Source organism: Pseudomonas sp. GW821-FHT07F01, from assembly GCF_059418825.1.
In genome coordinates this window covers 226,084-337,904 of record NZ_JBWKQO010000008.1, presented here as the reverse complement: position 1 = coordinate 337,904, position 111,821 = coordinate 226,084, and the positions used below count along the sequence as shown (strand labels likewise).

Annotated in this window: 105 protein-coding genes and 4 tRNA genes (2 of these 109 only partly in view); 52 read left to right on the top strand and 57 right to left on the bottom strand. The window is 62.5% G+C overall.

Annotated elements, in window-relative coordinates:
- The 4 genes from AC07R1_RS28560 to AC07R1_RS28545 all read left to right on the top strand — a co-directional run.
- On the top strand, positions 1 to 1,098 hold the 3' portion of the coding sequence (locus AC07R1_RS28560; RefSeq protein ID WP_019092857.1) for a bifunctional aminoglycoside phosphotransferase/ATP-binding protein. 459 nt of this gene lie to the left of the window's left edge; 1,098 of the gene's 1,557 nt are visible here — the last part of the coding sequence; its start codon lies off the left edge, out of view; the stop codon is at positions 1,096 to 1,098.
- Between the two features lie 93 nt (positions 1,099 to 1,191).
- Positions 1,192 to 1,536 (top strand): pentapeptide repeat-containing protein, encoded by a 345-nt coding sequence (locus AC07R1_RS28555; RefSeq protein ID WP_011063494.1) that lies wholly within the window; start codon positions 1,192 to 1,194, stop codon positions 1,534 to 1,536.
- Positions 1,537 to 1,763: 227 nt separating this feature from the next.
- Positions 1,764 to 2,036, top strand: coding sequence for a TfoX/Sxy family protein (locus AC07R1_RS28550; protein ID WP_011063495.1), 273 nt, complete (start codon positions 1,764 to 1,766; stop codon positions 2,034 to 2,036).
- Between the two features lie 13 nt (positions 2,037 to 2,049).
- On the top strand, positions 2,050 to 2,850 hold the full coding sequence (locus tag AC07R1_RS28545) for a Crp/Fnr family transcriptional regulator (RefSeq protein ID WP_019092858.1): 801 nt from the start codon (positions 2,050 to 2,052) through the stop codon (positions 2,848 to 2,850).
- 233 nt (positions 2,851 to 3,083) lie between these two features.
- On the opposite strand, the gene AC07R1_RS28540 is transcribed toward AC07R1_RS28545, so the two are convergent.
- From AC07R1_RS28540 to AC07R1_RS28525, 4 genes are read right to left on the bottom strand one after another with little or no spacing between them, the layout of a single operon-like run.
- Positions 3,084 to 3,947, bottom strand: a complete 864-nt coding sequence (locus AC07R1_RS28540) for a ChaN family lipoprotein (protein ID WP_019092859.1) — start codon at positions 3,945 to 3,947, stop codon at positions 3,084 to 3,086.
- Between the two features lie 21 nt (positions 3,948 to 3,968).
- Positions 3,969 to 4,736, bottom strand: a complete 768-nt coding sequence (locus tag AC07R1_RS28535) for a heme ABC transporter ATP-binding protein (RefSeq protein WP_011063498.1) — start codon at positions 4,734 to 4,736, stop codon at positions 3,969 to 3,971.
- On the bottom strand, positions 4,736 to 5,773 hold the full coding sequence (locus tag AC07R1_RS28530; RefSeq protein ID WP_011063499.1) for a FecCD family ABC transporter permease: 1,038 nt from the start codon (positions 5,771 to 5,773) through the stop codon (positions 4,736 to 4,738). Before AC07R1_RS28530 ends, AC07R1_RS28535 begins: the two co-directional genes overlap by 1 nt.
- The gene (locus AC07R1_RS28525; RefSeq protein ID WP_495111171.1) at positions 5,770 to 6,645 is read right to left on the bottom strand and encodes a heme/hemin ABC transporter substrate-binding protein; all 876 of its coding nucleotides are present in this window, start codon (positions 6,643 to 6,645) and stop codon (positions 5,770 to 5,772) included. Before AC07R1_RS28525 ends, AC07R1_RS28530 begins: the two co-directional genes overlap by 4 nt.
- Before the next feature lie 219 nt (positions 6,646 to 6,864).
- On the opposite strand from AC07R1_RS28525, the gene AC07R1_RS28520 reads away from it, so the two are divergent.
- On the top strand, positions 6,865 to 7,182 hold the full coding sequence (locus tag AC07R1_RS28520) for a Rieske (2Fe-2S) protein (protein ID WP_495111170.1): 318 nt from the start codon (positions 6,865 to 6,867) through the stop codon (positions 7,180 to 7,182).
- On the opposite strand, the gene sfsA is transcribed toward AC07R1_RS28520, so the two are convergent.
- A complete protein-coding gene (gene sfsA, locus AC07R1_RS28515) occupies positions 7,179 to 7,892 on the bottom strand; it encodes a DNA/RNA nuclease SfsA (protein ID WP_015637057.1) in 714 nt (237 codons plus the stop codon). The genes AC07R1_RS28520 and sfsA overlap by 4 nt on opposite strands.
- Positions 7,892 to 9,064 carry a pyridoxal phosphate-dependent aminotransferase gene (locus tag AC07R1_RS28510; RefSeq protein WP_011063503.1) on the bottom strand — a complete coding sequence of 391 codons (1,173 nt, stop codon included), beginning with the start codon at positions 9,062 to 9,064 and terminating at the stop codon, positions 7,892 to 7,894. The genes sfsA and AC07R1_RS28510 overlap by 1 nt, the downstream gene beginning before the upstream one ends.
- 342 nt (positions 9,065 to 9,406) lie before the next feature.
- Here AC07R1_RS28510 and dksA point away from each other — a divergent pair, with 342 nt between their 5' ends.
- The 16 genes from dksA (at position 9,407) to AC07R1_RS28430 (ending at position 30,937) form a co-directional block, all read left to right on the top strand.
- Positions 9,407 to 9,847, top strand: coding sequence for an RNA polymerase-binding protein DksA (gene dksA, locus AC07R1_RS28505; RefSeq protein ID WP_011063504.1), 441 nt, complete (start codon positions 9,407 to 9,409; stop codon positions 9,845 to 9,847).
- Between the two features lie 138 nt (positions 9,848 to 9,985).
- Positions 9,986 to 10,882, top strand: a complete 897-nt coding sequence (gluQRS, locus tag AC07R1_RS28500; RefSeq protein WP_011063505.1) for a tRNA glutamyl-Q(34) synthetase GluQRS — start codon at positions 9,986 to 9,988, stop codon at positions 10,880 to 10,882.
- A 77-nt stretch (positions 10,883 to 10,959) separates the two neighbouring features.
- A complete protein-coding gene (locus AC07R1_RS28495) occupies positions 10,960 to 11,136 on the top strand; it encodes a hypothetical protein (protein WP_003176118.1) in 177 nt (58 codons plus the stop codon).
- Positions 11,120 to 14,074, top strand: coding sequence for a sensor histidine kinase (locus AC07R1_RS28490; protein WP_011063507.1), 2,955 nt, complete (start codon positions 11,120 to 11,122; stop codon positions 14,072 to 14,074). The genes AC07R1_RS28495 and AC07R1_RS28490 overlap by 17 nt, the downstream gene beginning before the upstream one ends.
- 22 nt (positions 14,075 to 14,096) lie before the next feature.
- Positions 14,097 to 15,524: a sigma-54-dependent transcriptional regulator gene (locus tag AC07R1_RS28485; RefSeq protein WP_041119922.1), complete on the top strand. Its 1,428-nt coding sequence runs from the start codon at positions 14,097 to 14,099 to the stop codon at positions 15,522 to 15,524.
- A gap of 744 nt (positions 15,525 to 16,268) precedes the next feature.
- Positions 16,269 to 17,660 (top strand): polynucleotide adenylyltransferase PcnB, encoded by a 1,392-nt coding sequence (locus AC07R1_RS28480; RefSeq protein WP_011063509.1) that lies wholly within the window; start codon positions 16,269 to 16,271, stop codon positions 17,658 to 17,660.
- A gap of 3 nt (positions 17,661 to 17,663) precedes the next feature.
- Positions 17,664 to 18,143: a 2-amino-4-hydroxy-6-hydroxymethyldihydropteridine diphosphokinase gene (folK, locus tag AC07R1_RS28475; RefSeq protein WP_495111169.1), complete on the top strand. Its 480-nt coding sequence runs from the start codon at positions 17,664 to 17,666 to the stop codon at positions 18,141 to 18,143.
- Between the two features lie 394 nt (positions 18,144 to 18,537).
- Positions 18,538 to 19,338 (top strand): 3-methyl-2-oxobutanoate hydroxymethyltransferase, encoded by an 801-nt coding sequence (gene panB / locus AC07R1_RS28470; RefSeq protein WP_011063511.1) that lies wholly within the window; start codon positions 18,538 to 18,540, stop codon positions 19,336 to 19,338.
- Positions 19,335 to 20,195, top strand: coding sequence for a pantoate--beta-alanine ligase (panC, locus tag AC07R1_RS28465; protein WP_011063512.1), 861 nt, complete (start codon positions 19,335 to 19,337; stop codon positions 20,193 to 20,195). The genes panB and panC overlap by 4 nt, the downstream gene beginning before the upstream one ends.
- A 105-nt stretch (positions 20,196 to 20,300) precedes the next feature.
- A complete protein-coding gene (locus AC07R1_RS28460; RefSeq protein WP_495111168.1) occupies positions 20,301 to 20,468 on the top strand; it encodes an aspartate 1-decarboxylase in 168 nt (55 codons plus the stop codon).
- 246 nt (positions 20,469 to 20,714) lie between these two features.
- Positions 20,715 to 22,379: a glucose-6-phosphate isomerase gene (gene pgi / locus AC07R1_RS28455; protein ID WP_011063513.1), complete on the top strand. Its 1,665-nt coding sequence runs from the start codon at positions 20,715 to 20,717 to the stop codon at positions 22,377 to 22,379.
- Between the two features lie 128 nt (positions 22,380 to 22,507).
- Entirely contained in the window at positions 22,508 to 24,445 is a 1,938-nt protein-coding gene (gene acs / locus AC07R1_RS28450) for an acetate--CoA ligase (protein WP_065363673.1), read from the top strand.
- A gap of 53 nt (positions 24,446 to 24,498) precedes the next feature.
- Positions 24,499 to 25,365 (top strand): oxygenase MpaB family protein, encoded by an 867-nt coding sequence (locus tag AC07R1_RS28445; protein WP_011063515.1) that lies wholly within the window; start codon positions 24,499 to 24,501, stop codon positions 25,363 to 25,365.
- Between the two features lie 159 nt (positions 25,366 to 25,524).
- A complete protein-coding gene (locus AC07R1_RS28440) occupies positions 25,525 to 26,703 on the top strand; it encodes an acetyl-CoA C-acetyltransferase (protein WP_492618105.1) in 1,179 nt (392 codons plus the stop codon).
- A gap of 193 nt (positions 26,704 to 26,896) precedes the next feature.
- Positions 26,897 to 27,913 (top strand): class I SAM-dependent rRNA methyltransferase, encoded by a 1,017-nt coding sequence (locus tag AC07R1_RS28435; protein ID WP_011063517.1) that lies wholly within the window; start codon positions 26,897 to 26,899, stop codon positions 27,911 to 27,913.
- A gap of 105 nt (positions 27,914 to 28,018) precedes the next feature.
- On the top strand, positions 28,019 to 30,937 hold the full coding sequence (locus AC07R1_RS28430) for a DUF748 domain-containing protein (RefSeq protein WP_258611187.1): 2,919 nt from the start codon (positions 28,019 to 28,021) through the stop codon (positions 30,935 to 30,937).
- A gap of 210 nt (positions 30,938 to 31,147) precedes the next feature.
- Here the strand turns inward: AC07R1_RS28430 and AC07R1_RS28425 are convergent, their stop codons facing one another.
- Both AC07R1_RS28425 and AC07R1_RS28420 read right to left on the bottom strand, forming a co-directional pair.
- On the bottom strand, positions 31,148 to 31,504 hold the full coding sequence (locus tag AC07R1_RS28425; protein WP_011063519.1) for a BON domain-containing protein: 357 nt from the start codon (positions 31,502 to 31,504) through the stop codon (positions 31,148 to 31,150).
- 228 nt (positions 31,505 to 31,732) lie between these two features.
- Positions 31,733 to 32,149 (bottom strand): pilin, encoded by a 417-nt coding sequence (locus tag AC07R1_RS28420; protein ID WP_011063520.1) that lies wholly within the window; start codon positions 32,147 to 32,149, stop codon positions 31,733 to 31,735.
- Positions 32,150 to 32,478: 329 nt separating this feature from the next.
- Between AC07R1_RS28420 and AC07R1_RS28415 the strand changes: the two genes are divergently transcribed.
- From AC07R1_RS28415 to yacG, 4 genes are read left to right on the top strand one after another with little or no spacing between them, the layout of a single operon-like run.
- A complete protein-coding gene (locus AC07R1_RS28415; protein WP_015637067.1) occupies positions 32,479 to 33,696 on the top strand; it encodes a type II secretion system F family protein in 1,218 nt (405 codons plus the stop codon).
- A gap of 2 nt (positions 33,697 to 33,698) precedes the next feature.
- Complete coding sequence (locus AC07R1_RS28410) at positions 33,699 to 34,571, top strand: prepilin peptidase (protein WP_072445006.1); 873 nt, start codon at positions 33,699 to 33,701, stop codon at positions 34,569 to 34,571.
- Positions 34,568 to 35,191 carry a dephospho-CoA kinase gene (coaE, locus tag AC07R1_RS28405; protein ID WP_495111167.1) on the top strand — a complete coding sequence of 208 codons (624 nt, stop codon included), beginning with the start codon at positions 34,568 to 34,570 and terminating at the stop codon, positions 35,189 to 35,191. Before AC07R1_RS28410 ends, coaE begins: the two co-directional genes overlap by 4 nt.
- A complete protein-coding gene (gene yacG, locus AC07R1_RS28400) occupies positions 35,188 to 35,391 on the top strand; it encodes a DNA gyrase inhibitor YacG (RefSeq protein ID WP_011063524.1) in 204 nt (67 codons plus the stop codon). The genes coaE and yacG overlap by 4 nt, the downstream gene beginning before the upstream one ends.
- Before the next feature lie 19 nt (positions 35,392 to 35,410).
- Here yacG and AC07R1_RS28395 read toward each other — a convergent pair whose 3' ends face one another.
- The 3 genes from AC07R1_RS28395 to AC07R1_RS28385 all read right to left on the bottom strand — a co-directional run bounded on the left by AC07R1_RS28395 (position 35,411) and on the right by AC07R1_RS28385 (position 36,843).
- Entirely contained in the window at positions 35,411 to 35,626 is a 216-nt protein-coding gene (locus AC07R1_RS28395) for a hypothetical protein (RefSeq protein ID WP_011063525.1), read from the bottom strand.
- A 63-nt stretch (positions 35,627 to 35,689) separates the two neighbouring features.
- Positions 35,690 to 36,379, bottom strand: coding sequence for an energy-coupling factor ABC transporter permease (locus AC07R1_RS28390; RefSeq protein WP_495111166.1), 690 nt, complete (start codon positions 36,377 to 36,379; stop codon positions 35,690 to 35,692).
- Complete coding sequence (locus tag AC07R1_RS28385) at positions 36,376 to 36,843, bottom strand: hypothetical protein (protein WP_026019989.1); 468 nt, start codon at positions 36,841 to 36,843, stop codon at positions 36,376 to 36,378. The genes AC07R1_RS28390 and AC07R1_RS28385 overlap by 4 nt, the downstream gene beginning before the upstream one ends.
- Positions 36,844 to 36,986: 143 nt before the next feature.
- Here AC07R1_RS28385 and AC07R1_RS28380 point away from each other — a divergent pair, with 143 nt between their 5' ends.
- From AC07R1_RS28380 to AC07R1_RS28370, 3 genes are all read left to right on the top strand, one after another.
- Positions 36,987 to 37,616, top strand: a complete 630-nt coding sequence (locus AC07R1_RS28380) for a DUF1780 domain-containing protein (RefSeq protein ID WP_011063528.1) — start codon at positions 36,987 to 36,989, stop codon at positions 37,614 to 37,616.
- Positions 37,617 to 37,805: 189 nt separating this feature from the next.
- Positions 37,806 to 37,979, top strand: coding sequence for a DUF3094 family protein (locus AC07R1_RS28375; RefSeq protein ID WP_015637073.1), 174 nt, complete (start codon positions 37,806 to 37,808; stop codon positions 37,977 to 37,979).
- 60 nt (positions 37,980 to 38,039) lie between these two features.
- Positions 38,040 to 39,338 (top strand): NAD(P)/FAD-dependent oxidoreductase, encoded by a 1,299-nt coding sequence (locus tag AC07R1_RS28370; protein WP_495111165.1) that lies wholly within the window; start codon positions 38,040 to 38,042, stop codon positions 39,336 to 39,338.
- Positions 39,339 to 39,395: 57 nt separating this feature from the next.
- On the opposite strand, the gene AC07R1_RS28365 is transcribed toward AC07R1_RS28370, so the two are convergent.
- Both AC07R1_RS28365 and AC07R1_RS28360 read right to left on the bottom strand, forming a co-directional pair.
- Positions 39,396 to 40,286 carry a proline iminopeptidase-family hydrolase gene (locus AC07R1_RS28365; protein ID WP_495111164.1) on the bottom strand — a complete coding sequence of 297 codons (891 nt, stop codon included), beginning with the start codon at positions 40,284 to 40,286 and terminating at the stop codon, positions 39,396 to 39,398.
- Between the two features lie 95 nt (positions 40,287 to 40,381).
- Entirely contained in the window at positions 40,382 to 41,140 is a 759-nt protein-coding gene (locus tag AC07R1_RS28360; RefSeq protein ID WP_011063531.1) for a LuxR family transcriptional regulator, read from the bottom strand.
- Between the two features lie 284 nt (positions 41,141 to 41,424).
- Between AC07R1_RS28360 and AC07R1_RS28355 the strand changes: the two genes are divergently transcribed.
- Positions 41,425 to 42,636, top strand: coding sequence for an aminopeptidase P family protein (locus AC07R1_RS28355; protein WP_495111163.1), 1,212 nt, complete (start codon positions 41,425 to 41,427; stop codon positions 42,634 to 42,636).
- Between the two features lie 223 nt (positions 42,637 to 42,859).
- Here the strand turns inward: AC07R1_RS28355 and AC07R1_RS28350 are convergent.
- The 7 genes from AC07R1_RS28350 to rluD all read right to left on the bottom strand — a co-directional run bounded on the left by AC07R1_RS28350 (position 42,860) and on the right by rluD (position 47,949).
- Positions 42,860 to 42,936, bottom strand: a tRNA-Pro gene (locus tag AC07R1_RS28350).
- 95 nt (positions 42,937 to 43,031) lie between these two features.
- A tRNA-Lys gene (locus tag AC07R1_RS28345) sits at positions 43,032 to 43,107 on the bottom strand.
- Positions 43,108 to 43,112: 5 nt separating this feature from the next.
- A tRNA-Pro gene (locus tag AC07R1_RS28340) sits at positions 43,113 to 43,189 on the bottom strand.
- Positions 43,190 to 43,198: 9 nt separating this feature from the next.
- A tRNA-Asn gene (locus tag AC07R1_RS28335) sits at positions 43,199 to 43,274 on the bottom strand.
- Between the two features lie 295 nt (positions 43,275 to 43,569).
- Positions 43,570 to 46,134, bottom strand: a complete 2,565-nt coding sequence (gene clpB / locus AC07R1_RS28330) for an ATP-dependent chaperone ClpB (RefSeq protein ID WP_011063533.1) — start codon at positions 46,132 to 46,134, stop codon at positions 43,570 to 43,572.
- 130 nt (positions 46,135 to 46,264) lie between these two features.
- Complete coding sequence (gene pgeF / locus AC07R1_RS28325; protein WP_495111162.1) at positions 46,265 to 46,990, bottom strand: peptidoglycan editing factor PgeF; 726 nt, start codon at positions 46,988 to 46,990, stop codon at positions 46,265 to 46,267.
- Positions 46,987 to 47,949 carry a 23S rRNA pseudouridine(1911/1915/1917) synthase RluD gene (rluD, locus tag AC07R1_RS28320; RefSeq protein WP_011063535.1) on the bottom strand — a complete coding sequence of 321 codons (963 nt, stop codon included), beginning with the start codon at positions 47,947 to 47,949 and terminating at the stop codon, positions 46,987 to 46,989. The genes pgeF and rluD overlap by 4 nt, the downstream gene beginning before the upstream one ends.
- A 150-nt stretch (positions 47,950 to 48,099) precedes the next feature.
- On the opposite strand from rluD, the gene AC07R1_RS28315 reads away from it, so the two are divergent.
- The 3 genes from AC07R1_RS28315 to AC07R1_RS28305 all read left to right on the top strand — a co-directional run bounded on the left by AC07R1_RS28315 (position 48,100) and on the right by AC07R1_RS28305 (position 51,243).
- Positions 48,100 to 49,125 (top strand): outer membrane protein assembly factor BamD, encoded by a 1,026-nt coding sequence (locus AC07R1_RS28315; protein ID WP_401403535.1) that lies wholly within the window; start codon positions 48,100 to 48,102, stop codon positions 49,123 to 49,125.
- 124 nt (positions 49,126 to 49,249) lie between these two features.
- Positions 49,250 to 49,483, top strand: coding sequence for a PP0621 family protein (locus AC07R1_RS28310; protein ID WP_015637081.1), 234 nt, complete (start codon positions 49,250 to 49,252; stop codon positions 49,481 to 49,483).
- Positions 49,484 to 49,908: 425 nt separating this feature from the next.
- The gene (locus AC07R1_RS28305) at positions 49,909 to 51,243 is read left to right on the top strand and encodes a sigma-54-dependent transcriptional regulator (protein WP_125063599.1); all 1,335 of its coding nucleotides are present in this window, start codon (positions 49,909 to 49,911) and stop codon (positions 51,241 to 51,243) included.
- Here the strand turns inward: AC07R1_RS28305 and thiO are convergent.
- From thiO to AC07R1_RS28270, 7 genes are read right to left on the bottom strand one after another with little or no spacing between them, the layout of a single operon-like run.
- Positions 51,240 to 52,340: a glycine oxidase ThiO gene (gene thiO / locus AC07R1_RS28300; RefSeq protein WP_410036958.1), complete on the bottom strand. Its 1,101-nt coding sequence runs from the start codon at positions 52,338 to 52,340 to the stop codon at positions 51,240 to 51,242. The two genes, AC07R1_RS28305 and thiO, sit on opposite strands and share 4 nt — an antisense overlap.
- A 53-nt stretch (positions 52,341 to 52,393) precedes the next feature.
- Positions 52,394 to 52,795: a type IV pilin protein gene (locus AC07R1_RS28295; RefSeq protein WP_065363661.1), complete on the bottom strand. Its 402-nt coding sequence runs from the start codon at positions 52,793 to 52,795 to the stop codon at positions 52,394 to 52,396.
- Between the two features lie 15 nt (positions 52,796 to 52,810).
- Complete coding sequence (locus tag AC07R1_RS28290) at positions 52,811 to 55,873, bottom strand: pilus assembly protein (protein WP_495111161.1); 3,063 nt, start codon at positions 55,871 to 55,873, stop codon at positions 52,811 to 52,813.
- A complete protein-coding gene (locus tag AC07R1_RS28285) occupies positions 55,860 to 56,342 on the bottom strand; it encodes a pilus assembly PilX family protein (RefSeq protein ID WP_368994209.1) in 483 nt (160 codons plus the stop codon). Before AC07R1_RS28285 ends, AC07R1_RS28290 begins: the two co-directional genes overlap by 14 nt.
- Positions 56,342 to 57,052, bottom strand: coding sequence for a PilW family protein (locus AC07R1_RS28280; RefSeq protein ID WP_183001037.1), 711 nt, complete (start codon positions 57,050 to 57,052; stop codon positions 56,342 to 56,344). The genes AC07R1_RS28285 and AC07R1_RS28280 overlap by 1 nt, the downstream gene beginning before the upstream one ends.
- On the bottom strand, positions 57,049 to 57,492 hold the full coding sequence (gene pilV, locus AC07R1_RS28275; protein WP_072444995.1) for a type IV pilus modification protein PilV: 444 nt from the start codon (positions 57,490 to 57,492) through the stop codon (positions 57,049 to 57,051). Before pilV ends, AC07R1_RS28280 begins: the two co-directional genes overlap by 4 nt.
- A complete protein-coding gene (locus tag AC07R1_RS28270; protein WP_495111160.1) occupies positions 57,489 to 57,959 on the bottom strand; it encodes a GspH/FimT family pseudopilin in 471 nt (156 codons plus the stop codon). Before AC07R1_RS28270 ends, pilV begins: the two co-directional genes overlap by 4 nt.
- Positions 57,960 to 58,090: 131 nt before the next feature.
- Here AC07R1_RS28270 and AC07R1_RS28265 point away from each other — a divergent pair, with 131 nt between their 5' ends.
- Positions 58,091 to 58,615, top strand: a complete 525-nt coding sequence (locus tag AC07R1_RS28265) for a GspH/FimT family protein (protein ID WP_236203390.1) — start codon at positions 58,091 to 58,093, stop codon at positions 58,613 to 58,615.
- Here AC07R1_RS28265 and ispH read toward each other — a convergent pair whose 3' ends face one another.
- The 6 genes from ispH to murJ form a co-directional block, all read right to left on the bottom strand.
- On the bottom strand, positions 58,616 to 59,563 hold the full coding sequence (ispH, locus tag AC07R1_RS28260) for a 4-hydroxy-3-methylbut-2-enyl diphosphate reductase (RefSeq protein ID WP_011063546.1): 948 nt from the start codon (positions 59,561 to 59,563) through the stop codon (positions 58,616 to 58,618).
- A gap of 102 nt (positions 59,564 to 59,665) precedes the next feature.
- Positions 59,666 to 60,118, bottom strand: a complete 453-nt coding sequence (fkpB, locus tag AC07R1_RS28255) for an FKBP-type peptidyl-prolyl cis-trans isomerase (protein ID WP_011063547.1) — start codon at positions 60,116 to 60,118, stop codon at positions 59,666 to 59,668.
- Positions 60,111 to 60,623 carry a signal peptidase II gene (lspA, locus tag AC07R1_RS28250; RefSeq protein ID WP_011063548.1) on the bottom strand — a complete coding sequence of 171 codons (513 nt, stop codon included), beginning with the start codon at positions 60,621 to 60,623 and terminating at the stop codon, positions 60,111 to 60,113. The genes fkpB and lspA overlap by 8 nt, the downstream gene beginning before the upstream one ends.
- Complete coding sequence (gene ileS, locus AC07R1_RS28245; RefSeq protein ID WP_342403757.1) at positions 60,616 to 63,447, bottom strand: isoleucine--tRNA ligase; 2,832 nt, start codon at positions 63,445 to 63,447, stop codon at positions 60,616 to 60,618. Before ileS ends, lspA begins: the two co-directional genes overlap by 8 nt.
- Before the next feature lie 13 nt (positions 63,448 to 63,460).
- Positions 63,461 to 64,405 carry a bifunctional riboflavin kinase/FAD synthetase gene (gene ribF / locus AC07R1_RS28240; RefSeq protein WP_011063550.1) on the bottom strand — a complete coding sequence of 315 codons (945 nt, stop codon included), beginning with the start codon at positions 64,403 to 64,405 and terminating at the stop codon, positions 63,461 to 63,463.
- Between the two features lie 128 nt (positions 64,406 to 64,533).
- On the bottom strand, positions 64,534 to 66,072 hold the full coding sequence (gene murJ / locus AC07R1_RS28235; protein ID WP_011063551.1) for a murein biosynthesis integral membrane protein MurJ: 1,539 nt from the start codon (positions 66,070 to 66,072) through the stop codon (positions 64,534 to 64,536).
- A 252-nt stretch (positions 66,073 to 66,324) separates the two neighbouring features.
- Here murJ and rpsT point away from each other — a divergent pair, with 252 nt between their 5' ends.
- The gene (rpsT, locus tag AC07R1_RS28230; RefSeq protein WP_007924739.1) at positions 66,325 to 66,603 is read left to right on the top strand and encodes a 30S ribosomal protein S20; all 279 of its coding nucleotides are present in this window, start codon (positions 66,325 to 66,327) and stop codon (positions 66,601 to 66,603) included.
- A gap of 116 nt (positions 66,604 to 66,719) precedes the next feature.
- Here rpsT and AC07R1_RS28225 read toward each other — a convergent pair whose 3' ends face one another.
- From AC07R1_RS28225 to rplU, 5 genes are all read right to left on the bottom strand, one after another.
- Positions 66,720 to 67,181: a CreA family protein gene (locus tag AC07R1_RS28225; RefSeq protein ID WP_011063552.1), complete on the bottom strand. Its 462-nt coding sequence runs from the start codon at positions 67,179 to 67,181 to the stop codon at positions 66,720 to 66,722.
- A 19-nt stretch (positions 67,182 to 67,200) separates the two neighbouring features.
- Entirely contained in the window at positions 67,201 to 68,319 is a 1,119-nt protein-coding gene (proB, locus tag AC07R1_RS28220) for a glutamate 5-kinase (RefSeq protein WP_011063553.1), read from the bottom strand.
- 186 nt (positions 68,320 to 68,505) lie between these two features.
- Positions 68,506 to 69,729, bottom strand: a complete 1,224-nt coding sequence (gene cgtA, locus AC07R1_RS28215) for an Obg family GTPase CgtA (RefSeq protein WP_011063554.1) — start codon at positions 69,727 to 69,729, stop codon at positions 68,506 to 68,508.
- Positions 69,730 to 69,924: 195 nt separating this feature from the next.
- Complete coding sequence (rpmA, locus tag AC07R1_RS28210; RefSeq protein WP_003228360.1) at positions 69,925 to 70,182, bottom strand: 50S ribosomal protein L27; 258 nt, start codon at positions 70,180 to 70,182, stop codon at positions 69,925 to 69,927.
- A gap of 35 nt (positions 70,183 to 70,217) precedes the next feature.
- Positions 70,218 to 70,529 carry a 50S ribosomal protein L21 gene (gene rplU / locus AC07R1_RS28205; protein WP_003228361.1) on the bottom strand — a complete coding sequence of 104 codons (312 nt, stop codon included), beginning with the start codon at positions 70,527 to 70,529 and terminating at the stop codon, positions 70,218 to 70,220.
- A 378-nt stretch (positions 70,530 to 70,907) separates the two neighbouring features.
- On the opposite strand from rplU, the gene AC07R1_RS28200 reads away from it, so the two are divergent.
- The 3 genes from AC07R1_RS28200 (at position 70,908) to AC07R1_RS28190 (ending at position 72,815) form a co-directional block, all read left to right on the top strand.
- Positions 70,908 to 71,876 (top strand): polyprenyl synthetase family protein, encoded by a 969-nt coding sequence (locus AC07R1_RS28200; RefSeq protein WP_011063556.1) that lies wholly within the window; start codon positions 70,908 to 70,910, stop codon positions 71,874 to 71,876.
- Positions 71,877 to 71,998: 122 nt separating this feature from the next.
- The gene (locus AC07R1_RS28195; RefSeq protein WP_011063557.1) at positions 71,999 to 72,340 is read left to right on the top strand and encodes a zinc ribbon domain-containing protein YjdM; all 342 of its coding nucleotides are present in this window, start codon (positions 71,999 to 72,001) and stop codon (positions 72,338 to 72,340) included.
- Between the two features lie 205 nt (positions 72,341 to 72,545).
- On the top strand, positions 72,546 to 72,815 hold the full coding sequence (locus tag AC07R1_RS28190; protein WP_011063558.1) for a PA4570 family protein: 270 nt from the start codon (positions 72,546 to 72,548) through the stop codon (positions 72,813 to 72,815).
- A 90-nt stretch (positions 72,816 to 72,905) separates the two neighbouring features.
- On the opposite strand, the gene bamJ is transcribed toward AC07R1_RS28190, so the two are convergent.
- The 3 genes from bamJ to AC07R1_RS28175 form a co-directional block, all read right to left on the bottom strand.
- On the bottom strand, positions 72,906 to 73,523 hold the full coding sequence (bamJ, locus tag AC07R1_RS28185) for a BamJ family beta-barrel-assembly machinery protein (RefSeq protein WP_007924751.1): 618 nt from the start codon (positions 73,521 to 73,523) through the stop codon (positions 72,906 to 72,908).
- Between the two features lie 127 nt (positions 73,524 to 73,650).
- Positions 73,651 to 73,956: a DUF6482 family protein gene (locus AC07R1_RS28180; protein ID WP_011063559.1), complete on the bottom strand. Its 306-nt coding sequence runs from the start codon at positions 73,954 to 73,956 to the stop codon at positions 73,651 to 73,653.
- 135 nt (positions 73,957 to 74,091) lie between these two features.
- Positions 74,092 to 74,580 carry a TIGR00645 family protein gene (locus AC07R1_RS28175; RefSeq protein ID WP_015637095.1) on the bottom strand — a complete coding sequence of 163 codons (489 nt, stop codon included), beginning with the start codon at positions 74,578 to 74,580 and terminating at the stop codon, positions 74,092 to 74,094.
- Between the two features lie 162 nt (positions 74,581 to 74,742).
- Here AC07R1_RS28175 and AC07R1_RS28170 point away from each other — a divergent pair, with 162 nt between their 5' ends.
- Positions 74,743 to 76,569, top strand: a complete 1,827-nt coding sequence (locus AC07R1_RS28170; protein WP_065363652.1) for a hypothetical protein — start codon at positions 74,743 to 74,745, stop codon at positions 76,567 to 76,569.
- Between the two features lie 3 nt (positions 76,570 to 76,572).
- On the opposite strand, the gene AC07R1_RS28165 is transcribed toward AC07R1_RS28170, so the two are convergent.
- Positions 76,573 to 76,914, bottom strand: coding sequence for a PA4575 family protein (locus tag AC07R1_RS28165; protein ID WP_015637097.1), 342 nt, complete (start codon positions 76,912 to 76,914; stop codon positions 76,573 to 76,575).
- Positions 76,915 to 77,128: 214 nt separating this feature from the next.
- A complete protein-coding gene (locus AC07R1_RS28160) occupies positions 77,129 to 79,567 on the bottom strand; it encodes a Lon protease family protein (protein ID WP_015637098.1) in 2,439 nt (812 codons plus the stop codon).
- Positions 79,568 to 79,843: 276 nt separating this feature from the next.
- Here AC07R1_RS28160 and AC07R1_RS28155 point away from each other — a divergent pair, with 276 nt between their 5' ends.
- The 4 genes from AC07R1_RS28155 to AC07R1_RS28140 all read left to right on the top strand — a co-directional run bounded on the left by AC07R1_RS28155 (position 79,844) and on the right by AC07R1_RS28140 (position 83,359).
- Entirely contained in the window at positions 79,844 to 80,332 is a 489-nt protein-coding gene (locus tag AC07R1_RS28155) for a DUF3015 domain-containing protein (protein ID WP_011063564.1), read from the top strand.
- A 92-nt stretch (positions 80,333 to 80,424) separates the two neighbouring features.
- On the top strand, positions 80,425 to 82,278 hold the full coding sequence (locus AC07R1_RS28150; protein WP_026020072.1) for an Lnb N-terminal periplasmic domain-containing protein: 1,854 nt from the start codon (positions 80,425 to 80,427) through the stop codon (positions 82,276 to 82,278).
- A gap of 159 nt (positions 82,279 to 82,437) precedes the next feature.
- On the top strand, positions 82,438 to 82,794 hold the full coding sequence (locus AC07R1_RS28145) for a hypothetical protein (protein WP_011063566.1): 357 nt from the start codon (positions 82,438 to 82,440) through the stop codon (positions 82,792 to 82,794).
- A gap of 73 nt (positions 82,795 to 82,867) precedes the next feature.
- On the top strand, positions 82,868 to 83,359 hold the full coding sequence (locus AC07R1_RS28140) for a GreA/GreB family elongation factor (RefSeq protein WP_065363651.1): 492 nt from the start codon (positions 82,868 to 82,870) through the stop codon (positions 83,357 to 83,359).
- Positions 83,360 to 83,365: 6 nt separating this feature from the next.
- Here the strand turns inward: AC07R1_RS28140 and gdhA are convergent, their stop codons facing one another.
- Positions 83,366 to 84,703 carry an NADP-specific glutamate dehydrogenase gene (gene gdhA / locus AC07R1_RS28135; protein WP_041119950.1) on the bottom strand — a complete coding sequence of 446 codons (1,338 nt, stop codon included), beginning with the start codon at positions 84,701 to 84,703 and terminating at the stop codon, positions 83,366 to 83,368.
- Between the two features lie 287 nt (positions 84,704 to 84,990).
- A complete protein-coding gene (ettA, locus tag AC07R1_RS28130; RefSeq protein WP_011063569.1) occupies positions 84,991 to 86,655 on the bottom strand; it encodes an energy-dependent translational throttle protein EttA in 1,665 nt (554 codons plus the stop codon).
- Between the two features lie 282 nt (positions 86,656 to 86,937).
- Between ettA and AC07R1_RS28125 the strand changes: the two genes are divergently transcribed.
- The 5 genes from AC07R1_RS28125 (at position 86,938) to AC07R1_RS28105 (ending at position 95,426) form a co-directional block, all read left to right on the top strand.
- Positions 86,938 to 90,786, top strand: a complete 3,849-nt coding sequence (locus AC07R1_RS28125; RefSeq protein WP_053153981.1) for a bifunctional diguanylate cyclase/phosphodiesterase — start codon at positions 86,938 to 86,940, stop codon at positions 90,784 to 90,786.
- Between the two features lie 196 nt (positions 90,787 to 90,982).
- Positions 90,983 to 92,236, top strand: coding sequence for a serine hydroxymethyltransferase (gene glyA / locus AC07R1_RS28120; protein WP_019096025.1), 1,254 nt, complete (start codon positions 90,983 to 90,985; stop codon positions 92,234 to 92,236).
- Between the two features lie 352 nt (positions 92,237 to 92,588).
- Positions 92,589 to 93,902, top strand: coding sequence for a C4-dicarboxylate transporter DctA (locus tag AC07R1_RS28115; RefSeq protein WP_015637104.1), 1,314 nt, complete (start codon positions 92,589 to 92,591; stop codon positions 93,900 to 93,902).
- Positions 93,903 to 93,981: 79 nt separating this feature from the next.
- The gene (locus AC07R1_RS28110) at positions 93,982 to 94,695 is read left to right on the top strand and encodes a FadR/GntR family transcriptional regulator (RefSeq protein WP_041119954.1); all 714 of its coding nucleotides are present in this window, start codon (positions 93,982 to 93,984) and stop codon (positions 94,693 to 94,695) included.
- 35 nt (positions 94,696 to 94,730) lie between these two features.
- Positions 94,731 to 95,426, top strand: a complete 696-nt coding sequence (locus AC07R1_RS28105; RefSeq protein WP_011063574.1) for a GntR family transcriptional regulator — start codon at positions 94,731 to 94,733, stop codon at positions 95,424 to 95,426.
- Positions 95,427 to 95,432: 6 nt separating this feature from the next.
- Here AC07R1_RS28105 and yjiA read toward each other — a convergent pair whose 3' ends face one another.
- The 3 genes from yjiA to AC07R1_RS28090 all read right to left on the bottom strand — a co-directional run bounded on the left by yjiA (position 95,433) and on the right by AC07R1_RS28090 (position 98,799).
- Positions 95,433 to 96,404, bottom strand: coding sequence for a GTPase (gene yjiA, locus AC07R1_RS28100; protein WP_015637106.1), 972 nt, complete (start codon positions 96,402 to 96,404; stop codon positions 95,433 to 95,435).
- Positions 96,405 to 96,518: 114 nt separating this feature from the next.
- Positions 96,519 to 96,716, bottom strand: coding sequence for a YbdD/YjiX family protein (locus AC07R1_RS28095; RefSeq protein ID WP_007937254.1), 198 nt, complete (start codon positions 96,714 to 96,716; stop codon positions 96,519 to 96,521).
- Between the two features lie 16 nt (positions 96,717 to 96,732).
- Positions 96,733 to 98,799: a carbon starvation CstA family protein gene (locus tag AC07R1_RS28090; protein ID WP_011063576.1), complete on the bottom strand. Its 2,067-nt coding sequence runs from the start codon at positions 98,797 to 98,799 to the stop codon at positions 96,733 to 96,735.
- 216 nt (positions 98,800 to 99,015) lie between these two features.
- On the opposite strand from AC07R1_RS28090, the gene AC07R1_RS28085 reads away from it, so the two are divergent.
- Together AC07R1_RS28085 and AC07R1_RS28080 are read left to right on the top strand one after the other, a co-directional pair.
- A complete protein-coding gene (locus tag AC07R1_RS28085; protein ID WP_015637107.1) occupies positions 99,016 to 99,477 on the top strand; it encodes a methyltransferase family protein in 462 nt (153 codons plus the stop codon).
- Positions 99,478 to 99,531: 54 nt separating this feature from the next.
- Positions 99,532 to 99,900 carry a PilZ domain-containing protein gene (locus AC07R1_RS28080; protein ID WP_093409789.1) on the top strand — a complete coding sequence of 123 codons (369 nt, stop codon included), beginning with the start codon at positions 99,532 to 99,534 and terminating at the stop codon, positions 99,898 to 99,900.
- 7 nt (positions 99,901 to 99,907) lie between these two features.
- Here AC07R1_RS28080 and AC07R1_RS28075 read toward each other — a convergent pair whose 3' ends face one another.
- From AC07R1_RS28075 to katB, 4 genes are all read right to left on the bottom strand, one after another.
- On the bottom strand, positions 99,908 to 100,636 hold the full coding sequence (locus AC07R1_RS28075) for a hypothetical protein (RefSeq protein ID WP_019095099.1): 729 nt from the start codon (positions 100,634 to 100,636) through the stop codon (positions 99,908 to 99,910).
- A gap of 34 nt (positions 100,637 to 100,670) precedes the next feature.
- Positions 100,671 to 102,038, bottom strand: coding sequence for a DNA repair protein RadA (gene radA, locus AC07R1_RS28070; protein ID WP_011063580.1), 1,368 nt, complete (start codon positions 102,036 to 102,038; stop codon positions 100,671 to 100,673).
- Between the two features lie 45 nt (positions 102,039 to 102,083).
- Positions 102,084 to 102,644: an ankyrin repeat domain-containing protein gene (locus tag AC07R1_RS28065; protein ID WP_495111159.1), complete on the bottom strand. Its 561-nt coding sequence runs from the start codon at positions 102,642 to 102,644 to the stop codon at positions 102,084 to 102,086.
- Between the two features lie 66 nt (positions 102,645 to 102,710).
- The gene (gene katB / locus AC07R1_RS28060) at positions 102,711 to 104,252 is read right to left on the bottom strand and encodes a catalase KatB (protein ID WP_053160119.1); all 1,542 of its coding nucleotides are present in this window, start codon (positions 104,250 to 104,252) and stop codon (positions 102,711 to 102,713) included.
- Positions 104,253 to 104,539: 287 nt separating this feature from the next.
- Here katB and mscL point away from each other — a divergent pair, with 287 nt between their 5' ends.
- A complete protein-coding gene (gene mscL / locus AC07R1_RS28055) occupies positions 104,540 to 104,953 on the top strand; it encodes a large-conductance mechanosensitive channel protein MscL (protein ID WP_011063583.1) in 414 nt (137 codons plus the stop codon).
- A 47-nt stretch (positions 104,954 to 105,000) separates the two neighbouring features.
- Here the strand turns inward: mscL and AC07R1_RS28050 are convergent, their stop codons facing one another.
- Positions 105,001 to 105,777, bottom strand: a complete 777-nt coding sequence (locus AC07R1_RS28050) for a ferredoxin--NADP reductase (protein ID WP_019095097.1) — start codon at positions 105,775 to 105,777, stop codon at positions 105,001 to 105,003.
- Between the two features lie 214 nt (positions 105,778 to 105,991).
- Here AC07R1_RS28050 and AC07R1_RS28045 point away from each other — a divergent pair, with 214 nt between their 5' ends.
- Entirely contained in the window at positions 105,992 to 107,116 is a 1,125-nt protein-coding gene (locus AC07R1_RS28045) for a methyltransferase (protein ID WP_495111158.1), read from the top strand.
- Positions 107,117 to 107,212: 96 nt separating this feature from the next.
- Here AC07R1_RS28045 and AC07R1_RS28040 read toward each other — a convergent pair whose 3' ends face one another.
- From AC07R1_RS28040 to AC07R1_RS28030, 3 genes are all read right to left on the bottom strand, one after another.
- A complete protein-coding gene (locus tag AC07R1_RS28040; protein ID WP_011063586.1) occupies positions 107,213 to 107,380 on the bottom strand; it encodes a DUF2474 domain-containing protein in 168 nt (55 codons plus the stop codon).
- 112 nt (positions 107,381 to 107,492) lie between these two features.
- Positions 107,493 to 108,500: a cytochrome d ubiquinol oxidase subunit II gene (cydB, locus tag AC07R1_RS28035; RefSeq protein WP_011063587.1), complete on the bottom strand. Its 1,008-nt coding sequence runs from the start codon at positions 108,498 to 108,500 to the stop codon at positions 107,493 to 107,495.
- Between the two features lie 3 nt (positions 108,501 to 108,503).
- Positions 108,504 to 109,943: a cytochrome ubiquinol oxidase subunit I gene (locus AC07R1_RS28030; RefSeq protein WP_011063588.1), complete on the bottom strand. Its 1,440-nt coding sequence runs from the start codon at positions 109,941 to 109,943 to the stop codon at positions 108,504 to 108,506.
- A gap of 572 nt (positions 109,944 to 110,515) precedes the next feature.
- On the opposite strand from AC07R1_RS28030, the gene AC07R1_RS28025 reads away from it, so the two are divergent.
- Complete coding sequence (locus AC07R1_RS28025) at positions 110,516 to 111,754, top strand: MFS transporter (RefSeq protein WP_053154007.1); 1,239 nt, start codon at positions 110,516 to 110,518, stop codon at positions 111,752 to 111,754.
- 34 nt (positions 111,755 to 111,788) lie between these two features.
- Here AC07R1_RS28025 and AC07R1_RS28020 read toward each other — a convergent pair whose 3' ends face one another.
- Positions 111,789 to 111,821, bottom strand: the final stretch of a protein-coding gene (locus AC07R1_RS28020; RefSeq protein WP_019096028.1) for a hypothetical protein. The gene runs 264 nt beyond the window's last position; the window shows 33 of its 297 coding nt (coding positions 265-297); the start codon falls outside the window, past its right edge; its stop codon occupies positions 111,789 to 111,791.

The window sequence follows — 111,821 nt, the reverse complement described above, 5'->3', positions numbered from 1 at the left end:
ACCCCGGAGAGCGTGATGGCTCCGGTGCGTCAAAACTTCGAGCAAATCCGCCCGTTCCTCAGCGACAAGGCCGACCTGCAACAACTTGAAGCCCTGCAAGCCTGGGCCGAAACCAGCTTCGAACGCCTCAAGCCTCTGCTGGCCCAACGCAAGAGCGAAGGTTTCATTCGTGAATGCCATGGCGATATCCACCTGGGCAACGCCACCCTGATCGACGGCAAGGTGGTGATTTTCGACTGCATCGAATTCAACGAACCGTTTCGTTTCACCGACGTCTACGCCGATACCGGCTTCCTTGCCATGGACCTGGAAGACCGCGGCCTGAAGAGCCTGGCGCGACGCTTCATCAGCCAGTACCTGGAGCTGACCGGCGACTACCAGGGCCTGGAGCTGCTCAATTTCTACAAGGCCTACCGTGCACTGGTACGCGCCAAGGTCAGTCTGTTCAGCATGCCTGCCGATGCCACGCCGGTGCAGCGCGCCACCACCCTGCGCCAGTACCGCAACTACGCCAATCTGGCGGAGAGCTACAGCACCATTCCATCGCGTTTCCTGGCCATCACCTCAGGCATTTCGGCGGTCGGCAAGAGCCGCGTGGCCATGCGCCTGGTAGAGGCACTGGGCGCCGTTCGCCTGCGCTCCGACGTAGAGCGCAAGCGCCTGTTCGGCGAGCAACAGGTGCCCAACGACCCACACGCTGGCATCTATAGCAGCGAAGCCAGCAGCGCCACCTACGCGCGCCTGCATGAAATCGCCGAAACCATCCTGCGTGCCGGCTTCCCGGTAGTGATCGACGCGACCTACCTCAAACGTGCCCAGCGCGATGCCGCGGCCAAAGTGGCCGAGGCCACTGGTACGCCCTGCCTGATCATCGACTGCAACGCTCCTGAGGCAGTGGTTGCCAGCTGGCTGGCCCAGCGCCAGGCTGATCAGAACGATCCATCCGACGCCACTCTGGAAGTGATTGCCAACCAGCAAGCCACTCGCGAAGCGCTGACCGACGAAGAGCTGCTGCGCAGCAAGCGCATAGAAACCAACGAAAGCGGCAGCCTGGACGCCCTGGTTGCCAACATTCGCCAACGCCTCCCTGGCCTGTAAACGGTCATTTCAGCCGTGAAGTGGCAAAGACTTCACGGCTGAAAAATAGTGGCACTATACTGGCGTCATAAATCCAACACTGGTGACGTCGCCATGAGCCAACCGAAACTTCTCGACACTCCGCTTTACGCCCTGCTGCATAAAGACGACATCGTCGGCTTCAACCGCGAACGCCCGAAAGATCAACCCATCGACATGCGCGGCGGGGATTTCCGCGGCCTCGACCTGCGGGAACTGAACGCACAAGGCATCGATTTCACTGACGCCTACTTTCGCTCCGCGGATCTGCGGGGGCTGGACTTGAGAAACTCGTCCATGGAAGGCGCCAGCCTCGCCCATGCACAGATTTCCGGCGCCTACTTTCCGGTGGAACTGAGCGCCGACGAGATTCTCATGTCGGTCAATTTCGGCACCCGCCTGCGTTACCGCACTCGCTGACCCCCGCCGCCCGTCTTTGTCCGGCGTTCTGTTCAGCGCCGGACCTGGTCCGCTTTCTCGCCTGCACCCCGCCCTTCGCATGGCCTGCCCCCCCTCCCTTCGAGCTTCACCGCTGCGCCCTTAGAAGCATTTGCGCCAAACCCGACCAAAGAACAGCGCGTTTTCTACTGAGCGCTACACTCCTCTGAGGCTGCCCACTCACCATTCGGCCATCGCCAGGAGGCTTAATGAATGATGAACTGCAACACCTGAAGAACCTTGGCAAGACATCGGCACAATGGCTGCATGCAGTGGGCATCCATAGCGCTTCCGACTTGCGCCGCCTGGGTGCGGTGGACGCCTACCGGGCCGTGCGGACCCGTGGTTTTCGTGCGTCGAAAGTCTTGCTCTATGCCATCGAGGGCGCCCTGATGGACATGCACTGGAACGACCTTCCCGCCGAACGCAAAGAGGCGTTGAACAAGCAACTGGACGCCATTTCCTCTCGTCACAAAAACTGACTGGCAGAGCCAAATGTATCTAATGGGGGAGCAGCCGGCTTACGCCGACGCCTTGATCAACAGACTGCAGAGCATTCCGCCGCAATTGCTGGACGGGCTTGCGCCCAGCGGCCCGACGTTGGAACTTGGCCCCATCGCTGAGCTGTCCAGCGTATTGCCCGGCGACCAGTTGTTCCTGCTGGCAAGTGGCGTGATCCAGGCCAGTGTCGAAGAGCGGCCACTGTTCTACCTGCATGAAGGCGACCTGGTGGGGCTGCGGCGCGGCATCGAACTCCCGCAGTGGCAACTGCACTGCGATACGCCGCTGCAACTGATTCCCTATCTGAGGACTGAAGTGTTTCGGCACATCCAGGCCGACGTACAACGCTCGGAACTGCTCGTACAGTACCTGATCGGCCAGACCGCCCTGCTGTCCGATGCCATTGCTCGTCTCAAGCCGCCAGAGTTGCGCAGCAGCAACGGTTTCAAGCGCGTGGAGGCGGGCGAAAGGCTGATTACCCAGGGGGATGAGGCAGATCATGTGTTTGTAATACTCGAAGGCCATGCGCAGGCCTTCGTCGACGGGCACAAGGTCGGCGACGTCCCCAAGGACGAGATTTTCGGCGCCATGGCAGTGTTCACCGGAGAAAAACGCAGCGCCAGCGTGATCGCCAGCGAACCCAGCACCATCATGCTGATTCCCAAGGACCAGTTTCTCAGCCTGACCCAGAGCAATCCGCGCATTGCCCACAGCCTGATCGAAAGTATGGCGCGCCGCATCGACCTGTTGAACAAGGAAGTGACCCGGCTCATGACCTTGAACAACTCGAACTGACCCCGGATTCCAGGCAGATCCAAACGGACGTTTGGCAAAATATGCAGAAATCTGAAAAGCCTTGTTGACTTCGAAATGAGAATCGTTATGATTATCACAACTGGTCGCGAGATCAGTCGATAACCTGGAAGACCAGTGGTTCGGACTCTCAGATTATCTCCTCATCAGGCTAATCACGGTTATTTGACCCGGCTCTTGCCGGGTCTTTTTTTGCCCGCAGAAAAGCCCTCCGATCAGGGCCTCAGTTGCGCGCAATAGTCCTTGGCGGGCTGGGGCGGCGTATACCAGACGTAGTCGGCCGATGCCGCGGCAACCTGTTGCCCCTGCTCCGCCAGAATCAACACCACCACCTCCTGGCTTCGGTCCAGATCGGCAAGATGCAGAGGCACGCCAAGATCCTTGCGACCGTGAAACGCCCCGGCCAGCAACAGGGCCGGAGCCGGAGCCGCCAGCAGCTGTTCAGCCATGCGTCGGTCCCGTTGCTGCTGCACCGCCCGCATTGCCGGCACCTGGCTCTCCGGCAGCAAGCCACAGTGCGATTCGCGGATTTGCCCGGCCAATGCCTCGATCACCGACGGTGCGTTGCTCCGTGTGCCGGTCAGGACGGGCGCCCGTGCATAAATGGCACGCACCTCCTGGCGATCCAGATTGGCAGCGAGCAAGGGATAGGGCTGACGCAGGGCAAAACCCACCAGCGGGCCGTAGAGGCTCCAGTCCCAGCCTGATTGCCAGGCCAACCTGCCGGGTAGGTCATCAGGCAACCGCCCCCCATCAATGGAGCGTTTTACCCCATCGACTTCTGGCTGCTGATCCGGGTTGAGCATTTCCAGCAACAGACTGCCCTGTGGCCGCTCCCGGGCCATGGAGCGCAAGAGCCAGAGTTGCAGGACATGATGATCGGGATTGTCATGCTGCTCGCCAATGATCACTCGGGGGGCCCGTGCCAGGCGCCCTACCAGTTCGACAGGGGTCAGCGCCTTGGCACTGCGCAGCTCAATGATACTGCCGGGCGCCGAAGCCACCGGCGGCGGCAGGATCCCCGGCATGCTGTGACAGGCGGCCAGCAGCATGGCCAGCAACAATGGCAATACGCGCATCAGGTCTCTCCGGGCTTCGCCTCAGCGGGCGATGATCAACGGGTGCCCGCGTTCGGGATGCTCCTGCACCAGAACTTCCAGGCCGAACACCGCCTTCAGGGGCTCAGGCCGCAGTACCGCGGTCGGTGTTCCCAATGAATGCGGGCGGCCGCCTTCAAGCAACAAGACCCGGTCACAATAACGCGCAGCCAGATTCAGGTCATGCAGGATGACCAGCACCGCCGCGCCGCGGTCGGCGAAGGCTCGAATGGCCTGCAAGGTGACGTGCTGGTGCAAGGGGTCGAGTGCAGAAGTCGGCTCATCCAGCAGCAGGTTGTGCCCTGGCTGGCCCGGCCACAGTTGCGCCAGGACCCGCGCCAGATGCACCCGCTGGCGCTCGCCGCCGGACAGCGCGAGATAGCTGCGCCCCGACAGGTGCGCCACATCGGCAGCATTCAAAGCAGCGTTGACGATTTCCTCGTCACGCACGCGCCCGGTCTGATGGGGCAAACGCCCCAGCGCCACCACCTCCTCCACACGAAAGGCGAAATCCAGGCTCGAAGCCTGGGGCAGCACTGCCAGGCGCTGCGCACGCTCGGCGCCCGACCAATGAGCCAGTTCCTGATCATCCAGCAGCACCTGCCCCTGATGAGCCGCCAGTTCACCACTCAAGCCCCCCAAGAGGCTGCTTTTACCTGCACCATTAGGGCCGAGGACTCCCAGCACCTCGCCCGGCAGCAACTGCAGGTCGATGCCAGCCAGGACGTCTTTGCCGCCGCGCCGCACATGCAGGTTCTCGACTCGCAGCATCAGGCACGCCCTCGCAACAACAGGTACAGAAAGAATGGCGCACCGATAAAGGCCGTGACGATACCGATGGGCAACTCGGCAGGCGCCAGCGCCAGGCGCGCCACCAGGTCAGCCAACAGCAGCAGGCTGGCTCCGGCCAGGATCGAGGCCGGGAGCAAGGTTCGGTGATCCGGACCGGACAACAGGCGCACCAGATGCGGCACCACCAGGCCGACAAAACCGATCATTCCCGCCGCCGCCACGGCAGCGCCCACACCCAGCGCGGTGCAGAACACCAGCTCGCGCTTGAGACCTTCGACATCGATGCCAAGGTGCTTGGCCTCGGACTCGCCCAACAGCAGTGCATTCAACGCCTTGGCCCGGCGCGGCAGCCACAGCGCAACCGCGGCGGTCACCAGCAGCAAGGGCCACAAGCGCTGGTAACTGGCACCATTCAGGCTGCCCAGGTTCCAGAAAGTCAGAGTGCGCAACGTGGCGTCGTCCGCCAGATAGGTGAACAACCCCACCGCCGAACTGGCCAGCGCCGTCAGGGCAATCCCCGCCAGCAGCATGGTTGCCACATGGGTCTGCCCGTTGCGCCGCCCCAGGCGATACACCAGCGCCGTCACCCCCAGGCCGCCAAGGAAGGCACACAGGGAGAGCAAATAAGGGCCGACAGCCTCTGGCAGGCCGCCGAACATCGAGCCGCCAACAATGGCGATGGCCGCACCCAATGCTGCACCACTGGAAACCCCCACCAACCCCGGGTCTGCCAGGGGGTTGCGAAACAGCCCCTGCATGGCGACCCCGGACAGCGCCAGAACTCCGCCCACCGCAAGACCGAGCAGAGTCCGGGGCAAGCGAATCTGTCCCAGGATCAGTTCCGCCTGCTCCAGGCCCTGCCCGTCGATCGGCAATCCAAGCAGGCGCAAGGCGGCACGCAAGGTATCAAACAAGGGCAGGCTGACAGGGCCCAGGGCCAGGGACAGCCAGATCGCCACAAGGCACAGGACACCCAGCCCGATAAACAGTGTTCGAGGCTTGACCAGACGACTCATTGGGCCGGCTTGGCCTGGGGATAAAAGGCGCTGGAGAGGCGTTTCAGGCTATCAGGCAAGCGAGGGCCCAGGCCTCCCACCAGCAAGGTCGGGTCCAGTTCCACCACCCGCCCGGCCTTGGCCGCCGGTGTGGATGCCAGCACCGGGTTCTCCTTGAACAGTGCGGCACGAGCGGCATCGCCGGTCAGGCTGCGATCGGAGAACACCAGCACATCCGGATTCAACCCCGCCAGGGATTCGACCGAGAATGGCTTATAGCCGGTATGAGTCGCCAGGTTGCGCCCACCGGCCTGTTGCAATAGCCAATTCGCGGAGGTGTCCTTGCCGGCGATCAGGGGTTTGCCGCCGGCATGCCCGAGCAACAACAGCACCCCGGGCGGCGCGTGCTGCGCTTGAGCCTGGGCGACCCAGGCCTGCTGCTGCCCAAGTTGTTGCTGATAGCCCTGGAACAGTTGCCCGGCCTGCTCTTCTCGGCCCAGCAATAGCCCCAGGTGCTGCAGGGTAGCTTGCAAGGTCGGCAAGTCGGCCTTGGCGGAAAACAGTTCGACCTTGACCCCGGCACTGCGGATCTGCGAAAGCACTGGCGGCGGCCCCATCTCCTCGGTACCCACCAGAATCTGCGGCCGCAGGCTGAGAATGCCTTCGGCCGACAACTGACGCTGATAGCCGATGCTCGGCAGCGCCTTGAGCGACTCCGGGTGCTGGCTGGTGGTATCGACGCCCACCAGCTTGGACTCGGCCCCCAGAGCCGTTATCCACTCGGACAAGGCCCCACCGGCACTGACCCAACGCTGCGGCAACTCATCAGCGGTGGCCCACTGGCTCACCAGCAATCCGGCACAGAACGCAATGGCGCAGGCACTCAGGCGCATAAGAACATTTCCTTCATTAAAGTGGGGGCCCGCGCAGCTGCTGTCCATGTGACATGCCGGACAGGCCGGGCATCGAAAGGAACAAGCGCCCCGTAACGGGCGGGGCGGCCATTTGATAATTGTTTTCATTTAGCCGTCAAGCGCCGACATGTTTCATCCTGCAGCCGGAAAGAAACTGTGACAGCCTGGACGCAGAGCCTTCGGACCAAGAGGATAGCCATGAAATTTCTTTGCGCCGGCAACGATCTGCCCGAAGCCGGCAGCCGGGGCTTCCAGCTCTCCGGGCTGAAGCTGTTCGCCGTGCGGCGCGAGCAGCGGGCCTATGTCTATGCCAATCGCTGCCCGCACCGGGGAGTGGCGCTGGAGTGGCAGACTGACCAGTTCCTCGACCCCAGCGCCAGCCTGATCCAGTGCGCCACCCATGGCGCCCTGTTTCTGATCGAGAGCGGAGAGTGCGTGGCCGGACCTTGCGCCGGCCAGTTCCTGGAGAGCATCGGCTGCCATGAAGACAGCCAGGGGATCTGGGTGGACCTCTAATCCCCGAGCAACACTTCAAGACGCCGGTCGATGCACACTTGCTCGGCCGTCAGGCACACACCATAGGCCAGCACCTCAACCCCCGCCGCGCGGGCTTCGCGCAGGGCAGCGGCGTAACCCGGATCGATCTCCTGCGCCGGCCGCACCGCGTCGATGCCCGAAAGGTTGACGCAATACAGCTGAACCGCCCGCACGCCCTCCCGGGCCAGGCTCGCCAGTTCCCGCAGATGCTTGGCGCCGCGCTGGGTCACGGCATCGGGAAACGCTGCCACCGGCGTGCCATCGAAGCCCAGGGTGACGCTTTTGACCTCGACGTACGCCGGACCGTCCGGGTAATCCAGGCGAAAATCGATACGGCTGTTCTCTTGCCCGTACGGCACCTCGCGCTTGAGCCCGGTGAAGCCGTTCAACTCGCTGATAAGCCCCGCCCGCAAGGCTTCTTCCACCAGCCCGTTGGCCCGCCCGGTGTTGACGCAGGCCAGGCGGCCTTGAGGGGTTTCGCTGATTTCCCAGGTGCCCGGCAACTTGCGCTTGGGGTCATTGGAGCGGCTGAACCACACCTGCCCGCCCTCGACCATGCAATTGAGCATCGAGCCGGTATTGGGGCAATGGATGGTCAACAGCTCGCCGGTGGTGGTTTCGATGTCTGCCAGGAAGCGCTTGTAACGACGCAGCAGACGCCCCTCTTCCAGGGGAGGATCGAAGCGCATCAGGCGTGCCAGCTCTGCAGGCCACGGGCGATACGCTCAACCGCCTCCTGCAGGCGTTCCAGGCTCTGGGTATAGGCAAAGCGCACATGATGGCCAGCCTGATGCCGGCCGAAGTCCAGGCCAGGGGTAAAGGCCAGGTGCTCGGTTTCCAGGAAGTGCCGGCAAAAGGCGAAGGCATCACCGCCGAAGGCGCTGATGTCCGCGTACAAGTAGAACGCCCCTTCAGGCTCCACAGCGATGCCGAAGCCCAACTCACGCAAGGCTGGCAGCAGGAAATCCCGGCGGCGCCCGAACTCGGCGCGGCGCTCCTCGAGGATCTCCAGGGTCTGCGGCTCGAAGCACGCCAGCGCAGCATACTGGGCCATGCTCGGCGCACTGATATAGAGGTTCTGTGCCAGCTTTTCCAGTTCACCCACGGCTGCCGGCGGAGCTACCAGCCAGCCCAGGCGCCAGCCGGTCATGCCGAAATATTTGGAGAAACTATTCAGGACGAAAGCGCTGTCATCCACTTCCAGAACGCTGGCGGCATCGGTGCCATAGGTCAGGCCATGGTAGATCTCGTCCACCACCAGATGCCCGTTGCGAGCCTTAATCGCGGTGGACAACCCCGCCAACTCGTCCCGGCTCAGGACCGTGCCGGTGGGGTTCGCCGGCGAGGCCACCAGGGCGCCCACGCTGTCCTGATCCCAATAGCGCTCCACCAGGTCCGGCGTCAGTTGGTAACGCACATCCGGCCCCACCGGGACCAACTGCGCAGCCCCTTCCACCAGACGCAGAAAATGCCGGTTGCACGGATAACCCGGGTCCGCCAGCAGCCAGTGCTTGCCCGGGTCCACCAACAGGCTGCTGGTCAACAGCAAGGCACCGGAACCACCGGGGGTGATCATGATCCGCTCGGGATCGATGTCCAGGCCGTAACGCTGCTGATAAAAGCCGGAAATCGCCCCTCGCAGCTCGGGAATTCCGCGGGCTGCGGTGTAGCGCGTCTTGCCGGCGCTCAGCGCGGCCTGCCCGGCCTTGATGATCGGCTCGGCGGTGGTGAAGTCCGGTTCGCCGATTTCCAGGTGAATCACATCATGCCCGGCGGCTTGCAGCTCATTGGCGCGGGCCAGCAAGGCCATGACATGGAAAGGTTCGATAGCGCGACTACGCGCACTGTAGGGCTGAGCCATTAGCCTTCCTTCATTGATTCGAGGGGGGAGCAAAGGACCGATTCTACCCATCTGATCAAGCCCGGGAGAACCCAGGCGGATCCGAGCGGTCTGTTGCTTGCGCCAACTGGCGCCAACACAACCCGCAGACTTGACTAAAATCAATGATTGAACGAACCGATCAGCAAGCCATGTCAGGCTTTTCCCATATCCATGGACGAAGCAGGACATAGGCTCGACAACCGGGAGTAGCGCGCTCTGGTTTGATCTGGTAAGTTCGCCCGCTTGCAGCCGCAGGGCCGGCAAGTGTCGGAGATGGAGCAATCCTGCGCAATGGATTACAAGAGTAGAGGCGGTCCATTCATGCCCACCCAAGCAAAGCAACAGATTCAATCGATCAGCGGTTTTGAACCTTACGTTGAAACTGCGGGCGAAGAGTACATGGGCAAGCCCATGCGCGAGCACTTCACCAAGATCCTGAACAAGTGGAAACAGGACTTGATGCAGGAAGTCGACCGCACTGTTGATCACATGAAAGACGAAGCGGCCAACTTCCCCGACCCGGCTGACCGTGCCAGCCAGGAAGAAGAGTTCAGCCTCGAACTGCGGGCCCGCGATCGCGAGCGCAAGTTGATCAAGAAGATCGACAAGACCCTGCAACTGATCGAAGACGAAGAATACGGCTGGTGCGAATCCTGCGGCGTCGAGATCGGCATTCGCCGGCTGGAAGCCCGCCCAACCGCCGACATGTGCGTCGACTGCAAGACACTGGCGGAAATCAAGGAAAAACAGGTCGGCAAATAATCGCCGGCTGGAACCTGAAACGGAGCGTACCCACGCTCCGTTTTCGTTTCTACCTTCCCTGCAAGAGCAAGCCCGCTCGCCAAAGCGATCCCCCGGCACCATCGTCACCCCGGGGCCAGACGAAGTAACATCCGCTCCATGACTGCCTCCACCTCTTCCTCGTACATCGGGCGCTTCGCCCCCACTCCCAGCGGCTATCTGCATTTCGGCTCTCTGGTTGCCGCGCTTGCCTCCTATCTTGATGCCCGCGCCGTCGGCGGCCGCTGGCTGCTGCGCATGGAGGACCTTGACCCGCCCAGGGAAGAGCCCGGTGCCCAGGCGGCCATTCTCAAGGCTCTGGAAAGCTACGGCTTCGAATGGGACGGGCAGATGATCCGCCAGAGCGATCGCCACGACGCCTATGGCGAAGTCCTCAATCGCCTGTTCCAGCAGGGCCTGGCCTATGCCTGCACCTGTTCGCGCAAACAGCTGGAGCCCTACCATGGCATTTACCCGGGACTGTGCCGCAACCTCGGCCACGCCCAGGACGACGCCGCGATCCGCCTGCGGGTACCCGAACTGGAGTATCGCTTCGTCGACCGGGTCCAGGGCGAATACCGCCAGCACCTGGGTCGGGAAGTGGGGGACTTCGTGATCCGCCGCCGCGACGGTCTCTACGCTTACCAACTGGCCGTGGTGCTCGACGATGCCTGGCAAGGCATCACTGATATCGTGCGCGGCGCCGACCTGCTGGATTCCACACCGCGCCAGCTGTACCTGCAGGAACTGCTGGGCCTTTCCCAGCCCCGCTACTTGCATGTACCGCTGATCACCCAGCCGGACGGGCACAAACTGGGCAAGTCCTACCGCTCGCCCCCGCTGACCGAGGATCAGGCCCCGCCCCTGCTGCTGCGCGCCCTGCGGGCACTGGGCCAGAAGCCACCGGCCGACCTCGATGGCGCCAGCGTCGCGCAGATAATGGCCTGGGGCATGGCCCACTGGGATGCCGCCCTGATTCCACGCACACTGAGCGTGCCGGAAGCGCAATTAAGCTGACGCCACTTGCAGCTTGGCGCCCATCCGTTACCATCGCCGCACGTTTTCGGGCACGCACACAATAAAGAGAGGCCGAGATGTACATCTATCGCTTGGTCCTGCTCCTGGTAGTGGGGATCTATCTGTTCTCCCCCGCCATCATGGATTGGTGGATCGATGCTACTGGCGCCTGGTATCGCCCGTATCTGCTCTGGCTGATTCTGATCGTCGTGACCTTCATCCTGCAGAGCCAAAAAGATGCCGATGAGCTTTAGCCTGACCCAGATGATCCTGATCAGCGCCGCCTACCTGGCGGTGCTGTTCGGCGTTGCCTGGATCAGTGAGCGCGGGATGATCCCCCGCTCGATCATTCGCCACCCGCTGACCTACACCCTGTCACTCGGGGTCTATGCCAGTGCCTGGGCGTTCTACGGCACGGTCGGCCTGGCCTACCAGTACGGCTATGGCTTCCTGTCCAGCTACCTGGGGGTTTCCGGGGCCTTCCTGCTGGCACCGGTACTGCTCTACCCGATCCTGAAAATCACCCGCACCTACCAGCTGTCATCCCTGGCCGACCTTTTCGCCTTCCGTTTTCGCAGTACCTGGGCCGGTGCGCTGACCACGATCTTCATGCTGATCGGCGTGCTGCCATTACTGGCGCTGCAGATCCAGGCCGTGGCCGACTCCATTGGCATTCTCACCCACGAGCCAGTGCAGCATCGGGTGGCGCTGAGCTTTTGCGCGCTGATCACCTTGTTCACGATCTTCTTCGGCTCGCGGCATATCGCCACCCGAGAAAAACATGAAGGCCTGGTGTTCGCCATTGCCTTCGAATCGGTGATCAAGCTGATCGCCATTGGCGGTGTCGGCCTGTACGCGCTGTACGGGGTATTCGACGGCCCGCAACAACTGGAACTCTGGCTGCTGCAGAACCAGACTGCCCTTGCCGCACTGCATACACCCCTTCAGGAAGGCCCGTGGCGCACCCTGCTACTGGTGTTCTTCGCCTCGGCGATCGTCATGCCGCACATGTACCACATGACCTTTACCGAGAACCTCAACCCTCGCGCCCTGGTCAGCGCCAGTTGGGGGCTGCCGCTGTTCCTGCTGCTGATGAGCCTGGCAGTGCCGCTGATTCTCTGGGCCGGCCTCAAGCTCGGCGCTACCACCAACCCGGAATACTTCACCCTGGGCATCGGCATCGCCGCCAACAGCCCGGCCCTGGCTCTGCTGGCCTATGTCGGCGGGCTGTCGGCCGCCAGCGGCCTGATCATCGTCACCACCCTGGCGCTCTCGGGGATGGCCCTGAACCACCTGGTGCTGCCGCTCTACCAGCCGCCGGCGGAGGGCAACATCTACCGCTGGCTGAAGTGGACCCGCCGCGCCCTGATCGTCGCCATTATCATGGCCGGCTACGCCTTCTACCTGCTGCTGGGCGCCGAGCAGGACCTGGCCAACCTGGGGATCGTGGCCTTTGTCGCCACCCTGCAATTTCTTCCGGGCGTGCTGTCGGTACTGTACTGGCCGACCGCCAACCGCCGGGGCTTCATCGCCGGCCTGCTGGCGGGGATCCTGGTGTGGCTGGTGACCATGCTGCTGCCGTTGATCGGCAACCTGCAGGGTTTCTACATCCCGCTGCTGAACATGATCTACGTCCTGGACGACACCAGTTGGCATATGGCGGCCATCGCCTCGCTGGCGGCCAACGTCCTGATGTTCACCCTGATCTCGCTGTTCACCAATGCCAGCACCGAGGAGGCCAGCGCCGCCGAAGCCTGTGCCGTGGACAACGTGCGCCGTCCGCAGCGCCGGGAACTGCACGCCGCCTCGCCCCAGGAGTTCGCCACCCAACTGGCCAAGCCGCTGGGGGCCAAGGCAGCCCAGAAGGAAGTGGAGCAGGCCCTGCGTGATCTGTATCTGCCCTTTGACGAACGCCGACCTTACGCCCTGCGGCGCCTGCGCGACCGCATCGAAGCCAACCTGTCCGGATTGATGGGCCCCAGCGTCGCCCAGGACATGGTGGAAACCTTCCTGCCCTACAAGGCCGGTGGAGAAAACTACGTCACCGAGGACATCCACTTCATCGAAAGCCGGCTGGAGGACTACCACTCACGCCTCACCGGCCTGGCCGCCGAGCTCGATGCCCTGCGCCGCTATCACCGGCAAACCCTGCAAGAGCTGCCGATGGGGGTCTGCTCCCTGGCCAAGGACCAGGAGATCCTCATGTGGAACAAGGCCATGGAGGAGCTCACAGGCATACCAGCCCAGCACGTGGTGGGCTCGCGCCTGAGCACCATTACCAACCCGTGGAAGGACCTGCTGCAGGGCTTTATCAACCTGCCGGACGAACACTTGCACAAACAGCACCTGGCCCTCGATGGCCAGACCCGCTGGCTGAACCTGCACAAGGCCGCCATCGATGAGCCTCTGGCCCCGGGCAACAGCGGCCTGGTACTGCTGGTGGAAGACCTGACCGAAACCCAGACCCTGGAAGACAAGCTGGTGCACTCCGAACGCCTGGCCAGCATCGGGCGCCTGGCGGCCGGGGTGGCCCATGAGATCGGCAACCCGATTACCGGCATCGCCTGCCTGGCGCAGAACCTGCGCGAAGAACGGGAAGAGGACGGCGAACTGACGGAAATCAGCGAGCAGATCCTCGAACAGACCAAACGCATCTCGCGCATCGTCCAGTCACTGATGAGCTTCGCCCACGCCGGCAGCCATCAGCACAACGACGAGGCGGTGTGCCTGGCCGAAGTGGCCCAGGACGCCATTGGCCTGCTGGCGTTGAACCGGCGCAATTTCGAGGTGCAGTTCTTCAACCTGTGCGATCCCGACCACTGGGTCGACGGTGATCCCCAGCGCCTTGCCCAGGTACTGATCAACCTCCTTTCCAACGCCCGCGACGCCTCCCCTCCTGGCAGCGCGGTACGCGTCAAGAGCGAGGCTTTCGAGCACACGGTCGACCTGATCGTGGAGGACGAAGGCAGCGGCATTCCGAAGAACATCATGGACCGATTGTTCGAACCGTTTTTCACCACCAAGGACCCTGGGGAAGGCACCGGTCTGGGCCTTGCACTGGTCTATTCCATCGTTGAAGAGCATTATGGACAAATCACCATCGACAGCCCGGCCGATCCTCAAAGCCAACGCGGCACCCGTATCCGGGTGACTTTACCGCGTCATGTCGAAGCGACGTCCGCTGTGAACTGAGACCGTCGAGAGAATTGAATCAATGCCGCATATTCTGATCGTCGAAGACGAAACCATTATCCGCTCCGCCCTGCGCCGCCTGCTGGAACGCAACCAGTACCAGGTCAGCGAAGCCGGCTCAGTGCAGGAGGCACAGGAACGCTTCAGCATTCCCACTTTCGATCTGATCGTCAGTGACTTGCGCCTGCCAGGCGCCCCGGGCACCGAATTGATCAAGCTCGGCCAGGGCACTCCGGTGCTGATCATGACCAGCTACGCCAGCCTGCGCTCAGCCGTGGACTCGATGAAAATGGGTGCGGTGGACTACATCGCCAAGCCGTTCGATCACGATGAAATGCTCCAGGCCGTGGCGCGGATCCTGCGGGATCGGCAAAGCGCCGAAAATTCCCCGCCAGACCGTCCGGCCGCCAAGGCTGGCGCCACTGCGGAGCGGGCCGGTGCGGGCAACAACAATGGCGAAATCGGCATCATCGGTTCCTGCGCTCCCATGCAGGATCTGTACAGCAAGATCCGCAAAGTGGCGCCCACTGACTCCAATGTACTGATTCAGGGTGAATCCGGTACCGGCAAGGAACTGGTAGCCCGGGCCCTGCACAACCTGTCCAAGCGTGCCAAGGCACCGATGATTTCGGTGAACTGCGCAGCCATTCCGGAAACCCTGATCGAGTCCGAACTGTTCGGCCACGAGAAAGGCGCGTTCACCGGTGCCAGCGCCGGCCGTGCCGGCCTGGTAGAAGCTGCGGACGGCGGCACCCTGTTCCTCGACGAGATTGGCGAGCTACCGCTGGAGGCGCAGGCGCGATTGCTGCGAGTACTGCAGGAAGGCGAAATCCGCCGTGTCGGCTCGGTACAGTCACAGAAAGTCGATGTGCGCCTGATTGCAGCCACTCACCGCGACCTGAAAAGCCTGTCGAAAATAGGCCAGTTCCGTGAAGACCTGTACTACCGCCTCCACGTGATTGCCCTGAAACTGCCGGCCCTGCGTGAGCGCGGTGCAGACGTCAATGAAATTGCCAATGCCTTTCTGGCCCGCCAGAGCGCGCGCGTCGGCCGCACGGACCTTAAGTTCGCCGCCGATGCAGAACAGGCCATCCGCCATTACTCCTGGCCGGGGAACGTGCGCGAACTGGAGAACGCTGTCGAGCGTGCGGTCATTCTGTGCGAAAGCCCGGAAATCTCGGCCGACCTGCTGGGCATCGACATCGAACTGAGCGACCTGGAAGACGACGACTTCGTCGGCCTGCCCCCACAAGCGGGTAACACCAGCCACGAACCGACCGAAGACCTGTCCCTGGAGGACTACTTCCAGCACTTCGTCCTCGAACACCAGGACCACATGACCGAGACCGAGCTGGCACGCAAACTGGGCGTCAGCCGCAAATGCCTGTGGGAACGTCGTCAGCGCCTGGGCATCCCACGACGCAAGAGTGGGGTCGCCAGCGAAAGCTGAACCACGGCTGACGAAAACGCGGGTAACACTCGCTTTTGTGAAAAAAACTGTTACCTGCTCCATCGCACGTAACAGGAACCGGGGCTAAAGGTAACGAAGCCCCGGTTTTTTTTGCCCTGAAAAACACCCAACGGCACGCCTAACCCCTTGTTTTACTGGGGATCGCAAAAGTTGGCACGGCACCTGCTATATGTTTGGTACAAGAACAATAACAAGCAATGCACAAGACAATAAAAATAAGACGAATCGACTCACGCATAATAAAAACAACACGGCGGAGGCGCAGCTAACTGATTCTTTTGGAGAGGCGTTGTATTTGGGGCTTGCCCCACAACCAGGCCGAGAACAACAAAAACTGCCCTAAGGCAGAGCCTGAACTGGTTGGATCGAAAGGTCATTGCAACTCAGCGATCAAAGCAATCCGTTTGCTCTTGGCTCCCGATTGGGAGGGTCATCCTGGGTAAACCAGATGACAAGGGCGTTTAACAAAAACAAGAAGCCCGAAACCAATAATAAAAATAGAGCACGCAACTATTCTGGGGGAGCTTCGGCTCCCCTTGTGGTTTCCGGAATTCGTGTTTTTACTCCCCCGCCCCCATCCAACCTCGCCAAACCGCAGCTCAGCGCCAGCCTGTACAAGTCGCGGCAGCTTCCTACACCATCCTTCGACTAAATGCTAGAATCCCCGCCCATCATGCGGCCACTCTTCGTTTTGGCCGAATATTCCTTCAAACAGTGCATCCCATGCTGAAGAAGCTGTTCCAGTCATTCCGTTCTCCCTTGCGTCGTACGCAACATAAACGCAGCACGCCTGAAGTGCTCAATAGCAGCCAGCATTCGCTGCAACGTGCCCAGTTCAGCCGGTATGCGGTGAATATCGTCGAACGCCTGCAGAACGCCGGCTACCAGGCCTACCTGGTGGGTGGCTGCGTGCGCGACATGCTGCTCAATATCACCCCCAAGGACTTCGACGTCGCCACCAGCGCCACGCCGGAACAGGTCAAGGCCGAGTTCCGTAACGCGCGCATCATTGGCCGGCGTTTCAAGCTGGTGCACATCCACTTCGGTCGCGAAATCATCGAAGTTGCGACTTTCCGCGCCAATCACCCGCAAAACGAAGACGACGAGGACAGTAACCAGTCATCGCGCAACGAAAGCGGGCGGATCCTGCGGGACAACGTCTATGGCACCCTGGAAGAGGACGCGCAACGTCGCGACTTCACCATCAATGCCCTGTACTACGATCCGGTCAGCGAGCGCATTCTCGATTACGCCAATGGCGTACACGACATTCGCAACAACCTGATCCGCCTGATCGGCGATCCTCGCCAGCGTTATCAGGAAGACCCGGTACGTATGCTTCGAGCAGTACGCTTTGCAGCAAAACTGAACTTCGGCATCGAGAAACACACCGCCGCGCCCATTCGCGAACTGGCACCGATGCTGCGGGAAATCCCCTCGGCGCGCCTGTTCGAAGAAGTGCTCAAGCTGTTCCTCTCCGGCTACGCGGCGGACACCTTCGAAATGCTGGTGGACCTGCAACTGTTCGACCCGTTGTTCCCGGCCAGCGCCGAAGCCCTGGAGTACAACCCGACCTACACCCATACGCTGATCAGCGAAGCCTTGGTCAACACCGACCTGCGGATCAAGCAGAACAAGCCGGTGACCCCAGCCTTCCTGTTCGCCGCCCTGCTCTGGCCAGCCCTGCCGGCCCGGGTGCTGCGCCTGCAGGAGCGTGGCATGCCGCCGATTCCGGCCATGCAGGAAGCCGCCCACGAGCTGATCGCCGAACAGTGCCAGCGCATCGCTATTCCCAAGCGCTTCACCATGCCGATCCGCGAAATCTGGGATATGCAGGAACGCCTGCCACGGCGCAGCGGCAAGCGCGCCGACCAGTTGCTGGACAATCCGCGCTTCCGTGCCGGCTACGACTTCCTGCTGCTGCGCGAAAGCGCCGGCGAGCAGACCGATGGCCTGGGAGAATGGTGGACCGACTATCAGGACGCCAATGACGCCGAACGCCGCGACATGATCCGCGACCTCAGCGGCAAGGAAGACGCCAGTGGCGCGCCACGCAAGCGCCGGCGCAGCAGCGGTGCCAAGCGCAAGCGCAGCAGCGGCGCATCGGGCGAGTAATAGATGGAACGCATCTATATCGGCATGGGCAGCAATCTGGCAGCCCCTGAAGCACAACTGCGCAGTGCCACCGAGGCCCTCGCGCAGTTGCCCGAAAGCCGCCTGCACGGCGTATCGGCCTTCTACCAGAGCGACTCATTGCTCCCAGGCCAGCCACGCTATACCAACGCCGTCGCAGCGCTGGACAGCGCGCTGGCGCCGCTAGCCCTGCTGGACGCCTTGCAGGCCATCGAAAACCAGCAAGGCCGCGAGCGAAATGAGCGCTGGGGCCCACGTACCCTGGATCTGGACATCCTGTTGTTCGGCGATCGACTGATCGACGAACCCCGCCTCAAAGTCCCCCATTACCACATGCAGGCACGCCCCTTCGTGCTCTACCCGTTGGCGGAACTGGCCCCTGCCGACCTGCAACTGGCTGACGGCCGCACCCTGCACGAACTGCTCGCTGCCTGCCCATTTGTCGGCCTGGAACGCCCGGCCTGACCGCTGAAACGCATCAGTAACGGCGGTAACACTGGCAGCGTAACAATGCGGTAACACATCTAATTGACTTCCCGAGTTCTCCTCACGACTATAGGCGTCCCGTTGCCGCCATCACGGCGCTAAAGGGCGCAATTCAAGTGAGGCCGGTTCGCGGCAAGCCCGGGAAACGCCAGGCAGGGGCAGTTTTGCAACGGCGGTGGCACCCGCTGGCATGGCACCTCTTCTGGGCACAGAATGATGGGCCCGACGCCACAGGCGCGACTCCCGCAAGCCCGTTCAAATCGCTTGGAACCAGGCTGTATAAGCACGACAAAAGACCGTGCGCCTGAATAACGAAGAATCACGCGCGTTACTCGCAGTAGTTTCCAAAGCGCCTGAAATGAGGACCCCTTTCATGCCAGATATCACTCTGACCACCCTGCAAAGCCTCAAGCAGAAAGGTGAGAAAATCACCATGCTGACCTGCTACGACGCCACCTTCGCCCACACCTGCTGCGAGGCAGGCGTCGAAGTCCTGCTGGTAGGCGACTCCCTGGGCATGGTGCTGCAAGGACACGACAGCACCCTGCCCGTCAGCACCGCTGACATGGCCTATCACGTCGCGGCGGTCAAGCGCGGCAACAACGGGGCACTGATCCTGGCCGACCTGCCATTCATGTCCTACGCCACCACTGAACAGGCCCTGAGCAGTTCGGCCCAGCTGATGCAGGCCGGCGCCCATATGCTCAAGATCGAAGGCGCAGCCTGGCTGGCCGAGCCGGTGCGTCTGCTGAACGAGCGTGGAGTGCCGGTCTGCGTGCACATGGGGCTGACGCCACAGACCGTGAACGTTCTGGGCGGCTACAAGGTCCAGGGCCGCAATGAAAGCCAGGCGCGGCAGATGCGTGCCGATGCCATCGCCCTGGAGCAGGCCGGCGCGGCAATGCTGCTGCTGGAGTGCGTGCCCAGTGAACTGGCGGCGGAAATCACCCAGGCGGTGAAGATCCCGGTAATAGGTATCGGTGCCGGCAATGCTACCGACGGCCAGGTCCTGGTGCTCCACGACATGCTGGGGCTGTCCCTCAGCGGCCGCTCGCCGAAGTTCGTGAAGAACTTCATGGCAGGCAAGGACAGTATCCAGGCCGCCTTGAGCGCCTATGTCGAAGAAGTCAAAGCCGTCACCTTCCCTGGCGCCGAACACGGGTTCTCTGCATGAATACAGTCAAAACCGTGCGCGAATTGCGCGCCGCGGTCGCCCGCGCGCGCAGTGAGGGCAAGCGGATCGGCTTCGTGCCCACCATGGGCAACCTGCACAGTGGCCACGCCGCCCTGGTGGCCAAAGCCGCCCAGCGGGTGGACTTCGTGGTCGCCAGCATCTTCGTCAACCCACTGCAGTTCGGTGCCGGCGAAGACCTGGACAAGTACCCACGCACCCTCGCCGCCGACCAGGAAAAATTGCTGGAAGCCGGTTGCCACCTGCTGTTTGCCCCCACCGTCGAAGAAATGTACCCCGACGGCATGGCCGGGCAGACCCGGGTCAGCGTTCCCCAGCTGTCCGAAGGCCTGTGCGGCGCCAGCCGTCCCGGGCATTTCGAAGGCGTGGCTACAGTGGTCAGCAAGCTGTTCAACATGGTCCAGCCCGATCTCGCGGTGTTTGGCCAGAAGGACTACCAGCAGTTGGCAGTGATTCGGGCCCTGGTGCACGACCTGAACATGCCGATCCAGATCATCGGTGAGCCAACGGTACGTGCCGCCGACGGCCTCGCCCTGTCGTCGCGCAACGGCTACCTGAGCGAAGAGCAGCGCGCTATCGCCCCGGTGCTGTACCGCAGCCTGAGCCAGATTGCCCAGGCCATCAGGAACGGCGAACGCGACTATCCCAAGCTTGTGGCCGAACAACAGCAGCAGCTTGAAGCCGCCGGTCTGCGTCGTGACTACCTGGAAATCCGCCAGGCACAGAACCTGCGTCCAGCCACCGCGCAAGACCGTGAACTGGTGATTCTTGTGGCAGCCTATCTGGGCGCGACACGGTTGATCGACAACCTGCACCTGGACCTCGACACACCGGCATGAACGCCCGATTGCCCGAACTCCAACCTTCGGGCAAACTGCCGCCGGCTGGGGCCTGCAGCCCATGACTGCGGGCCCCGTTCAAGGATCCGCCCCAGGGAACACCCCATGTACACCATCATGTTCAAGGCCAAGGTCGGTGATCGAGCGACCCTCTGTCCCTATGCTCCCTGCAGTGAAGCCGAACTGCTCGGTTTCAAGCCGCGCATGCCGCACATGGCCCCTGGCAATGAGCAGAGCCTTACCAGCACTGCGATTGCGGATCAGGTCGCCTGACGCTTCCCCCTATTTCTACCCATTGAAAGCCCGAATCCAGACCAGGCAGGCTCGCTGAGTACAAAATAGTACTGGCCACCAGTCGGACAAAGCCAAGACAGAACAGCACGCCGGGGTTACTGTTATCCCCCCGAGTGATTAAACGTATCAGCACAGGGCCGGCCCAACGGGTCCTTGAGACCGCGCAGGACGTTCCGGGCTTTTCAGTGTCCAAAAGGCAGTTCAAGCAAAAGGAAAACCGCAGCGATGGCGTACTACCGCACTCCTCATGACGTTACCGCTCTGCCCGCCTGGCAAGCGTTGAAAGACCACCGCCAAGCCATGCAGGATTTCAGCATGCGCGAGGCGTTCAATGCCGATCCGCAGCGCTTCAGCCAATTCACCCTGAGCAGCTGCGGGCTGTTTCTCGACTATTCGAAGAACCTGATCACCAGCGAAACCCGCGACCTGCTGGTGAACCTGGCCAAGGAAGTCGGCCTCTCAGACGCCATCAAGTCCATGATCACCGGCGAACTGGTCAACGCTTCCGAAGGCCGCCCGGCCTTGCACACCGCACTGCGCCGCCCGGTGGGCGACAAGCTGTCGGTGAACGGTGTCAACGTGATGCCCGAAGTGCACAAGGTACTGAACCAGATCACCGAGCTGGTGGGCCGCATCCACGACGGCCTGTGGCGCGGCTACACCGAGAAGCCCATCACCGACGTGGTGAACATCGGTATCGGCGGCTCCTTCCTCGGCCCGGAGCTGGTTTCCGAAGCGCTGTTGTCCTACGCCCAGAAAGGCGTGCGCTGCCATTACCTGGCGAACATCGATGGCAGCGAGTTCCATGAGCTTTCTGCGAAAATCCGGGCAGAAACTACGCTATTCATCGTTTCCTCCAAGTCTTTCAATACCCTCGAAACCCTGAAGAACGCCCAGGCAGCACGGGCCTGGTACCTGGCCCAGGGCGGCTCGGAGGCCGAACTGCACCGCCACTTCATCGCCGTGTCGAGCAACAATGCGGCGGCAGTGGCCTTCGGCATTCGCGAAGAGAACATCTTCCCGATGTGGGACTGGGTCGGCGGGCGCTACTCGCTGTGGTCCGCCATCGGCCTGCCGATCGCCCTGGCCATCGGCATGTCCAACTTCAAGGAGCTGCTGTCCGGTGCCTACACCATGGACCAGCATTTCCAGAGCGCCCCATTCGAACAGAACATGCCGGTGCTGCTGGCGCTGCTGGGCGTGTGGTACGGCAATTTCTGGGGCGCGCAGAGCCACGCGATCCTGCCGTACGACCACTACCTGCGCAACATCACCAAGCACTTGCAACAATTGGACATGGAATCCAACGGCAAGAGCGTGCGCCAGGACGGTACTCCGGTGGCCACCGATACCGGCCCGGTGATCTGGGGCGGCGTGGGCTGCAACGGCCAGCATGCCTACCACCAGTTGTTGCACCAGGGCACCCAGTTGATTCCGGCCGACTTCATCGTGCCGATCGTCAGCTTCAACCCGGTGGCCGACCACCATCAGTGGCTGTACGCCAACTGCCTGTCCCAGAGCCAGGCACTGATGCTGGGCAAGACCCGCGCCGAAGCCGAGAGCGAACTGCGCGAGAAAGGCCTGAGCGAAGCCGAAATCGCGAAGCTGGCACCGCACAAGGTGATTCCCGGCAACCGTCCGAGCAACACCCTGGTGGTGGAGCGCATCAGCCCGCGGCGCCTTGGCGCACTGGTGGCGCTGTATGAACACAAGGTCTTCGTGCAAAGCGTGGTCTGGGGCATCAACGCCTTCGACCAGTGGGGCGTGGAGCTGGGCAAGGAGCTGGGCAAAGGCGTCTACAACCGCCTGGTCGGCAGCGACGAAACCCTGGCCGACGACGCATCGACCCAAGGCCTGATCAACTACTTCCGCGGCCGTCACCGCGGCTGATCGACCCTGTCACCCCAGGAGCCGGCCACACCGGCTCCTGTCCGGGCCCCGGCCCTTCCCCACTTGAACCTTCCCGGCACTTGTGCGCACCCTTATGACTTGTCGCAAAACAAGAATAAGGAACCGTCATGTTCGATATCAGCACTTTTCCGAAAGCCGATGCCGTCCGCCGGGCGGCACAAATGAGCCAGGACGACTACCACCACCTCTACCGCCAGTCCATTGAGCAGCCGGACCAGTTCTGGGCCGAGCAGGCCAGGCGCTTCCTGCACTGGAGCAGCCCCTGGGACAGCGTCCACAGCCACGACATGCGCACCGGCGAGGCCAACTGGTTTCGCGGTGGCCAACTCAACGTCAGCTACAACTGCATCGACCGTCATCTGGAAAAACGCGGCAATCAGGCGGCGATCATCTGGGAAGGTGACAACCCGGCAGACTCCCAGCGCATCACCTACCAGGAACTCCACGACCGGGTCTGCCGCCTGGCCAACGTGCTGAAAAGCCGTGGCGTGAAGAAGGGCGACCGGGTGTGCATCTACATGCCGATGATTCCCGAAGTGGCTTACGCCATGCTCGCCTGCACCCGGATCGGCGCGGTGCATTCGGTGGTGTTCGGCGGTTTTTCGCCGGAGGCCCTGCGCGACCGCATTCTCAACGCCGACTGCCGCACCGTGATCACCGCCGATGAAGGCGTGCGCGGCGGCAAACTGATTCCGCTGAAGAGCAACGTCGACAAGGCCCTGCTCAGTTGCCCGGATGTCAGCAGCGTGCTGGTGGTCGAACGCACCCGCAACCCGGTGAACTGGGTGCCAGATCGCGACATTCCCTATGAACAGGCCGTGGCTGGCGCCAGCAACCAATGCGCCCCCGAACCGATGGACGCCGAAGACCCGCTGTTCATCCTCTACACCTCCGGCAGCACCGGCAAACCCAAGGGCGTGCTGCACACCACCGGCGGCTACCTGCTACAGGCCGCCATGACCTTCAAGTACGTGCTGGACTACCGCGACGGCGAAGTCTTCTGGTGCACCGCCGACGTCGGCTGGGTCACCGGCCACAGCTACATCCTCTACGGCCCCCTGGCCAACGGCGCGACCACGCTGATCTTCGAAGGTGTGCCCAACTACCCCAGCACCTCGCGTTTCTGGGAGGTGGTGGACAAGCATCAGGTGAACATCTTCTACACCGCGCCCACCGCTCTGCGTGCCCTGATGCGCGAAGGCAGCGCCCCGCTACAGAACACCTCCCGCGCCAGCCTGCGCTTGCTCGGCAGCGTCGGCGAGCCGATCAACCCGGAAGCCTGGGAGTGGTATTTCAACGTGGTCGGCGAACAACGCTGCCCGATTGTCGATACCTGGTGGCAGACCGAAACCGGCGGCATCATGCTCAGCCCCCTGGTCAGCGCCCGGCAGATCAAGCCCGGATGCGCCTCGACCCCGATGTTCGGCGTACAACCGGTGCTGCTGGACGACCAGGGCAAGGAAATCCATGGGGCAGGCAGCGGCATCCTGGCAATCAAGGCCAGTTGGCCGGCGCAGATCCGTAGCGTCTATGGCGATCCCAAGCGCATGGTCGAAACCTATTTCGCTCCCTACCCCGGCTATTACTTCACCGGTGATGGTGCCCGGCGCGACGAGGATGGCAGCTACTGGATCACCGGGCGCATCGACGACGTGATCAACGTTTCCGGGCACCGCATCGGCACCGCCGAAGTGGAAAGCGCTCTGGTGCTGCACGACAGCATCGCCGAAGCGGCGGTGGTCGGTTACCCCCATGATCTCAAGGGCCAGGGAATCTATGCCTTCGTCACACCGATGCAGGGCGTCGAGCCCGACGAGGCACTGAAGAAGGAACTGCTGGCCCTGGTCAGCCGCGAGATCGGCAGTTTCGCCAAGCCGGAGCTGATCCAGTGGGCTCCGGCCCTGCCGAAAACTCGCTCGGGCAAGATCATGCGGCGTATCCTGCGCAAGATCGCCTGCAACGAACTGGATACCCTGGGTGACACTTCGACCCTGGCGGACCCCAGCGTGGTGGACGGCCTGATCGACAAACGCCTGAACGTTTGAAACCGGCGCGGCATCCGCCGCGCTTCTTTTTTAAATAGCCACACCGAGCTGTCATGGAATTCATTCGCAGCCGCATCGAAAGCCAGGTCATGAGCCTGTCCGGCCTGTCTCTGGGCCAACTCGACCTGGAACATCCCAAAGGTGACCCCGGCCTGTTCGGGCCGGGGTCCGTCAGTTGGCAGGTGCACGCCGACTTCAGCAGCATGCTGATCGGCGGCATCAGCGCCCTGTTGATGCAGGCCCTGCATCCTCTGGCCTTGGCCGGCGTCTGGGATCACTCGAACTTTCGCCAGGACATGATCGGCCGCCTGCGCCGCACCGGGCAGTTCATCTCCGGCACCACCTTCGGCTCCCGCCAGGACGCCGAATGGCTGATCGACAAGGTACGCAGCATTCACTTGCACATAGTCGGCACCGCCCCCGATGGCCGCCCCTATGCCGCCAGCGACCCCGATCTGCTGACCTGGGTTCACGTGGCTGAGGTCAGCAGCTTTCTTGCCGCGCACTTGCGTTACCTCAACCCTCATCTTTCCGGGGCTGACCAGGATCGCTACTACGACGAGATCGCCCTGATCGCCGAACGCCTGGGAGCCCGGGACGTGCCGCGCTCGCGACGCGCCGTGGCCGACTACCTGCAGGCCATGCGCCCCCAACTGCTCTGCGACCAACGCAGCCGGGAAGTCCTGCGCCTGCTGCTGGCTGCCCCAGCCCCCAGCCGCCTGGCCAAACCCTTCGGTTCGTTGATGATGCAGGCCGGCATCGACCTGCTGCCGGACTGGGCCAGCGCCATGCTCGAGGTCAATCAGAACCCGCTGCAACGCCAACTGATTCGTGCCAGCGTCAAGCGCAGCACGCCGATGCTGCGCTGGGCGGTACGGGACAGTTCCGTGCACCGGGCGAAACGACGCATGGGCCTGTAAAAACCGACCGTTCAAGCACAACCCGACCGGCCGGTTCGCGATTGGCCGGCTCCCGGGGTTGTGTGCAACCATGATTTCGCCAATTTCCAGTGCCTGTGCCGCCCGGCCAACACCCGCACCACGCCACAGGTCCCCGCCACCGAACACAAGGACCCGATCATGCAAGACGTCGTAATCGTTGCCGCCACCCGCACCGCCGTGGGCAGTTTCCAGGGCTCCCTGGCGAACATTCCCGCCGTTGACCTGGGCGCCGCGGTCATCCGCCAATTGCTGGCCCAGACCGGCATCGACCCGGCCCAGGTCGACGAAGTACTCATGGGCCAGGTGCTCACCGCCGGCGCCGGGCAGAACCCCGCCCGCCAGGCCGCGATCAAGGCCGGCCTGCCCCACGCGGTACCCGCCATGACCCTGAACAAGGTCTGCGGCTCCGGCCTCAAGGCCCTGCACCTGGGCGCCCAGGCCATCCGCTGCGGCGATGCCGAGGTGATCATCGCCGGCGGCCAGGAAAACATGAGCCTGTCCAACTACGTGCTGCCCGGCGCCCGCACCGGCCTGCGCATGGGCCACAGCCAGATGGTCGACTCCATGATCAGCGACGGCCTGTGGGATGCCTTCAACGACTACCACATGGGCATCACCGCCGAGAACCTGGTGGAGAAATACGGCATCAGCCGTGAATCCCAGGACGCCTTCGCCGCCGCTTCCCAACACAAAGCCGCAGCGGCCATCGAGGCCGGGCGCTTTGTCGACGAGATCACCCCGATCCAGATTCCCCAGCGCAAGGGCGACCCCCTGACCTTCGCCACCGACGAGCAGCCACGCCCCGGCACCACCGCCGAAGCCCTGGCCAAGCTCAAGCCGGCGTTCAAGAAAGACGGCAGCGTCACCGCCGGCAACGCCTCGGCGCTGAACGACGGCGCCGCTGCGGTGATGCTGATGAGCGCCAGCAAGGCCCGGGCCCTGGGCCTGCCGGTGCTGGCAAAAATTGCCGCCTACGCCAACGCCGGCGTCGACCCGGCGATCATGGGCATCGGCCCGGTCTCGGCCACCCGCCGCTGCCTGGACAAGGCCGGCTGGACCCTGGACCAGCTGGACCTGATCGAAGCCAACGAAGCCTTCGCCGCGCAGTCGCTGTCGGTGGCCAAGGAACTGGAATGGGACGCCAGCAAGGTCAACGTCAACGGCGGTGCGATCGCCATCGGCCACCCGATTGGTGCATCGGGCTGCCGGGTGCTGGTGACCCTGCTGCATGAAATGATCAAGCGTGATGCCAAAAAGGGCCTGGCCACCCTGTGCATCGGCGGCGGCCAGGGCGTGGCCCTGGCGATCGAGCGCTAACCTCCGCGCAAAACCGCCCTCCTTGTAGGAGCTGGCTTGCCAGCGAAGGCGCCCGTGAGAGCGCTTTCGCCAGCAAGCTGGCTCCTACGGGGAAGACCTGCGCATGATCGTCTTTGCCGGCAAGCTGGCTCCTACAACGGACGGGACGCTGGTAAACTGCCGCGCCTCACTCCTCAGCTCCAAGGCGCTCCGCATGTCCTCCTTGAATCAGGCGCTGCGCGCCGCTCTCGATCACCGCCAGGACCTGCTCGCCGAGCTGCATCAGCAAGGCACCGACTGCTATCGCCTGTTCCACGGCAGCCAGGAGGGTGCCGGCGGCCTGACCATCGACCGCTATGGCCCGCAATTGCTGGTACAGAGCTTTCACCAGACGCTGGAACGCGACGCCCTGCTGCAACTGCACGACAGCATCAATCAGCATCTGAACCTGTCGACCCTGCTGGTCTACAACGACCGCTCCCGGGGCAACTCGCGGATCGACCGCGAAGACTCGGTGTACCGCGCCGAAGAGGCTGCCCTGGAGGACCTGGTTGGCCACGAATGGGGCCTGAATTACCGCGTGCGTGGACGCCACGCCGGGCAGGACCCGCTATTGTTTCTCGACCTGCGCAACGCCCGTGGCTGGGTCAAGCAGCACAGCGCGGGTAAAAGCGTGCTCAATCTCTTCGCCTACACCTGTGGCGTAGGCCTCAGCGCCGCAGCTGGCGGCGCGCGCGAGGTGTGCAACCTGGACTTCGCTGAGGGCAACCTGGCCGTCGGACGGGAGAACGGTCAGCTCAACCCGCAATTGCCACAGATGCAGTTCGTGCAGTCGGACTATTTCCCGGCCATCCGCCAACTGGCGGGCCTGCCCATCAGCCAGCGCCGCGGGCAGAAACTGCCCAGCTATCCGCGCCTTGAACAGCGCCAGTACGACCTGGTACTGCTGGACCCGCCAGCCTGGGCCAAGAGCGCCTTCGGTACGGTCGACCTGCTGCGTGATTACCAGAGCCTGCTCAAGCCGGCACTGCTTGCCACCGCCGAAGACGGCGTGCTGATCTGCTGCAACAACCTGGCCAAGGTCTCGATGCCGGACTGGCGTGAACAAGTATTGCGCTGCGCCGAGAAGGCCGGGCGTCCGGTGCGCGACTGCCAGGTCCTGGTACCCGCCGCGGACTTCCCCTCCCAAGACGGGCAACCCCCACTGAAAACCTTGATCCTGCAACTTTGACCAAGGGCAGGAAATCTGAACAATCCTGAAGACTGGAGTGGTTTCGGAACCGTAAACGCGTGCCATACTCCAAGGCACTTCCGATTCAGATAGATGAAGCCTCGCATGACCAAAGGATTGATTCGCGCTCTTTGCGCCTTGTTGACCGCTCTCGCCCTTTACAGTCTGCTGGGCTTTCTGATTCTGCCGGGCATTGCCTTGCGGGTGGCCAACCAGCAATTGGCCAACTACGCCACCACCCCAGCCCATATCCAGCGCATCGAGCTCAACCCCTTCAGCCTGGAGCTGACCCTCTGGGGCCTGAGCATCGGTGAACCGGGCAAGGAGCAGATCGCCTTCGATCGCCTCTACGCCAATCTGCAATTGGACAGCCTGTGGAAACGCGCGCTGCACCTGGCGGATGTCGAGCTGGACCAGCCCAAGACCGAAATCCTCTTCGACAAGGAAGGCAAGCTCAACCTCCTGGCCCTGTTCAAGCTGCCGGCCAGCGAACCGACCCCAAGCGACCCCAACGCCAAACCCTTCCCGGTACGCATCGAACGCATCAAGCTGGCCGGCGGCTACCTGCATTTCCAGGACCTGCGCCCCAGCGAACCCATCGAATTCCTCTACAACAAGCTCGATTTTGAGCTGAAGAACCTCAGTACCCTGCCGGACGACAGCGCCGACATGACGCTGGTGGCCACCGGCCCCGAGGGCGGGCAGATCGACTGGAGCGGCAACTTCAGCGTGACGCCGCTGACCTCCGAAGGCACCTTGAAAGTCACCGACGGCAAGATGAAAGCCTGGTGGCCCTATGTGCGCGATGCGGTGCCGCTGGTGCTGGAAGACGGCGTGGTCAACCTCAGTACCCACTACAAATTCAGCCTGACCAAGGAAACCGAGCTGCTGCTGGACAACACCTCCATCAGCGTCGCGCCCTTTGCCATCAAGGCCCCGGACGGTCGCCCACTGGCGCGCCTGGAGCGCCTGGACGTCAGCGAAACCACAGTCGACCTGGCCAAGCAGCACGTGATTGTCGGCAAGGTCCGCAGCCAAAAGCTCGAAACCTGGGCCGCCCTTGAAGCCGATGGCCAGTTGGACTGGCAAAAGCTCTTCGCCAGTCAGCCGGCCAAACCGGCGCCAAAACCCGAGCCGGCCGCCGCCGACGCCCCCAAGGAACCGGCAGTACCAGGCAAACCCTGGCAGGTGCTGCTCAAGGACGTGCAACTGCGCAACTACCAGGTGCACCTGGCCGATCGCAAGGCCAAGCCCGCCGTAGCCCTGGAGCTGGGGCCGCTGAACCTGGACCTGCAGAACTTCGACAGCCTCAACCAGTCGCCCTTCACCCTCAAGCTCGATACCGGCCTGGGCAAACAAGGCAAGGTCAACGCCACCGGCGAGGTCAACCTCAACCCCGTCAGCGCCAAACTCAAGGTGCAGACCCGGGACATCGACCTGCGCGTCGCCCAGTCCTATATCAGCCCGTTCATCCGCCTGGAACTGCGCAGCGGCATGCTCGGCAGTGACCTGGCAGTGGACCTGAAGAAAGTCGAACCCCTGACTTTCAGCGTCACCGGCCGGGCCAATGTGGACCAGCTGCACACCCTGGACACCCTCAAGACCCGCGACTTCGTAAAATGGAAACAAGTGGTGGTCGAAGGCCTGAACTATCAGCACGGTGACAGCCTGACCATCAGCCGGGTCAACCTGATGCAGCCCTATGCACGTTTCATCATCAACGATGACCGCACCACCAATATCGACGACCTGCTGATTCCACAACCACCCAGCAGTGGTGGCAAATCCTCGACGAAGGCCGAGCCCAGCTCAAGCAAGCCCCTGGGCATCCACATCGGTGAAATCGCCATCAACGACGGTTCGGCGAACTTCGCCGACCTGAGCCTGACGCCGAACTTCGCTACCGCCATCCAGCAGCTCAACGGCCATGTCGGCACCATCGACAGCCGCCAGGCCAAGCCGGCAGACGTGGACGTCAAAGGCAAGGTCGACCGCTATGCGCCGGTGACCATCAAGGGCAGCGTCAACCCGTTCGATCCGATGGCCGCCCTGGATATCGCCACCAGCTTCAAACGAGTGGAACTGACCACCCTGACCCCCTACTCCGGGAAATTCGCCGGTTTCCGCATCCGCAAGGGCCGGCTCAACCTCGACCTGCACTACATGATCACCAAGGGCCAGCTCAAGGCCGAGAACAAACTGGTGGTCGAGCAGTTGCAACTGGGGGAAAAGGTCGACAGCCCGGACGCCGTGGATTTGCCGATCCGCCTGGCAGTGGCCTTGCTGAAAGATACGGACGGCAAGATCTCCATCGAGCTGCCTATCTCCGGTGATTTGAACAACCCGCAGTTCAGCGTGATGCCGATTGTCTGGCAGACCCTGCGCAATCTGGTGCTGCGCGCCGCCCAGGCACCCTTCAAGTTCATTGGCGGGCTGGTCAGCGGTGGTGGCTCGGAAGACCTGAGCAACGTGTCCTTCGCTCCAGGCTCCAGCGACCTGAGCAAGGAATCCGAGTCGGCCCTGACCACCCTGGCCAAGGCGCTCAAGGAGCGTCCGACCCTGCGCCTGGAAATCGAAGGTACCAGCGCCCAGAGCAGTGACGGCCCGCTGATCGCCGAACAGCGGCTGGAGCGCGAATACCAGTACAACTACTACAAGATCCTCCAGCGCCGCGGTGACAAGGTCCCCGCCCAGGCGTCCCTGCTGCAGGTTCCCGAGGGCGAAAAGGCCCCTCTGCTGGAAGGCATCTACCGCACCCGCCTGAAACAGCAGCCGCCGGCGGAATGGACCCAGCTCAGCCGCGACGAACGCAGCGCCAAGCTGCGTGAAGGTCTGATCAAGTTCTGGAGCAGCAGCGACGTGCTGTTGCGACAACTGGGTCAGGAGCGCGCCAGCAGCATCAAGGACTTCCTGGTGGACAAGGGCCAACTGGCCGACGACCGGGTCTACTTCATCGATGCCAACCTGGGCCAGGCCGAAAGCGATGGCCGGGTCGTCACCCCGCTGCACCTGGACAGCGAATAAACCTCTCGCGCCGGGCTCCACCCAGCCCGGCCGGTATCTCCTGCAGCGCCTGCCTGGCGCCCACAATAGAACAGGCCCCGACACTCAGTGCCGGGGCCTGTAATGATCACGTCCTTGTGATCTTCCGCATGAACCCTTTTGAGAAGCGGCAGACGTATCACTCGGCTCGTCTACCGCACCCTCTCCCTGTCCAGGCGAGAAGCGTGAGTGTTACTCGGCTTTCAGGCCGTCAGCGGAAACTGCCTTGACGCCTTTGATTTTCTTGGTGATGGCCACGGCGGTAGCTTTCTGAGCCTCGGTTACCGCAACAGTGGACGACAGCGAAACAACGCCCTTGTTGGTTTCAACCTTGATGTCGGTGCCAGGAATGCCTTTCTCGGTTACCAGATCGCTTTTCACTTTGGTGGTGATCCAGGTATCGGAGGTGGCCTCTTTGGCCTTGGTCACTTCACCGGCAGCCACCACCATGGGCGACTGGGTGTTTTGAGTGGTCTGCGCAAATGCTGCGTTAGCCATGGTCAGGGTCAGAGCGGTAGCAGTTGCGGCAGCGATAGCGAACTTCTTCATACGAGTAACTCCTGTTCTTTAAGAAAGCCTGCGCCGTGTCCTGGCAACAGGGTTATGAGGGATATTGCAGGTGCTGTGCCAAGTCTAGGAGCCTATAAATATTCATAAAAATCAATAAGTTATAAAATCAAAAATAATTCGGCATCATGCAAAATGCATGACTGCCCGCCAATCTGCATGCAAGTTGCGGCTTTTTCAGCGCGGCCTGGCCAATCGTGAAAAGCCTCCTCAAGCCCCCTCCGCACCACAGCCTTTGGGCGCATAGTCGGCCTCCACAGTGGTGGTGCATGTCCATCCTGAAGTCGCCGAACGGGTCAGGGTCAGGGTCTTGTTCAGCACCGGCCCCGGCGCATTGAGCAGGGTGCAGCCAATGCTGCCTTCACCGGTGGCCGCCGTCCCGCCGGCACTCATCCGGCAGTTGGCGGTCTGGGCCGTGCCCCCGGCCAGGGCCAGGGTCGGATCGGTCCCCTGGTTCAATAGATCCTCGACGTTGACCTTCAGGGCCGACGCCTCGGCCAGGGCGGCAATCACCTTGGCCCGCGCCTGGTACTTGGCATACATCGGCATCGCCACGGTGGCGAGGATGCCGATGATGGCTACCACCACCAGCAATTCGATCAGGGTAAAACCGGATTGATGTTTCATGGGTTGCCTCCTGGCATGGACGAATGTTGCATGAGCACAAAGGCGTGAAGCACAGCCTGTGCCAGGAGATAACCCACGGATTACGTGGCCTGCAGGTGCGATAGCCCATGGCCTTGAGCACAAGGAGTCGCACAAACTGACAAATTTCGTCAGCCCCTGCCCCTCTCCGGCAGCGCCTCGCCAGCTAGGCTTGGACAGGTGCATGGCGACCCGACAGTCGGCTCGCGCCCCCACCAAGGAACGTCCGGGGGTCAGGGTGATCTATCACCCGTTCGAACACAGCAGGGCGCTTGCGCCTCCCTATCCACCCTTGCACCAAGGATCGAACCATGGCGGTAAAAGCACCCGCGACCAGTGTCTATCTCTGGCACGGCACCGACAGCCAGGGCCGCCCCCTCACCGGAGAACTCAGCGCCGCGACCCCGGCCCTGATCAGGGCGCAATTGCGCAGACAGGGCATCACCCCAACCCGAGTCCGACGCAAACCCAAGGGCTGGCTGCGCCTGCATCAGCGAGTAGGGGCACGGGACATTGCCCTGCTCACCCGGCAGTTGGCCACGCTGATGCAGGCCGGGGTGCCGCTGCTGCAATCCTTCGACATCATTGCCGAAAGTTTCGAGCATCCGCAGATGCGCCAACTGCTGGCCAGCCTCAAGCGCGACATCGAGGCCGGCTCCAGCCTGGCCACGGCATTGCGCAGACAGCCGCGCCACTTCGACCCGCTGTACTGCAACCTGGTGGACGCCGGCGAGCAGGCCGGCGCCCTGGATACCCTGCTGGAGAGAGTCGCCACCTATAAGGAAAAGAGCGAGAACCTGAAGGCGCGGCTGAAGAAAGCCATGGTCTATCCCTTGGCGGTGATCGGCGTGGCGGTCGTGGTCAGCAGCATCCTGCTGCTCAAGGTGGTACCCCAGTTCCAGAGCCTGTTCGCCGGTTTCAATGCCGAGCTGCCACTGCTCACCCAGTGGGTCATCGCTCTGTCACACTTCATCCAGCAGCAGGGGGCGCTGCTGCTGGCCGCCGGTGTGCTGGGCGGGCTTGCGGCGCGCCTGGCCTATCAGCGCTCCCCGAGCTTGCGTGACCGCCTGGATGTCGGCCTTTTGCACATGCCCCTGGCCGGGCCACTGCTGCATAAATCCGCGGTGGCCCGCTACGCACGGACCCTGGCCACCACCTTCGCCGCCGGCGTTCCCCTGGTGCAGGCCCTGGATTCAGTGGCTGGAGCCAGCGGCAACCCTGTCTTCAGGCAAGCGGTGCAACGGATCCGCCAGCAGGTCGCCGCCGGCATGCAATTGAACTTTGCCATGCGCGCCAGCGGGGTCTTCCCGACCATGGCGATCCAGATGACCGCCATCGGCGAAGAGTCCGGAACCCTGGATCATCTGCTGGAAAAAGTCGCGATCCATTACGAGGTCGAGGTGGACAACCTGGTGGACAGCCTGACCAGCCTCATGGAGCCGTTGATCATGGTGGTCCTGGGGGGTATCGTCGGCGCCCTGGTGGTTGCCATGTACCTGCCTATCTTCCAACTCGGTACAGCGATCTGAACATGCCCCTGACTGACGCCCTCACTCTCTACCCCATGGCCTTCGTGGCTGCGGCCCTGGTATTGGGCCTGATCGTCGGCAGCTTTCTCAACGTGCTGGTGTGGCGCCTGCCGAAAATGCTCGAACGCGACTGGCGAGCCCAGGCCCGCGACGTGCTGGGGCTGGAGCCGGAACCTGTGGCTGCGCCCTACAACCTGATGCTGCCGCACTCCCAGTGCCCGCACTGTGCGCAGCCGATCCGCCCCTGGGAAAACATTCCGCTGCTCAGTTACCTGTGGCTACGTGGCCGCTGCGCCCACTGCAACAGCTCCATCAGCCCGCGCTACCCGTTGACCGAACTGGCCTGCGGGCTGATCTCGGGTTTTATCGCCTGGCACTTCGGCTTCGGCTGGGCGGCCGGGCTGATGCTGATCCTCAGTTGGGGGCTGCTGGCAATGAGCCTGATCGACGCCGATCACCAGCTGCTGCCGGATGTGCTGGTGCTGCCACTGTTGTGGCTGGGGCTGATCGCCAACAGCTTCGGCCTGCTGATCAGCCTGGAGGATGCGCTGTGGGGGACGGTGATCGGCTACCTGTTCCTGTGGTCGGTGTTCTGGCTGTTCAAGCTGCTGACCGGCAAGGAGGGCATGGGCCACGGTGATTTCAAGCTGCTGGCCCTGTTCGGGGCCTGGGGCGGCTGGCAGATCCTGCCGCTGACCCTGCTGCTGTCATCCCTGTTGGGGGCGATTCTCGGCACGATCCTGCTGCGCCTGCGCCGGGAAAAGACTTCGACGCCAATCCCCTTTGGACCCTTTCTGGCCATTGCCGGCTGGATTGCCTTGCTCTGGGGTGGTCAAATAACCGACTTCTATCTGCAGTTTGTCGGTTTCCAATGACTCGCTCCGTAAACACACCCTGGACCCTCGGCCTGACCGGCGGCATCGGCAGCGGCAAAAGTGCCGCCGCCCAGCACTTCATCGACCTGGGGGTGCATGTGATCGATGCCGATCATGCCGCCCGCTGGGTGGTGGAGCCCGGCCGCCCGGCCCTGGAACAGATTGCCCGGCACTTTGGCCAAGGCGTGCTGCAGGCCGACGGCCAACTGGATCGCGCGGCTCTGCGCAAGCTGATCTTCGAGGTGCCCGAACAGCGTCGCTGGCTGGAGGCCCTGCTGCACCCGCTGATCGCCGAGGAAATTGTCAGCCACCTGGCCCACGCCGAATCGCCCTACGCAATCCTGGTGTCGCCGCTGCTGATCGAATCCGGCCAGTCGCGGATGACCCAGCGGATTCTGGTGATCGACGTGCCCCAGCAACTGCAGATCGAGCGTACCCTGCAGCGCGACCAGATCAGCGAACAGCAGGTCCAGGCGATTCTCCAGGCCCAGGCCAGCCGTGAGGAACGCCTGCGCCATGCCGATGACGTGCTGGTCAACGACCGCGACCACGCCTGGTTGCGCAGCGAGGTCGAGCGCCTGCATCACTTTTACCTAACTTTGCGTGGAGGCCAGTCATGAGCCAACCCCTGACCGTCGAATGCCCAACCTGTGGCGCCCCCGTGGAATGGACCGCGGCCAACATCAACCGGCCCTTCTGTTCCGATCGCTGCAAGCTGATCGACCTGGGCGCCTGGGCTGCCGAGGAGCACAAGATTCCGGTGAGCCCGGATGCCGAGGACGAGCTGTTCTCCGAAGAGCTGCCCCCTCGCGCTCACTGAGTGCTCACCCCGGCGCCGGTCAGGGCCGCATGAAGCTGTAGTCCTGATCGTCGTCGAGGTTTTCCGCTAGAAACTGCAGCTCGTCTGCCAGGTCCTCGATGCTGCGCACACTCTTGCTTTGCTGCACCACCGCACTGAGCAGGGCGCGCAGGCTCAACCCCGGTTCAAAACCTTCCTGCTGAGCATTGTGCAGACTGTCGCGCACTTCCTGCCGGGCCCACTGGTAGACACTCATGACCGCACTCCTGAGATTTTTGCCGAGCATGCAGCCCGGCAAAACACCGTGGATTGATATGGATCAAGGGCGCGGATCCTCGTCTTTCCAGGGCGCCGACAGGTAGCGGGTACGGTTGAAGGTTTCCAGCCATTCCGGGCAGAACACCACCAGGGCGCTGATCACCATGCCGTTGATAAAGGCTTCCGGGAAGATGATCAGCCACAGGTAGCCGACAAAATCTTCCAGCCATTCGGGCATGGCAAAGCGTTCGTCGAACCACAGCAGGCCCAGGCCGCAGAGCAGGCATAACAATGCCGAGAGTGCCGCGGCAAAGAACCCCGAGCAGAAGATATAGACGAAGGGATTGCGCGGCTGGGCCCGTTCCACGAGCCAGGCGCAGGCCTCGGTGACCGCCACCGGCAGCAGGATCAGCAAGGTTCCATTGACCCCCAGCGCCGCCAGGTCCTGCCGGCCCAGGGCCAGCAGGCCCAACTGTGCGATCAAGCCGCCAACTATCGCCAGCGGCCAGTCCAGCAGCAGGGTTACTGCGGTCATGCCGATGAAGTGGTAGGAGACCCCCGTGTCGAAATCCCGGCGCACCAGCCACAGCAGAAACAAGGCGAACACCGTGCCAAACAGCAAGTGCTGGCGCCGGCTGTCGGTAAACAGCTCGACCCAGGGCGCCCGCAGTACCGCCCAGATCAGTACTGGCACATACAGCAGCCAGCCGCCAATCAGGCTTTGCGGCGACAGCAGCGCCGCGCTGATCATGGCTGGGCCCGCTCCAGCGCCGCAGCTAATTGCGCGGCCGTGGCGAACGCCTGCCGGGCGACCAGTTGCCCATCCTGCAGCTGCAGCCACAGCACCTGATCCTCGGCGGCGGGATAGCGTGGTGCCACGCGCCCATCGCGATCGAGCATCACTCGGTAGGGGTAATCCTTCATGGCCGGCACCGCAAACAGTTTGGCGATCACTGTCGGCATGCGCTGGATATCGGCGACAAACACCCCGTGGCGCTCCTGCAGGTAGCCCTTGGGTTTGTCCTTGAGCGCCGCGTTCACCACTTTGGCGGCGTCCATGCTGCGTGCCACCAACAGGATCCGCGCCTGGGAATCGAGGCTGTAGGGCTGGTCGAATTGATCCAGCAAGGTCCAGGGCGCCAGGCGCTCTCCTATTTCCAGGGCCTGGGCCCACAACGGCAACAGGGCCAGCAACAGCATTGACCAGCGCTTCACTGCGCACTCCTTATCGAATGGTTGGACGGCAAACAGTCTACACCGCCCTTGGGCAGGCTCCAGCGAGGTTGCCGGCAACGCCTGCGGAGGTTTTTGCACGGCCGTGGTTTTTAAGGTCATATTTGAGCGCTAAGCTTGGGGGTATGGATGACTCAGATTTTTTGCGCCTGCTTACCATCCAGGCCGAACAAGCCAACGCGTTCCTGTCCAATGCCCGCAAATGGGAGCGTGAGCGTTGGGTCTGCCAGCGCCTGCTGCAAGGCCTGAACATTCCCTACCGCAACGACGAGTTCACCGCCGCCGGGCAAGAGCCCCCCGATGTGCTGTTTCGCGAGGCCAGCTTCGAAGTGTTCTTCGTCCTCGACGAAGGCCGCAGGCTCAACGATGAATGGCGCGACGAACTGCAGCGCCGGCGCAGCGCGTTCTCCCTGAGCCAGTTGGTGCGCCGCGAAGCCAAGCCCAAGCGCATCCCGGCCAGCGAACTGTTGCTGCGCCTGGCACCGACCTTGCGCAAGAAGGCCCACAACTATCAGGAGCGCGGAATGAACCTCGGCGAGCTGGACATCATTGCCTTCGCCGCCCTGAAACGCGAAGTCCTGGACCTCAACAGCCACTTCCCGCCCCCCACCGAATATCTGCGCCAGGGCTGGCGCTCGCTGTCCCTGGTGGGGCCGACGTTCGCCCGCGTGCTGTTCGCCCACCCGGATGCACCGGAGTTCCTGCGCAGCAACCTGGGCCGCAGCATCCTCTTCGACGTCGGCATCAGTTTGTAACGCCGGTCAATGCGGCCTGTGTAGCCATGGCGCAATCCGCCCGGCAATGGTAAAAAAGCACACTTGCCTGCCAACGCCGGGCCCGTGCCAGCGAGCCCTCACACGGCAGCGGCTATGCTCCGTTCATGCCGGATAACACCGCGCTGTAACATTCCTCAACGTTGCGACGTCTATCTGACGAGGTCTTTTATGAGCAGCCGCCTGAACCCCGACGACCAACGCCATGTCGAAGAATACCTGCAACTGCCCCAGCATCGAGTCGAGCGCCGGCCCTTCCGGCCGTGGATGCTCCTCGTGGTGGTGATTGCGGTGACTGTCGCCCTGGGCCTGTTGAGCCGTTTCATCAGTTACCTGACGCTATGAGCTGCTTCGCGCTCGCTCGGTTGACTGCACCGATTTCTTTTAGCCTTGCGAGATATCCCCATGACTCATCGTATTGTCATCGTTGGCGGCGGCGCCGGCGGCCTGGAGTTGGCGACCCGCCTGGGTAAGACTCTGGGCAAGCGCGGCATCGCCAGTGTGATGCTGGTGGACGCCAACCTGACCCACATCTGGAAACCGCTGCTCCACGAAGTGGCTGCCGGTTCGCTGAACTCCTCCGAAGACGAACTCAACTACGTCGCCCAAGCAAAATGGAACCACTTCGAGTTCCAGCTGGGCCGCATGAGCGGGCTCGATCGGCAGCGCAAGAAGATCCAACTGGCCGCCACCTACGACGAAGAAGGCGTGGAGCTGTTGCCGGCCCGGGAGCTGGGCTACGACACCCTGGTGATCGCCGTGGGCAGTACCACCAACGACTTTGGTACCCAGGGCGCGGCCCAGCATTGCCTGTTCCTCGACACCCGCAAGCAGGCCGAGCGTTTCCACCAGCAACTGCTCAACCACTACTTGCGAGCCCATGCCGGGCAGACCGATGCCGTGGAGCAGATCAGCGTGGCCATCGTCGGCGCCGGCGCCACTGGCGTGGAACTGGCGGCAGAACTGCACAACGCGGCCCATGAACTGGCGGCCTACGGGCTGGACCGGATTCTCCCGGAAAACATGCACATCACCCTGATCGAGGCCGGGCAACGGGTGCTGCCTGCCCTGCCCGAACGCATCAGCGGCCCGGTGCACAAGACCCTGGAGAAACTCGGGGTCAAGGTGCTGACCAACGCCTCGGTCAGCGAAGTGACCGCCGACAGCCTGATCACCGCCGACGGCCAGACCATTCCCGCCAGCCTCAAGGTCTGGGCCGCGGGCATTCGCGCGCCAGGCTTCCTCAAGGACATCGACGGCCTGGAGACCAACCGCATCAACCAACTGCAGGTACTACCGACCCTGCAGACCACTCGCGACGAGAACATCTTTGCCTTCGGCGACTGCGCCGCCTGCCCGCAACCAGGCAGCGACCGCAATGTGCCGCCACGGGCCCAGGCCGCGCACCAGCAAGCCTCGTTGCTGGCCAAGTCGCTGAAGCTGCGCATCGAAGGCAAGGACCTGCCGACCTATAAGTACACCGACTACGGCTCACTGATCTCGCTGTCGCGCTTCTCGGCGGTGGGCAACTTGATGGGCAACCTCACTGGCAGCGTGATGCTCGAAGGCTGGCTGGCGCGGATGTTCTACATCTCGCTGTATCGCATGCACCAGATGGCGCTGTACGGAGTCTTCCGCACCGCGATGCTGATGCTTGGCAGCCGAATCGGCCGCGGTACCGATCCACGCCTGAAGCTGCACTAGGCCCCTGAAAAACCACGCCCCCCGCTACGTAACGTAGCGGGGGCTGCTGGCGTACGGTTACAGGCATTCATCGAGAAAATTCACGACGGTGCCCATGCAGGCGACCCGCTCCTCGACGTGGGGCATGTGGCTGGAGTGTTCGAACAACGCCAGGCGAATGCCGGGAATCTTCTCCAGGTAGGGTCTGACCACAACTGGCGTGGCTTCATCGTAGCGGCCACAGATCAAAAGCGTCGGCACCTCGATGCGTTCCAGGCGCTCGACGATGCTCCAGTCCCGCAGGTTGTCCATCAGCGGAAAACCTCCCCCCCGCTCCGCGCCATCGGTACCACGGCCCTGGGCAAACATCCGCGCCACCTCTTCAGGCCACGGGCGCAGCCGACATACATGCCGTTCAAAGTACAACTGCCAGGCCTGCACATATTCGGCGCCACGAGGGGAGCCCGGCTGCTCATGCCAGGCCAGCACCTGCAACGCCTCCTCAGGCAGGGCTGCGCGCAGTTTCAGGGTCTCGGCTTCCCAGGTGCGCATGTCGGCTGGCGCATTGGCCAGGATCAGCGCACGCAAGCCGGCCGGCGCGCGCACCCCGTGCTCGCTGGCCAGCGCAGCTCCCCAGGAGTGTCCCAGCAGGGCGTAGTCCTGGCTGATGCGCAGGTGGTCCAGGAGGTTGTCCAGCTGCTCCAGGTAGAGTTCAAGGCTCCAGAACGACGGCGGCTTGCCATCCAGACGAGTGGAGAGGCCACTTCCCAGGTGATCGAATTGAACGATCGCCCGACCACTGGCGGCCACATCCCTGAAGGCGTCCAGGGTGTCATGGGTGCAGCCCGGACCGCCGTGCAGAATCACCAGGGGCGTAAGTCCGCTGTGCAGATCCCCGGTGACCCGATACCACGTCTGATGGACGCCAAAGGAGGCATAGCCTTCCAGTGGTGGTTTGCTTGCATTCATTGCGCATCGCTCCCTGATGACAATCAGCCTGTGTCGTTCAATCTTCCGTTCCGCGCTCCAACGCCTCCAGTGCGGCAGAGCCTGTGCTACTCGCCTCAGTTACCCAGCAGGCGATAGTGAACCGCGCGAACCACCGCCTGAACCCGATTCCTGGCCCCCAGCTTGTGCATCGCCGAGGTCAGGTGCAGGTTGATCGTGGCCTGCGAACGCTGCAGGCGCTCGGCAATCTCGCCGGAAGTCATGCCCTCTGCAGCCCATTTCAGGCACTCGCGTTCACGCCGGGTCAGATCAACCGGATAACTGCGAACGCATTTGCTGAGCTGTGGATAGAGATGCTCCTGCAACGCATGAGCAAGCAGGGTGAAGTGGCCCTGAACCTGTTGCAAGTCCTGTAATGCCACCGTGGCATTGCCGGAGCGCAAACCGGTGAGGCTGGCGAAACCGCCCCTGGGTAAATGGATGGGCACGGTCATGCCGTGGGCCATTTGATGATGGTGCAGGTAACTGGATACCGGAGCGTGCTGCTGCCCGAGGGCCTGACGCAGGACGGTTTCCGCCTCGGGCTTGTAGGACCAGATAAAGGGCGAGGAGCTGTCCAGAGCAACCTGCTGGACCGGGTCGATATGGTAGTAACCCTGATCGCACCAGAGCTCCAGCCAGTCTCTGGGGGTATTGCAGACCATGGCACTGGGGATGATCAGTTCGCCTGCCTGATCGAAAGGCACCGGGCTGTAGTCATAAACCAGGGCATCGAAACCCAGTTCCGAGGCCAGTGTCATGGTTCCCGTCATTCGCTCATGCAGCGAGTTTCCGGACAAAAGATGGGTATCAAATTCCGCGAGCCTGCTCTGCATCCTTGCCGCTTCCTTACTGTTGATCCTTAACAGCGAAGGGCCAGAATGCCACGCCCGGCAGCAACGGGCCAGGCAAAACCTATAAGAAATACCAGGTTTGCGGCACAACCAGCGCTTGCCCCAGCGTCATCGGCGCCCATGGCCATGACCCGCAAAACAGCGCTGACAACCAGCTCAAGGTCGGTACCGCACATGCCTGCCCCCGCCCTATCTGCTGCAATGCAGTGTCACGGCCCACCCCGTGTGGCGCCATGCATCGCTCATAGCAGACAAGGACCCAGGCCATGCAGATGCCCCAGACGCTTGAGTTGCACAACGGTGACAAAGCCCCTGCCACCTTCTCCCCCAAAGAATACGCTCGACGCCTGGGCGCCCTGCGGGCCTACATGGCGCAACAGGACATTGACGCCGCGCTGTTCACCTCGTACCACAACATCAACTACTACGCCGGCTTCCTGTATTGCTCCTTCGGCCGCCAGTACGCCCTCGTGGTGACCCAGGACCACAGCGTGCTGATCAGCGCCAATATCGACGGCGGCCAACCGGGGCGGCGGGCGACCTGCGATGCCCAGGTGATCTACACCGACTGGCAGCGGGGCAATTTCTTCGTCGCGGTCAAGCAGGCCCTGCCCCGCGCTTCGCGCCTGGGGCTGGAGTTCGATCATCTGACCCTGCCCAATCACCGGGCCTTTGCCGAGCTCTATCCCCAGGCACAGTTACTGGACATCGCCACGCCCTGCATGAACCTGCGCATGCTCAAGTCCGCCGAAGAGCAAGCGCTGATCCGCCAGGGGGCGCGGATTGCAGACATCGGCGGGGCCGCCGCCATCGAAGCCCTGCACGACCAGGTACCGGAATACGAAGTGGCCGGACACGCCACCCAGGCCATGGTGCGGGCGATTGCCGAGGCGTTTCCGGGGGCCGAACTGATGGATACCTGGACCTGGTTTCAGTCCGGGCTCAATACCGATGGCGCCCACAATCCACTGACCTCGAGACGGGTCAGCCCAGGAGAAGTGCTGAGCCTCAACTGCTTCCCGATGATCGCCGGCTACTACACCGCCCTGGAGCGCACGCTGTTCCTCGGCCATTGCCCCGACGCCTGCCTGCGATTGTGGGAGATCAACGTCCAGGTGCATGAAGCCGGGCTGCAACTGGTCAAGCCCGGCGCACGCTGCAGCGATATCGCTCGACAACTGAACGCCCTCTACCTGGAACACGACCTGCTGCAATACCGTACCTTCGGCTATGGCCATTCGTTCGGCATCCTCAACCACTACTATGGGCGCGAGACCGGGCTGGAGTTTCGTGAGGATGTGGAGACCATTCTTGAGCCCGGCATGGTGGTGTCCATCGAACCGATGATCAGGCTGCCCGAAGGCCTGCCCGGTGCCGGCGGTTATCGGGAACACGACATCCTGATCGTCGACGAGCACGGTGCGTGCAATATCACCGGGCTGCCGTACGGACCGCGGTACAACATCATTGGCAGTTGACTCAACTGCCTGGAAAACGCCCTCCCCCACAGAGAAGGCTCGCCGCTTCAACCATGACTCGAGTCATCAGCCAAATACAGTGACGGAGAACATTCAGCACAAGCACAATCGAGGCATCAAGGGCTGTAGGTACCCTACCCAGGCTCGACGCCCGCGGGCCTGCGAACTTTTCCACGGGCATACGAAAAAGGGCACCTCATTGAGGTGCCCTTTTTCGTGAATATGGTCGGGGTAAGGGGATTCGAACTCCTGACATCCTGCTCCCAAAGCAGGCGCGCTACCGGACTGCGCTATACCCCGGTAAAAAAAAGGCACCTTCTAGAGGCGCCTTCTTCGAACAGCGCTTTTGGCCTCTGTTCTTAAGATTCGATTCCAGCGCTAACTGGTTTCAAAAATGGTGGGTCGTGTGGGATTCGAACCTACGACCAATTGGTTAAAAGCCAACTGCTCTACCAACTGAGCTAACGACCCAAAAATGGTCGGGGTAAGGGGATTCGAACTCCTGACATCCTGCTCCCAAAGCAGGCGCGCTACCGGACTGCGCTATACCCCGGTTTGAAATTGGCTCCGTGACCAGGACTCGAACCTGGGACCCAATGATTAACAGTCATTTGCTCTACCGACTGAGCTATCACGGAACTACATATTTCAAGTTACAACTTTTTACTTCATCCTCTTCGACTTGTTCGTATCGCTACGTTCATGTCTCTGAGGCGCGCTATTTTACAATCTTAAAAACCCCTGTCAACCCCTTAAATTGCTTTTAAGACAATGATTTGCGACTTCATTGCCGGTTTCTTCTTGATCAGAAAAAACCTCGGGGGTGACTGACTGCGGGGCGCACTTTACAAGCCTTTTCCTTACAGTTCAACGCCCTAGTGAAAAAAAGGCCTCGCAATGCGAGGCCTCCTCTATAAACCCACCGATCAGTGATCAGGCGAAGACGATTTCGTCGTCCTGCACCGAGGCGGTAACCGTGGCTCCCGGCAGGAAACCGCCGGAGAGGATCAACTGCGCCAACGGGTTCTCGATCCAGCGCTGGATGGCCCGTTTCAGCGGCCGTGCGCCATACACCGGGTCGTAACCCACAGCGATCAGCTTGTCCAAGGCCTCGTCGCTCAGTTCCAGGCTCAGCTCGCGCTCCGCCAGGCGACTGCGCAGGCGACCCAACTGGATCTGCGTGATGCCGGCGATCTGATCCCGTGCCAGAGGCTCGAAGATCACCACTTCGTCGACCCGGTTGATGAACTCCGGCCGGAAGTGGGTGGACACCGCGTCCATCACCGCCGCACGTTGTGCCTCGCGATCCCCTACCAGTTCCTGAATCTGCGCCGAGCCCAGGTTGGAGGTCATGACGATCACCGTATTGCGGAAATCCACGGTACGCCCGTGGCTGTCCGTCAGACGGCCATCTTCCAGGACCTGCAGCAGGATGTTGAACACATCCGGGTGCGCCTTCTCGACTTCGTCCAGCAGAATCACCGAGTACGGCTTGCGACGCACGGCTTCGGTCAGGTAACCGCCCTCTTCATAACCGACATAGCCTGGTGGCGCACCGATCAGGCGAGCCACGGAATGTTTCTCCATGAACTCGGACATGTCGATCCGCACCATGGCCTCTTCGGTATCGAAGAGGAATTCCGCCAGGGCCTTGCACAGCTCGGTCTTACCCACGCCGGTCGGGCCAAGGAACATGAACGAACCGCTGGGCCGGTTCGGGTCGGACAACCCGGCTCGGGAACGGCGCACAGCGTTGGCCACCGCCACCACGGCTTCGTTCTGGCCAATCACCCGCTCGTGCAGCAGGCTTTCCATCTTCAGCAGCTTGTCGCGCTCGCCTTCAAGCATTTTCGACACTGGAATGCCGGTCCACTTGGACACCACTTCGGCAATCTCTTCCTCGGTAACCTTGCTGCGCAGCAACTGGTTCTCGCTGTGGCCGTGCTGGTCGACCATCTGCAGGCTGCGCTCCAGGTCCGGAATCACCCCGTACTGCAGCTCGGCCATGCGATTGAGATCGCCTTTACGACGCGCCGCTTCCAGTTCCTGGCGCGACTGCTCGATCTTCTGCTGGATCTGCGCAGAACCCTGCACTTCGGCTTTCTCCGAGGTCCAGACTTCTTCCAGGTCAGCGTATTCACGCTCCAGGCGGACAATCTCTTCCTGGAGTTTTTCCAGGCGCTTGATCGCGGCCTCGTCGTCTTCTTTCTTCAGGGCCTGGGATTCAACCTTGAGCTGAATCAGGCGCCGCTCCAGACGGTCCAGCACTTCCGGCTTGGAGTCGATCTCCATGCGGATGCGGCTGGCGGCCTCGTCGATCAGGTCGATGGCCTTGTCCGGCAGTTGCCGGTCAGTGATGTAACGATGGCTGAGCTTGGCCGCGGCAATGATCGCGCCGTCGGTGATCGCCACCTTGTGGTGCACCTCATAACGCTCTTTCAGGCCGCGCAGGATAGCAATGGTGTCTTCCTCGCTCGGCTCATCCACCAACACTTTCTGGAAGCGCCGCTCGAGGGCTGCGTCCTTCTCTATATATTGGCGGTATTCGTTGAGCGTGGTGGCGCCCACGCAGTGCAGCTCGCCACGGGCCAGGGCCGGCTTGAGCATATTGCCCGCATCCATCGAGCCTTCGCCTTTACCAGCGCCGACCATGGTGTGCAGCTCATCGATGAACAGGATGATCTGCCCTTCCTGCTTCGACAGTTCATTAAGCAAAGACTTCAGGCGTTCTTCGAACTCGCCACGGTATTTGGCACCGGCGATCAAGGCGCCCATGTCCAGGGACAGCAAGCGCTTGCCTTTGAGGCCATCGGGCACTTCGCCGTTGATGATCCGCTGGGCCAGGCCTTCGGCGATGGCGGTCTTACCCACGCCTGGTTCACCAATCAGCACCGGGTTGTTCTTGGTCCGGCGTTGCAGCACCTGGATGGTCCGGCGAATTTCGTCGTCACGGCCGATTACCGGATCAAGCTTGCCGTCTTCGGCGCGCTTGGTCAGGTCGACGGTGTACTTGTCCAGGGCCTGGCGCGACTCTTCGACGTTGGCGTCATTCACCGCCTCACCGCCACGCAGGTTGTTGATGGCGTTCTCCAGGGCTTTCTTGCTCACGCCCTGGCCCAGCAACAATTTGCCGAGTTTGCTGTTCTCATCCATGGCGGCCAGCAGCACCAGCTCGCTGGAGATGAACTGGTCGCCTTTCTGCTGCGCCAGGCGGTCGGCCTGGTTGAGCAGGCGCGCCAGATCCTGGGACATGTTGACGTCGCCAGTGGGGTTCTGGATTTTCGGCAGCTGGTCGAGCTCTTTGCTCAGTTCCTTGCGCAGGCTGTTGACGTCGAAACCCACCTGCATCAGCAGAGGCTTGATCGAGCCGCCCTGCTGTTCCAGCAGCGCCTGCATCAGGTGCGCCGGTTCAATGGCCGGATGATCGAGGCCAACCGCCAGAGATTGAGAATCGGATAAGGCCAGCTGCAATTTGCTGGTTAATCGGTCTATACGCATTAGTCACCTTCCTTTTGAGCAGGCCGGAGCGATGGACACACCTAAATAGAGAAACCTGCCAGATGTTTCACTAGATGCGGTCGATTCTGGGAGATTCAAGCGTCAGCAGCTTGACACAAGTCAGATTAGTCTAGCGCTCAAGCCAGATAAGGGAGGCAAAACGCCCGGTGCGCGGGCTGCGCCGGTAGGAAAAGAAGCGGGGATCGCTGACGGTGCAGTAGCCGCCACCGTACACGGCAGTCACACCACAGGCAGCCAGTCGCAGGCGCGCCAGCTGATAGATATCGGCCATGAAGCGCCCGGCATTGGCGCTCGGCACAAAGGCCTGCTCGGCTGCCGGCAACTGGACGACGAAGGCTTCACGCACCTCGGGCCCCACTTCAAAGCGCTGCGGGCCAATGGCCGGCCCCAGCCACACCAGCACCTCGGCGCAGGGCGTATGCAGGCTGTCGAGGGTGGCTTCCAGCACTCCCGCCGCCAACCCGCGCCAGCCGGCATGGGCCGCGGCGACTCGGGTTCCGGCACGGTTGCAGAACAGTGCCGGCAGGCAGTCGGCCGTCATCACCGCACAGGCAACGCCCGGGGTGGCGGACCAACTGGCGTCCGCGGTCGCGACCATGGAGGGGTCGGCGTGGGCCACGGCCACCCCGTGCACCTGTTGCAGCCAGGCCGGGGCGATGCCGAAGTGTTCGCTCAGGCGACGGCGATTCTCGGCCACTGCTTGCGGCTGATCGTCGACATGGTCGCCCAGGTTGAGGCTGTCGAACGGCGTCAGGCTGACGCCGCCAGCGCAGGTGGTAGTACAGGCTTTGACTCCGGCCGGCGCGGGCCAGTCGGGAATCAGCCAGTCATTCATCCGATGAACGCCTCACGGTCCTGCTTGAGCAGCGACAGCAGCCAGACGAAATCGTCCGGCAGCGGCGATTCCCAGCTCATGCGGATACCGGTGGTCGGATGATCCAGCTCCAGGAAGCGTGCATGCAGGGCCTGGCGCGGGAAGTTCTTCAGCGAGTCGACCATGGTCTGGCTCGCCGCCGGCGGAATGCGGAAGCGGCCGCCGTAGGCTGGATCCCCCACCAGCGGGAAGTTGATGTGGGCCATGTGCACCCGGATCTGGTGGGTACGACCGGTTTCCAGCTTGACCCGCACATGGGTGTGGGAACGGAAACGTTCCAGGACCCGGTAGTGGCTGACGGCCTGCTTGCCGCCTTCCATCACCGCCATGCGCTGGCGCTGCTGGCCATGACGGCCGATCGGAGCGTTGATCTTGCCCCCGGCGGTTACCACGCCGATCACGATGCATTCATAGATGCGGCTGACACTGCGGCTTTGCAGCTGGGCCACCAGTTGGGTCTGCGCCTGGATGGTCTTGGCCACCACCATCAGTCCTGTGGTGTCCTTGTCCAGGCGGTGGACGATACCGGCCCGCGGCACATTGATAATGTCCGGGATGTGATGCAGCAGGGCATTGAGCAGGGTGCCGTCGGCATGGCCGGCAGCCGGGTGCACCACCAGGCCCGCAGGCTTGTTGATCACCAGGATGTCGTCATCTTCATAGACGATATCCAGCTCGATATCCTGGGCGATCCACTCGCCCTGGGCCTCCTGCTCGGCAGTCAGCTCAAGAATGGAGCCGCCGTGCACGATGTCCCGCGGGCGGATGACCGCTCCGTCCACAGTCAGGCGGCCGTCCTTGATCCAGGCGGAAAGGCGCGAGCGCGAATGCTCAGCGAATAGTTGGGCGGCGACTTGATCGAGGCGTTGACCGCCCAGTTCGGACGGCACCTCTGCGCGAAGTTCAATTTTATCGGACATGCTCGGACTGGGCGTCGGCACAGCCTTTGGTTTCGGCTGCGCGCTTGTGGTTAAATACGGCGTCTTTTGCCCCGAGGCTTTCAACGGGGCGCTCATCATAACAGGACGGCCCCGCCCAAGACAGCGGCCGTCATAGGGACGCAAGCCGCCATGCAAGTGAAACACCTGCTGCTGATCGCCATCCTCGCACTGACCGCTGCTTGCTCATCGAAGGAAGTCGTTGACGAAAACCTGAGCGAAGTCGAGTTGTACCAGCAGGCGCAGACCGACCTGGACAACCACAGCTATACCAGCGCCACTGCCAAGCTCAAGGCCCTGGAATCGCGCTATCCCTTTGGTCGCTACGCCGATCAGGCACAGCTCGAGCTGATCTACGCCAACTACAAGAATGCCGAGCCGGAGGCCGCCAAGTCCGCCGCCGAGCGCTTCATTCGCCTGCACCCCCAGCATCCGAACGTGGACTACGCCTACTACCTCAAGGGCCTGACCTCGTTCGACCAGGACGTCGGCCTGCTGGCGCGCTTCCTGCCGCTGGACATGACCAAGCGTGACCCGGGTGCCGCCCGCGACTCCTACAACGAGTTCGCCCAGCTGACCAGCCGCTTCCCCAACAGCCGCTACGCGCCGGACGCCAAGCAGCGCATGATCTACCTGCGCAACCTGCTGGCTGCCTACGAGATCCACGTAGCCGACTATTACCTGACCCGCCAGGCCTATGTCGCCGCCGCCAACCGTGGCCGCTACGTAGTGGAGAACTTCCAGGAAACCCCATCGGTCGGCGACGGCCTGGCGGTGATGACCGAGGCCTACCAGCGCCTGCACCTGGACGAACTGGCTGCCACCAGCCTGGAAACTCTCAGGCTCAACTACCCCAACCACCCAAGCCTGGTGGACGGTCAGTTCGTGCCACGCGTGGCTGAAGCCGACAACCGTTCCTGGCTGAGCAAGGCCACCCTGGGCCTGATCGAGTCCCGTCCACCGCTGCCGCCGGGAGAAACCCGCGCCAACCAGGACGTGATGAAGCAGTACCAGGATGCCAAGGACGCCATTCCGTCCGAGCTCAAGCCTAAAGACAGCAACGGCGACGTGGTCGAGGAAGAAGAGCACGAGGCTGCCGGCAACAACAATAGCGACCGTTCCTGGTTCAGCTACATGACCTTCGGCGTGTTCGACTGATCACCCCGCAGGCCGGAAAGGGAGACTTGAAGTCTCCCTTTTTTATGCCCGCACACTGATGGGCCTGTGCGCCCGACGGGCGCTTGGCTAAACTGCCCCCTCCCCCTTCAAAAAGCTGGTTGCCATGGTTCGTCTACTGTTCTGGATCGCTCTGATTGCCGCCGCGGTATGGTTCTGGCGCAAGTTCAAGCGTCCTGTCGCCGCCCCTCGCTCCCCCAATGAACCGGCCACTACGCCCATGGTGCGTTGCGCCCATTGCGGCGTGCACCTGCCCCAGGACCGGGCCCTGAGCCAGTCGCAACAGTGGTACTGCAGCCAGGCACACCTGCAACAAGGGCCGGGAAACCAGGACCGCTGAGCCCCCAGGCCCACTGCGGATACCCGAGGCAAGGAACTCGGGGGCGAAAAATGGCGTCTGACACGGACTATTCCAGGCCTTGGTCAGCGCATGAACCGGCTCGTCGCCCCCTTCCTCCCTCGCCTCTCCCAAGCTTCGAACCTCTACTCAGGAACGAGAAGGCCCAAGTGCCAACCCCGGCCGAACAATTGGCGACAAAATAGCCTGTTGGCGCCCACTCGCCGTTTCGCTCTCGGGCAGAGCGCTGTAGCCCCCCATCCACGGGCACCACAACGTCCCGACGACGCGCACCTTCAGGACGCCCGGCAGGATGACCAGTGGCCCATCCCCTGCGCCGCTACCCCGTCGGGCCTAGACTTGAGTTCACGCCCATCGGGCGAGCACTGTTGCCCGCTCCTCACTCACGGATGAAAACTGCAGCCGCCATGAACCCACGGCAATCGGTGCTGGTGGTCGATGACGCCACGGAAACCCGCGCCCTTGTGGAGATCACTCTGGGCCGAATGCGCTTGCACACCCAAAGTGCGCGCACCCTGCAGGAAGCCCGTGGCCGCCTGGCCCGGGAGCGCTTTGACCTGTGCCTGACCGACCTGCAGCTACCGGACGGCAGCGGGCTGGAGCTGCTGCGGCACATCCGCCAGTCCCACCCCAACCTTCCTGTGGCGCTGCTAAGCAACGGCGCCTGTGCACAGGCCAGCGCGGGCGCCCTGCAGGCCGGAGCCTGCCAGTTGCTGCACAAGCCTCTGGACCTCAAGCAACTGCGCGCTTGGGTAGGTGCCAGCCTGAAGCAGGCCACGGACTGCGCAACGGAGGACCCAGCCCGGCAATTGCTGGGAGACTCGGCGCCCATGAATGCCCTGCGTCGCCACATCGACAAGCTGGCCCACAGCCTGGCGGCGGTCTATATCAGCGGTGAATCCGGCAGTGGCAAGGAACGGGTCGCCCGTCTGCTCCACCAGCTTGGCCCCAGGGCCCGATACCCGTTCGTCCCGGTCAACTGCGGGGCGATTCCGTCCGAATTGATGGAGAGTGAACTCTTCGGCCATTGCAAAGGCAGCTTCAGTGGCGCCGTCAGCGATCAGCCCGGGTTATTTCTGGCCGCCCACGGCGGCACCCTGTTTCTTGATGAGGTCGCCGACCTGCCCCTGGCCATGCAAGTAAAACTGCTGCGAGCCTTGCAGGAAAAATCCGTGCGCCCTGTAGGCAGCCAACAGGAAAAAACCGTCGACGTGCGGATTCTCTGTGCCACCCACAAGGACCTGAAAAACGAGGTAGAGACCGGACGCTTTCGCCAGGACCTCTACTACCGCCTGAACGTCATCGAGTTGCGAGTCCCGGCGTTGCGCGAGCGCCGTGGCGACATCCCCGCACTGGCCGGGCACGTCCTGCAGCGCCTGGCCAGGGACAGCGGCCAGCCTGCCGTCCAGCTACGTCCCGAAGCCCTGCAAGCCCTGGAGCGCTATGACTTTCCGGGCAACGTGCGAGAGCTGGAAAACCTGCTGGAACGGGCGCAGACCCTATGCGAAGGACGCTGGATAGAAACAGACGACCTGCAGTTGCCCAGAGCCGACAGCCTAGAAGCCCGATCATCGGCGGCGGCCACCCAGCTAGACCTGGCGCTGCACCTGCAACAGGTGGAGCGCCAGCTGCTGCTCCAGGCCCTGGAGGAAACCCGCTGGAACCGCACGGCGGCGGCCCGGCGGCTGAGCCTGTCGTTTCGTTCGATGCGTTACCGCATGAAGAAGCTCGGACTGGACTAGATCCGACCTTCAGGCGCATAAGGCGCCGGGTCGATGATCGGCGGGTTCCCCAGCAGCAGGTCGCAGAACAGCTGGCAGGAGGCCGGCGCCAACACCAGGCCATTGCGGTAGTGCCCGCAGTTGAGCCACAGGCCTGCAAAGCCCGGAACCGGCCCGATGTAGGGAATGCCTTCCGGAGAGCCCGGGCGCAGCCCGGCCCAGTGCCCGACCACCTCGGCCTCGGCGAGGGCGGGAATCAGCTCGACCGCGGAGGCCTTGAGGCTCTCCAGGGCCGAAACGGTCGGGGTCTTGTCGAAACCTTCATGCTCCAGGGTGCTGCCCACCAGAATGTGGCCATCGCGCCGCGGGATGGCATAGCGCCCCTTGGCCAGGACCATGCAGGACAGAAAGTCGGCAGCACACTTGTAGAGGATCATCTGCCCCTTCACCGGCTCCACCGGCAGTTCCAGGCCCAGGCTGCCCAGCAGTTCGCCACTCCAGGCCCCCGCGCAGAGCACCACCTGATCAGCACGAACCTCGCCCAGCGAGCTATCGACCCCCACCACTTGCTGGCCTTCGCGGATAAAACCACTGACGGTGCATTGCTCATCGATTTGCACATTAGGCAACGCCTGTAACGCCGCCTTCAGGGATTTGACCAGGCGCGGGTTGCGCACGTTGGCCACATCGGCCATGTAGATCGCCTGTTGATAACCATTGCCCAGCACCGGCACCGCGTCATGCACCGCCGAGATATCCACAGCACTCAGCGGCCGGCCTTCACGCTTGGCCCACTCCAGGGCCTGGGCTTCATCCTCCAGGTCCAGCCAGTAGAGGCCGGTGACATGTACCTGCGGGTCGACACCGGTGGCACTGAACAGTTGCTGGGCCAGTTGTGGGTAGAAATCCTGCGACCAGTGCGCCAGGGCAGTGACCGCCGGGTTGTAGCGCCAGGGGTAAAGCGGCGAGACGATCCCACCACCGGCCCAGGACGATTCACGCCCCAGGTCCGAACGTTCCAGAAGCCGTACCTGCTGGCCCTGGGACGCCAGATTGAAGGCGGTGAGCAGGCCGATCACCCCGCCGCCCACCACCAGCACTTGCTGTTGCTTAGCCATAGTCCGATCCAATCATGAGAAAGACAGTGGGCGCCGCGGCCCGAATCAGGTGCTCAGCGCCCCCAGCAATCCTTGGCGGTCAGCCCTTCGGCCTGGCCGCTGATGCGGGTCGCGCCGGTCTGGTCGATGCTGAAACTGCCGCACTTGTCCGCCGCCATCAGCCCATCGTCCTTCGGGCTCGCGGTCAGGGAGAAGCCGGTGTCGGTCAGGGTTGCGGCAATGCTGTAGTACTCATTGCCGGCGCTCAGGTCCGGGGCGTTGCTGTAGACCCCAGCCTTGGAGAAATGCCGTTCAAGCTGCTGTGCCTGCTCGGTAAGCAGTACCGCGATTTCACTGCGGTGCGGTTTTTTCACGTATTCGGTGATGCTGGGAAGGCTCAAGGTAAGGACCAGACCGATGATCGCAATCACGATCATGATTTCGATCAGGGTAAAACCTTGGTTGGATCTGCGCATGGTCAAGAATCTCGCTTACTGGATTTGTCGCCACAGGATGCGCCGGCTGCCACCGCCGGGCCTTTCCACCAGGGTGCTGATGCCACCCCTGGAGTCATTGATGATCTTGCGGGCGCCATTGCTGGCAACTCCGCCGAGGCTGGGCACGGTGCCGACGTAGCGCACGCCGCTGGAGGGCTGGTCCTGGTCATCCACGACCCCGTCGCCATTGGTGTCGAGCACCGCAGCGTCGAACATCTTACCGCTGAACGCCTCCAGCTCGATCAATTTCCCACTGCCGGCACTCGAACAAGGGTCGTCGGGCTCCAGTTGCAGGGTGCTGAACACCACCCTGCCGGCCACCAGGGTCGCCTCGTTGAGCACCCGCTCGCCGGCTGCCAGGCCACCTTGTACCAGGGGCAGGTACCAGCCGCGCTGCGCCGGATAACGCACCTCGTTGAGGGTGCTGCGCAGGAAACTGCCGGCCGCCGCGCTGAACCCGGCCTCAAGGTGCTGCACCTGCAACTGACTTTCGCCAATGCCCCCAGGACCGCCCTCGGCGTCCCACACGCCATAGAATCCCTGGCGCGCCCGGCTTTGCTTGTCCCGGGTCTCGTTGAGCTTGCCCGTACCGAACAGCACCAATTGGCCACCACGGGGATGATCGAGCAGGCGCGGCGGTACGCTGATCGGCTGGCTGGCGCCTCCCGCGGTGCGGAACAAGGGCTGCCCGGCAAATGCCAGATGCCAGCTGGCGCTATCGTTGCCGGACAGCTCGAATTTCCACAGTCGCCCCTTGAGGTCGCCCGCATAGGCCGCCTGCACTTCATTGCGTGCATTGACCTTGAGGGTGACGGACGACAGGCCATTGTCAGGCTGGTCGTCAATGGCGATCTCGCGAATCAGCGAGCCATCATTCAGGTCCACCACATACAGCGCTGCCACCCCGGAATGGCTGCCGTAGCCATTGCCGATGAAGGCCGCCCAGCGACCATCGGCCAAGCGCGCTACCTGTGGGCGGGCATAGGCATACCCCAGGTCATTGAAAGGATGATTGCGGTCCGGCTCGGGAGGAGCGCCGATTTCCCACAAGGCGCCAGGCGTATTGCCGTGCACGGCGTCGAACAGACGCACCGCAAAGAAACTCTTGCCGCCCGCCCCGACGCCCCCCAGGGCCAGGGTTTGCCAGGCACCGCCCCGCTGCCCATCGAACACCGCCAGGGGACCATCCACCAGATAGCGATGGCGCTCGCCCCGCCGATAACCGGGATCGGCGACCTGCGCCAGGGCACCCAACGCGCTGGAGGGCATGTAGCCATAGAGGCGCTCCCCGCTGGCCGGGTCCAGCACATTGAACAACCCGTCATTGCTGTTCACCAACAAGCGCGTCGCCATGGCCGTGGCTTTCTGTGCCAGGTAACGGCTGTAGTCGCCCCCGGCAGCCCCATCGACAGCACTGCGCTGCCCGGCAGTTGCCAGCACCAGCGGCGAATTGACGATATCTCCCAACTGATAGCGGCGCTCCCTGAGCCCGCTCACGGAGCGGCCCTGGCTCCAGCGCAGTAACTCGGCGCCACTGACACCTGCATGCAACGACTGCTCAAGTTCGCCACGCTGAGCGGTGGACAAGTTGCCGTAGGCCAGGCTCACCGGACGCCGGCTGGCAGTGTTCCAGGTCTCATGGATTACCGCCGCGCCGGCACCATCCACGTCACTATCGCTGCTCCACAACGGCGAACCGACAGCCACTCGGCCCTGATTGTCGATGCCGTAGGCGCGGATCGTGCCATGCCAATCGACCGGGTCGTACTGGCTCTGGTAATAACGACCACTGGCGGCATCCAGTACACCACTGCCGGCAGTCACGGCACTGGCTACGCCTTCGCCCAGAACGCTTGCCAGCACGCCTTCAAGGTTGCTGCGAGCCTGGAAATACTCACCCTGGCCGTAGTCCGCAGCGCCCATCAGCAGAGGATTGTGGGCCTGGAAACCCACCGTGAAGGTATTCAGGTACTGACGGGGGAAATCCACCGCCGCCCAGCTTTTCCCGGCCTCATCCACTCCTGGGCCACGCAAGTCGATATCGAAGGCGAACTTGGCCAGGTCATCGAGGAATAGAGTCTGCCCATCGCGCTCGCCACCATCGTTGCCGATCCCGTCCCAGTTGGGCAGGCGCCCCGCCCCCAAAGGGTCGTTGAACGGGAACTGAGTATCGTGATCCGCCGCGCCGGCACTGATCACCACTCCGTAGTTCTTCTGGCAACGGTATTGAATGGGGCTGCTGTAGAGCGCCGGTGAAAGGTTGTAGTACGGCACCATGCCGCGCAGGTAGCGGGTGATCTCGTAGTAGGTTTCCGCCAACGGCGTATGACCGCCGGCCTTGAGGCCGTTGATTGTCGCCAGCAGGGCCTGGTAATTGGCCTCGGCCTGGGCCGGGCTCACAGCGCCTTCAATGGCCGACAGGTCACTGATGGGACGGGCAATGTAACCCCCAGGGCCCGGATCACCCGGGGCCGGCGGGTTGAAGGTGGCCAACCCCAGGCGCAGCCAGCGATACCGGGTCACCAGGGCCGTGGCCAGCCGCCGCGCCACATTCATCCGGTAGTCGTTGGGAATGGAACCGTCAGTGAAGTCTCGCTCCCGTCCCTTGGCCTGCGCCAGTAGCCAGGACAGGTAGTCCGCGGAGTACAGCGTATTTCCAGCCCCAACCGGGTCCGGCAGCTTCAGGCAGCGCACCCCACGCTCGGGATCATGGAAGCTGTGAAAGCCTGCCCGGCACCCCGACTCGCCGAGGCTGGACAAGGCAATCGCCTGGCCTGCAAGCCGCTCACCCCGAGCACACTCGCCCCCCACTCCGGCGCAGCGCCAGACCGCAGCCCGGGCGAGCAGCGGATCGAACTCCCGGGCATGGACAATGCTGTTCATGCCCAGGGAGTCATCCAGCACCAGCATCACGTTCGGCGCCACCGCCGCGGCACCAAGAAGCGGGGTGCTGGCAGGGTTGAACGCCATGGCCAGAGGTACCGGCAACAGGCTCAGCAGCAGCGCGCCCAGGCTTCGCCAGCCAGGCCGACGCATGCCCCGATCAATACTTGGCATAGATGCTCTCCAGCACACTGCGAGATTGCCCGGCCAGACCGACAGCGGTCACGCGATACAAAGTGGCCGGAGTATTGCTCGGCACATTCACCGCATCCTGTGAAACACCGAGGTTCTGCACCCCGTAGAAGCCAGAGCCGCTAGCGATCCACAGCACCGCCGAAGCAGCACTGACTCCAGGAGCCTTGACCAGCGCTGATTCGGCGGGAGGCGCACACTGAGCAGGGCTGGCACATACCGGCAAGCGAAAATCATCCTGCTGCACCGCACTCTCCCCCACCCGCAGCGCGGCTTCGGCGGCCTGGAATGCGCGGTTGTGCAGAGCCAGGCTGGCGGCCATTTTTTCCTGCAGGGTGGCGTTCTGCAGCGACGAGAGCCCGATCAGGGTCAGCAGCAACAGGAACACCAGGCTGACCAGCAACGCCATGCCCCGCTGCCCGAGAGGAACCCGACCTCGCAAGCGCGTCATCAGGGCAACCTGTTGCGCAGGGCCGCGACCACGCTATAGGTCTGCGGGCGCACGCGGTCATGGGGGTCGACCAGGGTCAGGCGCAAGCGCACACTGCGGATCCGTTCCGGGTCCAACGGGTTGCGACTGTAGCTGGAGGCGGCAATGTCGGTGGCCGAACGGGCCATGCCGAAACTCACATCAAAGGCTTCGACGTTGTCCAGCAGCACCGCTTGCTGCTTGCCAAGGCCGCTGCCCAGCAGCAACTGGCGATTCTTCAGGCTGTAGAACAGCCGGCGCAGGGCGAACACCTGCTCAGCGCCGGCCCCTCGATGAGCGCCTGAATAGGCTACGGCGCTGTGCTGGCAGTCGCTGACCAGGCTCCAGGTCGGCGTGCCGCCATCGCCCCCGACATCGGCGGTGATCAGGGTCAGTTTCTGCTCGGCGTTGTCCCATTGGATCGGCGTCGCCGCATAGTGCGAGAACTCCCGTGCCGTGCTGGCATCACTGATGGTCCGCAGGCAACCGAACAGCCCCACCATGCGGATTTCCTGAAGCATCTTGCTCAGGACAAAGCGAGCATCCTCCTGCAGGTAGGCGGCAGCGCTCTGACTCTGGTAGGTGTTCTTCGCCGCAATGAATACCTGGGCCACCCCCAGTACCAGCACCAGGCTCAACGCCAGTGCCAGCATCATCTCCACCAGGCCGAAGCCACTATCGGCCCGGTTCACGGCAAGCCTCCCGGTTGCGCTGCAACCCGGCTGCTGAGCTCCAGGCTACGCAGGCTGCCCCCCCGGCCTTCGGCACGGGAGTCGTCCCAGGTGATGCGAATGGTGTAGACATGCTGCTTGACGCTGATGCTGCCCTTGCCGCTGGGGCCGGCGAAGCTCGCGATATTGGCGGCGAAGTCGTACAGGTCCTGATCCCGCACATTGCCCGGGTTGCCCTCTGCCGGTATCGCCACGCTGTAGTCGGCGGCGGCGTTGGCGCGGATCCGGTCGAGCATGTCATAGGCGATAAAGCTGGCCTGGGTGGTCATCCGCGAGCTGTCGGTGTACTGCAGCGCCTTGATCTGCACCGCCGCCGCACCCAGCAGGCCCACCGCCAGTATCAACAGCGCAACCAGCACCTCGATCAGGGTCATGCCATCCTGTGCATCCCGCACGTTCATCCGCAGTTCTCCGCTGCTATCACCCGCCCATTGAGACAGACACTGATCACCCGCCGCTGCTGGTCCAGTCCATAGACGATGTGCAGCGCATCACTGGCCGCCAAGCCGCCGAGGCGATTGAAATCGATGCTGTGCTCATCTGAGGTTAGCGTCAGGGTGGCCCCCGGACTGATGGCTGGAACAACCCGCAATACATTGCCTCCGGGGTCCTGCCCCGCATACACCATCAATTCGCCGTTCCAGGGAGCGTCCTTGGCAGCCGGGCGAATCCCGACCCTCTGGCGGCGATTGATCGCTTCCAACCGTGCGTAAGCCAGGGCCTGGCGTAGTTGATTGATCTCGGTGTCGGCACGCACTCGCTGCACGGTGGTGCGATAGGCTGGCACCACCAGGCCCAGAAGAAGGGCCGCGATCGCCAGGGCGACGAGCAATTCCAGCAAGGTGAAACCCTTTGTATGCAAATTCATGGCCGGCCTTGGAAGTGTCATCGGCTATAACAGGCAAGCGCCCGGACCCTCCATAGACCGGCGCTTTGGCCATTTGCTCAATGAACACGCACGGATTGCGTGAAACCGTCGTCCCCAGGGAGGGAGACCCCATGCATGAGAAAGGCTTCAGCCTGATTGAACTGCTGACCGCACTGGTTCTGCTGGCCCTGCTGCTGCCGCTTTCCGGTAGCGCCATGAGTGAGCTGCTGCGCTCCAATCGCCAGCAGGACGCCGCGCAGATGCTCGCCAGTGGCCTGCGCAACGCCCGGGCGGCAGCGATCCTGCACCAGCGCACGGTCCTGATCCATGGTCTGGAGGACGACTGGAGCCGGGGCTGGAGGATCATCCTGGATATCAGCGGCAAGGGCGCCCAGGACGCACGCAACCCGCAACTGATCGAGCGCCAAGGCAGTGGGCAGGTATTGATCGTGGGCAATCGCCCGGTGCAGCACTTCGTGCGCTTCAGTGCCCTGGGCCATCCGCTGCTGCCCAGTGGCGCCTTCCAGGCCGGAACACTCCATGTCTGCCAGGCAGGCCAGGAGTACAGCCGCCATCAAGTGGTGCTGTCACGTAGCGGGAGGGTCAGCCTGCGCAGGGAAAACGCCGAGCAGGCCTTGTGTGCAGGCGTCGGCTGATCAGAGCAGCGAGCGAACCCGCAGCTCTTTGGGCATGGAGAAGGTGATGTTTTCTTCGCGGCCGGCCAGCTCATCGGCGCCGGTGGCACCCCAGGCCTGCAGTTGCTGGATCACGCCACGCACCAGCACTTCCGGGGCCGAGGCGCCGGCGGTAATGCCGATGCGCTCCACACCATCGAACCAGCTGCGCTGCAGGTCTTCGGCACCGTCTATCAGGTAGGCCGGGGTGGCCATGCGTTCGGCCAGCTCGCGCAGGCGGTTGGAGTTGGAGCTGTTGGGGCTGCCGACCACCAGCACCACGTCGCATTCGTCGGCCAGTTGCTTGACCGCGTCCTGACGGTTCTGCGTGGCGTAGCAGATGTCATCCTTGCGCGGCCCGCCGATGGCCGGGAAACGTGTACGCAGGGCATCGATCACCCGGCTGGTGTCATCCATGGACAAGGTGGTCTGGGTCACGAATGCCAGGCGCTCGGGGTTGCGCACCTGCAATTCGGCCACATCCTTTTCGTCTTCCACCAGGTAGATGGCGCCGCCATTGCTGGCGTCGTATTGGCCCATGGTGCCTTCGACCTCGGGGTGGCCGGCGTGGCCGATCAGGATGCATTCACGGCCGTCGCGGCTGTAGCGCGCCACTTCGATATGCACCTTGGTCACCAGCGGGCAGGTGGCGTCGAACACTTTGAGGCCACGACCTGCAGCCTCGCTGCGCACCGCCTGGGAAACACCGTGGGCGCTGAAGATGACGATGACATCATCCGGCACCTGGTCCAGCTCTTCGACGAAGATCGCTCCACGATTGCGCAGGTCTTCGACGACAAATTTGTTGTGCACCACTTCATGCCGGACGTAGATCGGCGGCCCGAAGACTTCCAGGGCGCGATTGACGATTTCGATCGCCCGGTCCACGCCGGCGCAGAAGCCACGGGGGTTGGCGAGTTTGATTTGCATGCTGTGCCTCGTGTCTTGCGCGCAAGAAGTTAGATCGTTGTAGACAGCGGATCGCCGGCAGCCGGCTCCTGGATAATAGAAGACGGCATGCCGGCGATGCTTTTAAAGCGCTTTGACGTCGATGATTTCAACGTCGAAGGTCAAGGTCTTGCCGGCCAGCGGGTGGTTGAAATCGATGGTCACCTGCGCGTCATCGAAAGTTTTGACCACACCTGGCAACTCGGTGTTCGCCGCATCGTTGAAGATCACCAGCAAGCCTTCCGAAAGCTCCATGTCCTGGAACTGCGAACGCGGGATGACCTGCACGTTCTGCGGGTTGGGCTGGCCGAAGGCGTTTTCCGGTTCGATGGTCAGGTTGCGCTTGTCGCCGGCCTTGAAGCCGAACAGCGCCGCCTCGAACCCTGGCAGCAGGTTGCCATCGCCGACCTTGAAGGTCGCCGGGGCCTTGTCGAACGTGCTGTCTACGGTGTCGCCGTTCTCCAGGCGCAATGCGAAATGCAAAGTGACTTCCGTGTTCTGACCGATGCGTTGTTCAGTCAATACCTGTTCAGTCATGAACGGCTTCTCCGGTTTTCTTGCTCTTGAACATATCCAGGGCCAGCATCACCGCGCCAACGGTAATGGCACTGTCGGCGAAGTTGAATGCCGGGAAGTACCAGCGGTTCTGCCAGTGCACCAGGATGAAATCGATCACATGGCCCAGGGCGATGCGGTCGTACAGGTTACCCAGGGCCCCGCCCAGCACCAGCGCCAGAGCGATGGCCAGCCAGGTTTCATTGCGCCCCAGACGCTTGAGCCAGACCACCAGCACCGCACTGACCGCAATCGCGATCAGGGCGAACAGCCAGCGCTGCCAGCCGGAGCCGTCGGCGAGGAAGCTGAAGGCGGCGCCGGTGTTGTAGGCCAGGGTCCAGCTGAAGTAATCCGGGATCACCACGATCTGCTGGTACATGCTCAGCGAACTTTCGAAGTGCAGCTTGCTGACCTGGTCGATGACCAGGACCAGCACGCTCAACCACAGCCAGCCCAGACGGCCGAAACGGCCTGCGGCGTTAGGCATAGTGACGGACCTCGCCTGCTCCGCTGATGTTGTCTACACAACGACCGCAGATTTCCGGGTGCTCAGGGTGCACGCCGACGTCTTCACGGCAGTGCCAGCAACGAGCGCACTTGGGGAAGGCCGACTTGACGACTTTGAGCTTGAGGCCCGGTACTTCGGTGGCCACGGCGTCCGCTGGTGCCTGGGCAAACGGGGCCAGGCTGGCGGTCGAAGTGATCAGCACGAAACGCAGTTCGTTGCTCAGCTTGGCCAGGTCAGCGGCCAGGCCATCCTCGGCAAACAGGGTGACTTCGGCTTGCAGGTTGCCACCGACGGCCTTGGCCGCGCGCTGAACTTCCAGCTCCTTGTTCACCGCAACCTTGACGGCCATCACGCCTTCCCAGTACTCGCGGCCCAGTTCGAAGTCAGCGGGCAATTCGGTCAGGCCTTCGTACCAGGTGTTGAGCATCACGGATTCGTTACGCTCGCCCGGCAGGTATTCCCACAGCTCATCGGCGGTGAAGGCCAGGATCGGTGCGATCCAGCGCACCAGCGCTTCGGAGATGTGGTACAGCGCGGTCTGCGCCGAGCGGCGCGCCTTGCTGTTGGCGCCGGTGGTGTACTGGCGGTCCTTGATGATGTCGAGGTAGAAGCCGCCCAACTCCTGCACGCAGAAGTTGTGCACCTTGGAGTAGACGTTCCAGAAGCGGTATTCGCCGTAGTGCAGCTCCAGCTCGCGCTGCAGCAACAAGGTACGGTCCACGGCCCAACGGTCCAGGGCCAGCATGTCTTCGGCCGGCAGCAGGTCGGTGGCCGGGTTGAAGCCGCTCAGGTTGGAAAGCAGGAAACGCGCAGTGTTGCGGATCCGCCGGTAGGCGTCGGCGCTGCGCTGCAGGATCTGATCGGAAACCGCCATCTCGCCGGAGTAGTCGGTGGCCGAGACCCACAGGCGCATGATGTCGGCACCCAGGGTGTCGTTGACCTTCTGTGGCGCGATCACGTTGCCCAGGGACTTGGACATCTTGCGGCCGTTCTCGTCCACGGTGAAGCCGTGGGTCAACAGTTCGCGGTACGGCGCGTGGTTGTCGATGGCGCAACCGGTGAGCAGGGACGAGTGGAACCAGCCACGGTGCTGGTCGGAGCCCTCCAGGTACAGGTCGGCCCGCGGACCGCTTTCGTGGCCCATGGGGTGCGAACCGCGCAGCACGTGCCAGTGAGTGGTGCCGGAGTCGAACCAGACGTCCAGGGTGTCGCTGATCTTGTCGTACTGGGCGGCTTCGTCGCCCAGCAGCTCAGCGGCGTCCATCTTGAACCAGGCCTCGATGCCTTCCTGCTCGACGCGCTGGGCCACTTCTTCCATCAGCTCGACAGTGCGTGGGTGCAGGTCGCCGCTTTCCTTGTTCAGGAAGAACGGGATCGGCACACCCCAGTTGCGCTGGCGGGAGATGCACCAGTCCGGGCGGTTGGCGATCATCGAGTGCAGGCGTGCCTGGCCCCAGGCCGGTACGAACTGGGTGTCTTCGATGGCTTGCAGGGCGCGTTGGCGCAGGGTGTCGCCGGCTTCCGGCTGCTTGTCCATGCCAACGAACCACTGCGCGGTGGCGCGATAGATCAGCGGGGTCTTGTGGCGCCAGCAGTGCATGTAGCTGTGGCTGATGGTTTCGGTGTGCAGCAGCGCACCGACTTCGCTCAGCTTGTCGACAATGGCCGGGTTGGCCTTCCAGATGAACTGGCCGCCGAAGAGCTCCAGCGATGTCGCGTAGACACCGTTGCTCTGCACCGGATTGAGGATGTCGTCGTTGACCATGCCATAACGCTTGCAGGTCACGAAGTCGTCTTCACCATAGGCCGGGGCCGAGTGAACCACGCCAGTGCCGGCACCCAGCTCCACGTATTCGGCCAGATACACCGGCGACAGACGATCGTAGAACGGATGACGGAAATTGATCAGTTCCAGGGCCGAACCTGGAGCCGTGGCAATCACCGAGCCTTCCAGGTTGTAGCGGGCCAGGCAGGATTCCACCAGCTCTTCGGCCAGCACCAGCAGGCGTTCGCCGGTGTCGACCAGGGCATAGTTGAACTCAGGGTGTACGTTCAGCGCCTGGTTGGCCGGGATGGTCCAGGGGGTGGTGGTCCAGATCACGATGGCAGCAGGCTTGGCCAGCTTGGCCAGGCCGAAGGCGCCGGCCAGCTTGGCTTCGTCGGCGACCGGAAAGGCCACGTCGATGGTCGCGGACTTCTTGTCCTGATACTCGACTTCTGCTTCAGCCAGGGCCGAGCCGCAGTCGAAGCACCAGTTCACCGGCTTCAGGCCCTTGAACACGAAGCCGCCCTTGACCATTTCCGCCAGGGCACGGATCTCGCCGGCCTCGTTGGCGAAGTTCATGGTCTTGTAGGGATTGGCCCAGTCGCCCAGCACACCCAGGCGGATGAACTCGGCCTTCTGCCCTTCGATCTGCTCGGAAGCGTAGGCGCGGCACAGCTCGCGGGTCTGGTCCGAGGACAGGTTCTTGCCGTGGGTCACCTCGACCTTGTGCTCGATCGGCAGACCGTGGCAGTCCCAGCCAGGAACGTAAGGCGCGTCGAAACCCGCCAGGGTTTTCGAGCGGATGATCATGTCCTTGAGAATCTTATTGACCGCATGACCGATGTGAATCGAGCCGTTGGCATAGGGAGGACCGTCGTGCAGTACGAACTTGGGACGATCCTTGCCAATCTCGCGCAACTTTCCGTACAGGCCAATGCTGTCCCAACGCTGCAGAATCTGTGGTTCGCGCTGAGGCAGGCCGGCCTTCATTGGGAAGGCGGTGTCCGGAAGGTTTAACGTGGCTTTATAGTCGGTCATTTAAGGCTCTTCATTAGCGATTGGCGCTATGGATACGTGCCACTTGGGCACGGGCGGCGGCAACATCCGCATTGATCGCCGTCTTCAACGCCTCCAGGGAGGCGAAACGCTGCTCTTCACGCAGCTTGTGGTGGAAAACCACCGTCAAACGCCGGTCATACAGATCGCCGGCAAAATCTAAAAGATGTACTTCCAGGTGGGCCTTGCCATCACCTGCAACCGTGGGCCGCACGCCGATATTGGCGACGCCGGGCCAGGTCCTGCCATCGAGCTCGACGCTCACCAGGTACACCCCGGAAAGCGGCACGCGACGGCGCTTCAACTGCACATTGGCAGTGGGCGTACCCAACTGGCGCGCCAGTTTCTGGCCGTGCAACACCCGCCCGGCAATGCGGTACGGGCGACCCAGCAGGCGCTCGGCCAGATCGAAATCGGCGGCGGCCAGGGCATTGCGAACCTGGGTACTACTCACCCGCAGGCCGTCGAGCTCGACGGTCTGCGCCGCCTCCACGGTAAAGCCGTGGGTGGCTCCGGCCTGCTGCAGGAAGTCAAAATCACCGACCCGGTCGCAACCGAAGCGGAAGTCATCACCCACTTCCAGGTGCTGTACACCCAGGCCATCCACCAGGATTCGCTCGACGAACTCGCTGGCGCTGAGTTTGCTCAGGCGCTGGTTGAAGGCCAGGCACAGCACCCGGTCGACACCGGCGTCAGCCAGCAACTGCAGCTTGTCCCGCAGGCGGGCCAGACGCGCCGGAGCCGTCTCGGGGGCAAAGAATTCCCGCGGCTGGGGCTCGAAAATCACCACGCAGCTGGGCACGCCCAACTCGAGCGCACGTTCGCGCAGCCGGCCCAGGATAGCCTGGTGACCACGGTGAACACCGTCAAAGTTGCCAATAGTGGCGACGCAGCCCCGATGCTGGGGGCGCAGATTGTGGAGGCCTCGAACCAGCTGCATAACGCGCTTCTTGCTCATAAAGTGGTCGATTATAACCACACCCGGCGGCCGACGACAGGCAGCACCGCACCCAATGTGGTTGATCCGACAAAACCGATGCCTGCCCTGCCCTGGCGACTAAACAGCCGTCAGTTCAAGGCTTTGCGATTGAAGTCGCGCAAACGGAAGCCCAGCAGCGCCAGCATGCCGAAATATGCCACCACCCCAGCCACCACCAGCACGCCCAGGCGCAGGAACCGCTGGAGCATGTGGCCTTGATCCCAGGCCGGCATGAAATGCATCAGGCCCAGCAACACCGCGGACATGACCGCGACCGCCAACAGCAACTTCAAGGTGAACCGCCCCCACCCTGGCAGCGGCTGGAACATCTGCTGCTTGCGCAACTGGTAGAACAGCAGTCCGGCGTTGATACAGGCCCCGGCGCTGATGGCCAGGGCCAGGCCCGCGTGTTTCAGGGGGCCGATAAAAGCCAGGTTGAGCAGTTGGGTGACGATCAGCGTAAAGATGGCGATTTTCACCGGTGTACGAATGTTCTGCTGCGCATAGAAGCCCGGCGCCAGCACCTTGATCACGATGATCCCCAGCAAACCCACGGCATAAGCCACCAGCGCACGCTGGGTCATGGACGCATCGAAGGCACTGAACTCACCGTATTGGAACAGTGACACGGTCAGCGGCTCGGCGAGGATACCCAGGGCCAGGGAGCACGGCAGCACCAGGATGAAACACAGGCGCAGGCCCCAATCGAGAATCCGCGAATACTCGTGGCGGTCCTTGCTGGCGTAGGTCTTGGCCAGGGTCGGCAGAAGAATGGTGCCCAGCGCCACCCCCAGCACACCGGACGGCAGCTCCATCAGGCGGTCGGCGTAATACATCCACGACACCGAACCGGCTACCAGGAAAGAGGCGAAGATGGTGTTGATGATCAACGAGATCTGGCTCACCGAAACCCCGAGAATCGCCGGCAGCATCTGCTTCATCACCCGCCAGACCCCGGTATCCCGCAGGTTCAGGCGTGGCAGCACCAGCATGCCGATCTTCTTCAGGTGCGGCAGCTGATACAGCAACTGCGCCAGGCCGCCAGCCAGCACCGCCCAGCCCAGAGCCATCACTGGCGGATCGAAATACGGCGTCAGAAACACCGCAAAAATGATCATGCTGACGTTGAGCAGGGTCGGCACGAAGGCCGGCACCGAGAAACGATTCCAGGTATTGAGGATTGCCCCGGCCAGAGACGACAGCGAGATCAGCAATATATAAGGAAAGGTCACCCGCAACAGGTCAGAGGTCAGGGCGAACTTTTCCGGAGAGTCGACGAACCCCGGTGCCGTGGCCCAGATCACCCAGGGCGCGGCGATGATGCCCAAAGCCGTCACCAGCGCCAGGACCAGGGTCAGCAGACCCGAGACATAGGCAATGAAGGTACGGGTCGCCTCTTCCCCCTGCTGGCTCTTGTATTCCGCCAGGATCGGCACGAACGCCTGGGAGAACGCTCCTTCGGCAAAGATGCGCCGCAGCAGGTTGGGCAGCTTGAAGGCAATGAAGAAGGCATCGGTGGCCATCCCGGCACCGAAAGTGCGCGCGATGATGGTGTCACGCACAAACCCCAGTATCCGGGAAAGCATCGTGATAGAGCTGACGGCGGCCAACGACTTGAGCAGGTTCATGAAAAGGTTTTGCGCCTTGTAGATAAACAGCAGGCGAAAAGACACCCACTTATGCGATACTCCGCGCCGCAACAGCACAGAGCCAAAGCTCGCGAGTTTACAGGTCAAGCGCCGGAAATAAATATCCCGCCTCTTCAGATCGACCACTCAGCGGAACGCATCACCCGCCCTTGACAAGACTTCAACTCATCGGCATGATTCGCGGCCTATTTTGTTTGCTATTTCCCAAAAAGTCTTTCGAGGAGCTCGACGGTGGCCAACTCACCTTCCGCCAAAAAACGTGCAAAACAGGCTGAGAAGCGTCGCAGCCACAACGCCAGCCTGCGTTCCATGGTTCGTACCTACATCAAGAATGTAGTTAAAGCCATCGACGCAAAAGACGCTGAAAAAGCGCAAGCTGCTTATGTTCTGGCTGTGCCAGTTATCGACCGCATGGCCGATAAAGGCATCATCCACAAGAACAAGGCTGCTCGCCATAAAGGTCGTCTGAATGGCCACATCAAGGCTCTGAACCTTGCTGCTGCAGCCTAAGCGACACGCTTGTTAAAAAACCGACCCAAGGGTCGGTTTTTTATTGCCCGCGATTTACCCACCCGGCAAACCAGCCCCGCCTTCAACAGAGGGCCAGCATGCCAGGAGAAACTCCGTTACGGGTGCGGCCAGGGCAGAATCGGGATAGCCGTCACCGCATTCTGCGGACTACCCTCGATCAGGCGATCGCTGTAGACCAGGTACACCAGGGTATTGCGCTTCTTATCCAGGAAACGCACCACCTGCATGGTCTTGAATACCAGCGAGGTGCGCTCCTTGAATACCTCGTCGCCATCCTTGAGCTCACCCTTGAACGCAATAGGCCCCACCTGACGACAGGCAATGGAGGCTTCCGCACGATCTTCCGCCAGGCCCAGGCCACCCTTGAGTCCACCCGTCTTGGCTCGCGACAGATAGCACGTCACCCCATCGACCTTGGGATCATCGAAAGCCTCGACCACGATCCGGTCATTCGGCCCGACAAACTTGAACACCGTGGACACCTGGCCAATCTCCTCGGCCGAAGCCATGAACGGCATCGCCAAGAGCAAGCCCAACAATCCTTTTGCTACGCGCATACGCTTTTCCTTACGCCACTTACACCAGAATCAGGTTATCGCGGTGTACCAGTTCAGGCTCCGCCATATACCCCAGGACACCGACAATAGCGTCGGACGGCTGACCAATGATCTTCTGCGCCTCAAGCGCACTGTAGTTGGCCAGGCCACGAGCAATCTCACGACCATCCGGCGCTACGCACACCACCATCTCACCACGCCGGAAACCACCCTGGACCTGCTTGACCCCCACCGGCAACAGGCTCTTGTTACCCTGGGACAGAGCCGACACCGCCCCCTCATCCAGCACCAGGGTGCCACGGGTCTGCAGATGCCCGGCCAGCCACTGCTTGCGTGCCGCCAGCATGCCGCGCTCCGGCGATAGCAAGGTGCCGATGCGCTCGCCAGCCTTGAGGCGGTCCAGCACGCGATCCAGACGCCCACCAACGATGATCGTATGCGCCCCGGAACGCGCAGCCAGCCGCGCCGCACGCAACTTGGTCTGCATGCCGCCACGCCCCAGCGCACCGCCCGTACCACCGGCCACCGCATCCAGCGCCGGGTCGTCGGCCCGCGCCTCATAGATCAGCTGGGCATCAGGATTGTTACGCGGGTCGGCATCGAACATGCCGTCACGGTCGGTAAGAATCACCAGCAGATCAGCCTCAACCAGGTTGGCCACCAGCGCCGCCAGAGTATCGTTGTCGCCAAAGCGGATCTCGTCGGTCACCACGGTGTCGTTCTCGTTGATCACCGGGATCACCTTGAGCTCCACCAGGGCACGCAAGGTACTGCGAGCATTGAGGTAGCGCTTGCGATCGGAGAGGTCGTCATGGGTCAGGAGAATCTGTGCAGTATGCCGGCCATGCTCGGCAAAGCTCGACTCCCAGGCCTGCACCAGCCCCATCTGGCCGATGGCCGCAGCGGCCTGCAACTCATGCATCGCACTCGGTCGTGCGGTCCAGCCCAGGCGGCTCATGCCGGCCGCTACAGCACCGGAGGAAACCAGTACCAGCTCGACGCCGGCCTCATGCAAGGCCACCATCTGCTCCACCCACACACCCATTGCCGTGCGATCCAGCCCCTTGCCGTCCGCCGTCAGCAGCGCACTGCCGATCTTAACGACCCAGCGCTGCGCACCTGTCACCTTGCTCCGCATCTTATTCAACCTTTGCCAGCGAGCGACGCGACCGAGCGCCACTCATGGGGTTATTCGTATTTGTATCCTGCAGACACCAAAACGCCGCTCAAATGAGCGGCGCCTTGGAAGCTGGCTTGGCAGCGATGATAACACCGCACCCTGCCAGATAAACCGTCTTCGCGGGGCAAGCCCGCTCCTGCCGAATCAGTCGCGGACGTAAATGATTTCCGGACCATCTTCATCGTCAACGTCTTCTTCGTCCCAGTCATCATCACCGATGTCATGGACACTCTTCACGCCACTGCGGCGCAGAGCACGCTGATCGTCGAGGGCTTGCAACTGGGCACGCGCCTCGTCTTCGATGCGCTGATCCAGCTCAGCCAACTCGTCGGCATAGGCAGGGTCGGCTGCCAGGCGATCGGCACGATCCTCCAGGTAACGCATGATGTCGCGGCTCAGGCGCTCGGTACCATCCTTGGAGATGGCCGAGATCACGTATACCGGCCCCGTCCACTCCAGGCGATCAACGATTTCCTTGACCCGCTCCTCGCGCTCTTCCTCGAGGATCTGATCGGACTTGTTCAGCACCAGCCAGCGCTCGCGCTCGGCCAGGGACGGGCTGAACTTCATCAACTCATTGACAATCACCTCTGCCGCATCCGCCGGGCTGCTTTCATCCAGCGGCGCCATGTCCACCAGGTGCAGCAGGATGCGCGTACGCGCCAGGTGCTTGAGGAAGCGAATCCCCAGGCCGGCACCATCGGAAGCACCCTCGATCAGACCCGGAATGTCGGCGATCACGAAGCTCTTCCAGCGATCGACGCTGACCACACCCAGGTTCGGCACCAGGGTGGTGAACGGGTAATCGGCCACCTTCGGCTTGGCCGCGGACACCGAGCGGATAAAGGTACTTTTGCCCGCATTCGGCAAGCCCAGCAGACCCACGTCCGCCAACACCTTCAGTTCCAGCTTGAGATCACGCTGCTCACCCGGCTTGCCCGGAGTGGTCTGGCGCGGCGCACGGTTGGTACTGGACTTGAAACGGGTATTACCCAAACCGTGCCAGCCGCCCTGCACCACCATCAACCGCTGGCCAGCCTTGGTCAGGTCGCCAATGACTTCCTGAGTGCCCGCATCAATGATCGTGGTACCGACCGGAACCCGCAGCTCCAGATCCTCACCCTTCTTGCCGGTGCAGTCGGTACTGCCGCCGTTGGAGCCGCGCTCGGCATCGAAGTGCCGGGTGTAGCGGTAGTCCACCAGGGTATTGAGGTTTTCGTCGGCGACCATGTAGATCGAGCCGCCATCACCACCATCACCACCGTTGGGACCACCGTTTTCGATGAACTTTTCCCGACGGAAACTCATGCAACCATTGCCGCCGTCGCCAGCCTTTACTCGAATCGATACTTCATCAACAAACTTCATGTTCAAACGCCTCTCGCCACACGGGCGAGCTGAAAAGCACTAAGACATAAGACTCTTGCAAAAATGAGCGCAGCGACCTCAATCAACGACCGAAACATCCAACGCTGGCAGCTCGTACAAACAGTTTTGCAAGAGACTCATCCCACAAACGAAAAAGCCCCGTCGCGAGACAGGGCTTTTCCAGCGATCGCGCAATTAAGCTGCGACGACGCTCACGTAACGACGACCGAAGGCGCCTTTTACTTCAAACTTGATCACGCCTTCGATTTTCGCGAACAGGGTGTGATCTTTACCCATGCCAACGCCGTAGCCAGCGTGGAATTGGGTGCCGCGCTGACGCACGATGATGTTGCCGGCCTTGATGACCTGGCCGCCATACATCTTCACGCCAAGGCGTTTGGCTTCTGAGTCGCGACCGTTACGGGTACTACCACCAGCTTTTTTGTGTGCCATGAGTTCAATTCTCCTAGTGAGGAATTAGGCTGAAATTAAGCCTGAATACCGGTGATTTTGATCTCGGTGAACCACTGGCGGTGGCCCATACGCTTCATGTGGTGCTTACGGCGACGGAACTTGATGATGCGGACTTTATCGTGACGACCTTGGGAGATCACTTCAGCCTTGACGGTTGCGCCAGCAACAACAGGTGCGCCGATGTTCACGTCGTCGCCGTTGGCGACCAACAGAACGCGGTCAAAAGTCACGGATTCGCCAGTAGCGACTTCCAGTTTTTCGATCTTCAGGTATTCACCTTCAGCGACCTTGTATTGCTTACCGCCGGTAACGATTACTGCGTACATGGTATTTCTCCGATAATCCTGCTCACCCAGCTCTTTATAAGAAGAGGTATTGGCTGGCATGGCTGCATGGGGCTGGAACGGCCCAAGTGCAATTGCGTAAGGCAGGTGCTGCCCAGGAAGTTCAGGGTGCGCGATTGTACGCAAGGCTCAATGGCCTTGCAAGTGCCGTTCAGGCCACGTCGGACAACGCTGCCAGCCCTGGCGCCGGGGACCTAACCCCCTGAAACCAGGGTTTAATGGCAGCACGCGACTATACCCCAGTGTTTTACCCTGACAAATTACAGCCCGTCGGGGCTTTAGCCGTGCGGGACCGCGCCTTGACACCCGCGGACGTGGGTCCTAGCATGCCGCGCAACCCTTCTGGAGCACCTGTCGCTGATGCAACCCCAAGCTTTCTACCGCGCGGTGGCGGACGATTTTAGCGCCGTCGACGGCATCATCAAGAAACAGCTGACCTCCCGAGTTCCGCTGGTTTCCAAAATCGGCGATTACATCACCTCGGCCGGAGGCAAGCGCCTGCGTCCTTTATTGGTGCTGCTGTGCGGCAAGGCCCTGGGCCGCGAAGGCGACGACCTGCGCCTGCTGGCCGCCACCATCGAATTCCTGCACACCGCCACTCTGCTGCATGACGACGTGGTCGACATGTCCGGCATGCGCCGTGGCCGCTCAACCGCCAACGCCATGTGGGGCAACGCTCCCAGCGTACTGGTGGGCGACTTCCTGTACTCGCGCTCGTTCGAAATGATGGTCGAGCTCGGCTCGATGCCGGTCATGCGCATCCTGTCCCAGGCCACCCGGATCATCGCTGAAGGCGAAGTCCTGCAGCTCTCCAAGGTGCGTGACGCCAGCACCACCGAAGAAACCTACATGGAAGTCATCCGCGGCAAGACCGCGATGCTCTTCGAAGCCTCGACCCACAGCGCCGCCGCACTGGCCGGCGCCACCGAGGAACAGGCCGAGGCCCTGCGCACCTTTGGCGACCATCTGGGCGTGGCCTTCCAACTGGTGGACGACCTGCTGGACTACCGCGGCGATGCCGAGACCCTGGGCAAGAACGTCGGTGACGATCTGGCAGAAGGCAAGCCGACGCTGCCGCTGATCTACACCATGCGCGAAGGCACACCGGAGCAGGCAGCCCTGGTTCGCCAGGCGATCCAGAAAGGCGGCATCGAAGATCTGGAAAGCATCCGTGCCGCCGTCGAGGCCTCGGGTTCCCTGGACTACACCGCACAACTGGCCCGCGATTACGTTGCGCGCGCCATCACTTGCCTGGAAGCCCTGCCACCGAGCGAGTACCGCGATGCCCTGGTGGAACTGAGCGAATTCGCCGTCGCCCGCACCCACTAAACAGCCCGGCTCCTGCTCATCACAGGAGCCGGCTCGTTGCCCTGCCCCCCCTTCATCCCCTCTCGCCCACAAAACCCTATACAATGTGCGCTTTTTAGCCATCCTGACTTTGAGGAGCTTAAGTGAGCACTTTGCCACCCTGCCCAAAATGCAATTCCGAATACACCTACGAGGACGGCACCCAGCTGATCTGCCCTGAGTGCGCCCACGAGTGGTCCGCCAGCGGTGAAGCCGAAGCCGTATCCGATGAAGCCGTGAAGAAAGATTCGGTGGGCAACGTGCTGCAAGACGGCGACACCATTACCGTGATCAAGGACCTCAAGGTCAAGGGCACCTCGCTGGTGGTCAAGGTCGGCACCAAGGTCAAGAACATCCGCCTGTGCGATGGCGACCATGACATCGACTGCAAGATCGACGGTATCGGCCCGATGAAACTCAAGTCCGAGTTCGTCCGCAAGGTCTGAATCCACCCCCTCTCGCGCCCGCCGCGAGAGGGTCCCCCCCTACGCCCCTCCCCGCTCGGTCAACCCGCAACCTTGCTAGCAGAAAGCCAGTCGATTTGATCGAAAACAATTTCTGCACAGAAAAAAGCAGAAACCGCCAATAGGCACTTGCTATTCATTGAATAAGAATTATTCTCATTGAACCCCATTCAAGGAGATGACGACCATGACTTATTTGATTGATGCCTGGCTGGACCGCCCACACCCTTACCTGCGAATCCTGCATCGGGAAACCGGGGAAGTCTGTGCGGTACTGGAAGAGGAAGCCCTGAACGAGCTGCAGGACCAGGGAGATCTGGACCTGAACGGCCTGAGCTCCAGCGAACCGCTGGTACTCAAGGAATTGGTGCGCAACCTGTTTTTGTTCTGCTACGCCAGAGCCTTGCGGCCGACCGGCACCGATGGTCAAAGCCTGGGCGCAAAAATCCGTCTATGAAACCTAAGCCGATCAAGGGGCAAGCTTGCCGGCGATGAGCAGACCGCGAGTGCGCAGCCTTCATCGCCAGCAAGCTGGCTCCTACAGGGGTTACAGAACGTCCAGCAGCTCGACGTCGAACACCAGGACGCTGTGCGGCGGGATGCTGCCCACGCCTTGTGCGCCGTAAGCCAGTTCGCTCGGCACGTACAGACGCCATTTGCTACCGGCGTTCATCAGTTGCAGCGCTTCGGTCCAGCCAGCGATCACGCCGCCAACCGGGAATTCGGCAGGCTGGCCGCGCTCGTAGGAGCTGTCGAACACAGTGCCGTCGATCAGGGTGCCGTGGTAGTGAGTGCGAACGCTGTCTTCACGGGATGGCTTGGCGCCTTCGCCCTGGGTCAGAACTTCGAACTGCAGGCCGGAAGCCAGGGTGGTGATGCCTTCACGCTTGGCGTTTTCCGCCAGGAATGCCAGACCGGCACCGGCAGCCGCTTCGGCCTTGGCAGCGGCTTCAGCCTGCATGATTTCTCGGATGACTTTGAAGCTGGCAGACATTTCTTCCTGACCCACACGGCTCGGCTTACCGGCGAAAGCGTCGGTCAGACCGGCCAGGATTGCATCCAGGCTCACGCCCGGTGGCGGGTTGTCACGCAGTTGGTCGCCCAGCTGACGGCCGATGCCGTAGCTGACGCGGGTTTCGTCGGTGGACAGATTTACTTCGGACATGACACTGCTCCGCTGTGCGGACGGCTCGGGAAAGGCCGTGGAAACACAGCACCTTCCGGAGCGCCCGGAACCAAAAGGGCGAGCAGACTAGCACAGAAGTCCGGCGACAATCAGCGCAACCCCGGCGCTACCAGCCGGAGTGCAGGGTGATTGGCACCTTGAGGCTTTCCTCGGCGCTGGCAGACAACCCGCACATCTCGTCATGCACCGAGGTGTGGATCAGGTTGAACGGCAGCTTGGGAAACGACTGCAGCACTTCACGGGCATGCTCCACCGAACGCAGATGAAACATCTGCCCATGGGCGTCGCTCAACGGGTATGCAGCCCCGTGCATGCGCGCCTCAAGCAGGTAGATTCCGCCTTCCAGCGAAATCAGGTTCAACTCATCGACTTTTCCGGCAATGGCGTAGGCATTCATTTCCTGCAGGTTCATGAGCGCACCTCGTGCAATTGAAAGCCATGACCCCTACAGGCATATGCCCCGCCCGGAAAAAGCACAAGCCACAAACAACGCCGCCCGTCCGTTTCGCAACGGCCGGGCGGCAGGTGTCCGGTGGGCAGGGGGCGGTCAGTGCTTGGTCAGCTTGTCCAGGTACCCCATGGCAAATGCCGAGATCACGAAGGTCATGTGGATCACCACGTACCACAGCAGGTACTCGGTGGGGGTGTTCTTGGCGTCCATGAACACCCGCAGCAGGTGGATCGAGGAGATCGCGACGATGGACGCCGCCACTTTCATCTTCAGCGACGAAGAATCCATCTTGCCCAGCCAGCTGAGCTTTTCCTTGTCCTCATCGATGTCCAGCTGCGACACGAAATTTTCGTAGCCGGAAATCATCACCATCACCAGCAGGCCACCCACCAGCGCCATGTCGATCAGCGACAGCAGCACCAGGATCAGGTCGGACTCGGCCATGGAGAACACATTGGGAATAACGTGGAAGACTTCCTGGAAAAACTTCAATGCCAGTGCCAGCAGGCCCAGGGACAATCCGAAGTAGATCGGCGCCAGCAGCCAGCGTGAGGCATACATTGCATTTTCGATAAAACGTTCCATTGAATCTCGTACCCGGTGTAAAAACGGCGGCGAGTATATCAGCGCGCCAAAAGCCCATAAACCACAGACAATCCCCTGCCCCACGGGTTTTTCCAAACGTTTTTTCTGCTAGTGTCGAAGCCATTGCCACCGCCCACCGACACTGGACAGGAAGACTGGAAAATGGATTTGCGATTGCCTTTGGCCAGCTTCGGCCTTGGTCTGGCGCTGCTGATCAGCGGCGGCTGTTCACCCAGCGACGAAAAGAAGCAGGCCAGCCTCGAAGAGAGGACCGCACAGTTTGAAAAATCCCTGGACGCCATCCAGGACCCCAAGCTCAAGGACGCCATCGCCGACCTCGGCGGCTCACTGCTGCTGCTCGAGCGTGCGCAGATCAAGCTAGACAGCAAGCCGATCGAAACCGAATACGGTGACGACAGCCTGGCCCTGCTCAAGCACTACCCCACGGCCCAGGCGCTGGTGGACACCTACGTCAATGGCCTGTTCGTGCTGCGCAAGCCCTCCAGCTCGGACTACCTGACCGACCTGCAGCCGGTGTTCCCCTTCAGCTTCAACATGCCCGCGCAGTTCCCCTTTCCCCATGGCCTGGAGTGGCAGTCCGTCACCCTGAGCAACAAGAAGGTCATCCCCTTTCAGCCCGAATGGTCGGAAACCGACCCGGGGATTCAACTCAGCCCGTCCAGTTCCAACCTGACCAACCCGGATGACCTGACCGTGACCTATCCCTTCATCGAGGGCCTGGAAGTGGACAACAAGAACCAGCCGCAGCCGGTCTCGCTGCAGGGCAAGCTGGAAGTGATAGCTCCCGGCCGCACCCTGACCTTCGAACTGACCCGGGCCGACATCGGCAAGCCACGCCAGGACGGCAACATCAGCCTGACCTTGCTGGCGCTGGAAAAGAATGTCGCCGAGATCGAACTGAGCAATAACGCCGCCCTGCCTGAGGAAGCCGACGACGCCTCCCTCAACCCCTTGCTGGCGCAGGCTCGGGACAGCAGCGGGCAAATCCTCTCTCGGTCGGGCTCGATCAATGAGAGCGCCCAGCAAGTCGCCTTTTACCGCCAGCAACTGGCCGAGATGCAGAAGCAGAAGAGCTGGAGCGAGGCCTTCGAGAAGCAACTGGAGGATGAGCAGAAAGCCTTCGACCAGCAGCACACCCAGCATTACGCCAAGGTGTATTTCAACGGCCAGATCGACAAGCTGGAGGTCGCCGTACTCGACTTCGCTCAGGCCAGCGTGACCCGCAAGGACCTCGACCTGCCGGTACACCGCTTCGATCGGCTCACCACCGACAAGAACATCCAGCCACTGCCGATGCCGGTGGTGGTCTATGACGATCAGGCCGCCAGCTACCTCAAGGGCGCGGAGCTTGATGAGGACTCATTGAAAAAGTCCGTGACCATCAGCCAATCGGTGGAAGATGCCAGTGCGGCACGCATTGAGTTCAGCCATCCGCGGACCTTCAACGACGAACTGCTGGGCTCGGAGTTCAATGCCGGCGACACCCCGCTGACCTTCTTCACTCAGGACGACAAGGGCCAGCGTGGCGAACCGATCGAACTGCCGGACGAGGCCTTTGAAATCGACCCCATGCGTGGCGTCATCACCTATGACCTGAACCTGTTCCCGGAAACCCCGGCCTATGCCGTCGGCTCTATCCCGCTGTTTCTCGCCAACATCGAGAAAAAGACCATCAGTGCCCAGCAACTGCCCAAGGGCCTGGAGCTCAAGGGCAATGCCCTGATAGTCGACCAGAAGCTCTTTCCCGCGGATGCCTGGCGCTTCTATGCCAAGGACGACAGTGGCCAGTACCTGAAGGAGATCCTTGCCGTCAGCCACGGCGCCTCGAACAACGGGCCCGCGCTGTTCGACGTGCATTACTTCTACGGCCAGCCCAGCCAACTGGAAAGCTACGAGCGCAGCGAACTCAATGCCGTCGAATACGGCTTCGAGGTCAAACTCGACAAAGCCGAGCCGACACCACCCTAGCCATCAGTGTTCGGGATGGAACTGGAAATCCCCGGCGTGACGCCCCCGCTCACCGTTGATCTGCCGCAGTTGGGCCTGCAGATGCAGGCACCATATCTGCGGATCGTCGGCCAGTTGGTAACCGTGGGTAGTCAGGCTTTCAACGATCGAATCGAGGATCGATTCGGCCACCACAGGTCCGCAGAACGGCCCCTGGGACTTGATCGCCGAGGGTTGTTCACCGGCCATTCCGGCGGCGAAGAGAAGGGTCCACATACCGTTGTCCCCCGCCAAAGGGCGAACAATGCATTCGATACGGGTAACCAGGCCAAGGCATTGGCGAGTAAGGCAAAGGTTGCGCGACATGGCGGCGACCCTCGGTAGATCCACTATTCAGCCTTCAACGCAAGGCTGTTTCGATCCAGCGACGACTGTCGTTCTCCTTGCCCTGAGAATAGAAGAAAAGCCTGATAAACAAAGTTGACCGATCCAACAGGCGCCGAATGGTCTATTTTGAAAAATTGGCGTCAGCGGCCTGGCGCCGATGGCGAGGGAACACCCCCCTCGCCATCGAACAGCATCACGCCGGCTTGGTATCGGCCAACGCCTCCTGGGCCTGTTCCTTCTCGGCCTCCTTCAGGTCGTCTTCGCTGATCATCTCGGCAATCACCCGCAGCCGCTCCACCACACGAGCATTGACGCTGCCCTCGGGGAACTGCCCTTCGGCATCCGGCTCGCCAGCCGGCTCGCCCACCAGGAGGCTCAGGGCCTCATCGGCCTGGCGCACCGCATACACATGGAACTGCCCGGCTCGCACCGCCTGCAAGACCTTCTCGTCGAGCATCAGTGTGGCGACGTTGGCCTGGGGAATGATCGCCCCCTGCTCCCCGGTCAGGCCACGGGCCTCGCACAGACGGAAGAAGCCCTCGATCTTCTCGTTAACCCCGCCGACCGCCTGCACCTCACCAAACTGGTTGATCGAGCCGGTAATGGCGAAGCACTGCTTGAGCGGGGTTTTGGAGAGCGCCGAAATCAGCGTGCAGGCCTCGCCCAGCGAAGCACTGTCACCGTCCACATAGCCATAGGACTGCTCCAGGGCGATGCTCGCGGAAATCGCCAGGGGGAACTCCTGGGCGTAACGGCTGCCCAGGTAACCCGTGAGGATCATCACCCCCTTGGAATGGATCGGCTGGCCGAGATTGACCTCGCGCTCGATGTCGACGATACCGCTGCCGCCGGGGTAGACCGTGGCCGAGATCCGCGCCGGCACGCCAAAGGCCGAGTCCCCGACCTCCAGCACCGTCAGGCCGTTGCACTTGCCTACCGCAGCACCATCGGTGTCGATGAGGATGATGCCCGCCAGCATGTCGTCGAGAATCCGCGCCGACACCCGCCCGGTACGCGTGGCCTTGGCCTTCAGCGCGCGCTCGATATGCCCGGCGTCGGTCATTTCATCCGAAGCCAGGTGCCGGATGAAATCGGCTTCGCTGACCAGTTGGAACAGATCACCGATACGCGCCGACAAGCGCCCCTGATGCTCCGCCAGGCGTGCACTGTAGGTGGCCAGCCGCGCCACGGCGTCGGCGGTCAGTGGCGCCATGCCCTCTTCCGAGGTGCGGGTTTTCAGCAACTGGGCGAACTGCTCCAGGCTTTCATCCACCATCGGAATGTCTTCGTCGAAATCCACCAGTACCCGGAACATCTCCTGGAAGTCCGGATCCAGGTCCTGCAGCGTGTAATACAACTGGCGGGCGCCAATGATGATGACCTTGACCTGCAGCGGAATCACCTGCGGCGTCAGGGTCACAGTGGCCAGGCGGCCCATCTCGCCCAGTGGCGACTCCATCTTCAGCTTGCGCGATTGCAGGGCACGCTTGAGCGCGTCCCAGACAAAGGGCTCGCTGAGCATCTTCTCGGCTTCCAGAATCAGGAAACCGCCATTGGCCCGGTGCAAGGCGCCAGGGCGCAACTGCCGGTAGGTGGTGTAGAGCGCCCCCTGGTCGGTGCTGTACTCGATGCGCCCGAACAGGTTGTCGTAGGTCGGATGGGGCTCGAATACCACCGGGGCGCCACCGCTGGCAGGGTGACCGACCACCAGGCTCGGGCAGTACTGTTCTTCCAGCAGCTTGCGCGCCACGGCGTCGGTCTTGCTGTCGTCCACCAGTTGTTCGACCACGGTCTTCAACAGATAGACCTGCATGGCCTGCAGGTAACCGCAGACCGCGGCGTTTTCCGCGTACTTCTCGGACAGCGGCGCGAGCAAGGGCTGCAGGGCCAGGGTGATGGTTTCTTCATTGAGCTGGCGCAACTGGTTGCTCGACTCGCGCTTCCATTGCGGCAGGCTCGCCAGTTCTTCGTTGAGGCGCTCCTCCAGGGCGGAAATGTCCTCGTGGAAGCGTTCGCGATCGGCCTCGGGCAACTGGGCGAACTCAGCCTCGTCCAGGGCCTTGCCTTCGAACATCGGGGTAAAGGCGATGTTGCTGCTGTCGCGGTACAGCGCCACGTCCTTTTCCAGGGCCAGGCGCTCGATCACATCCAGGGCACGGTCATAGCGCTGGTTGAAGGCGCGATCGATGGCGCTCTTCTTCTGCTGGTACGAAGGGTGCTCGAAGACCGCCGGAAAGGTGGCCAGCAGGTTATCGATCAGGCCGTTGATGTCGCTGATGAAACTGCCCGCGGCCCCCGCTGGCAGCTCCAGTGCCCGGGGTTCCCGGGGCTCGTCGAAGTTGTTGACGTAGACCCAGTCCGACGGGGTCTGCAGGCGCTTGCCTTCGGCCTTCAGATAGCGTTTGACGAAAGAGAAGCGGCCGGTGCCCGGCTCGCCCATGACAAAGACGTTGTAGCCGGGGCGCGGCATGGCCACGCCAAACTGCAAGGCTTCGACCGCACGTTCCTGGCCTAGCACACCGCGGAAGGGCTCCAGATCATTGGTGGTGGAGAAGCTGAACTGTTCAGCAGAGAAAGGACGGGTCAGCGCTTCAGGCGCAAGACGCAGGCTGGCAGCAACAGGATCAGGCATCGGGCTTCCTTACATCAGGCGGGGCAGATGGCGGCATTCTGGCGCCGGGTATGCCCGGCTGGCAAGGCGCGCCTCAGGGGAAAGCATAGACAAGCCGCAGGCCACGACCCGCACCAAGTAAAACCAGCTGTTTCAGGTATTGTTTTGTAAATAGTTACGGAACCTGAGGAACCTGCCTAAACTCCAAACTGCGCGGCTGGATAGATAACCGGCCCACTGGCGCCCACACGGGCCAGTCTCCCTGTCCATTGGTATGCACACAAAGAGAACAACGCTATGAAACGGATTCTTCTCGGTACTCTTTTCACCGCTGTATCCCTCAACGCCATGGCCCAGGCGCCAGGCGGCCCGGATTGCGGCTGGGGCAACATGCTGTTCGAAGGCCAGCGCGGCACTCCGGCGCACTTCCTCGCATCCACCACCAACGGCACCTCAGGCAACGCCACTTTCGGCATGACCTCCGGTACCAACGGCTGCTCGACCAATGCCTCGCTGACCTATGGCGGCAAGTCCTGGTTCGCCATGAACGGCATGATGAACGAGCTCTCCGAAGACATGGCCAAGGGTCAAGGCGAAGCCCTGACCACCTACGCCGTGGTACTCGGTGTAGCCCCTGAGGATCGCGCGCACTTTGCCGCGGTTACCCACGAGCACTTCCAACAGATCTTCAGCAAGGCTGACGTGACCGCGGAAGATGTGCACACCAATACCCTGGCCGTGTTGAAAAACGACGCGCGCCTGGCCAAGTACGCAACCCCAGCTTAAGCTCGCCCCACCCGCTCCTCGCGAGGAGCGGGTTTTATTTTCCGGACCTTGCCCACCTTGGGTCTTTGTATTTCCGACTTAAGTTGCCCAACATGCTCAAACGCCTTGCCTACCTGGCGCTCTGTGTCTGCGCCCCGCTGTATGCCGCGCCTCACATCGACCCTCAACGTTTGCAGCAACTGGCCAATGACCCCTTCTGGATATCCATAGGTCACTACGAAACTGCCAAGCTCGGCGGCTGGCGCAGTTATGTCAGCGACCCGAAATTCTTCCTCGCTGCCGACGGTGCCCATCATCCCGACGCTGAGCTGGCCGCGACCCTGAACGCCCTCTACGCCCCCGCCGATGCGGGTGACCAGCATGCCCAGTGCGTCTACCCGTCCCGCACCCGCTGGCTCAAGGCGCAACTGGGCCTGAATGACTTGCCTGCGGTGGAGTGCGCCGAGTTCAAGCAATGGTTCAAGGATGTCTCGCCCCACAGCACGGTGATGATCTTTCCCGCGGCATACCTGAACAGCCCCTCGTCGATGTTCGGCCACACCCTGCTGCGCATCGATCAGGCGGACGTACAGAGCAACAACACCGCGCTGCTCAGCTACGCAATCAACTTCGGGGCCTATATCGAGGGCTCGGACAACAGCATTCTCTACGCCTGGAAAGGCCTGATGGGCGGCTATCCGGGGCTGTTCGCTCTAGTGCCCTACCAAGAGAAGCTCTCGGAATACCGCAGCCTGGAAAACCGCGACCTGTGGGAATACCGCCTGAACCTGACCCAGGCCGAAACCGAACGCATGGTGGAGCATGTCTGGGAACTCAAGCAGATCAAGTTCGACTACTTCTTCTTCGATGAAAACTGCTCCTACCGGCTGCTGGAACTGCTGCAAGTGGCGCGCCCCAGCCTGCGCCTGACCGAACAGTTCCCGCTGACGGCGATCCCTACCGATACGGTCAAGGCAGTCAAGGACGCCGGGCTGGTGGAACGCATCGACTATCGCCCGTCCCGGGAGCGGGAGCTGCTGAGCCGCGCCCAGCCCCTGGACCCGGAAGAACAGCAATGGGTGCTCAAGGTCAGCGCTGACCAGAAGCAATTGCAGGCCCCTGAGCTGAAGGCTCTGCCCCGGGATCGCCAGGCCTTGATCGTGGATGCCGCCTACCGTCTTGAACGCTACCGGGCCAACGGCCTGGAACGAGATGCGCAGCGCTCGCAACGCAGTTTCGAACTGCTGCGGGCAATCAACCAGAACCCGGCACCGGAGCTGCAGATCCAGCGCCCCGGCCTGCCGGAAGACGGCCACCAGTCGCGCACCTGGCAGCTGGGAGTCGGCACCCGGGACGACAAGGCCTTCGCCGAGTACGGCCTGCGCATGGCCTATCACGACCTCAACGACAACGCCGAAGGCTTCCCCCTGGGGGCGCAGATCGAGATCCTGCAGATGAAGCTGCGCCAGTACGAAGGCAACCACTGGCAGTTGCAACAGTTGGACCTGGCGACCATCCGTTCCCTGACCCCACGCAACGACCTGCTGCAACCCTGGTCCTGGCAGGTCACCGGCGGCCTGGAGCGAGTACCGGGCAAACACGACGACGAGACCCTGGTCAGCCACGTCAACGGCGGGGCCGGCGGCACCTGGCAGTTGGGCGAGGACACCCTGGGCTTTGTCCTGGGCACGGTGCGAGTCGAGCACAACGCCGACTTTGCTGGTTTCATCGCCCCGGCAGCAGGCTTCAACTCCGGGCTGCTGTGGAAAAACCCGCTGGGCAACTTCAGCCTTGAGGCCAAGGGCGACTACTTCACCAATGGCGAGGTACGCCGCAGCCTGAGCCTCAACCAGCAGTGGGAGCTGTCGCGCAACCTGGGCCTGCGCCTGAGCGCACAGCGGGAGTTCAGCCAACTGGCGACTCCGGTCAACGAGGTCATGCTCGAACTCAAGTGGTATCACTACTAAAGGCAGCCAGAGGCCGCTCTCAAGGGCCCTGGAAGGTGCTGCGAACCTTGTCGCAGCCTGCACCAGCGGCCACGGTTAAATGGGTTGATCACCCGGCTTTCACGGCTTGCTGACAAACGCCCTTCTAGACTTCACGCAGAGGAAGCCTGGGAGACGAAAATGTGGCGGTACGGGTGGGCAGCGCTGTTGCTGGCGCTAGTCGGTGGCTGTGAATCAACCCATGAGCATCTGCTGGCGCAGGGCTATCCGCCGGCCTTTGCCGATGGCTTCGATGCCGGCTGCGTCAGCGGCCGCCAGGCGGCAGGCTCCATGAGCGGAGAGTTTCGCAAGGACGTACCGCGCTACCTCAAGGACGCGCAATACGCCGAAGGCTGGAACGATGGTTTCCGCCAATGCCAGGCCATGCTGGAGAACCAGGACCGCAACGAGTATCGAGAGCGGCACTGGGACGAGCGCGAGCGAGCCTGGCAGCAGGAAAAGGACCGCGATGCGGCCCGGGCCTATCGTTCGCCGTAGGTCGCTTTCAGGTAACCGCCCAGGTGAAAAGCCTGCAACCATGGTCCACCCGCCTCCCTTCAAGGAGAAAACCGTGAGCCGCGCTTTCGTCAATGAAGATCAAGCCGCCCAGGCCGAGCAGCCGGTGGAGCGCCAGATCAGCACCCAGCCCAATTACGTCACGCCCCAGGGCCTTGCCGAATTGCAGGCCAGGGTTGCCCTGCTGCACAGCCAGCACAGCGAGCAAAACGACCTGGGAGATGACGCCGACAAGCAGCGAATGGCAGAGCTTGAGCGCGACCTGCGCTATTTCACCCAGCGCCTGCACAGCGCCCAAGTGGTGACGCCGGCCAATTCAACCGACAAGGTGCAGATCGGCAGCCGGGTGACCTTCGCCGATGAACAGGATCGCCAGCAAAGCGTGCAATTGGTGGGGGAGGATCAAGCGGATGCGGCCAAGGGGCTGATCAACTGGGCCTCGCCCCTGGGTCGTGCCCTACTGGGAGCACAACCGGGGGACGAAGTCCTGTGGCAAAGGCCGGCGGGCAATCAGTTGATCGAGATCATCCGCATCGAACCGGCCTGAGACGGTTCAGACCACGCCCTGGGCCAGCATGGCATCGGCGACCTTGACGAAGCCGGCGATGTTCGCCCCCTTCACGTAGTTGATCCGGCCATTCTCTTCGCCATAGTGCACGCAAGCGTGGTGGATCGACTGCATGATGTTGTGCAGCTTGCTGTCCACTTCACCGGCGGTCCACAGCAGGCGCATGGCGTTCTGCGACATTTCCAGGCCACTCACCGCCACGCCACCGGCGTTGGACGCCTTGCCCGGGGCGAAGAGGATACCCGCGTCGATAAAGATATCCACAGCCTCCAGAGTGGTCGGCATGTTGGCACCTTCGGCGACACAGGTGCAGCCGTTGCGCAGCAGGGTACGGGCCGCCTCGGCGTCCAGTTCATTCTGCGTGGCGCAGGGCAAGGCGATATCGCACGGCAGGTCCCACGGAGTCTTGCCGGCGCGGAACTCCAGGCCGAACTGGCTCGCCAGCTCGCTGATACGCCCACGCTGCACGTTCTTGAGTTCCAGTACCGCCAGCCACTGCTCTTCGCTCAGGCCCGACTCGCAATACAGGGTGCCTTCGGAATCGGACAGGGAGATCACCTTGCCACCCAGGTCCATGACCTTGCGCGCCGCATACTGGGCCACGTTGCCGGAGCCGGAGATCGCCACGCGCTTACCTTCGACCCGATCACCGCGGCGCTTGAGCATTTCCTCGGCGAAGTACACGCAGCCAAAGCCCGTGGCCTCGGGGCGGATCAGGCTGCCGCCGTAGCTGATGCCCTTGCCGGTCAGCACCGACGTGAACTGGTTGCTCAGGCGTTTGTACTGGCCAAAGAGGAAACCGATTTCCCGGGCACCCACGCCGATGTCACCGGCCGGGACGTCAACGTCGGCACCGATATGCCGGTACAGCTCGCTCATGAAGGCCTGGCAGAAGCGCATCACCTCGGCGTCGCTCTTGCCCTTGGGGTTGAAGTCCGAACCGCCCTTGCCGCCGCCCATGGGCAGGGAGGTCAGGGAGTTCTTGAAGGTCTGCTCGAAGGCGAGGAATTTCAGCACGCCCATGTTGACCGAGGGATGGAAGCGCAGGCCGCCCTTGTACGGGCCGATGGCGCTGTTCATCTGGATGCGGAAGCCGCGGTTGACCCGGACCTTGCCCTGATCGTCGACCCACGACACGCGAAACACCACCGCGCGTTCCGGCTCGCAGATCCGCTCGAGAATACCGGAGCTCAAGTAGTGCGGATTGGCTTCGAGAAACGGCCAGAGGCTGCGCAGGACCTCTTCCACCGCCTGATGGAATTCAGGCTGGTCCGGGTCGCGTTTTTTCAGGCGGGCAAGGAAGTCTTCGACGGATTCGATCATGGGAAGTCTCGGCAAATTTATTGTCGTTAAGAAGAGATTTGCCCGGGACTTTATCAATTCAATCCGCACCGCGACAGCGCAAAATGTCGCAGATATGAATTTAAATGGTGCAATAAATATAAATAGCCCGGTTCTACAGGTGTTTTACGCACCGAATTGGTGACAAATATTGACTGCTTTGCACTCACTTTGAACGTTGAGCCACGCCCCCCAATTAACCGCCCAGGTTTCTGCCAGGCATAAAAAAACGGAGCCCGAAGGCCCCGTTTTTTCAAGCAGCTAACCGATCAGGCCAGCTTCTTGTGCCGTACCCGGTGCGGTTGCGCTGCGGCTTCGCCCAGGCGTTTCTTGCGATCGGCTTCGTACTCGGTGTAGTTGCCTTCGAAGAACACCGCTTGGGAGTCGTCTTCGTACGCCAGGATGTGAGTGGCCACCCGGTCCAGGAACCACCGATCGTGGGAGATCACAATGGCGGCGCCCGGGAAGTCCAGTAGGGCTTCTTCCAGGGAGCGCAGGGTTTCAACGTCGAGGTCGTTGGAAGGTTCGTCGAGCAGCAGGACGTTGCCACCCTCCTTCAGGGTCAGGGCCAGGTGCAGGCGGCCGCGCTCACCACCGGACAGGTCCTTGACGAACTTCTGCTGGTCGCCGCCCTTGAAGTTGAAACGGCCGACGTAGGTACGCGACGGGATCTCGTAGTTGCCGATGCGGATCTGGTCGGAGCCGTCGGAGATCTGCTGGAACACGGTCTTGCTGCCGTCCAGGTCCTCACGGCTCTGATCCACGCAGGCAAGCTGCACGGTTTCACCGATCTCGATGCTGCCCGAATCCGGGGTTTCCTTGCCCATGAGCATGCGGAACAGGGTCGATTTACCGGCACCGTTACCGCCGATCACGCCGACAATGGCGCCCTTGGGCATGGAGAACGACAGGTTGTCGATCAGCACGCGATCGCCGTAGCCCTTGGTGACGTTCTTGAACTCGATGACCTTGTCACCCAGGCGCGGACCAGCCGGAATGTAGATCTCGTTGGTTTCGCTGCGCTTCTGGAATTCCTGGGACTGCATTTCCTCGAAGCGTTGCAGACGGGCCTTGGATTTCGACTGGCGAGCCTTGGCGCCTTTGCGCACCCACTCCAGCTCTTCCTTCATGGCCTTTTCATGGGCCGACTGCTGCTTGGATTCCTGGGCCAGACGGTCGGACTTGGCTTCCAGCCAACCGGAGTAGTTGCCCTCGTAAGGAATGCCGGCGCCGCGGTCGAGTTCGAGAATCCAGCCGGCGACGTTGTCCAGGAAGTAACGGTCGTGCGTGATCGCGACCACAGTGCCCGGGAAGTCGTGGAGGAAATGCTCCAGCCAGGCGACGGAGTCGGCGTCCAGGTGGTTGGTTGGCTCGTCGAGCAGCAGCATGTCCGGAGCGGACAGCAGCAGGCGGCACAGGGCCACACGACGCTTTTCACCACCGGACAGGTGCTCGACCTTGGCGTCCCAGGCCGGCAGACGCAGAGCGTCGGCGGCCACTTCCAGCTGGCGCTCCAAGTTGTGGCCGTCGCTGGCCTGCAGGATGGCTTCCAGCTTGGCCTGCTCGGCGGCCAGCTTGTCGAAGTCGGCATCCGGCTCGGCATAGGCGGCGTAGACCTCGTCCAGGCGCGCCTGGGCGTCCTTGATCACGCTGACCGCTTCCTCGACCACTTCGCGCACGGTCTTGGCCGGGTCCAGCTGGGGTTCCTGGGGCAGGTAACCGATGTTCAGGTCCGGCATCGGGCGGGCTTCGCCCTCGAACTCGGTGTCGACGCCGGCCATGATCTTCAGCAGCGTGGACTTGCCCGAACCGTTGAGGCCCAGCACGCCGATCTTGGCGCCAGGGAAAAAGGACAGGGAGATGTTTTTCAGGATTTCCCGCTTCGGCGGAACAACCTTGCCCAGCCGATGCATGGTGAAGACGTATTGAGCCATGGTGAACCTAGCGTCAGTGACAGATGAATAGAACGGGCCGGGCCCGGGCCAGGCCATGCGCTGCGCCGGCATTGACCATGATCAATACCGACGGGCGGAAAAAGCCTGATTGTCTGGAGCTGGAACGCTCCCGCGTAACCGGCAAAACTACCTCAATGCACGATCCAGGTCCAGCCAGGCGGGACTGGCACTTTGCCACAACTCAAGGCATGCTAGCCGCCCTTCGGGCGTCCGGCTTATAGTGCACGTCGCGCCAGCCCAGCCAAACCGCAGGATCACAGCTTGTTCAACGTCACTTCGCCAAAGCCCGCGCGCGCCGCTGCCCCCGGGCCGGCCTATCCTATGCGTGGCACACTCAAAGGCGCACTGGCGACGCTGGTGCTGTTGCTGCTGGCCCTGTTGTTCTGGCAGTTGCTCGATCAACTGCAACAGACCCGCCAGGACCAGCGTCAGCATGCCATCGACTACAGCGCCGACCTGGCCGACCACCTGAGCCTGAACCTGGCGCTCAACGCCCAGATCGCCCTCAATCTGCTGCCCATCATCGAGGCACCGCAAGACAGCCAGCAGCAACAGCAACTGCTTCAGAAACTCCAGCGCTCGCTGCCGGACGTACGCAGCTTTGCCCTGCTGGACAGCAAGGGGCAAATCCTCAGCGACAGCGCCACCGATAGCCAGGACGCCCTGTGGCTCGCCGAGCTGGTCCAGCGCAGCCGTGCCCAACGCTACTACTACAGCAACCCCGCCGATGGCTCGGTGGTGCATGTCCTGCTGCACCAGTCCAGCGGCGGGAGCCGCGGCTACTGGGTCCTGCGCCTGGCTCCAAGCTTTCTGCAGACCCTGGTGCGGCAAAGCGAAGAGGGCTTCAAGCCCACCTGGGTGATCGAGAACCGCCTCAGCCACCAGGTGATCAAGCGCGATGAGCGCAGCACTTCGACCCCAGGCATGCTGGATCCCGACGAAATGGCCAGCAGCGTACTGCTGGTGCCCCTGAGCAACAGCGACTGGCAACTGCGCGGCCTGTTCGACCAGCGGGCCGTGCTCGAGGCGCTGCTGCCGGCCTTCATTGGCAAGTGCCTGCTGGGCCTGGCCTTCTCCCTGCTGCCGGTGATCGCCCTGCTGAACATGCGCCGGCGCCAGCGCCAACTGCACGAAGGCCGGCGGCGCTATCAGGACATTTTCGAAGGCACCGGCGTGGCCTTGTGCGTCATGGATATCTCAGGGCTTCCAGGGTTGCTCGACAAGCACAACCTGCACAACAGCGACCAACTCAAGCGCTGGCAGGCCAGCGATCCTGGCCACCGCCTGCAACTGCTCAGTGAATTGCGCATCACCGAGGTCAACCAGGTTGCCCTGCGCCTGCTCAACGTCGAATCCAGCGAGCAGGCCTGGCAACTGCTGATCGAAGGCAGCCCGAAGAACGGCAACGCCATCGGCAGCCAGTTGCTCGAAGCCGTGATCAACCAGCAGAAACAGCTGGAACTGGAGATCAAGCTCAGCGACGCCCAGGGCAACGACCAGCATCTGTGGCTGGTCCTGCGCCTGCCCGAGGCCATCGCGGACTACAGCGCGGTGATCCTCAGCATCAGCGACATTACCAGCCGCAAGCTGATCGAACTTTCACTGCTGGAGCGCGAAGGGTTCTGGTCGGACGTGGTGCGCACCGTGCCTGATCACCTGTACGTACAGGATGTGATCAGCCAGCGGATGATCTTCAGCAACCACCATCTGGGCCAGACCCTGGGCTACAACAAGACCGAGCTGCACCAGATGGGCGAGTACTTCTGGGAAATCCTCCTGCACCCGGAAGACGCCGACCTCTATCACCGCCTGCGCCAGGAACAGCGGCACTCGGCCTATGCCCAATTGCTGCAATGCCAGTTGCGCTTCCGCCACCGCAGCGGCCAGTGGCGGCGCTTCGAGATCCGCGAGCAGGCCCTGGCCCGGGACCGCTACGACCAGGTGACACGGATCATCGGCGTGGCCAAGGACATCACCGACCAGATCGAGGCCAGCGAGTCCCTGCGTGACAGCGAGCAGCGCTACCGCATGCTCGCCGAAAGCATCAGCGATGTGATCTTCTCCACCGACAGCAAGCTTTCGCTGAACTACGTCAGCCCTTCGGTGCACGCGGTGCTCGGCTACGACGTGGAGTGGATCTTCCAGAACGGCTGGCAGTCGACCATCGCCAACCCGCAGCAGCTGAGCGGCATCTACACCCTCATGGACCGGGTCAGCAAGGCCCTGGACAAACCCGAGCAACTGGCGCAATTGCGCAGCCAGGTGCAGACCCAGCTGTTCCTGTTCGACTGCCTGCGGGCCGATGGCCGCAAGATCCCCATCGAGCTGCGCCTGGTACTGGTGTGGGACGAGCATGGCGCCTTCGAGGGCGTGCTCGGGGTCGGCCGCGACATCAGCCAGCAGCGCCGAGCGGAAAAGGACCTGCGCATGGCGGCCACGGTATTCGAGCACTCGACCTCGGCGATCCTGATCACCGACCCCGCCGGCTATATCGTCCAGGCCAACGAGGCGTTCAGCCGGGTCAGCGGCTACGCGGTGTCCCAGGTGCTCGACCAGTTGCCGAACATGCTCACCGTGGACGACCAGCAGGAAGCCCACCTGCGCTATGTACTCAAGCAACTGAACCAGCACAGCACCTGGGAAGGCGAAGTCTGGCTCAAGCGCCGCAATGGCGAGCACTACCCGGCGTGGGTCGGGATCACCGCAGTGCTCGACGATGAAGGCGACCTGGCCAGCTACGTGTGCTTCTTCAGCGACATCAGCGAACGCAAGGCCAGTGAACAGCGCATCCACCGCCTGGCCTACTACGACGCCCTGACCCACCTGCCCAACCGCACTCTGTTCCAGGACCGCCTGCACACCGCCCTGCAATCGGCAGAACGACAGAAGTCCTGGGTGGTGCTGATGTTCCTCGATCTGGACCGCTTCAAGCCGATCAACGACTCCCTGGGCCATGCCGCCGGCGATCGCATGCTCAAGGAAATGGCCACGCGCCTGCTGGGCTGCGTCGATGAAGACGACACCGTGGCACGCATGGGCGGCGACGAATTCACCCTGCTCCTGCAGCCGCGCTCCAGCCGTGAGATGGCCCTGAACCGGGCGATCCATGTGGCCGAGCAGATTCTCGCCAGCCTGGTCAAACCCTTCGTCCTCGAAGGCCGCGAGTTCTTTGTTACCGCCAGTATCGGCATCGCTCTGAGCCCCCAGGATGGCAACGAGCTGAGCCAGTTGATGAAGAACGCCGACACCGCGATGTACCACGCCAAGGAACGCGGCAAGAACAATTTCCAGTTCTACCAGGCAGACATGAACGCCAGCGCCCTGGAGCGCCTGGAACTGGAAAGCGACCTGCGCCACGCCCTGGAGCAGGAAGAATTCGTGCTTTATTACCAACCGCAGTTCAGCGGTGACGGCAAGCGCCTGACCGGCGCCGAGGCGCTGCTGCGCTGGCGCCACCCGCGTCGCGGCCTGGTACCGCCGGGTGACTTCATTCCGGTGCTCGAAGAACTGGGGCTGGTGGTGGATGTGGGCGACTGGGTGATCAGTGAAGCTTGCCGCCAGCTCAAGTCCTGGCACCAGGCCAAGGTGCGGGTGCCGAAGGTTTCGGTGAACATCTCCGCCCGGCAGTTCTCCGACGGCCAGCTGGGCATGCGCATCGCCACCATCCTCAAGGACACCGGCCTGCCGCCGGCGTGCCTGGAGCTGGAACTGACCGAAAGTATCCTGATGCGCGAAGTCAGCGAGGCGATGCAGATTCTCGATGGCCTGAAGAACCTCGGCCTGAGCATCGCGGTGGACGACTTCGGCACCGGCTACTCATCGCTGAACTACCTCAAGCAGTTCCCCATCGACGTGCTGAAGATCGACCGCACCTTCGTCGACGGCCTGCCGTCCGGCGAGCAGGATGCGCAGATCGCCCGCGCCATCATCGCCATGGCCCACAGCCTGAACCTGGCGGTGATCGCCGAAGGCGTGGAAACCCACGAACAGCTGGAGTTCCTGCGCGAACATGGCTGCGACGAGGTCCAGGGCTACCTGTTCGGCCGGCCGATGCCGGCCAACCGCTTCGAGGCGCAGTTCAGCAACGACGCCCTGTTCATGTTCGACTAACATCCCCTGCTTGCGTAATTGCCGGCCTGCCGGCGAAGGCGGTCTCAGGGGCCTCTTCGCTGGCAAGCCAGCTCCTGCACGAGCCCGTACCCAAGTGAAGGCCACTTGTCTGCGACATGATGTCCTTTCATATGCCATCTAAAACCCATTGGGTTAGAATGCCTCCCTTTTCTGCCCCCGATCCTTGAGGACCGCCATGTTCAGCCGTGATTTGACTATTGCCAAGTACGACGCCGATCTCTTTGCCGCCATGGAGCAAGAAGCTCAGCGCCAGGAAGAGCACATTGAGCTGATCGCTTCGGAAAACTACACCAGCCCAGCGGTGATGGAAGCTCAAGGCTCGGTACTGACCAACAAATACGCCGAAGGCTACCCAGGCAAGCGCTACTACGGCGGTTGCGAATACGTCGACGTGGTTGAGCAGCTGGCCATTGATCGCGCCAAGGAGCTGTTCGGCGCCGACTACGCCAACGTCCAGCCACACGCCGGCTCCCAAGCCAACGCAGCGGTCTACCTGGCCCTGCTGCAAGGCGGCGACACCATCCTGGGCATGAGCCTGGCCCACGGCGGTCACCTGACCCACGGTGCTGCCGTTTCCTCCTCCGGCAAGCTGTACAACGCTGTTCAGTACGGCATCGACGCCAACGGTCTGATCGACTACGACGAAGTCGAGCGCCTGGCCGTCGAGCACAAGCCGAAAATGATCGTGGCCGGTTTCTCTGCCTACTCGCAGATCCTCGACTTCCCGCGTTTCCGCGAAATCGCTGACAAAGTGGGCGCCTACCTGTTCGTCGACATGGCCCACGTGGCCGGTCTGGTCGCCGCTGGCGTCTACCCGAACCCAGTACCATTCGCCGACGTGGTCACCACCACCACCCACAAGACCCTGCGCGGTCCACGTGGCGGCCTGATCCTGGCTCGCGCCAACGCCGACATCGAGAAGAAGCTCAACTCCGCTGTATTCCCTGGCGCCCAGGGCGGCCCACTGGAGCACGTGATCGCCGCCAAGGCCATCTGCTTCAAGGAAGCACTGCAGCCTGAGTTCAAGGCTTACCAGGAACAAGTGGTGAAGAATGCCCAGGCCATGGCCGAAGTGTTCATCGAGCGCGGTTTCGACGTGGTGTCCGGTGGTACCAAGAACCACCTGTTCCTGCTGTCGCTGATCAAGCAAGACATCTCCGGCAAGGACGCTGACGCCGCTCTGGGCAAAGCCTTCATCACCGTGAACAAGAACTCCGTGCCAAACGATCCACGCTCCCCGTTCGTCACCTCCGGCCTGCGCTTCGGTACTCCGGCCGTGACCACTCGTGGCTTCAAGGAAGCCGAGTGCAAGGAACTGGCCGGCTGGATCTGCGACATCCTGGCGGACCTGAACAACGAAGCGGTGATCGACGCCGTGCGTGAGAAGGTCAAGGCCATCTGCAAGAAGCTGCCGGTATACGGCGCTTAATCAGCCCGCAGACCGCAGCAGAAAAAGCCCGGCCCAGTGCCGGGCTTTTTTGTGCCCGCAGGGCCGCGCAGACAGGCGGTGAAAGGAGCCTGCGAGGTCTTGCGAACGCAGGATACCCGTGCGGCTGGTCCGGCCGATCGCAGCCTGCGACACCGGCTACAGTGGCCAGAGGAGGAAAAACCACTGGTCAGACCGGTAAAGCCAATCTGCACCCTCCCCCTTGTAAACCCATAAAACCCGAGCGTAGACTGCGCCTGCACTGGACATACCGGTAAGACCACAATAATTAAGTCCTCCATCCGCTGCGCCTCCCCCGCGCACGGCAGACAGGACACCGACCAGGATTCCCCCCATGCTCAGATGGTGCTCGCGTTCGATTTTCCTCCAGGTTGTCCTCGGACTGATGCTCGGCATCGTGTGCGGACTCACCCTCCCCGAATACTCCTCCCAGCTCAAACCCCTAGGCGATGGTTTCATCAAGCTGATCAAGATGCTGATCGGGCTGATCGTGTTCTGCGTGGTCGTCAGCGGCATCTCCGGTGCCGGCGACCTGAAGAAGGTCGGCCGCATCGGCCTCAAGTCGGTGATCTACTTCGAGATCCTCACCACCGTGGCCCTGGTGATCGGCCTGATCATGGCCTTCAGCACCGGCATCGGCAGCGGCGCCAACATCCATCTGGAGCAACTGTCCACCGCGGACATGGGCGACATCGCCCAGCGTGGCCAGCACATGCACACCACCACTCAGTTCCTCATGGACCTGATTCCCACCTCGGTGATCGGTGCCTTCGCCGAGAACAACATCCTCCAGGTGCTGCTGTTCTCGGTGCTGTTCGGCAGCGCCCTTAACCTGGTGGGTGAAGCCGCCTCGGGCATCTCCCGGCTGATCAACGAACTGAGCCATGTGATCTTCCGCATCATGGGCATGATCGTGCGTCTGGCGCCCATCGGCGTGTTCGGTGCCATCGCCTTCACCACCAGCAAGTACGGCCTGGATTCGCTGCAGCACCTGGGCAGCCTGGTGGGGCTGTTCTACCTGACCTGCTTTGCCTTCGTCGCGGTGATCCTGGGCCTGGTGATGCGTTTGTCGGGCCTGCGCATGCTGCCCTTTCTCAAGTACCTGCGCGAAGAGTTGCTGATCGTCCTCGGCACCGCTTCCTCCGACGCGGTGCTGCCGCAGATCATGCGCAAGCTGGAACACCTGGGGATCGGCAGTTCCACCGTAGGCCTGGTGATTCCCACCGGCTACTCGTTCAACCTCGACGGCTTCTCCATCTACCTGACCCTGGCCATCGTCTTCATTGCCAACGCCACCGGCACTCCGCTGTCCATGTCGGACCTCTTGACCATTCTTCTGGTGTCGCTGATCACCTCCAAGGGCGCCCACGGCATCCCCGGCTCGGCGCTGGTGATCCTGGCGGCAACCCTGACTGCAATCCCGGCGATTCCGGTGGTGGGCCTGGTGCTGGTGCTGGCGGTGGACTGGTTCATGGGCATTGGCCGCGCCTTGACCAACCTGATCGGCAACTGCGTGGCCACCGTCGCCATCGCCCGCTGGGAAAAGGACATCGACGTGCAGCGGGCCAACAAGGTGCTCAGCGGCCAGCAGGGCTACACCTTCCAGGCCCGAAAACCGGTGACCGGCGCCCACCAGCAGGAATTTTGACCCGATCTTGTGCCTGTCATCGGCAGGCACAACACTCGGCGCGGCAACAGCGCGCTATTAATCGTTCATGGAGTCAACAGTGATCAGCTCGTCAACAGTGGTGAATTCAGTGGTAGAAAAGCTCCGGGCCGCCCTGGCCCGCGGCCAGTGGCGCTCCGGCGACATGCTGCCAGGGCAACGCGAATTGGCCGAGCAACTGGGCATCAGCCGCCCCAGCCTGCGCGAAGCGGTGATCGTCCTGGAGACCCTGGGCCTGGTGCGCTCCATGCCCGGCAAAGGCGTGGTGGTGCTGGACACCCCCCTGGACGAAGCGCAGGGCAGCGACAGTGCAGTGGCCGGGGCCAGCCTCGAAGACGTGCTGCAACTGCGCTACACCCTGGAGCCCTTCATCGTCGGCCTGGTGGCGCAATCCATCAGCAGCAAGGAAGTCGGCCAGTTGCGCCTGACCCTGATGGACATGCGCGAAGCCCTTGAAGCCGGCGACAGCGAAGCCGGGGTCAACGCCTACATCGCCTTCCACGAGGAACTCTTCACCCTGACCAGCAACCCGATCTTCCAGAACGTGGTGCAACAGACCAGCAATGCCCTCAAGCAAAGTGCACAGATCCTGCGCAATTCACCGGAGCACCTGGCCGAACGCCTGGAAGAAAACGAGGCGGTGGTGCGGGCCATCCGCAACAAGAACAGCGCCCTGGCCAGCGCCGAGATGCGCCGGCACATCCTCCAGGAAGGCCAGCGCATGGGCATCGAACTGAATATCCCGGACGATCACCTGGGCAACAGCGCCCAGTAATCCCCCCGAGTCAGCAACCGGACTGGAGACAGGCCATGGTCAGCTACGCCCTGAAAAACAATCCCTTCACCCGGGTGGCCAGCCTGCCAAGGCGCCCTCGGGGCGAAAGGAAGCTGCTGGTGGATGATGTCTACCCGCAGATCTTCGACGCCATTCTCGAACAGCGCATCGCTCCCGGCAGCCGCTTCACCGAAGACAGCCTGGGGCAGGCCTTCGGCGTCAGCCGCAGCATAGTGCGCCAGGTCCTGGCGCGGCTTTCCCATCAGCAAGTGGTGATCCTGCGGCCCAATTACCGGCCCCAGGTAGCGGCGCCGGACCTGGAACAGACCCGGCAGATCCTGCATGCCCGGCGCCTGACGGAAATCACCCTGGTGCGCCTGGCCTGCCAGCAGCCCCGGCGCCAGTTGCAACCCTTGCGCGAGTTGATCGCCCAGGAGCGCGAGGCCATTGCCCGCGACCAGCGCGGGCCGGCTATCCGCCTGTCCGGGGAGTTCCATCTGCAACTGGCGGAAATCGCCGGCAACGGGCCCCTGGCACAATTCCTCGGCAGCCTGGTGCCCCTGACCTCACTGGCCATCGCCCAGTTCGAGGGCCAGGCCCGCAACTACTGCTCCTGGCAGGAACACTCGAAGATCATCGATGCACTACAGGAGGCCGATGCCGAAAAGGCCGAAACCCTGATGAACCAGCACCTGGCGCACCTGGAGCAGCGCCTGCTGGGCGGCCTGTAGCCGCCATCAGCCCGCGAGCATCCGCTCGAACCCCTGCCGGATCTTCTCTTCCGGCAGATCGTCGGCAATGAACACCATCACGCTCTCGCGCACTTCGCCTTCGGCCCATTCGCTGTCCCAATCGAAGCCATAGAGCTTGAGCACGCCCTGGAACACCATGCGCCGGGGCTCGTCGATAACGCTCAGCACACCTTTATAGCGCAGCAGTTGCTTGCCGTGGTCTTCCAGCAGCTCATTCATGAATTCGCTCAGGCGATCCAGGTCCAGGGCTTGCTCGGTGCGCAGCACCAGGCTGGAAATCCGGTCCACTGACGGCGCCTTGCTCACTGGCCGCAGGCTGAGACCGCCCCCCAGGTCGGCATTGAGATTGAACCCCCGCACATCCAGCAGCTCGGCCAGGTCGATCTGGCCGTGCTCCACCAGGCGGATCGGTGCCCGGCGGTTGATCCGGGTCAGGCGCTGGCCGAGGGCTTCGAAAGTCGCCTCGTCCACCAGGTCACGCTTGCTCACCAGCAGCCGGTCGGCAAAACCGATCTGCGCCTGGGCAATGGTCTGGGTCAGGTGGAACTCGGCGTGCTTGGCGTCCACCAGGGTGATGATGCCGTCGAGGATATAGCGTTCGCGCAGTTCCTCATCGATGAAGAAGGTCTGTGCCACCGGCGCCGGATCGGCCAGCCCGGTGCACTCGATCACCAGCCGGTCAAAGTCGATCTCGCCGCTGTCCAGACGCTCCAGCAACAGGTACAGGGCCTTGGTCAGGTCGGTGTGGATGGTGCAGCAGACGCAGCCGTTGGACAGGGTCATGACCTGTACCGGCTGCTCGCCCAGCAACTGGGTGTCGATGCCGGCATCGCTGAATTCGTTCTCGATCACGGCGATCTTCAGGCCGTGCTCGGCCTTGAGCAGGTGGCGCAACAAAGTGGTCTTGCCGGCGCCGAGAAAACCGCTGAGCACGGTCACGGGAATAGGGTTGTGCAAAACAGGATCTCCCACGCATAAAAACGTAGAAGCCGGCTTGTCGGCGATGGCGTCCGAAGAACCGCTATCGCCGGCAAACCGGCTCCTACAGGGGGGTGGCTCAAACGCTGTGTTTCAACAGCACTTCGGACCGCCCTTGCCGCCGTATCGCGCCTCCTGGCGTTCCCGGAAGAACGCCTCGTACGACATCACCGGCTTGTCCGGGTGCTTGGTTTGCATATGCTCGACGTAGTTGTCGTAGTCGGGCATGCCGACCATCAGGCGCGCGGCCTGACCGAGGTATTTACCGAGGCGACTCAGGTCATTGAACATCGTTGCAATCCTCGAGTTACGCGTCCGGCACGGCCTGATAGGGCGATTCTTTATCCGTACGCTCCTTGCTGCCCCAGGCGGCGATGCCGACCTTGAGCGCGTAGAACAGGATGCTGAACACCACCAGCAGGAACAGGGCTGTCAGGGTCGCGTTGGTGTAGGCGTTGAAGATCACGTGCTGCATCTGCGTGATGTCCTTGGCCGGAGCGATGATCTGGCCGTTGGCCATTGCATCGCTGTATTTCTTCGCCAGCGACAGGAAGCCGATCGCCGGGTTGGCGTCGAACAGCTTGATGAAGCCTGCGGTGGTGGTGCAGATCAGCAGCCACACAGCCGGCAGCAGGGTGACCCAGATGTAGCGCTGGCGCTTCATCTTGATCAGCACCACGGTACCCAGCATCAGGGCGATACCGGCCAGCATCTGGTTGGAGATGCCGAACAGCGGCCACAGGGTGTTGATGCCGCCCAGAGGATCGATCACGCCCTGGTACAGCAGGTAGCCCCAGAGCGCCACGCAGCCTGCGGTGGCAATCAGGTTGGCGGTCCACGACTCGGTGCGTTTCAGCGCCGGAACGAAGGAACCCAGCAGGTCCTGGAGCATGAAGCGCCCGGCACGGGTACCGGCGTCCACCGCAGTGAGGATGAACAGGGCTTCGAACAGGATCGCGAAGTGGTACCAGAAGGCCATGGTGTTCTCACCCGGCAATACATGGTGGAGGATCTGCGCAATCCCCACCGCCAGGGTCGGCGCGCCGCCGGCACGGGCCAGGATGGTGTTTTCACCGATGTCCTTGGCCACCGCCTGCAGTTGGTCCGGGCTGATCGCAAAACCCCAGCTGCTGACAGTCTGGGCTACCGCCACCACGTCGCCGCCGACGATGGCCGCCGGACTGTTCATGGCGAAGTACACGCCCGGCTCGATCACCGAGGCCGCGACCATGGCCATGATCGCCACGAAGGACTCCATGAGCATGCCGCCGTAGCCGATGTAGCGGGCGTTGGCTTCGTTATCCAGCAGCTTGGGCGTGGTGCCCGAGGAGATCAGCGCATGGAAGCCGGAGACCGCGCCACAGGCGATGGTGATGAACAGGAAGGGGAACAGGCCGCCTTTCCACACCGGGCCGGTGCCGTCGGTGAACTGGGTCAGGGCCGGCATCTTCAGCTCGGGCATGGTGATCAGGATGCCGATCGCCAGAGCGATGATGGTGCCGATCTTGAGGAAGGTCGACAGGTAGTCCCGCGGTGCCAGGATCAGCCACACCGGCAGTACTGCCGCGACGAAACCGTAGCCGATCAGCATCCAGGTGATCTGCACACCGGTGAAGGTGAACATCTTGCCCCACACCGGATCCGCCGCCACCTGACCACCCAGCCAGATGGAGCCGAGCAACAGCAGTACGCCGATCAGCGAGATCTCACCGATGCGGCCCGGGCGGATGTAGCGCATGTACACGCCCATGAACACCGCGATCGGGATGGTCGCCATCACCGTGAAGATGCCCCACGGGCTCTCGGCCAGGGCCTTGACCACGATCAGCGCCAGCACCGCGAGGATGATGATCATGATCAGGAAGCAGCCGAACAGCGCGATGGTCCCCGGGATACGGCCCATTTCCTCACGGACCATGTCGCCCAGGGAACGGCCGTTACGCCGGGTGGACAGGAACAGCACCATGAAGTCCTGCACCGCACCGGCCAGGACCACCCCGGCAATCAGCCACAGGGTGCCGGGCAGGTAGCCCATCTGCGCCGCCAGCACCGGGCCCACCAGGGGGCCTGCGCCGGCAATGGCCGCGAAGTGGTGACCGAAGAGGATGTGCTTGTTGGTCGGGACGTAGTCCAGACCATCATTGTTGACCACGGCGGGCGTGGCCCGGCCCGGGTCCAGCTGCATCACGTTGTTGGCAATGAACAGACTGTAATACCGGTACGCCACCAGATAGATGGCCACGGCGGCGACCACAATCCACAAGGCGTTGATCGCCTCGCCGCGACGCAATGCAACTACGCCAAGGGCGCAAGCTCCTACGATTGCCAGCAGCAGCCAAGGAACATGGCGCAACAGGCTATTATTATTTTTCATTTTTTTATTCCAGCCAGGAGGATAGAAAAACCGCGTTTCGAGTGTAGCGCTACTGCTCTTAAAGACCACCCCCCACGTTGGTCTAGAGCCTTCTTTTAACTTATGAGGGCGGTTTTTCTTGCTCCCGATCTGCCTGAGCGGCGCCCGCCAGGAAAAAACCGGAACCCTGGGCACTTGCCGACAGTCGCACGCTTGAGCCCTGGTGCAGGAACCTCCATGTCAACGCCACCCGAACAACCGCCATTGCCACCGCCACTCCTGTATTTACTGTGCCTGACCCTGGCGCTGTTTCTCAGCGGCTGGCTGCCCTTGCCGCTGCCGGTCAATAACGGCGTGCGCAGCCTGGCAGTGATCCTGATCGTCTTCGGGCAGGGCTTGTCGTTCTGGGCCATGTGGCGTTTCCGGCAACAGCGCACCACCTCCAGCAACTTCGACCAGCCCGACCAGTTGCTCCGCGATGGCCCCTTCGCCATCTCGCGCAACCCGATCAACCTGGGCGACACCCTGGGCTACTGCGCCATTGCCCTGCTGCTGGGCAACCTGTGGCCCTGGCTGTTGCTGCCGGGGCTGCTGTACCTGATGAACCGCACGGTGATCCGCCCGGACGAGAGACAACTGCTGGAGCTCTTTGGCCAGCCCTACCGTGACTACTGCCGCAAGGTCCGGCGCTGGTTGTAGCGACAGGCGCGAACCGGGGTCTATAGTTCAGGGCACCATGCAGAGGGCCAGCCCATGACCGAGCAACACGACGACCGCCGACGCTTCAAACGCATCGCCTTCGATGCCCGGACCGAACTCAGCCAAGGCACCCACCGCTGGCCGGTACGGCTGCTGGATCTTTCACTGAAGGGCCTGCTGATCGAGCGCCCCGACCCGTGGCTGGGCGACCCGGCGCGCCCCTTCGAGGCCGACATTCACCTGAGCTCCGACGCGGATGTGCGCATGGACGTACAACTGGCCCATGACAATAAGGGCCAACTGGGCTTCGTCTGCCTGCACATCGGCCTGGAGTCCATCGAGCACCTCAGGCGCCTGATCGAGTTGAACCTGGGAGACCCCGAGGAGCTTGAGCGCGAGCTCCGGGCCTTGATCGATATCTGATGGCCTTTCAGGGAAACAGCGCGGGCTCGGGAAACTCGCTTTCCGTGTCCCAGTAACCCGCCTGCTGGCGCGTGGCGACAGTCCACTGGCCGTCGGCATAACGGAAGGTGCGATAGGTGGTAACGAACTCTTCGTTCTCCATCGATGAAGCGGACGACACCTGCTGGATGCTTTCCGTGCCGCCACCAACGGACGGTACGATCTGCCAGGCCGCCTTGCCGGTCTGGGCAAATACCAGTGGCTGCTTCTCCGCGCCCTCCCCCTGGCACAGCACCGGGTCCAACTGATTCTGTTCCGGCATCAGCACTTGGGTGGCCGGGCCGCTGTAGCTGCCCATGGGAGCGGTCTGGTCGATGGTCAGGAAAAACGCCGGGGACGGCAGGCCGTTCAGCGGTGCCTTTTCCACGGTGGCCATCGGGTAGCCCAGGGACTTCTGCGCCAGTACCTCGCCGCTATCGGACACCAGGCGCGCCTGGGCTCCCAACGGCGCGCTCGGCTGATCCCCCTCCGGCTCGGCAAAGCTGTCGGCGTCCAGGCCATTGCCCCAGCTATCGGCATGCAACTGGGGGGTGATGCGCACATCCTCCAGCACCTCCAGCACCGAACCGTCGCCCACCAGCACCTGCTGGGCAATCCGATAGCCTTCCGGCACCTCGGCCGGCTGTGCCAGGGCCAGGCCGCAATAGCCCAGCAACCCCCAACCCAACACCCGCCCCCTGAATCCGCTCATGGCCATATCACCTGCTTCCTTTCAAAAAAGACCAGCATGCTTACTCGAAAAGTGCATCCAGCGCCTGCTCCAGGCGGGTCACGGCAATGATCTTCAAGCCCGGCGGCGCCTCTTTCGGCGCGTTGCCCTTGGGCACGATAGCTCGCTTGAAGCCGTGCTTGGCCGCTTCCTTCAAGCGCTCCTGACCGCTGGGCACCGGGCGCACCTCACCCGACAGGCCGACTTCGCCAAACACCAGCAGGTCATGGGGCAACGGACGGTTGCGCAGGCTCGACATCACGGCGGCCATCAACGCCAGGTCGGAGGCGGTTTCCAGCACCTTGACCCCGCCCACCACGTTGAGGAACACATCCTGGTCGTGGGTGGGGATGCCGCCATGGCGATGCAGCACCGCCAGCAGCATGGCCAGGCGGTTCTGGTCCAGGCCCAGGGTCACCCGGCGCGGGTTGGCCAAGTGGCTGTCATCCACCAGCGCCTGGACCTCCACCAGCATCGGCCGGGTGCCTTCCCAGGTGGCCATCACCACGCTGCCCGGAACCTCTTCCTGGGCACGAGTGAGGAAGATCGCCGAAGGATTGGAAACCTCCTTCAAACCACGGTCGGTCATGCCGAATACACCCAGCTCATTCACCGCGCCAAAACGGTTCTTCACCGCCCGCAGCAAACGCAGGCGCCCGTCGGACTCGCCCTCGAAATACAGCACGGTGTCCACCATGTGCTCCAGCACTCGCGGCCCGGCCAGGGCGCCTTCCTTGGTCACGTGGCCGACGAGGAAGATCGCCGTGCCGCTCTGCTTGGCGTAGCGCACCAGCAAGGCCGCGCTCTCGCGCACCTGGGACACGCCGCCCGGGGCCGACTGCAGTTGTTCGGTGAAAATCGTCTGGATCGAGTCGATCACCATGACCTTGGGTTTTTCTACCCGGGCCGTGGCGATGATGGTTTCGATGCAGGTCTCGGTCATCACCCGCAGTTGATCCTGGGGCAAGCCCAGGCGCCGGGCGCGCATCGCTACCTGCTGCTGGGATTCCTCACCGGTGACGTACAGCGCCGGCATGCGCGTGGCGATGTTGCACAGGGTCTGCAACAGGATGGTCGACTTGCCGATCCCCGGGTCGCCGCCGATCAGCACTACCGAACCGTCCACCAGGCCACCGCCCAGCACCCGGTCGAGTTCGCCGGACGCGGTGGAGAAACGCGGAATTTCCTCGACGCTGACTTCCGCCAGGGTCTTGATCTGCGCCTGCTGCCCAGCCCAGCCGGTGCGCCCGGCAGGCGCCGCCGCGCCGCCGCTTTCGATCATGGTCTCGGTCAGGGTGTTCCAGGCCCCGCACTCACCGCATTGCCCGGCCCATTTGGGAAAGGTGGAGCCGCACTCGGTGCAGCCGTACATGCGCTTGGCCTTGGCCATCTGAACCCCCGGCAAAAACCGCGATGATAGCGCAGACAGGACGGATCAGTGCGGCGCGACGGTGCGTATCTGCCCGCTGGCCAGGCGCGTGGCGCTATTGCCCAGGGGATCCTCGGCATTCAGGTCGGCGCCTTTGGCTGCCAGTGCGTCCAGCAGCTCGGCGCGCTTGAACAGGCCGGCGTACATCGCCGCCGTCTGCCCGGCGCCATTGCGCTGGTCGGGGCTGCAATCGGCGGCCAGCAGGCGCCGGGCGATCTGCACCTCGCCCTTGAAGATCGCCCCCATCAAGGCCGTGTTGCCACGCTTGTCCTGGGCGCAGGCGTTGGCCCCAGCGGCCAGCAGGCGCTCCACCGCCGGGCCCTGGCCGTGATAGGCCGCGAGGATCAGCGCGGTGTAGCCCTTTTCATCCTGGGTATCGAGGGAATAGCCGGCCGCGATAAAGGTGTCGAGCATTTCCACATCGCCACGGCGGGCGGCATCGAAATAGTAGTTTTCCAGCTGGACCTTGACCGCCACCGGGTCGGCGGCGACCGCTGCTTCGGCCGTAGGCTGCGCGTAGGCGGCAAACGACCAGGCCACTGACAGCAGCGCTATAAAAAGACGCATGGCGCGACTCCTCTGTCGGAAAAAGACGTCACGCCCGGGCGGGCGTGACGGGTAAGGCTCGCTCGATCAGTCGCTCAACTTCGCCGCCAGGGCCTTGACTCGGGCCAGGTCGCCCTTGGCCACCTTGGTCACCCCAGTGCCGTATTCAGGGTCGGCCTTGTAAAGGAACGACAGCATGATGTGCTTGCTCTCATCATCAGTGGTGGCCAGGGAGCCGCCGAAGCTGTCGATCAGGTCCTGGCGTTCCTTCTTGCTGAAGGAGCGATACAGGTCACCGGCCTGCTTGAAGTTCTGCTCGCGCTGGATCTTCGCCTGCTGGGTGCTGCCCGCCAGCGCCATCTGGCTGTAGCGCGCGGTCTGCGGCTCTTCGCGTGGCATCAGGCGGCTCGGCTGGTAGTTGACCCCCGTGCTGCTGTGGCCCAGGTTCATCGCGCCGTCCTGGTTGCCGTTGTTCACCGGGTTCTTCGGCGCGTTGATCGGCAGTTGCAGGGCATTGGCGCCGATGCGGTACATCTGGGTATCGGCATAGGAGAACACCCGGCCTTGCAGCAGGCGGTCTTCCGACGGTTCGATGCCTGGCACCAGATTGGCCGGTGCCATGGCCACTTGCTCGGTTTCCTGGAAGACGTTGGCCGGATTGCGGTTCAACACCATCTGCCCGACTTTGCGCTCGGGCACACCGGGCCAGATCTTGGTAGCGTCCAGCGGGTCGAAATCAAACTTGGCCAGGTCTTCGGGTTTCAATACCTGGACATACAAGTCCCACTTGGGAAAGTCCCCTTTATTAATGTGGGTTACCAAGTCATTAGTCATATGGCTGTAATCGCGCCCCTGTACCTCCACCACTTGTTTCGGGTCGAGATTCTTCAGACCCTGCAGGCTCTTCCAGTGGAACTTCACGTAGTGCACTTCGCCCTTGGCGTTGATCAACTTGTAGGCATGCACACCATTACCGTCCATTTCCCGGTAACTGGCCGGAGTGCCGGAGTTGGAATACAGCTCGGTCAGAGTACGGGTGGCTTCTGGAACATGGGAGAAGAAGTCGAAACGCCGCGAGTCATCGTCGAGATTGGTGCGCGGGTCGGGTTTGAACGCATGCACCATGTCCGGGAACTTGATGGCATCACGAATGAAGAAGGTCGGGAAGTTGTTGCCCACCAGGTCCCAGTTACCGTCCGCGGTATAGAACTTGGTGGCGAAGCCCCGTGGATCGCGCAAGGTTTCCGGGGAGTGGTTGCCATGCACCACCGCCGAGAAACGCACGAATACCGGGGTCACTTCGCCGGCGGCAAACACCTTGGCACGGGTCAGGTCCGTGAGGTTGTCGGTTACCGTGAAAGTACCGTGGGCACCCGTGCCACGGGCATGCACCACACGCTCTGGAATGCGCTCGCGGTCGAACCGCTGGAGTTTCTGAATCAACTGCACGTCTTGCAACAGCACCGGGCCGGTGGCGCCCGCAGTCTGCGAATTCTGGTTGTCGCCCACTGCCGCACCGTTGTCGCGGGTCAGCGTGGCGGCCTGTACGGAAAGGGAAAGCATACTGGCGGCAAGCACGCCCAGTACGCGTCGCTGGGAAAGACTCCCAAGGCCAAGAGAAGCGGTCATGTTGTATTCCTCTAGTTATATAAGGCGCATCTCGATGCGCCTGCTAGAGGCTAGTGACTAAATATTTGAAAGATAAATAGAAAGGCCGTAACCGCTCGATTGACAGAATGTACTGGTTATATCGTGGGGCGCGGGGTATATCGCGCGCGATTTGATGGCACTTTGAATAAACTATTTGCCTCTTTATCGGTCGATAACCCCGCGAGCTGTAAAAAGTTGTTTCGGCAAAATGCTTTTTGCTGAATTACACTGCCGTAACCAACCTCATCTGTAGCAAGGAATAACCTATGGGCGTGCTAAGTGAATTCAAGGCCTTCGCGGTCAAAGGTAATGTGGTCGATATGGCCGTCGGTATCATCATCGGCGCCGCGTTCGGCAAGATCGTCTCGTCCTTTGTTGGCGACGTGGTCATGCCGCCAATCGGCCTGCTGATCGGTGGGGTGAACTTCGGGGATCTGGCGGTCACGCTCAAGGCGGCTGCGGGCGATACGCCGGCAGTGGTCTTGGCGTACGGCAAGTTCATCCAGAGCATCATCGACTTCGTGATCATTGCCTTCGCCATCTTCATGGGGGTCAAGGTGATCAACCGTCTCAAGCGCGAAGAGGCCGTGGCCCCGACGCTGCCGCCGGTGCCGACCAAGGAAGAAGAGCTGCTGGGGGAGATCCGCGATCTGCTCAAGGCTCAGAACAACAAGCCCTGAGGCTGATCCCGCAATACGACAACGGCGCCCTGATGGCGCCGTTTTCATTACCAGTAGTTTTCCACCGCCACCTGCCCCGGTCGCCGGGTCAGGCTCAGGCTCATGCCCCGCTGCTTGAGCAGGGCGCGGGTGTCATCGATCATCTGCGGGTTGCCGCAGAGCATCACCCGGGAGTGCTCGGGGCTCAGCTCCACGCCGGCGGCACGCTCCAGCTCACCGTTCTCGATCAACTGGGTGATGCGCCCGTTGAGGCTGCCCGGATGCTGCTCGCGGGTCACGGTGCTGATGAATTGCAGCTTGTGGGCAAATTCCGCCAGGTATTCGCGCTGGGGCAACTCGGCCAGCAGGCGCTGATAGGCCAGCTCCTTGGCCTCGCGCACGCTGTAGACCAGGATGATGCGTTCGAATTTTTCCCACACCTCGAAGTCCTGGAGGATCGACAGGAACGGCGCAATCCCGGTGCCGGTGGATAGCAACCAGAGGTCGCGACCATCGACGAAACGGTCCAGGGTCAGGTAGCCAAAGGCCTGGCGATCCACCAGCAGGCTGTCCCCCACTTCCAGGCGGCTCAGCTCGCTGGTGAACTCACCGCCGGGCACCACGATGGAAAAGAACTCGAGAAACTCATCGAACGGCGACGACACCATGGAATAGGCGCGCCACACCGTACTGCCGTCGGCCTTGGTCACCCCGAGGCGAGCGAACTGCCCGGCACGAAAGCGAAACCCCGCATCCCGGGTGGTGCGCAGAGTGAACAGGCTGGAGGTCAAGGGCTGGACCTCGAGCAGGGTCTGGCGGGTGTACTTTTCTTCACTGGCAGTCATGACAGGCTCCACAAAACCGATGCGCTAGTGTCCCGCAAAGCGCCGCGCAGAAACACCGGCGGTTTGTAATGGCATAGAGCGCGGGCAATCAGCGACAAAAAAACGTACCATTTAGCCCCGCTTCGAACAGCCCGCACTGCCGCTGTCCGAGGGTTCCCGTGCGCTCGACAGCCCCCACCGCCGGGACATTCACCGATTACCTAGAGTCCGCCCCATGCCCCTGCTTGCAAGCTCCTTCGCCCAGCTCGACCTGATCCGCCAGCCCGAACAGCAGAACGAGCCACTGCAAGCCTTCGACGCGGCGGACGAATACCTGCTCAATTACCTGGCCGAACAACAACCGGCCAGCGACACCCGGGTGCTGGTGCTCAACGACAGCTTCGGCGCCCTGGCCGCGAGCCTGCTGGGCAAGGTCCAGGTCAGCAGCAGTGGCGACTCCTACCTGGGCGCCCTGGCCCTGGAAAAGAACCTGGTGCGCAACGGCCTGCCCTTCGACGCCGTGCGCGTGGTGCCGGCCAGCGAGCCCCTGGCCGGCCCCTTCGACCGGGTGCTGATCCGCGTCCCCAAGACCCTGGCCCTGCTGGAAGAGCAACTGATCCGCCTGCAAGGGCAGCTGGCCCCCGGCGCCCAGGTGGTGGCGGCGGCGATGGTCAAGCACCTGCCCCGCGCCGCCGGTGATTTGCTGGAGCGCTACATCGGCCCGGTCCAGGCCTCGCTGGCGGTGAAAAAGGCTCGGCTGCTGATTGCCACGCCGCAAGACAAGCAGCCCGTCGTGTCGCCCTACCCGACCCGCTATCGCCTGGAACAGCCGGCCATCGAGCTGCTCAACCACGCCAACGTGTTCTGCCGCGAAGGCCTGGACATCGGCACTCGCGCCTTCCTCCCGCACCTGCCGCAGAACCTCGGCAGCGCCCGGGTCGCGGACCTGGGCTGCGGCAACGGCGTACTGGCCATTGCCAGCGCCCTGGACAACCCCCAGGCCCATTACACCCTGGTGGACGAATCCTTCATGGCGGTGCAATCGGCCCGGGAGAACTGGCAGGCCGTGCTGGGCGAGCGCGAAGCCCAAATGCGAGCCGGCGACGGCCTGGCCGGCCAGGCAGCGCAATCCCTGGAGGTGGTGCTGTGCAACCCGCCGTTCCACCAGCAGCAGGTGGTGGGCGACTTCCTCGCCTGGCGCATGTTCCAGCAGGCCCGGGAGGCCCTGGTGGTAGGGGGCGCACTGTACATCGTCGGCAACCGCCACCTGGGCTACCACAGCAAGCTGGCGCGGCTGTTCCGCGGCGTCGAGCAAGTGGCGGCAACCCCCAAGTTCGTCATCCTCAAGGCCCGCAAGTAAGGGCTCGCCAGAACACAGCGGCCTTTTCGACAGGCAAAAAAAACCCTCCACCAAGGGAGGGTTGAAACCGAGCCGCAAGGCAACGGGATGGGATGATCAGTGGGTGGTCAGGCCTGCGGCATTCATGAACATGCGCATCAAGCTGGCGACCACGAACAGGGCCAGGACACTACCGCCCCAGATCATTACCAGCCAACCCAGGCGCTGCCACAGCGGCTTCTTTTCCGCCTGTTCGATTTCCTGCAAAGAGTGTTTACCGCTCATGACCTCAACTCCTGCCTAACCCGGATTCCCGTAGGAGCTGGCGTGCCAGCGAAAGCGACCGCAAGCTCGGCGCAAGGCGCGAAGGCCTCTTCGCCGGCAAGCCGGCTCCTACCTAGTGATAACCGTCTTCGTGGGTGACCTTGCCGCGGAACACGTAGTAGCTCCAGAAGGTATAACCCAGGATGAACGGGATGATGAACAAGGTGCCCACCAGCATGAAGCCCTGGCTCTGCGGCGGCGCGGCGGCGTCCCAGATGGAGATCGACGGTGGCACTATGTTCGGCCACAGGCTGATGCCCAGGCCGCTGTAGCCGAGGAAGATCAGCACCAGGGTCAGCAGGAACGGCGTGTAGTGGGCGTTGCGGGCCACGGCGCGGAGCAGGCCGTACATGGTCACCAGCACTAGGATCGGCACCGGCAGGAACCAGAACAGGTTCGGCAGGGTGAACCAGCGCGCGGCAATCTCGGCGTGGGCCAGGGGCGTCCAGATGCTGACGACGCCGATCACCGCCAGCACCACGTAGGCCAGGGGCCGCGCCAGGTCATGCATCTGCAGTTGCAGCTTGCCTTCGGTCTTCATGATCAGCCAGGTGCAACCGAGCAAGGCATAGGCCACCACCAGCGCCAGGCCGCAGAACAGGGTAAAGGGGGTCAGCCAGTCCAGGGAACCGCCGGCGAACTGGCGGTTGACCACCGGCAGCCCATCGATGAATGCCCCCAGGGCCACGCCCTGGAAGAAGGTCGCCGCCACCGAGCCGCCGATGAAGGCCTTGTCCCAGATGTGGCGCTTGTCTTCCTTGGCCTTGAAGCGGAACTCGAAGGCCACGCCACGGAAGATCAGGCCCACCAGCATCAGGATCAGCGGCAGGTAGAGTGCCGAGAGCACCACCGAGTAGGCCAGCGGGAAGGCGCCGAACAACGCCGCGCCCCCCAGTACCAGCCAGGTTTCGTTGCCGTCCCAGACAGGCGCGACGGTGTTCATCATTACGTCACGGTCGCGGTCGTCCTTGACGAACGGGAAGAGAATCCCGATCCCCAGGTCGAAGCCGTCCATGACCACGTACATCATGATGCCGAAGATGATAATCACGGCCCAGAGCAGCGGAAGATCAATACCCATGACTCAGTTCCCCTTGTTCAGGCGGGTGCCGTGGTCGGCGTCGTGGTCATCGTCGGCTGCGGACAGCGGACGGGCCGGGGTGCGTTTCTGGCCGGGGCCACCGTGGCTGGTTTCGGCACCTTCGTTGGTAACCGGGCCTTTGCGCACCAGGCGCATCATGTAGCCGATACCCACGCCGAACAGCGAGAAGTACACCACCACGAACAGCGCCAGGGTGATGCTCATCTGCACAAAGCTGTGGCCGGAAGAGGCATCCGCCGTGCGCATCAGGCCATAGACCACCCACGGCTGGCGGCCGATCTCGGTGGTGAACCAGCCGGCCAGGATCGCGATCAACCCGGAGGGGCCCATCCACAACGCCAGGTACAGGAACGGGCGCGAGGTGTAGAGGGTGTCGCGCTTGCGCAGCCAGAGGCTCCACAGGCCGGTGAAGATCATTAGCATGCCCAGGCCGACCATGATCCGGAACGACCAGAAGACGATGGTCGAGTTGGGCCGGTCCTCGGGTGGGAACTCCTTGAGCGCCGGCACCTGCTTGTCCAGCGAGTGGGTGAGGATCAGGCTGCCCAGGTAAGGGATTTCCACCGCGAAGCGGGTTTTCTCGGCCTTCATGTCCGGCCAGCCGAAGAGGATCAGTGGGGTCGGCTCGTTGCCGACGTTTTCCCAGTGGCCTTCGATGGCGGCGATTTTCGCCGGCTGGTGCTTGAGGGTGTTGAGGCCATGGAAGTCGCCGATCACCGCCTGCACCGGCGCCACGATCAGGGCCATCCACATGGCCATCGACAGCATGCGACGAATGGCCGGGTTGTCCCGCCCGCGCAGCAAGTGCCAGGCTGCGGACGAACCGACGAAGAACGCCGTGGCGACGAACGCCGCTACAGCCATGTGCGCCAGGCGATAGGGGAATGACGGATTGAAGATTACCGCCAGCCAATCCACCGGGATCACCTGGCCATTGACGATTTCATAGCCTTGGGGGGTCTGCATCCAGCTGTTGGACGAGAGGATCCAGAACGTCGAGATCAGGGTGCCGATGGCCACCATCACCGTGGAGAAGAAGTGCAGCTTGCGCCCGACCTTGTTCCAGCCGAACAGCATCACCCCGAGGAAACCGGCTTCCAGGAAGAAGGCCGTGAGCACTTCATAGGTGAGCAGGGGGCCGGTGACGGACCCGGCAAAGTCCGAGAAGCGGCTCCAGTTGGTGCCGAACTGGTAGGCCATCACCAGGCCGGAGACCACGCCCATGCCGAAGTTGACGGCAAAGATCTTCGACCAGAAGTGGTAGAGATCGCGGTAGGTGTCGTCGCGGGTCTTCAGCCAGAGGCCTTCGAGTACCGCCAGGTAGCTCGCCAGGCCGATGGTGATCGCCGGGAACAGGATATGGAACGAGATGGTGAACGCGAACTGAATTCGGGCGAGATCAAGAGCCTCTAAACCGAACATAAGCTTTCCTCTATCAGGTAATACCGGCTGCCGGCCAGAGGCCTGCACCCACTGCCCCCACGGATATGGAGTGCGGCGAATTCGGATTCGTTCTTTTTTAAACCATCGCTACGCAGGGAGTCTGGCACTTGGGCCACCACATCAGCCTTTGCAAAAAGGTTTTGATCTGGATCAAGCAACGTTGAAAGAGTAGTCCTAATTTCGCCATGCAACTCTGTGGTTATTTGCCGCGTGACAGCTTGCCTCACCCTCTCAAGCCCGGGGTTTTCCCGGCTTTTCCCACACAAAACGCCTGTAGCCGCTGCTGAGCCTGCGAAGCTGCGAAAGGCCGGGCCGCGTTCGGTACGCAGGGCCTTGGCTGGCAACTTCCCGTCGAACCTGCGGCGTATTCAATATCCCGGCGTCTCCTCCGGGGCCGTTCGCAGCCTGCGGCAGCGGCTACAGGGTTCGCGACCAGGTGTTCGAGCGAAAAACAAGATAGATGCGCGGCTAACGATTTTTCCCCGGGCCGCAACTATTGGTTACACCTTGGTGATAATCTCGTGGCACTCCCCGCTCAGATCTACCGCCCGATGCCCAGCCAAGACCCTCTGCTGCTCCGTCACCATCGTCCGTTCATCGCGTTCTGGCTGGCGCGGATCTTTACCGCCAGCGGCTTCCAGATGCTCACCGTGGCCATTGGCTGGAACCTCTACCAACTGACCGGCAATGTGCTGGACCTGGGCCTGGTGGGGCTGGTGGAATTCGCCCCGCGGGTGCTGTTCATGCTGCACACCGGGCATGTGGCCGACCGCTACGACCGGCGTCGGGTGGCGGCCATCTGCCAGTCGCTGCAAGCCCTGATCGCCCTGGCCCTGGCCGTCGGCAGCCTGACCGACAGCGTCACCCGGGAAATGATCTTCATCCTGGCCTTCCTGCTCGGCGGCGCCCGCTCCTTCGAAATGCCCACCACCCAGGCCCTGCTGCCGAGCATCGTGCCCGCGGCGCTGTTTCCCCGGGCGGTGGCCGCCGCGCAATCGGCGCAGCAGTCGGCGACCATCGTCGCCCCGGCCTTGGGCGGGTTGCTGTACGCCTTCGGCAGCGTCTGGGTCTACGGCCCCACCGTGGTCCTGTACCTGATCGCCTGCCTGCTGATGCTCAACCTGCCGGCCCGGCAGACCCCGTTGAACAAGGGCAAGGCCACCCTCGATTCGCTGCTGGCGGGCATCCGCTTCATCCGTAGCCGCCCGGACATCCTCGGCGCCATCTCCCTGGACCTGTTCGCGGTATTGCTGGGTGGCGCCACCGCGCTGCTGCCGGTGTTCGCCAAGGACATCCTGCTCACCGGCCCCTGGGGCCTGGGGCTGCTGCGTTCGGCGCCAGCGGTGGGGGCCTTGCTGATGTCCCTGTGGCTGGCGCGTTTTAGCGTCGAGCGCAAGGTCGGGCAGGTGATGTTCACCGCGGTCGGGGTATTCGGCGTGGCCACCATCGCCTTCGGCCTCTCGACCTCGTTCTGGTTTTCCCTGGCGGTGCTGGTGGTGCTGGGAGCGGCGGACATGATCAGCATGGTGATCCGCGCCTCCTTCGTGCAACTGGAAACCCCGGACGAAATGCGCGGCCGGGTCAGCGCGGTGAACGGCCTGTTCATCGGCGCTTCGAATCAGTTGGGGGAGTTCGAATCCGGGCTGACCGCCCACTGGTTCGGCACGGTGCCGGCGGTGGTGCTGGGCGGGGTCGGCACGCTGCTGGTGACCGGCGTCTGGATCAAGCTGTTCCCGACCCTGGCCCAGCGCGATCGGATGATCGAACGGGTCGAGCAACCCAAGGCCTGAAGCCGCGCCGGGCTGGCGCGGCCAGGTTCAAGCCTCAGTGGCTGGGCTGAGCTTCAGCAGCGGCTCG

What these genes read in the sequence shown, in the direction of transcription:
- AC07R1_RS28555 (WP_011063494.1), top strand. Translation starts at nt 1,192, where the DNA reads ATGAGCCAACCGAAACTTCTCGACACTCCGCTTTACGCCCTGCTGCAT.
- AC07R1_RS28550 (WP_011063495.1), top strand. Translation starts at nt 1,764, where the DNA reads ATGAATGATGAACTGCAACACCTGAAGAACCTTGGCAAGACATCGGCA.
- AC07R1_RS28545 (WP_019092858.1), top strand. Translation starts at nt 2,050, where the DNA reads ATGTATCTAATGGGGGAGCAGCCGGCTTACGCCGACGCCTTGATCAAC.
- AC07R1_RS28540 (WP_019092859.1), bottom strand. Translation starts at nt 3,947, where the DNA reads ATGCGCGTATTGCCATTGTTGCTGGCCATGCTGCTGGCCGCCTGTCAC.
- AC07R1_RS28535 (WP_011063498.1), bottom strand. Translation starts at nt 4,736, where the DNA reads ATGCTGCGAGTCGAGAACCTGCATGTGCGGCGCGGCGGCAAAGACGTC.
- AC07R1_RS28530 (WP_011063499.1), bottom strand. Translation starts at nt 5,773, where the DNA reads ATGAGTCGTCTGGTCAAGCCTCGAACACTGTTTATCGGGCTGGGTGTC.
- AC07R1_RS28525 (WP_495111171.1), bottom strand. Translation starts at nt 6,645, where the DNA reads ATGCGCCTGAGTGCCTGCGCCATTGCGTTCTGTGCCGGATTGCTGGTG.
- AC07R1_RS28520 (WP_495111170.1), top strand. Translation starts at nt 6,865, where the DNA reads ATGAAATTTCTTTGCGCCGGCAACGATCTGCCCGAAGCCGGCAGCCGG.
- sfsA (WP_015637057.1), bottom strand. Translation starts at nt 7,892, where the DNA reads ATGCGCTTCGATCCTCCCCTGGAAGAGGGGCGTCTGCTGCGTCGTTAC.
- AC07R1_RS28510 (WP_011063503.1), bottom strand. Translation starts at nt 9,064, where the DNA reads ATGGCTCAGCCCTACAGTGCGCGTAGTCGCGCTATCGAACCTTTCCAT.
- dksA (WP_011063504.1), top strand. Translation starts at nt 9,407, where the DNA reads ATGCCCACCCAAGCAAAGCAACAGATTCAATCGATCAGCGGTTTTGAA.
- gluQRS (WP_011063505.1), top strand. Translation starts at nt 9,986, where the DNA reads ATGACTGCCTCCACCTCTTCCTCGTACATCGGGCGCTTCGCCCCCACT.
- AC07R1_RS28495 (WP_003176118.1), top strand. Translation starts at nt 10,960, where the DNA reads ATGTACATCTATCGCTTGGTCCTGCTCCTGGTAGTGGGGATCTATCTG.
- AC07R1_RS28490 (WP_011063507.1), top strand. Translation starts at nt 11,120, where the DNA reads ATGCCGATGAGCTTTAGCCTGACCCAGATGATCCTGATCAGCGCCGCC.
- AC07R1_RS28485 (WP_041119922.1), top strand. Translation starts at nt 14,097, where the DNA reads ATGCCGCATATTCTGATCGTCGAAGACGAAACCATTATCCGCTCCGCC.
- AC07R1_RS28480 (WP_011063509.1), top strand. Translation starts at nt 16,269, where the DNA reads ATGCTGAAGAAGCTGTTCCAGTCATTCCGTTCTCCCTTGCGTCGTACG.
- folK (WP_495111169.1), top strand. Translation starts at nt 17,664, where the DNA reads ATGGAACGCATCTATATCGGCATGGGCAGCAATCTGGCAGCCCCTGAA.
- panB (WP_011063511.1), top strand. Translation starts at nt 18,538, where the DNA reads ATGCCAGATATCACTCTGACCACCCTGCAAAGCCTCAAGCAGAAAGGT.
- panC (WP_011063512.1), top strand. Translation starts at nt 19,335, where the DNA reads ATGAATACAGTCAAAACCGTGCGCGAATTGCGCGCCGCGGTCGCCCGC.
- AC07R1_RS28460 (WP_495111168.1), top strand. Translation starts at nt 20,301, where the DNA reads ATGTACACCATCATGTTCAAGGCCAAGGTCGGTGATCGAGCGACCCTC.
- pgi (WP_011063513.1), top strand. Translation starts at nt 20,715, where the DNA reads ATGGCGTACTACCGCACTCCTCATGACGTTACCGCTCTGCCCGCCTGG.
- acs (WP_065363673.1), top strand. Translation starts at nt 22,508, where the DNA reads ATGTTCGATATCAGCACTTTTCCGAAAGCCGATGCCGTCCGCCGGGCG.
- AC07R1_RS28445 (WP_011063515.1), top strand. Translation starts at nt 24,499, where the DNA reads ATGGAATTCATTCGCAGCCGCATCGAAAGCCAGGTCATGAGCCTGTCC.
- AC07R1_RS28440 (WP_492618105.1), top strand. Translation starts at nt 25,525, where the DNA reads ATGCAAGACGTCGTAATCGTTGCCGCCACCCGCACCGCCGTGGGCAGT.
- AC07R1_RS28435 (WP_011063517.1), top strand. Translation starts at nt 26,897, where the DNA reads ATGTCCTCCTTGAATCAGGCGCTGCGCGCCGCTCTCGATCACCGCCAG.
- AC07R1_RS28430 (WP_258611187.1), top strand. Translation starts at nt 28,019, where the DNA reads ATGACCAAAGGATTGATTCGCGCTCTTTGCGCCTTGTTGACCGCTCTC.
- AC07R1_RS28425 (WP_011063519.1), bottom strand. Translation starts at nt 31,504, where the DNA reads ATGAAGAAGTTCGCTATCGCTGCCGCAACTGCTACCGCTCTGACCCTG.
- AC07R1_RS28420 (WP_011063520.1), bottom strand. Translation starts at nt 32,149, where the DNA reads ATGAAACATCAATCCGGTTTTACCCTGATCGAATTGCTGGTGGTGGTA.
- AC07R1_RS28415 (WP_015637067.1), top strand. Translation starts at nt 32,479, where the DNA reads ATGGCGGTAAAAGCACCCGCGACCAGTGTCTATCTCTGGCACGGCACC.
- AC07R1_RS28410 (WP_072445006.1), top strand. Translation starts at nt 33,699, where the DNA reads ATGCCCCTGACTGACGCCCTCACTCTCTACCCCATGGCCTTCGTGGCT.
- coaE (WP_495111167.1), top strand. Translation starts at nt 34,568, where the DNA reads ATGACTCGCTCCGTAAACACACCCTGGACCCTCGGCCTGACCGGCGGC.
- yacG (WP_011063524.1), top strand. Translation starts at nt 35,188, where the DNA reads ATGAGCCAACCCCTGACCGTCGAATGCCCAACCTGTGGCGCCCCCGTG.
- AC07R1_RS28395 (WP_011063525.1), bottom strand. Translation starts at nt 35,626, where the DNA reads ATGAGTGTCTACCAGTGGGCCCGGCAGGAAGTGCGCGACAGTCTGCAC.
- AC07R1_RS28390 (WP_495111166.1), bottom strand. Translation starts at nt 36,379, where the DNA reads ATGATCAGCGCGGCGCTGCTGTCGCCGCAAAGCCTGATTGGCGGCTGG.
- AC07R1_RS28380 (WP_011063528.1), top strand. Translation starts at nt 36,987, where the DNA reads ATGGATGACTCAGATTTTTTGCGCCTGCTTACCATCCAGGCCGAACAA.
- AC07R1_RS28375 (WP_015637073.1), top strand. Translation starts at nt 37,806, where the DNA reads ATGAGCAGCCGCCTGAACCCCGACGACCAACGCCATGTCGAAGAATAC.
- AC07R1_RS28370 (WP_495111165.1), top strand. Translation starts at nt 38,040, where the DNA reads ATGACTCATCGTATTGTCATCGTTGGCGGCGGCGCCGGCGGCCTGGAG.
- AC07R1_RS28365 (WP_495111164.1), bottom strand. Translation starts at nt 40,286, where the DNA reads ATGAATGCAAGCAAACCACCACTGGAAGGCTATGCCTCCTTTGGCGTC.
- AC07R1_RS28360 (WP_011063531.1), bottom strand. Translation starts at nt 41,140, where the DNA reads ATGCAGAGCAGGCTCGCGGAATTTGATACCCATCTTTTGTCCGGAAAC.
- AC07R1_RS28355 (WP_495111163.1), top strand. Translation starts at nt 41,425, where the DNA reads ATGCAGATGCCCCAGACGCTTGAGTTGCACAACGGTGACAAAGCCCCT.
- clpB (WP_011063533.1), bottom strand. Translation starts at nt 46,134, where the DNA reads ATGCGTATAGACCGATTAACCAGCAAATTGCAGCTGGCCTTATCCGAT.
- pgeF (WP_495111162.1), bottom strand. Translation starts at nt 46,990, where the DNA reads ATGAATGACTGGCTGATTCCCGACTGGCCCGCGCCGGCCGGAGTCAAA.
- rluD (WP_011063535.1), bottom strand. Translation starts at nt 47,949, where the DNA reads ATGTCCGATAAAATTGAACTTCGCGCAGAGGTGCCGTCCGAACTGGGC.
- AC07R1_RS28315 (WP_401403535.1), top strand. Translation starts at nt 48,100, where the DNA reads ATGCAAGTGAAACACCTGCTGCTGATCGCCATCCTCGCACTGACCGCT.
- AC07R1_RS28310 (WP_015637081.1), top strand. Translation starts at nt 49,250, where the DNA reads ATGGTTCGTCTACTGTTCTGGATCGCTCTGATTGCCGCCGCGGTATGG.
- AC07R1_RS28305 (WP_125063599.1), top strand. Translation starts at nt 49,909, where the DNA reads ATGAACCCACGGCAATCGGTGCTGGTGGTCGATGACGCCACGGAAACC.
- thiO (WP_410036958.1), bottom strand. Translation starts at nt 52,340, where the DNA reads ATGGCTAAGCAACAGCAAGTGCTGGTGGTGGGCGGCGGGGTGATCGGC.
- AC07R1_RS28295 (WP_065363661.1), bottom strand. Translation starts at nt 52,795, where the DNA reads ATGCGCAGATCCAACCAAGGTTTTACCCTGATCGAAATCATGATCGTG.
- AC07R1_RS28290 (WP_495111161.1), bottom strand. Translation starts at nt 55,873, where the DNA reads ATGCCAAGTATTGATCGGGGCATGCGTCGGCCTGGCTGGCGAAGCCTG.
- AC07R1_RS28285 (WP_368994209.1), bottom strand. Translation starts at nt 56,342, where the DNA reads ATGACGCGCTTGCGAGGTCGGGTTCCTCTCGGGCAGCGGGGCATGGCG.
- pilV (WP_072444995.1), bottom strand. Translation starts at nt 57,492, where the DNA reads ATGAACGTGCGGGATGCACAGGATGGCATGACCCTGATCGAGGTGCTG.
- AC07R1_RS28270 (WP_495111160.1), bottom strand. Translation starts at nt 57,959, where the DNA reads ATGAATTTGCATACAAAGGGTTTCACCTTGCTGGAATTGCTCGTCGCC.
- AC07R1_RS28265 (WP_236203390.1), top strand. Translation starts at nt 58,091, where the DNA reads ATGCATGAGAAAGGCTTCAGCCTGATTGAACTGCTGACCGCACTGGTT.
- ispH (WP_011063546.1), bottom strand. Translation starts at nt 59,563, where the DNA reads ATGCAAATCAAACTCGCCAACCCCCGTGGCTTCTGCGCCGGCGTGGAC.
- fkpB (WP_011063547.1), bottom strand. Translation starts at nt 60,118, where the DNA reads ATGACTGAACAGGTATTGACTGAACAACGCATCGGTCAGAACACGGAA.
- lspA (WP_011063548.1), bottom strand. Translation starts at nt 60,623, where the DNA reads ATGCCTAACGCCGCAGGCCGTTTCGGCCGTCTGGGCTGGCTGTGGTTG.
- ileS (WP_342403757.1), bottom strand. Translation starts at nt 63,447, where the DNA reads ATGACCGACTATAAAGCCACGTTAAACCTTCCGGACACCGCCTTCCCA.
- ribF (WP_011063550.1), bottom strand. Translation starts at nt 64,405, where the DNA reads ATGCAGCTGGTTCGAGGCCTCCACAATCTGCGCCCCCAGCATCGGGGC.
- murJ (WP_011063551.1), bottom strand. Translation starts at nt 66,072, where the DNA reads ATGAACCTGCTCAAGTCGTTGGCCGCCGTCAGCTCTATCACGATGCTT.
- AC07R1_RS28225 (WP_011063552.1), bottom strand. Translation starts at nt 67,181, where the DNA reads ATGCGCGTAGCAAAAGGATTGTTGGGCTTGCTCTTGGCGATGCCGTTC.
- proB (WP_011063553.1), bottom strand. Translation starts at nt 68,319, where the DNA reads ATGCGGAGCAAGGTGACAGGTGCGCAGCGCTGGGTCGTTAAGATCGGC.
- cgtA (WP_011063554.1), bottom strand. Translation starts at nt 69,729, where the DNA reads ATGAAGTTTGTTGATGAAGTATCGATTCGAGTAAAGGCTGGCGACGGC.
- rpmA (WP_003228360.1), bottom strand. Translation starts at nt 70,182, where the DNA reads ATGGCACACAAAAAAGCTGGTGGTAGTACCCGTAACGGTCGCGACTCA.
- rplU (WP_003228361.1), bottom strand. Translation starts at nt 70,529, where the DNA reads ATGTACGCAGTAATCGTTACCGGCGGTAAGCAATACAAGGTCGCTGAA.
- AC07R1_RS28200 (WP_011063556.1), top strand. Translation starts at nt 70,908, where the DNA reads ATGCAACCCCAAGCTTTCTACCGCGCGGTGGCGGACGATTTTAGCGCC.
- AC07R1_RS28190 (WP_011063558.1), top strand. Translation starts at nt 72,546, where the DNA reads ATGACTTATTTGATTGATGCCTGGCTGGACCGCCCACACCCTTACCTG.
- bamJ (WP_007924751.1), bottom strand. Translation starts at nt 73,523, where the DNA reads ATGTCCGAAGTAAATCTGTCCACCGACGAAACCCGCGTCAGCTACGGC.
- AC07R1_RS28180 (WP_011063559.1), bottom strand. Translation starts at nt 73,956, where the DNA reads ATGAACCTGCAGGAAATGAATGCCTACGCCATTGCCGGAAAAGTCGAT.
- AC07R1_RS28175 (WP_015637095.1), bottom strand. Translation starts at nt 74,580, where the DNA reads ATGGAACGTTTTATCGAAAATGCAATGTATGCCTCACGCTGGCTGCTG.
- AC07R1_RS28170 (WP_065363652.1), top strand. Translation starts at nt 74,743, where the DNA reads ATGGATTTGCGATTGCCTTTGGCCAGCTTCGGCCTTGGTCTGGCGCTG.
- AC07R1_RS28165 (WP_015637097.1), bottom strand. Translation starts at nt 76,914, where the DNA reads ATGTCGCGCAACCTTTGCCTTACTCGCCAATGCCTTGGCCTGGTTACC.
- AC07R1_RS28160 (WP_015637098.1), bottom strand. Translation starts at nt 79,567, where the DNA reads ATGCCTGATCCTGTTGCTGCCAGCCTGCGTCTTGCGCCTGAAGCGCTG.
- AC07R1_RS28155 (WP_011063564.1), top strand. Translation starts at nt 79,844, where the DNA reads ATGAAACGGATTCTTCTCGGTACTCTTTTCACCGCTGTATCCCTCAAC.
- AC07R1_RS28150 (WP_026020072.1), top strand. Translation starts at nt 80,425, where the DNA reads ATGCTCAAACGCCTTGCCTACCTGGCGCTCTGTGTCTGCGCCCCGCTG.
- AC07R1_RS28145 (WP_011063566.1), top strand. Translation starts at nt 82,438, where the DNA reads ATGTGGCGGTACGGGTGGGCAGCGCTGTTGCTGGCGCTAGTCGGTGGC.
- gdhA (WP_041119950.1), bottom strand. Translation starts at nt 84,703, where the DNA reads ATGATCGAATCCGTCGAAGACTTCCTTGCCCGCCTGAAAAAACGCGAC.
- ettA (WP_011063569.1), bottom strand. Translation starts at nt 86,655, where the DNA reads ATGGCTCAATACGTCTTCACCATGCATCGGCTGGGCAAGGTTGTTCCG.
- glyA (WP_019096025.1), top strand. Translation starts at nt 90,983, where the DNA reads ATGTTCAGCCGTGATTTGACTATTGCCAAGTACGACGCCGATCTCTTT.
- AC07R1_RS28115 (WP_015637104.1), top strand. Translation starts at nt 92,589, where the DNA reads ATGCTCAGATGGTGCTCGCGTTCGATTTTCCTCCAGGTTGTCCTCGGA.
- AC07R1_RS28105 (WP_011063574.1), top strand. Translation starts at nt 94,731, where the DNA reads ATGGTCAGCTACGCCCTGAAAAACAATCCCTTCACCCGGGTGGCCAGC.
- AC07R1_RS28095 (WP_007937254.1), bottom strand. Translation starts at nt 96,716, where the DNA reads ATGTTCAATGACCTGAGTCGCCTCGGTAAATACCTCGGTCAGGCCGCG.
- AC07R1_RS28090 (WP_011063576.1), bottom strand. Translation starts at nt 98,799, where the DNA reads ATGAAAAATAATAATAGCCTGTTGCGCCATGTTCCTTGGCTGCTGCTG.
- AC07R1_RS28085 (WP_015637107.1), top strand. Translation starts at nt 99,016, where the DNA reads ATGTCAACGCCACCCGAACAACCGCCATTGCCACCGCCACTCCTGTAT.
- AC07R1_RS28080 (WP_093409789.1), top strand. Translation starts at nt 99,532, where the DNA reads ATGACCGAGCAACACGACGACCGCCGACGCTTCAAACGCATCGCCTTC.
- AC07R1_RS28075 (WP_019095099.1), bottom strand. Translation starts at nt 100,636, where the DNA reads ATGGCCATGAGCGGATTCAGGGGGCGGGTGTTGGGTTGGGGGTTGCTG.
- radA (WP_011063580.1), bottom strand. Translation starts at nt 102,038, where the DNA reads ATGGCCAAGGCCAAGCGCATGTACGGCTGCACCGAGTGCGGCTCCACC.
- AC07R1_RS28065 (WP_495111159.1), bottom strand. Translation starts at nt 102,644, where the DNA reads ATGCGTCTTTTTATAGCGCTGCTGTCAGTGGCCTGGTCGTTTGCCGCC.
- katB (WP_053160119.1), bottom strand. Translation starts at nt 104,252, where the DNA reads ATGACCGCTTCTCTTGGCCTTGGGAGTCTTTCCCAGCGACGCGTACTG.
- mscL (WP_011063583.1), top strand. Translation starts at nt 104,540, where the DNA reads ATGGGCGTGCTAAGTGAATTCAAGGCCTTCGCGGTCAAAGGTAATGTG.
- AC07R1_RS28050 (WP_019095097.1), bottom strand. Translation starts at nt 105,777, where the DNA reads ATGACTGCCAGTGAAGAAAAGTACACCCGCCAGACCCTGCTCGAGGTC.
- AC07R1_RS28045 (WP_495111158.1), top strand. Translation starts at nt 105,992, where the DNA reads ATGCCCCTGCTTGCAAGCTCCTTCGCCCAGCTCGACCTGATCCGCCAG.
- AC07R1_RS28040 (WP_011063586.1), bottom strand. Translation starts at nt 107,380, where the DNA reads ATGAGCGGTAAACACTCTTTGCAGGAAATCGAACAGGCGGAAAAGAAG.
- cydB (WP_011063587.1), bottom strand. Translation starts at nt 108,500, where the DNA reads ATGGGTATTGATCTTCCGCTGCTCTGGGCCGTGATTATCATCTTCGGC.
- AC07R1_RS28030 (WP_011063588.1), bottom strand. Translation starts at nt 109,943, where the DNA reads ATGTTCGGTTTAGAGGCTCTTGATCTCGCCCGAATTCAGTTCGCGTTC.
- AC07R1_RS28025 (WP_053154007.1), top strand. Translation starts at nt 110,516, where the DNA reads ATGCCCAGCCAAGACCCTCTGCTGCTCCGTCACCATCGTCCGTTCATC.